Source organism: Photorhabdus sp. RW14-46 (assembly GCF_963887965.1).
Lineage (GTDB): Bacteria > Pseudomonadota > Gammaproteobacteria > Enterobacterales > Enterobacteriaceae > Photorhabdus > Photorhabdus laumondii.
The window spans coordinates 1-86,039 of sequence record NZ_CAWPHH010000017.1; the positions used below are offsets into that span (position 1 = coordinate 1).

An 86,039-nucleotide genomic window follows, 5' to 3' on the forward strand; every position below is an offset into this window, starting at 1 on the left:
CCAAACCGTAGCGCAGTCAGCCGGCAACAACGCTGCGGTGAAGCGGAGCGATGAGCGCGGCGTCCGGTTCTTCCCCGTCCGGCCCGCGCTATCTCGGCCACCACCATCCACATCTGGCGGGCCTGATTAAAGATAATACGATATAACTGCTTGTTCATGATTTTTACTCCACACAACACTACCCACTGGCAGTTTTGCTATTTGAATTAATACTGCCAATACAGGTTGAATCCGGCCGTGACGGGGGAGGTTTGGAAGCCGGCGGGTTTGGACAGCGGGACGCCGACAAACAGGTCGTAGCTCACCCCTTTCAGGCTGCCGCGCCAGCCCAGCGCGCTCCCCGCCAGGTGTTTTCCGAGCAGCGTATCGCTGCCCCGTCCGCCCACTTCGCCATAATCCATTGCCAGATACAGCGATTGCCCGCGCAGCGGGGTTTGCCAGTCCAGTTCGTTGCGGCTGTACCAACCCCGATCAGCGGATAAGGTCAGCTCGCCATCAAAGCCGCGTACCGTCCAGCGACCGCCAATCGAGAAGCGATCCTGGGGCGTCAATGGGCGGGCGCTTATCTGACGCAAATACTGGGTTTGATAAGAAAAGGGCTGAGAAAACAGCGTTAACGGCCCGGCAAGCGTCGCTGAGAACTGGGTGATTTTGGGTAAGGCAGTCCCTTCATTGCGGTACTCTTCCGGTGCCGGTTGTGCGCCAAACCAGCGCATGCCCTGTTGATAAGTCACCCGGGTATCCAGCGTCGCGCTGCCGATAAAGTGGTGATGGGACAGCCCTAATTTCCAGCCCGCGGTTTCCCGGCGCTGAACATCAACTTCGGTCTTATCAATAAAATTGCGCGAAGTCCGGCGATAAATTTCACCGTTAAGCAGGGTTTTCTGGTCGGCGTTACGATGTAGCACCCGGCTAAGCTGGACCGCCAGGTTTTGACTTTTGCCCCGGTATTGGATCGCCTGATTCAGCCCGGCGATTGTCTGGGTATAATCGTAATGACTGGCCGTCACGCTCGCCATCCAGTAACCGAAGGGCAGGGAGTAATAGAGCGTGTCATTTTGGCTGTCTTTCCCGGCAGACGAATGAATATCGCGGCCACCGGAGAGATAAAACAGGTCGCTGAGCGCCAGCGGATTATCCAGAAAGAAGGTGAGTCCGCCCTGATAACGTCCGGTGCTTTTGGAGCCGGTATCATCCAGATACGTGGCGACTCGCCAGTGCCGGGACTGACGCCAGTCCAGCACAATATCGCTCTCCCCCGGCTGCTCTGCCGGGACAATATTCATATCCGCCTGCACGGTGGGGAAACGTTGCAGATTTTCCAGTCCCTGCTCAATATCCCGTAAATCCAGTAATTTTCCTTCACGCGCGGGAAAGGGGGTTATCCGCTGGATATATTTCCTGCTGTCAGGGGTATAGCGGATATGCCGGATTTTTCCCGGTATCATCACCAGTTTTAAGGTTTGGGTACGCAAATCCTGACGAGGAACCAGAACCCGGCTGGTGACATAGCCGTGATTAATGAGCTGATCTTGCAATTGGGTTATCAGCCGGCTAATGCCTTTATCGCCCAGACAATGGTTTTCGCCCTGTTGGGCGACACGCCGGAACGGTAACCAGTGCGGGAAATTTTCGGTACCTGCCAGTCTGACGTGGGTAATGGGAAAACACGGAGTTTCCACCGCAAAGGCGGATGATTCCCCGGTTTCCGGTACCGACAGGTGAACCTCCGCAGGCGGCGGGGCTAATTGCGTCTCCAGGGCTTGCTGGCGGGCCTGTTGATGAATGAGTTGTTGATCTGCGATGTCGGCGGCTTGACTACCTGAGACTGCGCTACAAAAAACTATTAATACTACAATACTGCTTTTCATTGACTTGCTATTCCACAATGTTGAAACAGCATTAACCACGAATTTAACTTAGCGATCAATATTTAGTGTTGATTATCAACCGGGCAACTAAAATAGGGAGTTGGTTAAGATAGCAGCAAAAACAAGAGGTTATATGACAAAGCAAAAAACAGGCCAATGTGATTATTTTGTGACAGGATTGTATAAAAAACAGATTAATATTAATCATTTAATAATCAACATTAATAATTTCAAATTAATTTTATTGTTTTATTTTCATTGTGTGATTCGTATAACATTTTTATCTTTTTATTTCTGTATGAAATTACTTTTAATGTGATGATTATCGTAAATTTGTGATTAGGAATTACCTTTTATGATTATGTCAGATGATGACTTTTAGCTCGGTTGGCAGAACTGAGCGCTAATTTACGTCACATTTTTGTCTTATTACAAACGGCAGTAGCTTTTAAAATTTAGGCTTTCGTGATGATAAAATATCTTCTTTTCTCATTTATCATAGATATACGAATATACCCTATGGATTTCAAGATGCATCGCGACGGCAAGGGAATGAATCCCCGGGAGCATAGGTAACGATGTGACCGGGGTGAGTGAGTGCAGCCAACAAAGAGGCAACTTGAAGGATAACGGGTATAGATAGTTCTTAGGCGGTAAGAAAGGATATTTACTGCCGTTTCTTCCTTAAAACGCACAGTAAAGGAGGTTATTGCGTAATAAATCATGCCCGCTTTTTCCGGTAAATACGGCATATAACGATAACTCAGTTCGTCTATTTCCTCTTGTGAGCATCGCTAAAATTTGAGACTTAAACCAGAATACTACTTTCAGGACGTAAAAATCTTTCTGGTACATAAAGATCATAATTATTAAAACGACAATATTCCTCCAATTGCTGAGCAGACCTAACACCAACCTTTCTGTATATTTGTGCTGTATAGTGTTCAACAGTACGGTAGGAAATATTTAATATTCTGCCAATTTGTTTACTGGTATATTTATGTAAAGAGAGAAAAACAACATCCCATTCACGCGGAGTAAATAAATCAGTCGGTGGCTGAAATATAATGGAGGCAGGAAGTTTTCCATAAAATAGACGGGTTAATGAAAAATCCTGGACTTCCCACCCGTGGAAAATGACTCCGACACATTCGTTTTCATTATTATATAGTGGGTATTTTTCACAAAAATGAGATGATAAGAATTTATCGTTCCCATACATATGTGTTTCAAGCGAACATACTGTTGTTTCGCTCTTCATTACACTTTGATCATGAAGAACGAATTCTTTTGCAAACTCAGCGCCACTCCAAGGAAGTTCATAATCATACCACCCTTCGTAATCAAATGAGTCTGGAAGGTTTTCAAGATGTTTAAGTGCCTTATTGCCATAAATAAAGCATGAATTTTTATCTTTGATCCCCCAAGGCTCATTACTTTGCTTCATTGTATTAATGACTTGAGGTGAAATAATTAGTTTATTATCCATGTTACTACTCCTTTTTTCGCTAGCCTTAAAGTTAGATTCTTGATATTTTATAATCAATTTAATTCTCTACTGCCAATAGTGACAAATCTTGCTGGAATATAAAGATCAAGTTTATTTTCTTTACAGAAATCTTTTAATTCTGCATGTAAAGGCAAATTGAATTTTTGGTAAATTGATTGGATATGATTAATCACATCTTCGGAACTTATCATTAATTCTTCACTAATTTTCTCTTCATCTAATGAACACAGAGTTAGAAAGAGAACCTCCCATTCAAATTGCGTCAGTGTGTCATTAGGTGGGGTGAATGCCAGTGTTGCCGGAGGAGTTTTTTCATAATAGTACGAAACAGAAAAATCTTGAGTTTTATACATATGAAAGAAGATCCCAATGCAATCATTATTCTCATCATAAAGTGGAAATTTATCACAAATATAAGTTTGTTTAATGTTATGCTCCCCAAACTGATGTGTTTCCAGTGAAGTGACGCGTTGCATAGTTTGAATGGTTTTTTGGTCCTGACGATGGAATTCTTCTGCATATTCGGCAATAGGCAAGGGTAATTCCCCCATAGATAGCCCTATAATATCGAAATATTCAGGAAGGTTGAGCAGTTGATAAAAAGCAGGGTTAGCATAAATAAATCTTGACTCGCGATCTCTGGCTCCCCAAGGTTCATCGCTTTTATCCCACATCAGCGTTAATTGTGGTGTAATATGATTGGTTTTTTTTCTTATATTTGACATAGTAACTCCTTAATTATCATTTAGTCATTATCTGAATGAATTGTTTTCTGATGATACAAAAAATAATTTAACTATATAATGTAGTATAACAATTATCCAGCCAAAGACTGTATGTTTATTAATTTTATTATGGTATTATAAATACCAAACAATATAAGAAAAAATATTATTTTTATTGGAGATTATTTAAGTGATTTATTTTTCCAGTTAAAAATTGCACGCACATAATAATTTATTAAGGCTCCCAGTGTTCACTCTTAATCCAGAAAAAAATGGCTCATAGATTTAAAGTATTTTGGTGGAATATAAAGATCATAATGATTTTTTTCGCAAAACAGTTTCAACTCAATAATTGATCCGATTAATAATTTCTCATAGATACTTTGGAAATACTTTTCCAAAGTACGACATGAAATTTTCATTTCATTAGCGATACATTGATTACTGATTCCACGGCAGAATAAAAAGATCACTATCCATTCTTTTTCTGTCAATATATTATTAGGTGGTCTAAGCTTAACAGATATAGTTGTATCATTTTTAATATAATGATGTACTGAAAAATGATTTATTCTTTTAATGTGACAAATTATTCCAATACATTGATTCTTTTCATCCATCAATGGGTATTTTTCACAGAGACAAGGATTAAGCTGTTGACCATTGCTTTTAAGATGAGCCACAATAATAGATGATACTCGTTGCATAGACTGTAAGACTTTACGATCATGTTCTTCAAAAAAGTGAGCAAGATAATTAAATGGCGTCGATAATTCTTTAACAGAATATCCCATGATATCAGAGTCTTCAGGTAACTTACTTAATTTAACAAATTCTTTATTGGCATATATAAAACGAAGCTTCTTATCTTTTACAAACCATGATTCATGACTTTTGTCCCACATATTTTTTAACTGAGGGGTGATTTGACTCATATATGACCTTCAATAAGGTTGAATATAAATATACCCGTTATCCTTCAAGTTGCCTCTTTGTTGGCTGCACTCGCTCACCCCGGTCACATCGTTATCTATGCTCCCGGGGATTCTCTCCCTTGCCGTCGCGATGCATCTTGAAATCCATAGGGTATAGAAAAACATTTCAACAATCGGCAAAAAAGCGATTCATTTTTGCCACCCTGTTGGGTTCAGGTATAGAAAGTGCATTTAATGACGCTTTCATTCGACCACCACTCTTCCTCCTTTATGGTGGTTACAGCAATGTAGGGTAAATACCTGGCCCAATGGGCAATCCAGCAAAATACCAACCTATAAGCAGCAATATCCAAACGGCAAAAAACACCAGCGGATAAGGTAATACCAACGTGTAATAAGTACCTAGCTGAGCCCCCTTATAGTACCGTTGAAGAAACCCCAAAAAAAGCGGTAGAAAAGGTGACATCGGTGCCAACGGTAATACTGCGGAATCAGAAATACGGAAGATGATCTGTGCAAAGGCAGGGTGAAAGCCAAGCAGGACAAACATGGGAACAAAAATAGGTGCCAGAATCGACCAAATGGCAGAACCACTTGCGATGAACATACACAAAAAGGCAGATAAAAACATTAATCCAATGAAGGCAGGAACACCTGTCATACCCAAGGCTTCTAGCATATCGGTTAGCCCTACCGCCATAAATTTGCCCATGTTGCTCCAGTTAAAGAAGGCAACAAATTGAGCCAGAGGGAAGACCATTATAATGAAGCCAGCCATGTTTTTCATGGGATCAACGAGTAAGTCTGGAATATCATTAGACTTTTTTATCTGTTTTGTGGAAACGCCATATGTAATCGAAACCACGAAGAAAAACAAAATAATGACTGGCACGATCCCTTTTATGAATGGCGATGGAATGATTGAGCCAGTCTGTGGATCACGCAGTAGTGCATTTTCGGGAACAACTAGCAACGCAACAATACCGATGAAAATTAGTGCAGATAGACCGCTCATTAGCAGCCCGCGATTTTGTTGTGGCGTGAGCTTTGCTAACTTCTCATTGTGACTTCCTTTCCATGCTGGAAGGCGTGGCTCAACAAATTTATCCGTTAAGATAGCGCCTGCAATCGTCAGTACAATCACTGATGTTGCCATAAAATACCAGTTATCGATGACACTGACGTGTAAGTTGGGATCAAGCATTTTAACCGCTTCAGTACTGATACCAGATAACAGCACATCGGTAGTGACAATCAATAAGTTCGCCGTAAATCCTGAAGCAACACCAGCAATAGCGGCCAGTAGGCCAGCAACGGGGTGGCGACCAACCGCAATAAAAATTAGCGCACCTAATGGAGGCATGACAACGAGTGCGGCATCCGAAGAAATATGGCTAAAAAAGGCAATAAATAGCACCATATAGCTGGCGTAACGTTTATTAATACCAGAAGCCATTTTATACATCAGGGTTTGTAACAGACCGACTTTTTCTGCCAGCCCTGCACCAATGACCAAAGCTAATATTGCTCCAAGTGGTGTGAAGTTACTGAAATTTTTAACGATATTAGGCAGGATCCACTGTAATCCTTCGGCGCTAAGTAAGTTTTTAACTCTAATGAACTCTCCATTTGTAGGGTTTTTTACGGCCAAGTCAAACCAAGACAAAATAGCAGTCGCTATCATTAAAACAGCTATTAAATAGATAAATAAAATAAAAGGATTCGGAATTTTATTTCCAACTCTTTCGATCCAACCAAGAATACGTCCTGGGCTCTTATTTACAGGGATAGTTGTTTCACTCATGATTTTTTCCTTTGTGTTTGCTGTCGTTATTATTTTTTGATTATGTATACCCTATGGATTTCAAGATGCATCGCGGCGGCAAGGGAGCGAATCCCCGGGAGCATAGATAACGATGTGACCGGGGTGAGTGAGTGCGGCCAACAAAGAGTCAACTTGAAAGATGACGGGTATAAATGACTAAACGCTAGCTTGCTGCTGTAAGCAAGTCAGTATTTATCGGAGCAAAGTTATTTCAAAGGTGATGGTTTAATATCGGGCGGAATAGGACACTGATAGGGATGCTCATCCCGTTGGTGTTTGAACTCAAACTGGACCTCTGCTAGCAGAGCAGGGTCTATTAATAATTTAAGTGCGGTGGCGGCCATAATTTTCCCGGCAAGACACATCCCTTTGTGAGCAATGGATGAACGCCCTTGTGCGACTAATTGCCAAGTATGCAGTGGTGTGCCAAAGGCGAAGCAGGGACTGAAACATTGCGCTGTGGGTGTTACCCAACTGACATCACCGACATCGGTAGATCCATACAGTAACTCTTGCGATTCTATATAGGGTAAGACTTCATCTGTCAGTGCTTTTTCCCCTTGTCGCTCACTCCAGCGTTTACCCTCTTCGCCCGCTGTTCGCGCTGCATTGAGTTTGGCATTGCGTAAATCATCTTTTGTCAGTGTTTGATGAATTTTTTCGGCAAATTGGCATTCCTCATCAGTATATTCAGGAATACCAAAGGCTTGAATATACTGATACATCACTCTTTCCATCGTGCGGTTAGGAATATAGTTTGAACACGCCTTATCAAAGCGAATATTCAATTGCGTGCCGGTCATTAAGGCAGCACCTTTAGCAATATCAATGACTCGTTGATAAATATCTTGAGCCTGATCCAGTTGTGGGGCGCGAACAAGGTATAAAACTTCGGCATCAGCCTGTACAACGTTAGGTGACACACCACCGGTATTAGTCACTGCATAATGAATTCGTGCTTCCTGAATGATATGTTCACGAAGAAATTGAACACCCACATTCATCAGACTGACTGCATCTAAAGCACTTCGACCCAAGTGAGGGGAATTGGCGGCGTGTGAAGCAACTCCTTTAAAATGAAATGCTGTTTGGATATTTGCCAGAGACTGGACATTAAATACACTACTGAATGATTCAGGATGCCATGTAATTGCTGCATCAACATCATCAAAAAGACCTTCCCGGACCATAAATGTTTTGCCGGAACCCCCTTCTTCCGCCGGGCAACCGTAAAACCGTACAGTTCCAATTTGTTGATTTTTTTGCAACCAGGCTTTCACTGTAAATGCCGCAGCGAGTGCGGCTGTCCCCAGTAAATTATGTCCACACCCATGACCGTTACCGTTTTTAACCATAGGATTAGGTTCACAACAGCCTGCTTTTTGGCTTAAACCAGCCAGCGCATCATACTCACCAAGTAAAGAAATCACAGGGTGTCCACTGCCATAACTGGCGATAAACGCGGTCTCAATATTGCCTACCCCACGCTGAACAACGAACCCTTCATTTTCTAACGCATTTGCGAGCAGTTCAGCAGAAAAGTTTTCTTCAAAATTGGTCTCAGGGTGCTCCCAAATCTTATCGCTAAGGTAAGTAAAATCACTTTGGCGTTGCTCAATGTATTCATTGATGAATTTAATCAACGAGTTATTCATGATGAACTCCGAAATCAGGTAGGTTAAGGGCGATAGTGGCTAATGTTTTCACTGCGGTAGTCATCACGTTTTCATCAAAGTCAAACCGTTCATTATGATGACCTGCGCTGAGTGCTGTACCGAAAATAAGGTAAGTGGCTTGACCACCATTCGATTTGACGTGTTCCATAAAATAGGTCGCGTCCTCAGATCCGGCAGCTTGCTGACGGCTTTTGACAACAGATGAAAGCTCTGGGATATATTGTTGAGCCTGTTGATAAATGAAATCGACCCATACTGGGCTAGGCTGGCTACTTTGAGCGGCTCCCATTAACTGTATTCCATATTCAACCCCCTGCATTTTTGCCGCGCCTTCAATGATATTGAGAGCTTGACGGTAGACAAATGCATTGATCTCATTAGTTTCACCGCGAGTTTCCACTTTCATTAATGCATAGTCAGGAATAACGTTACGGCCAATGCCTGCCTGTAGCACTCCGACATTAATGCGTGAGCTGCCTTCGCTATGGTGAGAAATAGCATACAGCCCTAAGGTTGCTTGAGCTGCGGCTAACAGTGCATTTTTTCCCGCTTCTGGTTTTGCACCAGAATGGGAGGCAACACCACGATAAGTAACATCGATTTTGGTGGTAGCAAGAAAATTATTACTCCCACAGACCAATTCGCCTTGAGGTACACCAGTACCGATATGGATAGCGATAAAGAAATCAACATCATCGACAACGCCCGCTTCAACCATTGATTTTGCACCACGAGTTCCTTCTTCCGCAGGCTGAAAAATCAGTTTGATTTTTCCGGTCAGTTGGCTTTCATATTTTTTCAATATACAAGCGAGTCCTAACCCAATCGCTGTGTGACCATCATGAGCGCAGGCATGCATCATATGTGTATTACAAGAGGAAAAGCCTTCAGCATAAGGACGGTGCTCGTGAGTTTGTTCCTCATTCAGGTCAAGCGCATCCATATCCACCCGAAAAGCCAAGGTTGGTCCAGGTTTTCCGGTATCGAGTGTCGCGACAATGCCAGTAAACCCGCCTGAAAAATGGGGTAACCATTCAGTCAGAGCGCCCTGTTTAATAGCACGCTGTTCTTGCGCTTGTAATGCCTGTTTTGAAGGTAAGCCCATTCGTGCATCAGCCTTGATAACATCTTTTCCCATTTTCAGGCTATAACCCAGACGGTGCAGTTCATCCGCCACAATCGTTGCTGTTCTGAATTCGAACCAGCCTGATTCAGCAAAATGGTGGAAATCGCGACGCCAGTTTCGTAATTGTTCAGCAATTTGCTGAATAGATTCGCTTAATAAAGTGCCCATAATAATTATCTCTTTTAGTTATCGCGGAGAAGAAAATATATTTAGTTTATTTCACCAAGATTGATTTTGTTAAAATATTTATTTAATTTTGATTGAACTAGTTTATTTTTTAAAATTTTATTGTTTTAATAATTTAAAAATATTTTTGTTGAATTTTAAATTTAAATACAGCCCGATTTTTCATTACTGATTTTTAATGTATACAATAAATTTTGTTCAAGTAAGATACAATTATCTTTATCTATATAATTAAAAGTTATCGCAAGAGAGAAAAATGACGACACCAATAAAACTCAATCAACTGCGCGCTTTTGTTGAAATTTACCGTCATGGCAGTATCAGAGCGGCTAGTCGGTTTCTGTTACTCTCACAACCTGCTTTGACCAAATCGATTCGCGAACTAGAAGATTCACTTGGTGCAAAATTATTTATACGCAGTAACCAAGGTATTCATTTGACAGAGTGTGGAAAAAGTTTTTTACAACGCGCCTGTTTGATACTTGAGGAGCTTCGAATTGCACAGGAAGATATTCAACAACGAGTTGGCTTGATCGGTGGTGTAGTCAATATTGGCGTAGCTGGCAGTATTGCACGTACGATTATGCCAAAGGTGATTACACAGTTTCACCGTGATTATCCTACAGTAAAATTAAGAATTGTTGAGGGACAGTTATTGACTATGCTACCTCAGCTCAGACAAGGTGAACTGAATTTTACCGTGAACACCTATTATCCCGGTAGCTTAGATGCAGAATTGAGCTTCGAAAAATTGATGGAAAAAGAGTACAAAGTGATTGTACGAAAAGGGCATCCAAAAGTGAATGCAACCTCTTTAGACGAATTAATTGATTGTGACTGGACCATGCCAACACCGAAAGGCACCTACTATCGCAGGTTATTTGAGATGTTTACATCGCTGGATAATCCACCTGTCTTTAGTGTCACGTGTGAAACATTAATGGCTTGCATGAGTTTAGTCTCCGAAAGTGACTTTGTGACTATTGTAGCTGTGGATGTGGTTGATGAGACTCTGTTTAACCAGCAATTTGTGGCGTTAAACCTTAAAGAGGAGCTTCCGTTTGCAACTTTTTGCCTTGTTCAACGCAGAGATACAAAGTTAACTCCCGCAGGAGAACATTTGGCTAGACTTTTTCGGATGTATTGTCGTGATTAATTTTTGCACCTGAAGTGGGGATTAGGGGGGAGCTGAGTAGACCTACCGGTCCGACTGGATAAACTAAATAAGCTTCCATATGGTGGTACACTTATTTTTTCACTCCAGATTGTTGTTGCAACGAAAACGCTTTCTATGAACTCTTCCACATATTTAATTTAAGTAACTGCCACATATACTGACAACAATGATTTCGTGTTACCGCTTCATGTAATAATTACCACAAGCGTTCAATTTTGTTTAGCCCGGTATTGATTGCCCCGTCCTTCCTTAAACGGGTAGTAAAAAAGATCATAGTGTGCTGGTCATGTTCGCTTTTTCCGGTAAATACGGCATATAACGATAACTCAGTTCGTCTATTTCTTCTTGTGAACATCGCTAAAATTTGAGATTCAAACAAAAATACTGCTTTCAGGGCGTAAAAATCTTTCTGGTACATAAAGATCATAATTATTAAAGCGACAGTATTCCTCCAATTGCCGAGCAGATCTAACACCAACTTTTCTGTATATTTGTGCCGTATAGTGTTCAACAGTACGGTAGGAAATATTTAATATTCTACCAATTTGTTTACTGGTATATTTATGTAAAGAGAGAAAAATGACATCCCATTCCCGTTGGGTAAATAAATGAGTCGGTGGTTGAAATATAATGGAAGCGGGGAGTTTTCCATGATATAAACGTGTTAATGAATAATCTTGAGCTTTCCACAAGTGATAGATAATTCCAAGACAATCACCATTTTCATGATAAATAGGTTGTTTTTCACAGAAATAGGAGGATAAGGTTCTTATTTCTCCCCAAATATGGGTTTCGAGTGAAACATATGATTTTTCTTCTTTCATTACCTTTTGGTCATGATGAATATATTCTTTTGCAAACTCGGCACCATCCCAAGGAAGCTCATCATCATAAAGCCCTTCGAAATCAAATGAATCAGAAAAACCTTTGATGGAGTTCAGCGCTTTATTGCCATAAATAAAACAGGAATTTTTATCTTTTATTCCCCAAGGATCGTTACTGATTGCCAATGTGTTAATAACTTGAGGTGAAATGATTAACTTATTATTCATGTCATCGTTCCTTTATTATATTTGACATAGTGACCACTGAGTTATCATTAAAGCATTATCTGAATGAATTGTTACCTTAATTATAACTGAGACAGCTTAACTATATAATACAGCACAACAATCATCCAGCCAAAAAGTGTATTTTTATTAATTTTACGACAACATTATAAGCACTATAAAATATAAACAAGGTTATTGTTTTAAACAATGATAATTTATATGATTTATTTTATTAGTTAAGAAGTTTTTAAAAAATTGAACATACATAACTTCGCAACTCATTAAGATTAATGGTCTTATTAATTCGCTTAGCTAACTGAGTTGGTGTCATTCCTGTAACTGAAAAGCTTAATACATTCATTAAAGTATTTCATCCGGTTACAACATTTCCAAAAACAACTAAACTTTTTGAATATATTAGTGATCTAAAAAGAACATTTCTGAACATTTAAAGTTCAATTTTGAACAATCAGAGTTCATTTAATAACATTTTTGTCGTTAGACAATTTTCTATTCGGAGAATATTTGGCTGTACTTGGCGGGGTTTAATGTCTTAGTACAGCTATTTTTTAACATTCTGCGCCTGCGCGGACTCAGGGAAAAAGCTGTAGAAATATAAAAATATTAAATTGAAGAGAGAGTATGAATATAGCACCTTGAATAACCAAACTGAGGAGAGAAGAAAGGAATGATTGTAAAAAACGACTGGCACCCAGCAGATATTATTGCGGGACTTAAAAAACGGGGAACGTCGTTATCTGCTATTTCAAGAGAGGCGGGGCTTGCATCATCTACCTTAAGTAATGCGCTGCACCGTCCGTGGCCCAAAGGCGAACGACTTATTGCTGCCGCTTTAAATTGTGATCCTTGCGAAATATGGCCGAGTAGATATTTTAAATGAGTTGTCATTTTCAAAATTAATATGAACTTCTCATATAAAAATCAATGAGAGGATACTCATTACCTGAAGCTTTTCTTGTGGAAAGCTTCAGGTATGAACATAGAATTAATACAGGGCTATTTACCTTTTTATTTTATGATGTTATCTGAACTAAACCACCTATTGCCTTTTCAAGATATTCGCGGGGACAACCTAAGTTTATTCTGATAAATCCTTTCCCATGATTACCAAAATTCGATCCCATTGAAGCGGCTATTTTGGCTTTTTGTAATAAAGCACGTTGCAAAGCATCATCATCCAAGCCTAAAGCACGACAATCCAGCCAAGCCAGATATGTACCTTCCGCTTTGGTCATTCGGCACCAGGGAACGGCAGACGTTAAAGCCTGCTCAAACCAACAACGGTTTTCCGCCAGATAACGCTGTAGTTCATCAAGCCATACGTCCCCATATTGATATGCGGCTGTAGCCGCAGTCATCGATAGTGCATTGAATACATCTAGTCCATGCGCATTCAACCGATCGATAAAGGAACGTCGAAGTTCAGGATTGGGAATAAGAAAATTGGAGATACGGAGTGATGAAAGTCCAAATGCCTTACTTGTTGAGGTGGCGGCAATGACATTGTCATGCCATTCACTCCCCAGATGCAGTATTGAGGTGAATTTTCCCCACGGTAAAATTAAATCAGCCCAAATTTCATCGGAAATTACCGTCGTCCCGTACCTTTTACAACACATTAATATCTGGAGCAGTTCGTCACTATTCCAGCACCTACCAGTAGGGTTATGTGGGTTACATAACAATAGCAGAGGCGGTCTGTGTTGCTCCAACATCTGTTCCAGATGATCATAATCAATTTTATAACCTTCCAGACTTTCAAGAAGCGGGTTTTCAATAACTACTCTGCCATTCATAGTAATAATTTTGGCGAATGAAGCATAATAGGGCCCTTGCACAACGACACCTTCCCCCGGTTTACTGAGCATCTGTATCAGTAAAGCCAATCCGGGGATGACGCCTTCTATCGACGTAAACCAATCGCGGTGCAAGGTCAGTTTATGACGCCTTGAAAACCAGTCTATTGCTGCTTGATAATAGAGATCGTCGCGTTCGCTATAACCAAAAATACCATGTTCAATTCGGGAGTAGAGTGTTTGCAAGACTGCTTCCGGGCATTGAAAATCAATATCAGATACCCACATTGGCAACAGGTCAGTCTTATTTAAGTACAAATCACGACCTAAAAAGTCCCACTTCACAGAGCTTGTATTGTGGCGATCGATTATCTGGTTGAAATCAGGCAATTTCACGTTGGATTTCCTTTTTATTCAGGGAGTTTTCCGGCGTGATTTTTGCGATACCGAAACCAGTAAAGCCATAAATGAGAGCAAAGAAGATGGCAGAATAGCACTGGATAGCCCAAGGCAATAGCTCAAGCGTACTGACACCCAATGTCGTCGCCATATAAATGCCAGCAGAAGTCCAGGGGATCAACGGTTCTATGACGGTGCAGCCATCTTCTATGGTTCGTGACAGATTTTTATTATCCAGCCCCATACGACGATAAGCCCCTTTGAACAGCTCCGCCGGGATGAGGAGAGCCAGCTTCCCATCGCAGGTTGCACCGGTTACCAGAATAGTTGTTGCCAAGGTTGCAGCGATAAGTTGCCCTGTTGAGTGAACAACTTGTAGAAGCCGGTTAATGATGATAGTCAAGGCACCAGTGAGCGCTAAAGCACCGGCGAACGCGAATGCACAAAATACAAGCAGGATGGTACTCATCATCGAGAACATACCACCGCGATTGAGCAGACGGGGCACATCGCTAACGACTCCGGTGATGTTGCGTCCCTGGTCAGAGAACATCGAGAGATTGAAACCGTCTATCAACGCATTAAGGCCCTGTTTAAGGGTGAGCCCTTGGAGACCTATGCCAAGTACAATAGCTAATACACAGGCAGCAAGCATGACGGGTATCACCGGACGTTTTGTTATTGCGCCCCACAAAACCAATATCGGTGGCAAAATCAACAATAAATTGAAGTGATACAGGCTTTCAAGAGATTGCACAATTTCTGTAACTTTTTCCGGTGTTGCCATGTTACCTGTTAAGCTTGTATGACCAGCAATAAAATAGACAATAGCGGCTAAAACAAAGCCGGGAATAGTGGTATACATCAAATGTTGAACATGACTGTAAAGATCAGTATCGGCAACGATGGCAGCGAAGTTAGTTGAGTCAGATAACGGTGAAATTTTATCACCGAAATATGCGCCTGAAACAACCGCGCCCGCCGTTGCCGCCAAAGATACATCAAGGCCAGCGGCGACGCCCATCAGAGCAACACCCACTGTGCCGGCTGACCCCCATGATGTGCCAGTGCAGACTGAGATAACGCTCGTGATAAAAAAAGCCGCAATCAGTATGTATTGGGGGCTAATCAGTTTTAACCCCCAATACACCATATACGGTATGGTTCCGCTGAACATCCAGGTCCCAATTAACCCGCCTACGCAAATCAGTATCATGATCACCGGCATCGCTTTAGCCAGCTTTGCCACAATAGCATCGATAATGTCACTCCAGCGATAACCTTGCCAATATGCCAAGGTAGCTGCTATTGCTGCTGATATCAGTAATAGGGATTCGATGCGTAAATTCAGTTGACCATATCCAATAACTAACAATAAGAGCATTGCTGCGATTGGCAGTATAGCGAGTCCCAAATTAAGCTTTTTCTTGTCATCCATATTAAAACTCCAGTTTCAGATGGGTTGTTGAAACAGAATAGAATAATGAATTTATTTTGAATGAAATGTGACAGATATTACTTGTTCATGTAATTGGTTTCATGAGATGTGAAATGTGATCTGTATATCGCTTTTACGCTTATTACGACGCTTTTCATTACTCGATTAAAAAAACGGAATCTCTGATAACGAGTTCGGCTGAGAACATATTCATCTGTGGCGTTATTTCTTTTTTGGCACTGAGTTGCAACGCCAGATTAGCCGCCCGCTGAGCCATTCGTTCTATTGGATTATGTACGGTAGTTAAGGGAGGATAAAGATATCGGGCCGGGACAATATCATCAAACCCAACAATCGACAGTTGTTCCGGTAATTTGATTTTCCGTTGATGTAGGGAGCGCATCATACCAGCAGCCATAACATCATTGAATGTTACTGCCGCGGTAAAGCCGATGCCGCTGTCTAAGAGCTTTTCTGCTGCCAGTTCTCCACCCTTTTCATTAAATGGAACACTGATAACCCAATCGCCAGGTACTGTAACCCCCGCATTAGCCATTGCTGCATAATATCCCTCCAGACGGAGCCTTCTATCATCAATCGGTAGATCTGCTGTTACACAAGCAATTTTTCGATGGCCGTTTTGAAGAAGATAGTTGGTAGCAATCTGAGAAGCGCTGACATTATCTAACCAAATGCACCGGTTGGCGATAGCAGGGAAATATCGATTGATGATCACCAATCCTGGAGTATGAGCGGCATAACGTAATACATCTACATCACTCATCCTACTAATATGCGCTACTATTGCTTCGCATCCCTGATTAATTAAAAAATCTAAGGCAGATTTCTCAAGTTCAGCTTGATGTCCGCCACTACAAACCATCAGTTTTACTTTTTCTTGCCGGGCAACTTTTTCAACCCCGCGAGCTAAAAGCGAAAAAAACGGATCAGCTAAATTACCGGTGAGTAAACCCAACATATTCCCGCACCTTTTCGCTAATGCAAGTGCGGCAGAATTACGATGATAATTGAACTCACGCATAGCTTTCTCTACACGCTCACGAGTGCCCGGTTCGACGTAAGCGGTATTATTAATGACACGGCTTACAGTGGCTACGGATACTCCAGCTTGATGGGCTACGTCTTTCATTGTGGTCATGCTCTCACCTCAGCGATTATGTAAAATAAATCATACCCCGACTAATAGAAGCGGTTGGGAGTATGAATTGGATTCTCAATATACCGACAATAAAGATCTTAACAACCAAATCTACGACCTAACTTTGAAAATGAGCTATGAAGCTGATTTGCATCATGGACTTATTAAGTATCATATTCCATCGTTTACCCTGACTAAGTGACAGAATATATGGAACTCAAGGATCGTTCTTAATCCAAAAAAAAATGGTTCATAGATTTAAAATATTTTGGTGGAATATAGAGATCATAATGATTATTTTCGCAAAATAGCTTCAATTCAATAATTGATCCGATCGATAATTTTTCATATATACTTTGGAAATACCCCTCCAAAGTACGACATGAAATTTTCATTTCGTTAGCAATACATCGATTACTGATGCCACGGCAAAATAAAAAGATTACTATCCACTCTTTCTCTGTCAATATATTATTCGGGGGGCTATGCTTAACAGACATAGTTGTGTCATTTTTAATATAATGATGTACTGAAAAATGATTTATTTCTTTAATGTGGCAAATTACTCCAATACATTGATTATTTTCATCCATTAACGGGTATTTTTCACAAAAATAAGGCTTAAGCTGCTGGCTATCGCTTTGAAGATAAGCCCCAATAGATGATATTCGTTGCATCGCCTGTAAAACCTTACGGTCATGTTCTTCAAAAAGGTGAACAAGATGATTAAACGGTGTAGGTAATTCTTTAGCAGTATATCCCGTGACATCAAAGTGTTCAGGTAACTTACTTAATTTGATAAATACTTTATTTGCATACATAAAACGAAGATTCTTATCTTTTACAAACCATGATTCATGACTTTTATCCCACATATTTGTTAGCTGAGGGGTGATTTGACTCATATATGGCCTTCAATAAGGTTGAATATCAATGGAAAAATATTTCAATAATTAGCAAGAATAGCTATTCGTTCTATAGGGAATTCCCTCATAGTCAGAAGTATAGAATAATGAATTTATTTCAAATGAAATGTGAGATGAGTTTGCGGTTCATGTAACCGGTTTCATGAAATGTGAAAATGTGACCTATGTATCGATTTCTGATCTTGCTTATAATCCATTGCCAGATATCAAAAAAATTTTGAAGATAAAGTAAGTGGAACTCGTATAAAATGTTCCGGTTTATCTAAAACACCGGAAATTTAAGGTTATGATTAAGTAACTAGTCCTATTTAAACATTACACTTAATTCTCCTATAATAAAAAATTATTATTAAAAATAGGTAGGTATTCAATATGGAAGATTATTTAGCAGAGCTGTTTTTCATAGCCGTTCTTTAATATGGCCTGCTGAATATTTAGATAATAATAAATCGATAAACCGGAAGAATTATTTCACAACGATAATATCGTAATAATATATTATTAATTATATAAAATATCATTGAGAACATAAAATGCACTTTATATACCTTATAGATTTCAAGATGCATCGCGACGGCAAGGGAGCGAATCCCCGGGAGCATAGAGAACTATGTGACCGGGGTGAGCGAGTGCAGCCAACAAAGAGGCAACTTGAAAGATGACGGGTATATCAAATATCACTCTACAATTCATTAATATATGGAAAAAAGGTTACAAACCGTGGGGTGTAAAAAATGGTTATCCATATTTTATTTACGGTAATTTAGCAACAAAAGAATTTACTTATAATATTGAAAAATTATTTGATTGGAGAAAGTCTTACAATCATGAGCTTCCTTGGAATGGATCTGAATGTGTAAGATAATCAATTAACCAACAAATGTACTTTTTAACTAACAGATTACCAAGTATTACCTATAACCCATTGTTTTAAATACGATAAACAGTAAATTAAAACAATAAACAACAATTCGATCTGCCATAACATATAAAACTAGAAAATTCTTATGAAAAAAGTCAATTTTATTGCTATACCCCAGAAAACACGAGGGAATCCAAAAGTAGAACGTTTATTTAATCTTCAAATTATTAAGGAGTCTTTATGAAGAACTGTACGATATCACCTCAGATTATCAATACAATGGAAATAAGTAATGAACCTTGGGGAATAAAAGATAGTTCTTCATGTTTTATTTATGGTAATAAAGCGTTAAGTTCTATCAAAAATTTCTCACAATCATTTGATTACAGCGGGCTTTATGATCATGAACTCCCTTGGGATGGCGCTGAATTTGCAAAGGAATATATTCATCATGATCAAAAAGTAATGAAAACAGGGAAAAATATATGCTCACTTGAAACACATATATTTGGTAAAGAGCAAATTCTATCATCTTATTTCTGTGAAAAGATGCCTTTTTATCATGAAGATGGAAGTTGTATAGGCGTTATATATCATTGCTGGAGGATAAAGGACTATTCATTAACCCGTCTGTATCAATATCATAATAAACTTCCCTCATCCATTTTACTCCAACCACCGACAGATCTTTTTACTGAGCGTGAATGGGATATTATTTTCCTTTTCTTACAGAAATACACCATAAATCAAATTGGAATAATCTTGAATCTTGATTCTAGTGTAATTGAAAACCATACGGACAGGATATATCATAAAATAAACATAAACTCCACTCTTCAATTAGAAGAATATTGTCGAGTCAATAGTCTTTATCACTATATCCCTGAGAAATTTTTATTAACTTAAAGGGCTTCTTCTGCGGACGCAATTGTCCTTATGACGCTCGTCACTAATCATGCCTGGGGTAAAATAGAATTTTATTAAAACCTCAGGCATATTCAATATGATAAAAAACACCTATTACACCACCACAAATAAATTTTAAATTAAAAAATAAACCATTTGAAAATATATATAAATAATATCGATTAATTACAAATTAAATAAATATACCCGTTATCCTTCAAGTTGCCTCTTTGTTGGCTGCACTCGCTCACCCCGGTCACATAGTTATCTATGCTCCCGGGGATTTACTCCCTTGCCGTCGCGATGCATCTTGAAATCCATAGGGTATAAACTCATTAAAATAGAAAATAAATTATTTTATTAAATTATTTTTAATATATATTTTCACTCTATTAAACCCGTTCATCTTATTCATATTAATTGATAGTAAATTCGATATTAAATATATAAAACATTAAGTTAATTTAAATAAACATCCTATTTACACCCCTAATAAAAAGATATTAAACAGCATTCTTTCATCTAACAATATAAACAGAAAACCAAGAATTTTTAATTACCATTACAGATGAAATATAAATAAAACTCTTTTTAAATCAATAAGATACCCAGTGAATATGGGCATCTTATTGGTAATTTTAAACGAGTTCTGTCATCACTAATTTCGCTATTTCGAAATAGATAATCAGCCCTGTACCATCAATAAACGTGGCAATAAAAGGAGCAGATACAACAGCCGGATCAACAGATAGCCTTTTCAATACCATTGGAATAATGGAAGAAACAATGGCACTCCAGAGGGTGATTGCAATGATGGCCAAACTAACAGCAATCGTCACTTCAATACCGACACCTAATATCCAGGCACGGATAAGCGCGGCAAAACCTATCGTTATTGCAACTAAAAATGAAGTGGAAATCTCTTTACGCAACACAGCCCATAGATTACGCAAACTCACTTCCCCCAATGCCATTGCTCTGACCAAAGTTGAGGTAATTTGCGTCCCGCTGTTGCCACCCGTTCCTATTAATAACGGAATGAAAAATGCGAGAGAAATTACCGCTTCCAATTGATCTTCAAATGCTTTAAGCACAGCACCGGTATAAGCTTCTGCAACAAATAGTAATAATAACCACCCGACACGCTTACGCCATAATGTTATTGGGCTGGTACTCAGATAAGGCCGCTCCAGAGGTAAAGTTGCCCCCTGCAAATGAGCATCCAACGTATTTTCATCTTCAACCAACTCAGCAATATCCTGCGATCGTAGTACCCCAACCAATTTACCAAAATGGGTAACCGGGACACTATCCATACCACTGTGATTTATCAAATTATAAACATCATGACGCGACTGTTCCGGTGATACGGAAAAATAGCTTTGCCTCATAATATCTGACACAAATAAATCATCGGCTACAGTTAATAACCCTTTCACCGGTAATATGCCATTAAGATAGCCTTCAGCATCAATAACATATAAGTAAGTTGGGATCTGCTCACCTTCAAGCTGATCAATCAAATGACTTTTTACCGACAAAACAGAATCAGCAACAGATACAGAAATGAAACATTGGCTCATATATGCGCTGACCGTTGTCTCTGCATTTTTCACGCGATGTTTCCGCTGCTGATCAGCATTTATTTCATTAATAGAATGATTAGCAATCGCTAATGCATCCATTTTTTCATGGGATGTGACTTTCATGATGTTGGTCCCTATTACTGTTGTGAACTTCAAACAGCACTCACATAGGGGCGAAACCAGATGAGAGAATGCAACGACTATCTCTACGTCTCGGTTTTAGCACTATACAACGTATCCTGAATTATCAGAAAGTTACATGGGGATATACCTTGGTTCGATATATCCTGTCCTAATCTTGGGCGTCTCTCGACGTCGTCAGATCAGCAACCTGTGTTTGTATAGGAGCCTCGCCTAACGAGATACTGCACTTAGAATGCGGCGCATATTGTAAACAAGAGTCGTAATAATTCAAAATTGAAAGTGAGTTTGTTTAATTTTCATTTAAGTTTCTGATGATAATAAAAAAAACGGCATAGATTTCCACCTTTTGCCGTTTAATGAGAATAATCCTATGAAGGAATTATTCATTTTTTGATCTCTTAGATTCAATTTTTTCAACTTCAGTAATCAATTGGTCAGCCGTTTTACCATCCAGCAATTTATAAAACTTTTGTTTCGATTTTTCCATGTCACCATTAGAACCTGATTTAACCAAATCATTAAAATCGATACTATTAAACATAGCCGATTGAATTGATTCATCAAACTTCACTTTTTTATCATCAGGTAGCCTATCTCTTACTTTTTCAATGGATGCTTTCAACGCGATTTCATTAGAAGCATCCATTTTAGGTTGGCTATCACAGCCAGCTAATACACATCCTAACAAACAAATTACTAACAATTTTTTCATATTCATCCCCCACCGAATATTCAACAAGGGAATAATAACAGAAGCAATAAACCGTATATACCCGTCATCTCTCAAGTTGCTTCTTTGTTGGCTGCACTCGCTCACCTCGGTCACATCGTTATCTATGCTCGCGGGGATTCACTCCCTTGCCGTCGCGATCCATTCTTGAAATCCATGGAATATATAATTAGCCAAATTGATAAAAAATAGCAAATAAAATTAACTTTCTCATCATGTTATTCCAGAATAATTATCCTTGTGGTTAGCAGCTACGATGCCAAAATACGATCACTTGTTATTTCTTCAACAACATAAAAAACGACTTTCTGCCAAATCGACCAGATGCTTAAAACACCCGACCAACCGACAATATGGCAGATCCAGATACGACTACAGTAACTGCCGATATTCAGACCAATAATGTAGTTGGAACCATCACAATTAGATGAGATCATACTTGCGTTTATCGCCTCGCTTAACCATTTAAAAACCAGCACCGAAAACCAAGGAGAAATAATGGCACTCATCCACTGCACTGCAAAATATATTCTGACTGCCATATTGATATTACTGCCTGTCTTTGCGCAAGCAAAAGTCATTACAGTCAAGGACGTTGCTGGGCGGAAGGTTAAAATTGACGCGCCAGTCAGTCGGGTTATGCTGGCTGACAGCCGGATATTGATTGCCCTGAATATTCTTCACCCTGATAATCCGCTTAAAGGTATTGTCGCCTGGGATAATGCACTAGAAATTAAATCTCCAGATTTGGCAACTACTTATGAGAAAGATTTCCCGCAATTGCGGGATATTCCGGTATTCCCTAACCCTTATCACAGTGATTTTAACGTCGAAAAAGCGCTGACTTATAAACCCGATCTGGTTATTTTTGATATTGGTCTTCAAACCAAGCTCAATGATAGTGGAACCATCATGTTACTGGAAAAAGCGGGCATCCAGGTTATCTTTATCGATTTCCATCAATATCCGCTAACAAATACGATTCCAAGTATGATTTTACTTGGGAAGGTATTCAACGAAGAAGAAAATGCACAAAAATTTATTGAGTTTTATCAAGAGAGGATGAAAATCATTAATCAACGCGTTGGTACGCTAGGTAAAGAACAGCGCCCTCCGGTGTTTATCGAACGCCATGCAGGCATGTTAGGTGCGGAACATTGCTGTAAAACTTTCGGAAATGGCAATTTTGGTGAATTTGTTACTGCCGCAGGAGGTGATAACCTCGGCGCTCGCTGGTTTTCAGGTATAGATGGTGAGGTAAACGAAAAACAATTAATCGTCAGTAATCCTGAATTTTATCTGATGACCGCCGCAAATTGGGATAAAGTTCGCTCTGGAAGTTTCTCTGTGCCATTAGGTTATACCGGCGATTTAAAACAGTCACAGGAACGACTAAAAAAATTACTGACACGCCCCAAATTAAGCGTATTAAGAGCCTTTCGCGAAAAGCAAGTAATAGCACTGTACCACCAATATTACGATACGCCGTTTAACATCATTGCTGTTGAGATCATTGCTAAATTCCTGCATCCGAAGTTATTTGAAGATATCGATCCACAAGCTGACAACCTATATCTGCATAAAACTTTTACCGCCCTTGATGGTAACGGAGTATTCTGGGTCACAGCAAAATAATATTACCTTTCAATCCGTTGGTATATTCCAACGGATATTTAATCACACCCTTTACTTATAATTTCCGTTCGTTAATATACCTAATATTTTATATAACATGCTAATAGACATCTATTATTTTGTCATCTACTATAGTTGATGCCAAAAAAAATATAAAACATGACAAGATAAATTCGGGTAAGTAATAAATATAAAGCAAAAATATATTCACATAATGAAATTATACCCTATGGATTTCAAGATGGATCGCGACGGCAAGGGAGCGAATCCCCGGGAGCATAGATAACTATGTGACCGGGGTGAGCGAGTGCAGCCAACAAAGAGGCAACTTGAAGGATAACGGGTATATATGCAGGGAATCATCCGCTCTTTACTAACAAGAATGGAAAATAAAATAACCTAAGTGAGATAGATTCTCAATGTAACTATTCTTAAACCAAAGTACTCGGAGTATGTTAATGAAACGATTACACGATATTGAGAAAGAGATGTTGCCCGTTGAATCCTACAAAATGCTTATTGGTGGGCAATGGGTAGATAGTGTATCCAAAGCAACGACCAAAAGTTATAACCCGGCGACAGGAGAACTCCTGGCTGAATATGCATCCGGTAATGCTGAAGATGTTGATCTTGCTGTCAGCGCTGCAAAAAAAGCCTTCCACGCCTGGAGTCAAACCTCCGCAATCGAAAGACAATCAGCTTTGCTGAAAATTGCTGACTTACTAGAAGCAGAACAAAAACGTTTTGCCATCCTTGAATCACTGGATACTGGCAAACCATTAAATGAATCCCTGTATATGGATTTACCGGCCAGCATTGACCAGTTCCGCTATTTTGCGGGTGTGATCCGTTCCCATACCGATGAAGCTTCAGTTCTGGATACCAATACACTTAGCTTGGTGATCCGTGAACCCATTGGTGTTGTCGGACAGGTAATTCCCTGGAATTTCCCACTACTGATGGCGGCATGGAAACTGGCTCCTGCTCTTGCAGCGGGCAATACCATTGTTATTAACCCGGCAACACTGACATCAATCACTCTGCTTGAATTGGGCAGAATATTGGATAAAGTCCTGCCAGCCGGGGTAGTTAACATTGTTACAGGTCGTGGTTCAGTCGTTGGTCAAGCCATTCTGGATCATGAAGATGTCGAAAAAGTGGCATTCACTGGTTCCACCAGAGTCGGTTATACCGTGGCCGAAGCCGCAGCCAAAAAACTGATCCCTGCAACACTGGAGCTTGGTGGTAAATCAGCCAATATTATCTTCCCTGATGCCAATATGAAAAAAGCAGTAAAATATGCGGCCAAAGCTATTTTGCTGAATCAGGGCCAAGCGTGTGAATCAGGTTCCCGGTTGTTCCTGCATAAAGATATTCATGATGAATTCCTCAAATCGCTGAAAACAGAATTCGAATCCATCCAGGTTGGTGATCCATTGGAAAAAGAAACTCAGATGGGAAGCCAAGTCAGCCAGGAACAAATGGAAAAAATTCTCGAATACGTGGAAATTGCGAAAAAAGAGGGTGCAACCATTTTCACGGGGGGTAAACGCATTACTGAAAAAGGTTATGACGAGGGTTTCTTTATTCAACCAACTATCATTACCGATGTCACTAATGACATGCGAGTCGCACGCGAAGAGATTTTTGGCCCTGTATTGGCCGTGATTCCATTCAGCGAAGAAGAAGACGTGATCAGAATGGCAAATGATTCTGATTATGGCCTGGCTGGTGCTGTCTGGACACAGGATATCGACCGAGCACTACGCGTAGCTAAAGCTGTCAGAACTGGCCGTATGTGGATTAACACTTACCATGAACTGCCTGCTCACGCCCCATTTGGTGGCTACAAAAAATCAGGCATTGGCAGAGAAACACACAAAATGATGTTGGATGCTTACACTCAGGTCAAAAACATCTATATCAAAACCAGTGAAGAATAATCTCAACCAGTGATGAGAAAAGCCTTCCAAACGGAAGGCTTTTATTTAAATTTTTGCTTTAATATCAATACTATCTGCATTCACATCTTTAATATGCTCTTTCGTCAGCCGATAAACAACTGGGCTTAACAATGCTAATGCAATCAGGTTCGGTATTGCCATCATCGCATTCAATGTATCTGCCAATAACCAGACAAAATCCAATGACTGAGTAGCACCTACCATCAAAGCAATAATCCATACTACACGGAAAGGCGTAATGGCTTTTTGCCCAAATAGATATTGAGTACATTTTTCACCGTAGAAACTCCAGCCAAGAATTGTGGTAAAGGCAAATATTACCAGAGCACCCGCGACAATATAGTTGCCACCAGGAATCGCCATCGCGAAAGAAGTCGCTGTCAGTGTCGCACCTGTCTGACCGTTCAACCAACCACCAGTAATGACGATAGTTAAGCCAGTGATGGAACAAACAATAATGGTATCGATGAAAGTCCCTAGCATAGCGATCAACCCCTGACGAATCGGGTTTTGAGTTTTAGCTGTTGCATGAGCAATCGGCGCGCTTCCCAATCCCGCTTCATTAGAGAAAATGCCACGAGCGACACCAAAGCGAATTGCCGCCCACACTGCTGCACCCGCAAAACCACCTTGGGCCGCAACAGGTGTAAATGCAGATTTAACAATCAGAACAAATGCAGCGGGAATTTCACTGAAATTCATTCCCAGAACAATAATCCCAGCAGCGAGATAGGCAACCGTCATAAATGGCACTAATTTACCGGCGACATCAGCAATACGTTTAATCCCCCCGATAAGCACTGCACCAACTAGAATTGCCAATACGATGGCCGTTACCATGGTAGAAACGCCAAAGTTACTTTGCAGCACATCAGCAACCGAATTCGCTTGTACGGTATTACCAATACCGAAACAAGCAATACTGCCAAACACCGCAAACAACGTCCCCAACCAGGCCCACTTTTTACCTAAACCGTTTTTTATGTAATACATGGGGCCACCAACATAGTGACCGTTTTTGTCAACCTCACGGAAACGGACTGCCAGTACCGCCTCTGAATATTTGGTTGCCATGCCCACTAATGCAGTTATCCACATCCAAAACAGCGCACCTGGCCCACCCAATACAACTGCGGTAGCCACGCCAGCGATATTACCCGTTCCTATGGTGGCAGAAAGCGCAGTCATCAGTGCGTTAAATGGTGATATCTGCCCTTCTCCCCGCTGATGATTACGCTCAAATAGTAATTTAAAACCCGTTCCCAATTTACGTATAGGCAGAAAAGAGAGGCGGAGCTGCATGAACAACCCAACCCCCAAAAGACCGACCATCATCGGCACTCCCAATACTACCCCGTTAATAGCACTCAGCCATTCTGTGATTAATTCCATATATTCCCTCGGACATTTCATAACAAAATAACAACATACTCGCAGCAACTTAATAAAGAATATTTATGGAAAATATGCGAGAAAAAATTTCGTAAAAATGGAAAAAGATTTGATACTTGTGAGTGATATCACTTGATAGAATCTTAAGATTAGAATGTTCAAAAATTTATCACGCCTAATACATTAAAAAATGTTTAGGTATAAACCGCTATCTTAATCAAAATAATTTACTGGAATATTTAATTATTTAAACTAATTAAAACAAAATATTATTCTTTATACTCCGTTTTTTGTTAATTAATGGACTGATTAATATTATTTTTAAAAACGATTTTTTAAGAAACAGATCATTGAGTATACCCTATGGATTTCGAGATGCATCGCGACGGCAAAAGAACGAATCCCCGGGAGCATAGATAACGATGTGACCAAGGTGAGAGAGTGCAGCCAACAAAGAGGCAACTTGAAAGATAACGGGTATAGACATTATCAGCGATTTTTCTGAGAATATCTTGCTCACTCTACCTATCATGCTTTTCCTTTTAAACAAACCACTCTCCGGAATGTATTTATTACATCAGCAAAAAGAACAATAAAAAATATATGTGATATTTTTCTATCATCATAAAACTACCGAATCTTTTTCGAGCCGCCTCACAATAATTGAATAACCTCATTGTTTTATTGTTCCACTCAACTCATTTTATCAGCCTGAGTTAATGAATAAGGAGATAACCTCATGGTGGAACAACAATATTTCATTGGTGTTGATGTTGGCTCCGCCAGTGTCCGTACTGCGGTTTTTGACCAATGCGGCAAACGGCATGCATTCTCCGCTCGCCCTATCCAGCAATTTCATCCAAAAGCTGATTTTGTTGAACAATCTTCTGCTGACATCTGGGCGCAAGTATGTGCAACAGTAAAAGAAGCTGTTGCACTGGCAAATATTAATCCTATTGATGTTAAATCAATCGGCTTCGATGCCACCTGTTCACTCGTTGCGGTAGCAGCAGAGGGATGCTCTCTTTCTGTGGCCGAAAATGGCAATCCTGAACACGATATCATCATGTGGATGGATCATCGTGCCATAAAAGAAGCCATCACGATAAATCAAACCAATGACCCTGCACTCTGCTATGTAGGCGGTGAAATCAGCCCTGAAATGGAACTACCGAAAATCTTATGGTTAAAAAACTACTTTCCTCAACGTTATCAGGATATATGGCGTTTCTTTGATTTAGCTGATTTTCTGGTGTGGAAAGCCACTGGCGCTGATGTAGCCAGTACCTGCACGCTTACTTGCAAATGGAACTATCTGGCTCATCAAAAACAGTTCAGCGAAAAACTACTCTATGATGTGGGGTTAGAAGATTTAACAAATAAAGTTCCATCTACCATCATTGAACTTGGCGAAAAAGCAGGTTACCTGACTGCTGAGGTGGCTAAAGATTTTGGGCTGCACACAGGAATCATCGTCGCCGGTGGTATTATTGATGCTCATGCCGGCGGATTAGCACTGGCTGGTGCCTATCCAGAGGGCAGCTTGGTTATTATCAGCGGTACCTCAAACTGCCACATGATTGTCAGTCCTCATCCTGTCATGGTTCCGGGGGTTTGGGGGCCCTATTTCGGCGCAATGCTACCCGGTTACTGGCTCAACGAAGGTGGACAAAGCGCCGCCGGCGCATTAGTTGAATGGTCAATTCGTCAACACAATAGCTGGCCGGAGCTGGCAGCCGAAGCCGAGGAATCTGGTCATCATTACTACCAGCTACTGAATGAAGCGGTTACACAGTTAGAAAAACAAGAGATATACCCGACCGCACAGCTTCATATTTTAAGTGACCATCATGGTAATCGTTCACCAAGAGCAAACCCTAATGCCAAGGGAATGGTAAGCGGGCTGACGCTGGCAAATGGTCGTGATGATCTGGCCCGTCATTACTTGGCAACACTGCAATCTATCGCCTATGGTACCCGCCATATTATTGATGCATTAGTAGAAGCAGGACACCAGATAAACAGACTGGTTATGTGTGGTGGCGCAACTAAAAACCCTCTATGGTTACGTGAATATGCCAATGCCACTGGGCGAGAGATCCATCTCACTCAGGAAGAGGATGCTGTCAATCTTGGCTCTGCTTTGCTAGGTGCCGTTGCTTGCGGTTCCTTTGCAAACTTCGCTCAAGCAGCAAAATCGATGGTACGTGACGGCAACATTATCAAACCGGAAAAAGAGACATTTTTATTTCATCAAGCCAAATATCAGGTCTATCTGCAAATGTACCGAGATCAACAGCAATATAACGAAATCATGCAAACCGGTAATTAGCCCAGTGAGTACAGCCAACAAATAGGCAATTTGAAAGGTAACGTTCATCGCTTTCTGGCGAGAAGCGTAGCAAAATTTAATTTTATTCTATTACCATTTTCAGCTGTTTTATGAAGATGACCAGGGTTTTCATTATATTTAATGATTTCCCAGTCAGAATAATAATTCTCCAATTCACCTGGCATGAGGAAACTTTTGAATGGCAATAATGAATATGGTGCAAAATCTGTTTCAATCGGGCAAACAATCAGATTAATACCACCTTTATTCGTCTGTTTTTGCATATTGTAAATAATATCGGTGATTTTTTGCCGTTGTAGAAACATCAGTACCACAGTTGAAATAATTAAATCATATTTTTCGGTGATATTGTGAGAGTTGATATCATAAACAGCCGTACGGATATTTTTAATTTGCTGTTTTTCTTTAATAACATTAATTGTGTTAATACATTGCGGACTAATATCCACGGCTGTAACGTCATAACCTCTTTCTGCCAGATAGAAAGTATTCCGGCCATGACCGGCCCCCAGATCTAATGTCTTACAAGGAGAAATAATATTTGCCAAATATATAATTTCAGAGTGAGGTAATGACAAATTATTTTGTTTATAAAACAGATATTGTGGTTCACATAAAAAAGAGAGCTGGCATTTAATATCATCACTTACCCATTTAATTTTATGCCAAATCTGTGGCTGAATAATGGGAGGCTGCTTTTGTACATTAAAATATGCAGTTTCTTCCTGATCACCATCGAAAATCACAAATTCCAGTTCACCTTCAAAGATCTCAAGACAAGCATAAGTCCCCTCTTTCGTGTTATGCCTTTCAGTGAACATTTCAGGAAGGGTATTTTTCTGCCAGATGGGTATTCGTTTATAACAAATGAGGTCACTCATAGAAGGTTCCTTGACTATAAATTACATTTAAAATGCATCTTATAATGACATTCTACAACTGTAAAGCTATAAAATCATCAGAAGAAAAGTCTCTGGGTTTCACCATAGCTATGCTTGTAAGATAAAAGGAAAAATGATCCACTCTCCGTTAAATTGAACGAACTGACTCACTATTAAGAAACATAGGAAAGAAAATAAGCGCTCATTGATAAAATTTCTCCGGCCTCATAAGCCGGAGAAAAGGCGATCAATCCTTATAACTGTATTGATAACATCCGCTAGAATCATAATAGAGACCAGACTTCTTCTCTACCGCGTTTAGCAACACACCTTTAATATGAATGCCATTTTGTCTAAACCGGCGAATAGTCACATTAACTTCTTTAACCCTTGTTTTATGATAACGTGCAATTAACAATGAAGTTCCTGCATATCTCCCAATAATCGCAGCATCAGTGACAGCCAAAATAGGAGGAGTATCTACCAAGACATAATCATAATGCTCTTCTGCCCAAGATAATAATTCTTTCAGTCTATTATGCATAAGTAATTCTGACGGGTTTGGCGGAATAGCACCTCGGTTGATAAAATCAAGCTCAGTAAGATACGTTCTGGTAATAATCCCTTTTAATTGATGTTGACCTGCCAAATATTCAGAAAGCCCCAGAGATTGAGGACTTTCCAATACTTTATGTAAACGGCCTCTTCTCATATCTGCATCGATTAAAAGCACGCGTTTATTACTTAATGCCAATACAGCGGCAAGATTTACTGAAATAAAAGACTTTCCTAATTCAGGAGCAGAACCTGAAAGAAGAATAATTTTATTTGCAGATTCCATCATTGAAAAATGCAAGGTTGTTCTAAGGCTACGCAATGCTTCAATAGCTAAATCAGTAGGATCTTGAATAGCTAATAACCGCAATTTTTGACGATGAATTCGCTTTTTCTGTTGTTGGTCAAGTTTGATCTGAGTCTCAGAGAGTGGAATAGTGGCGTAAACGGAAACACCTATCTCTTCCAATTGTTCGGGACTTTCGATTCCTTTACGAAACATGACTCGTATGCAAATCAACCCAGCAGACAATATAAATCCCAATACCATCATCGATGCAATAATCAGTGACTTCTTCGGTTTTACCGCTGAACTTTCTACAATAGCTTCATCAATAATACGCACATTACCCACTGTCCCCGCTTTCACGATATTCAATTCTTGCTGTTTATTGAGTAACTGCACATAAATTTCTTGGTCAACTTGAACATCTCTGGTCAAACGTAAAATTTCCTGCTGTGTTTTAGGTAACCGTTTGATTGACTGATTCAGCTCCTTTTTGGTATCAACCAAAGTTTTACGTTTATCAAGCAACGCAACATAAGCGGGATGTTGTTTGGTATACAATTGCTGTAATTCAGCTTCTTTGAACGTCAATTCATTAATCTGTTTCTCAATTTGGACCAATGTCTCCAAAGCCGATTTTGCTTCAAGTGATAAATCGATAGATTCATTCGCTTGACGATATTGATTAAGCAACTCTTCAGAACGATTGAGCTCAATTTTAACTTTAGGCAAATGATTTTTTAAGAAATTAAGACTACTTTCAGCCTCTTCCGTCTTTCTTGTCACATTTTGTTGCAAGTAATTTTTACCAATACTATCCAGTATCAATTTTATTCTTGCACGATCATCACCTTCTATTTCAAGCAAGATAATACCGGTATTATTACCTTTTTCTTTTACCCGCAAAGCCTGTTGCAGCCCGCGAATAACACCCAATTGCCCCCGTTTAACCAACGTGAAACTTTGCCCTGGAGAAGCTGAAATATTTGAGATAAGCAAATTTATGCCATCGGTATCAAATACTTTGTTTACTTGTCCGTGGAAAACCTGATCGTCAAAAAACAACCGATAATTTTCTGCATCGTCAACATATATTTTTATCCCTTCATTAATATATTCAGGTGATATTGTAAAATGTTTAATAACAATATCAGGCTTTGGCATACCACGAAGACGGGCAATGCCCTTACCTATCACAGGAAAATAGTCCGCTGTAACCTGAACATCCAAATTTAGATCCTTTACCGTCTTTCCTAATATCATTCGGGAAGTTAACAACTCCAATTCTGCCGATGTATCTGACGGTTTTCCAGAAAGCATATCCGACATGTCGCCGATTAAAGGTAATGCACTACTTCTCTTTTCAACCTGCAATAAAGCATTTGCCTTGTATATCGGAGTCGCAATCAAGGAATAACAAAGGCCAATAACGGTGAACAATAGGGTGATTCCACCAATCACCCAGCGATAATCGAATAAGGCACTAAGAAGACGGCCTAAATCAATTTCATCACTATCCGTATGAGTGTGACTTGATTTATCTGATGTAGTCATAAAAAGCCTATAATTACTTTATTAATAAGCAGCAAACCCATAATATAAAAATACTTATAAGTTATAATTTCCCTAACCAACTATTAGTACTCTTAAATAATAACTGATACACATATTCATAAACCTCGATATCAGACTTATAAGGATCGGGGATGACCATTTCATTTAACCAGTGACCTAAAAGCATTGTTTTCCCCCTTGCCCCTAGATTTATCCTATTTACAGCCTCAATATGTTTTTTTTCCATAACCAAGATCAAACTTGACTGCTGGCATAATTCACTGGTTAGTTGACGCGCTATATGCCCTTCTAAGGATAATCCATGTCTAGCCGCAACCCTACTTGAGAATTCATTTGCAGGTTTACCAATTAAAGCCGATATTCCCGCAGAATAAATCTCTTTCTGAGGAAATAGTTGCCGCAATAAACGCTCTCCCGTTGGCGATCGGCAGATATTACCCACACAAACAATCAGAATAGAATTGAACATTAATTCGGCCACTTACGAATCCACTTAGTTGTTTCAGTCAGGCTATTAATGCTTGATATCGTTGGCACCAACTGATTGATAACCCGATTCCAGCGAACAACTGGCGCACTGGTAACATAGACAATATCATAAGGTTGCAAATTGAACTCAGTTCCCAGGACTAACGCCGTCGCATCCTTAGCATTGAGCTGATAAATATTGGCTATTTTCCCCTTATTATCAGGTACATTACGCAGCGAACGGATAACAAAGATGCCATTAGCATCACTTGATAATTGATCTATACCTTCAGCATTACCCAATGCTTCGGTCAACGTCATCCCACTACGATCCATACGTAGAGTGGTTTGTTTTCTGACTTCCCCCATAACAAACACTTTCAAATCATCATTACGAGGAATGTATAAGATATCGCCAGAATAGAGCAGGCGATTTTGCTTCAGATCACCATTTTGCATCAAATCTTGGAGAGAAATAATCGTTTCTTTTCCCTTATGAGTCAAAATGATCCTCCTCCAATCAGCGTTTTCGGTTAAGCCGCCAGCATGGTTAATCGCATCAATAATGGTTAAAGGAACGTTAGTGATAGGTTGTTGAGCAGATCGGGCAACTTCACCTGTTACATAGGCTTTTTGTGAACGAAAAGCAGCAATATTGACATCAACTTGAGGTGATTCGATGTACTTCGATAACTTATCAGTAATCATCGTACGCACCTGAGTGACCGTTTTTCCTTTCACATGAAGTTTACCAACATAGGGATAAAAAATCGTCCCATCAGAATGCACCCAATTACCCGTATCACTAGCACTACGATATTGTCCTGCCGGTATTGTCAATTCAGGATGATCCCAGACAGTAACCATAATGACATCCCCCACACCAATACGGTATTCATACTGTTGTAATTCTTTATCTAACTCAGGATTAGGACGTGCAATAGCAGAATTCACCCGTAAATTTTCAATTAATTTTGGTGTTACCGGATAAACGTTTACCAAATTATTAATATCATAGTTACTATCATCATCATTGATTATTTCTTTATTATAAACAGTAAGACCACTCCCAGGCATAACAGTACAACCACCTAATAGCATAGAACCGGACAATGCCAGAACTATAATTAATTCCTTAATATTCATCAGAAATTTATCCTTAAAAAATAATAAACAAAAAAGAATACAGAAAATAGTATTAATTATAATCCCCCTCACAAAACTAGATTATAATATAATAAAATATAATATAATATAAAGATTTTGCTTAAGGGCCGCAAGATTCCAGGCTACTGGTCATATCACTTGGTAAAAACAATAGAAATCAACTTAATAGCTTTGAAAAATTCAGATTATTAAATAATAGTAGTAGTAAATTCATTAATTATTTTATTATTTAATATATCTTATAAGATATTATTACAAACAGAAAGTAAGAGCAGACCTATCAAATAAAAGACAGTGAGGATATTTATCAGAATTTATCAAGACCAAGATACATGCTCTCGATGACATTGTGAAGAAAACAGATACCTACTTACATCAAATCCGTGTTCATATCATCGACTTTGGTGCTTGAAATGGTGACAAAAAATAAAAAAATAGACAATCAATTCATCAAACAACTCCAATTATAAAACCCTAAGTTTAATCATATTGTAAATAATAGCTCGGTAGTATCGGATATTTTTAGATTGTTTTAACTTTAAAGATCACCACTTTGTACTTTTCACGTTTATCAACTACCATTAGCAGTTGTTTTATATCGCAGTAGAAGATCTGAAAATTGGACATATTCCACAAAAACTTTATCAACTGGGATTACCATGAAAAAATCTACTATACTAAGAATCGCCAGGCCCACTGACAATTTAACTCAAATTGCTGAAATGTACCGCCGAGGTTTAGGATTTATTCTCCTGGAGCAATTCGAAAATCATGAAAATTTTGATGGCATCATTCTCGGGCATCCAAATCATCTCTGGCATCTCGAATTTACGCATCATCGTGGCACAACAGTAGGAAGATCCCCCACACAGGACAATTTATTGGCCTTCTATATACCAGACCATTCAGAATGGTTAGATCAGATATCATTAATGGAAAATGCTGGCTTTATTGCAGTCTCCTCTTACAACCCATATTGGGATATTGAAGGTAAAACATTTGAAGATATTGATGGTTATCGGGTTGTATTACAAAACACAGTATTCCTTGCTTGATTATTAATCGATCTTAAGCATACTTGCCCTAATAACCAACCCACACCTACGTTGTTTTACATTACGCAATAACATTATCAAAACTCAGCTATTGACACTGAGTTTTGATATATTCTTGCAAGTATTTCGTTTGCTGTTCGTTCTCAACAATCATTCTTCGGAGATCGAAATAATCTTGTTCAGTTGCTGGGTTAAGTCGTGGGGTGTCTGCATGGCCCACGCTGCCGGAGGAGCCGGCTTGGCCTTGATGACAGGTGGCTGCGATGCGCAACCGACGATGACCAGCGGCAACATCATTGCGCAGAACATCAATTTCAGATTTGGCATTAGCAAGTTCCTTTGTATGCTGATTATCCAGTTTAGACAGGAGCCTTATCCGCTCCTGCTGATTAACGATTTCATTCTGCTGCTCCAGCAACTCACTCTGTAGCTTAACTGTCGTATCAAGCTGTTTGGTATACTTACCGTAATAGTGATAAGCCAGAAGCGAGGCAAGCGCCAGAGCAATAACAGTATAACCACGAGAGTTAAACTTCATAATATCGCTCTACAAAAGTGAAAATGCTTTATCAATGACCTCATTGCTATAAGGTTGACTACCATTTTCCATGGTAATAATGGACTTAATAAGCTCTGTCATAAATAGTTTATTAAATACATCAACAACCTGATCGCGAGTCACTCCCGTACCTTTACATACGTGGTTAATATAGGCATCAGTATTATTTTCATTAGTAGGAGCCCATCGTGAAATGATCTCTTTCACTGTTTTAAGGCCATATTTCCGATTGTAATTATGCAAAATTTTAATCATCGCCCGAAGACCATATTCAGGACCAACAAACTGACAGAAAGATTTATCAGTACGCTGTGATGCAGGCATCAGACCTTGCCAGTCATCACCCCAACGAATATTACCTGGGTTATTATTTCGAATACCTCTGCTCATAATTCACTCCTATTGTTTATTACCTGTTTTGTTATTAACAACTTTTCTTAAGATCTGACCAAAATAGTCAGTGCCCAGATAACCAATAATGACACTGCTGATGTAAGCCAAATCCGTGCTCATACCAAAAAAATTCAACGCATCACGGATAAACCAAGCAATCATGGCACACATAATAGAATCCATAATTGTCGTCCAAAATTTACCACCGTTATATCGACCCCTGAGATAAGCCATTGCGGCAGCCAGCGCCGCACCTATACCTTGTTCTTTGACTGACAGCAGCCATAACCATAGCTGCATCCAGATGTCAGGCTGTTTATCCATGTATTTCATCCTTCACTCCCACTCACATAAATGGGAATCCATAGGCTGCCGTGTAGCCTTAATTTTGAGTTAATAGGAATACTGCGAAATCAGTAGAATAAGAAAAGGCCACACATAGCGCAGCCTTAAATTTTATAAGGTGATTACTTACATTTAATATAATACCAAGCTCATCAACAAATTCTGCGGGTGTATCATTATGTGTAAGGGAATGATAATAATTAACAAATAGATATATATCCTATGGATTTCAAGATTACGGGTATAGAGCATTGTAGTCACTCATCCATGAACCTCCTTAATATTAAGACTAAATTACAACGTATAATAAACCATAGTTCATGGTAATTATGCACACCTGGTAATAAATCTCTCAAAGCAATTTGGTTAATAAAACGTTTAGCAAGCAATTTTTTTAAGCTTGGATCGTGTATCTTTTTTCTATACAAAATAAAAAAACTACCAACCTCTCGAATTGCATGACGACTAAGAGATCTTTTTAACGATTTCTCACCTTTAATTTCTTTTGAGATTTTAATAATTGAATTAACCACAGTAATATAACTATCAGCTCGATGATATAATTTTTTACTTTCTCTTGAGCGAGTTATTGATTGCAAATTATGTCGATAACAATACAATTGCTCCTCACAAAAGCCGATTCGATTCGCTATAAGTGACAATTTAATTGTCCATAAGATATCTTCATGAAAGATATTTTCCATAAAACTCAGTTGGTTATTTATAATTAATTCTTTTTTAATAAGTTGTAACCAAACAAAATGTGGCCATTCTCTACATTCAACGCAATATTTTATCCACTCTTTACCTGTTAATACTCTGCCATAAGGTTGTCTACGTGTTATTCTTCTATTTCCTTGTGAGAATGGATCTTTTGTAAAACTAACTCCATTGCCAATTAACACATCTAATCTCTGTTCAATAGCGTGATCAAGCCATTTTCTTAATATTTGTGGTTTTAGCCAATCATCACTATCAACAAATAAAATCCACTCACCTCTCGCATATTTTATGCCATAATTTCTAGCTATTGAAACACCACGATTTTCTTGATTAAAGATCCGTATTCTATTATCTTTTCTTTCATATTCTTTAATGACTTCTAAGCTATTATCTGTTGAACCATCATTAATAATAATGACTTCAAAATTAACATTTTCTTGTGCAAAAATTGAATCTAACAAATAGGTTATATTATTCTCATCATTAAAAACAGGGATAATAATAGTAATATCAAACTGAAACATCTACCATCCTTTTAATGAGTTAGTTGTTTTTGATAAAAATACCATTTTCATAATAAAAATGCCCCTTTTCCCCATTGCTATTCACATACCATACAATGTTTTAAGTATCAGTTATAGATGGGATTGAAAATTTCTACCAAAATAGTAAATCATTAAGTACGACAATGATAAAATATGCATTGGGAATTTAGGTATTACTATCTCCTGTAAAGATAGCAACAGTATCAAAATCTATTGGAACAGTTTAAATAAATCGGTAAATGTAGCAGATAAAATTAAAACAATTAAAAATGATATTAATTTAAAATGGCTTATGTAATCTATATTAAAAATACAATTAAATACTTTTAGGATGAAAAAGTAAAATATAATCAAGCATAAGAAATAGAAAGAAATAACAGAAGAGGAAGTGAAAAATATTAACTATCTTTACCAACCCCAATAATATGACAGACGTGAGGTTTATCATACCCTAATTGGCAAATAATATTAAATTAAGCATTGTTGTGAATATTATCTCTATCTAATTTATAATTAAATTATTTAAGATAATATAAGAGGAACTATTCAACTAATTGTAAAATAAGCGATTAAAATATTAATGCATTATCCTATAGATATTTAACATTGAAAATATATTAAATTATACCGGAAAATAAAATATTACATGAAATTATTAGGTATAAAGCCATGTGATTTAAATAGCATTTAAAAATTTAAAAGACAATATTATCCCTTATTTATTAATGCGAAAATATTTAGCATTCTGGATAACATGGCAAGGGAGACAATTGCACTACAATTCTTTTTCCTGCAATGATGCGTTGTTGGCTTTTCGCCTGCACTGCCCGTTTCCCATCCCAACGTAGACGAGCTCTTAAAAATAACTCACCATGAGAAAACTGCGGATTCAACCGCATAGAAAAAGTGACGGGTAGCATATCCAAACGATAATGCATCTCACCTACTGTCAACACTTTTCCTTCAACCACCGTCAACAATGACACCTCAACGTTTGCCGTTCTGGGTAGAGAGGCCCGCATGGTCACATCACCCTCAATCAGACGTGATGCTTCATGCTCAATAGCCTCACTAACACAACCAGTCATCAGCAAACACAACAAGACCAACCCTATTTTGGTCATGTTAGGCTGATCCTACGTTGTGACAACGGAGTATGCTGCCCATCCAACAAGCGCTGTAGTGTTGTCTCATGTTCAAGCCCCATGGCAAGACCTCTACTCAGCATCGTAGAAAGCGGCTCATGAACGTTTTGTGGTATATACCCTGACGTAACCCGACGACCACAACAAAGGCTACCATTTTCATGGGGAACATTTGTTAAATGAATGGGTAACGAATTCTCAATTTTCATACTCGCATTCCCAAAGATTCGTTCTGTTGAGAGCCAATCGGAAGTTGAGCTTGCAATAATTCCTGCCAAAACTCAGCATGATCCAACATACTTGAAAGACTCTCTTCAAAAACAGCCTGATTCAGCCGACTTGCTGACATTTGCCGATAAAGCTGCACCATCAGCGTTGACTCATCAAAACCAAAGTGAAGATCAAACTGATACCAATGACGATTAAAGCTGGCTAATTGACGGAAAATCCCCTCTCCGACCGCAGTGATATCAGCGACATCTATCTGTAAAACGAGCTGGTCACGTTCAGGAATTAAGATCAAAGAGAGGTGAAGGTGCTCATCAAAACAGAGAGCAGCCACACCTTCATGATTTAAAGCTAAGTGCGGCAAGCCGAATTTAGCAGCAAATTCAGCCAAAACTTGATTGACGATGGCTATCACATCCATGGGTTACTCCTACTAGAGAGGGCAATCAGACCAACTTGAATTACCAAGTAGTCAAACAAACGGGTTACCCCCGCAGAAAAGGGACTCAGTTTACTACCATCGCCTTTTGCGCCTCTGTCACTCAAGGGCAATTCTTTTAATAAAAAGGTCACCCCAGTGATTATCAAAAACCAAACACCGGAATATAGGAAAATGCTTTTTTTCCTTAACACATTCTGCCTGTTAAGGACTGAAATCTTAATTTGATATTTTCGTTTTTCTATACCTTTGGTGGTGTTAGTGGATTTTAAAAACGAGATCAAATAACGGTATCCATTGATAAGAGCGCACCTCCCGGTACGCCCAAGCTTATTATATAACACTGATCTATTTTACCAGCATTACACCACGCCAGTCGCCGCGCGCCATGCCTGGACATGGTTCTGATAAAGCTGCTGTATTAATTGCAAAACATCTCTCATGAAATTGTTATCCAATGAAATCTGATCTTCACTCTTCTGTTTTTCATGTTGAGAAATAGATGAATCCACTTCATGTTCCTTGGCTTTAGCCTGAGAAAGCCCCTGTTCTACCTGCACAGAATTATTGGACATACTCTCTAAAGATTTCATTACTGAAGTTAAGAACTGCTGCTTGCTGTTACGACTTTCAAAAACCAAGGTAAGAGATTTCAAAGTGCTCTTGTCAGCATCTTGTGCTACATTCCATACTTTACCAATTGCTGCCCGATCCGCATCGCTACTCTTGCCCAACTGTTGCAACTTAAGATCGATTAATTCGTTACGACCAGCAATATTGCTTTCCAACGTCTTCTGCTGCTTAACCGCCTGACTGTTTTTAACGGAAGAAAAACTACCTATCAGCCCTGAACCAAGCGTCATTAAGCCTGAAACCACTGCCATGGCAATCATCAATTTGGCACCATGTCGCATCTCATCCACTTGTGATTTTTGAGCATCAATGGACGCTTTATTCTCAGTGTCACGCTGCAAAATACCCAGTTCACGCATCCTCTTTGCAATCTCAAAAAGTAGCGACATCATATCCAGCGTGTTATTTAATTCTTGTCCGACATTTCCTAAACGACTGGGATCGAGGCCCTGTTTCGGTACAATCAATTCAACCTTATCCGTGAGCCTCGTTTTTTCCGGCTGTTGAATAGCAGCTTCATGTGCTGTCGGTGTCGACACAAAGTTGTCAGTTCCAACTTCAACACCATTACTGGAAGTAACCCCTTGACTACTGACGTTATCATTAATTTTCATCTTTTTATTCCCTAAATTTCCTGTGGTCGGCTGGCAAGGTTATTTATCATGTCTCCCCGGGCATTAAGCATCTGGAAAATCATTTCCATCACATTTTCGAAAGACTCTACCAGGTGGGACAACTCCTCTTTGAGCCTGTCCATAACAGCTTGGAATGCGGTCAATTCGCTACGTGAAAGTTGCACGTCAGCTTGTCGGTTAGCCGCTTTACTCTGGAAGGCCGCATTGGTAGTTTGAGCAGCGCCATTAGTAACATCAACTCCCAAATCGCCCACCTGCATACCCACTCTCAAGCCCCGAGACGTGGTATTTGCTGCTGTACCCGCGGCTTTTGCAGAAAATTCCGCTGCCTTTACTGCCATCTTAGCCGTCATCTCAGCCACTTTACTGCCCATTTTAGCGCCCATTTTCGCAATCAAACCGGCAGCAGAACCACCGAAACTGACTGCCGCCGCCGCCACCGCCATCGTAATCTCAATCGCTGTTATGACTGGCCCTAGCCATTTCATGGTTTCCTTGCTGATTAAACCATCTTGAGCTGCTTGTTGTAGTCCCTGAGAGACTACCCCCATCACTCCTCCGGCAATCAGCAAAGCACCGGCTACCGCACCAACACCGGTAGCAACCATAATCGCGCCGACCACAATTGAAGCAATTGCACTGATCCAGCCAAAGATCTTAGAAAACAATCCAGATTTCTGCGCCTCTTTGGCAGAATTTTCAGCTTCTTTAATCTTCTGCTGGTTCTCTTCCATTTTCTGCAAGCTTTGCTGACGTGCTCGCTGGATATCCTGGATTTTGAGACTCGTCTGAATACGATCAAGCTTGCTGGTCAGTTTGCCCAGATCAATCTCTATTTCCTCAAGTGAGCAAAACTTCTGAGAGGTCAACCACGAAGTTGCTGTCAGTTCCTTTATCAGACCTGTTGCCTGCTTAGCCTCTTGCATAACCGATTCAAGCCTGGCCATTTGTTCTCGGTCAAGGTGAATATTCATCGCCACTGATGGTTCTGACAATGATACCCTGCGTAACTTAGCAGTATCAGAAGGCAGCAAGTTACCTGGCTGGCTAGGCGTAACGTGCTCCGCGCTTTTCGAAGGTGTAGTTGCGAGGATTTCACCAACCGGAGAACTATTGACCACCGGTTGAGGAATTTTAGATTCACTAACTTGAACCATTTTCCTGAGTCCTTTTTATTGTAATAGCTTCTAACATTGCACTGGAACTGGCAGCCAGAGCGGCCTGTTCCGGCGAAGCTGCCGCAAGTTGTTGAGCCGAGTAGAAGCCACTCTCAGCCCCATCAAGTTCTCCTAATTGCAGGAGACATTCGGCAGCATGAAATGGAAAACGGGGCTCATTAATATCAAGCATCGCTCCGTAGCTATAGCTTTGAACTGCCTGCTCCAGTTGCCCCATTGCCTGACGGCATGCCCCCAATCCAAGGAAGAATCGGGAATCATAGTGATCCAACATACACAAAGCCTGGAATATCTTATGTGCATCCTGCCATTTGCCTGACTGATACTGGTTGAACGCTAATGAGTAAAGTTGCTCCAACGTATCACTAGAAATATCCTTCAACATGGCAAGAGTGCCACCATCATGAAGAAAAGATTCCAGCTCTTGTGCATATTGGTCAGAAGTGGTTGATGTTTCTTGATGCTCCATAATCATTCCTTAAATTGCGCCGAGAATATTACGTATAATGCTGTCATATTTTTGAATAAAACGGTTTAACGCCTCAATAGCCGCGTTATAACGGGAACTAGCCTCATTTAAACGTGTTGTTTTTTCCTGGACAATATTGTTTAGTGGATTTACACGATCGTTAACCGAAGTAGAGAAGTTGGCTAAACGATTATTATCCTTGTCATATTCGTAAGAATTCTCCAGACCTGCCATAGCGCCACTTTGCTTGTTAGGGCTTTCTAAGAATGTCTTAATAGAAATTTTTTCTTCTAATTTAGGGAACATCTTTTTTAACAGAGCATATTCAGCACTATCTTTAAAAGCAGTCTCATCGCTAAAGCCATATTTCTTATGGTCCCGTAAATCAAAAGATGTATTACTAATATCAAGTTTCTGTTTATCTTTCCCTGCGGATAATTTCGCATTAATCTCCGATTGAATAACACTGTAAATTTTTAACTCTGCGGTCAATGTCGCCAGTTCATCACGCAACTCAAGTCGTTTTTTATCATGACCTGACATAACAGAAACAAAAATATCGATTACATCATCATCAAGACGATCCGGTGTTAAATTAAAATGAACCGCAGCCAAAAAATCTTTTAATGTCCACGTTTTTAATGTTGAGCTATTCAAGAAAGATTCAAGATTATTAATTCCATTTTTTATTTGGCTATCTAAGTGACCACCCTCGACAACCGCGTCGGCTGGCAGGAAATAGGCAATCAGTTTTTTCAAGAGCTCCTTATTTTCAATAGCAACACCAGAATCAGATGTAATCTTGATCCCCTTATCAAAAATAAGATTAACCAATCTATCAAGCTCCGAAGATCCAGAACCTTGTAGTTGAGCTAGCGAAACCTTTTCTAGATCTGCCAAGAAAAGCTGTGGGTCATTTTGATATGGCCTAATTTCCACCTTCAAACTCCTTATACAATAATGCCACGCATACGAGGTGGGCGACGAAGACGCTTTCCCTCTTCCAGAGAGGGAGGTTGGTTGCTTCGTAAGCGATTAACTTCTGTCAGCAACTCTTGCTCAGCATTCTGAACCAGAGTAACGTCAGTATGACCAAACAGTTCTGTACCCACATTGGGGTTGATGCCAAGAGACTGCCACATCTCCTGCAATAGTTGCAGTCTGTGATCACTGTCTTTGATGGCTGCTTCAGCAGCTTGCAGTACTTTGGCGTTAGGTTCCTCTTGCATCCATGACTCCTATAATAAAGAGAGATATTGATTCTTCCTGTCAACGTTGGACTTTTTTTTGTTGTTTTCTCATTTGATGTAGCGATATAACGCAACTGGCTTCTAACTCGAACCAGCCAGGCACCACCTCATTTGCGCCTGTCCAGCGATGGTAAAAGCGGGCCAAACGTTCATCATTAAGGGGAGAATCAACCAAAGTATTAACTTGACCATAAAGCCGGCTACCCGGCCCAAGCATGGCCATCGTTGCTGTTGCCAACAGATAAAGAGGCGCAAATGGATTCGCAAGCCCTCGACGCTGCCGGGTACGGCGTAACATCACGATCCAAACTCGCGGCGCATCATAACGCCAGGCAATTTCACAGCCTTCATACCACACACGCCAGCCAAGAGGGATTGGGCTATTCCCCATACAGTGAGGCTGTACTGAATAACCTTGCTCCTCAAACCAAGGGGTGAGCGGATCACGGTTCATAGACACACTCTACCAAGCGGTTGGATGTTGATCTGTTGAGTCAACTCTTGATACGAAAGCACTGGCAAGCCGTGGTGATCACCTTCAATTAACTTACGAACATAACGGCGAATATCCATTGATACGATCAACACCGGTTTATTCTGCATCTGTGTTAAATCACCCACGGTTTTCTTCATCTGTTCAAGGAAACTTTGCGTCACCGCTGGGTCCAGCGCCAAGTAGCTACCCGCGCTCGTTTGGCGAATACCTCCCCGGATCTGCTCCTCTACCTGTTGATCCAACAGATAAGCAGGCAAGATATTGTTGCCATTAGCATACTTGTAACAGATGTAACGCTTGAGACTACTGCGAATATATTCCGTTAATTGCACCACATCTTTTTCTTTCTGCCCCCACACCACCATAGCTTCGAGAATCGTACGTGTATTACGAATAGAGATGTCCTCGCCGACCAACCGCTGCAATATCTCAGTCATCCGCTGCAATGGAATTATACGCATAGCCTCCTTGACCAATTCCCCATAACTCCCTTCCATCTGCTCCAGAAGATAACGGGTTTCCTGCACGCCAATAAAATCTTCGGCATACTCCCGCAACACATGTGACAAATGCCAGGTGATCACCTGAGACATGGATAAAGCCGCCAGCCCGGATTTCACCAAACGTTCCTGATGTGCTTCCGCTACCCACAAGGTAGGCTGGTTAGGTAATAGAGGTTCCCCTTCTTCATAAGGGATAGCCAGTAATTCCAACTGACTGACTGGTTCCTGCACCAGTAAATGCGCTGAGCGCAGCCGACCACGGGCAACGGGCACCTCTTGTAGCTGGATCAGGTATTCTCCTTCCTTCATCCCTTCATTAAAGCGCAAATGGATACCCGGAAATGGTACGCCCAGATCCAAATAGAGGGCGCGTCGTACCCGTATTAATTCATCATTCAGTGAAATAGCTTCTAGCTCAGCCTGTAATCCCGCATCCACATCAATAAGTAAAGGAACCGTCATAGCAAATTCCTCTTTCTCACTCAGTTTTCCAGCTTTGGCCTTACTGCCGCTCTTGGCTTTAGATTTGGCCGCCGGTGCGCCTGCTCCTTGGGCTAACAGGCTAGGAAGATCCGCTTGTTGGCTGGCGTTAGCTTGGCGCTGACGCTGGAACAGCAAATAGCCACCACCCGCCACCACCAGTGCAAGTATTAAGAAAGTTAATGTAGGGAATCCAGGAATAAGGCCAAATACCACCAATAAAACACCGCCAATTAATAGTGCCTTTGGTTGAGCAACGACCTGATCACCAATCTCACTACCTAGATCAGAGGCGTCTTCCGACGAAACTCGGGTAACAATGATGCCTGCCGTAATCGCAATCAATAGGGCAGGAACCTGAGAGACCATACCATCACCAACAGTCAAAATGGCATAGAGCTGCAATGCATCGGACGCTGACATTCCTTTTTGGGTGACGCCTATGGTTATCCCGCCCAAAATGTTGACAAAGATGATGAGAAGACTCGCAATCGCATCACCCTTAACAAATTTCATCGCACCATCCATTGAACCAAACATCTGGCTCTCTTTTTCGATAATGCTACGCCTCTCCCTCGCTTCATTGACGTCAATAACACCAGCACGCATATCTCCGTCGATACTCATCTGCTTACCCGGCATGGCATCAAGGGAAAAACGAGCACTAACCTCAGCTACGCGCTCCGAACCTTTGGTTATGACGATAAATTGTACAATAGTGATGATCAGAAAGATCACTATCCCGACTATCAGGTTGCCACCGACAACGAAATTACCAAAGGTGTAGACTATTTTACCGGCATCTGCTTGCAGTAGGATCATCCGGGTGGTACTAACGGAAAGCGCCAAACGAAATAGCGTGGTCACCAGCAAGACCGCAGGAAAAGCGGAAAACTGTAAAGGGGAATTGATATAGACCGCCATCATCATGAGCACAACAGAGATGGTCATATTAATGGCGATCAAAATGTCCAGCAGGATAGGCGGAAGCGGCAAAACCATCATGAAGACCACGGCTAGCAACAATATTGCTAACATGATGTCTTTACGTTCACCAATCAGCCGCAATAACTCAAACCCACGGTTCATAATAGAGCCCCTTGAGCGAGATAACGCTGATAAGCACTGCGTGCTTCTTCCAGATTCCCTTCCTGTTGACAAGCACGGCTAACACAGAGCCAGAGGGCGGCGCTTTGTTCACCCTGTTCTTGTAAGAGAGTGCAATGTTCTTTTGCCATGCTCCCCTTTTGCAGTTTAAGTAATGAAACTACCAAGGCACGACGCCCTTCTTTATGTTCAGGATGCAAAGCCAGTAATGCATCTAATAAAATACGCGCTCGGTCAGGATGACCGTATTGAAGTTGAAGCCAGCCGAGCAGCAACAGAGCGCTCTGCTGTTTAGCACTGAGAGTCATGGTCATACCTTGTGCAACAGGTGCAGAGCCATCTGCAACAACTGTTCATCTTGATTCATGTTTTCCAACAGGGAGACAGCATGCTGTACCCTGATGTCATTACCTTGTTGCAAAATTGTACGCAGACCACTAACCGCCTGACGAAAATCATGTGGACGCAACAGAGCGTGAAACCCATCTTGCGGGCAGGCAAAAGCCAACAAAGCCTGATCAGCTTTGTTGGCCGGATAAAGACGTGCGGCGTGAGTCTCAACGGATTGACCATCGGGCAATAACGCGTAGCGATCGGGTAAACTAACCTCTATCTCTTCCCGACTGATCGCCGTTAGTTGCTCAATTCCTATATGGGCGGCAGCGATTTTGCTCACGAAGCGAGCACCTCACGCTGTACTCTTAGCAAAGAACGAAATGCCTGATGCAGCAAGGGCAAGGTTATATGTCGTTCATCTAGTGTCACAAACAATAACAGACGATCTTCTCCCAGCCAGCCACAACGCAAGGGCAGTTCGGGTCCCTGACCACTGAAAGTGAATAGCATCGCTTTCACCATTGCCTCTTTTCCCTGATGCCAAGGAATTTCACGGCCCAGCCAAAGTGTTAATGCGCCACCATAGCGCTCAATTTGCAACGTACCAGAATACTCAAAATCAATTTGGATCAAGGGGCTAGAAGCATCAGACATCTCCATACCCAAATCCTGACAAAACTGGAGTAACTGCGGCTCTATCCAGTTCATGATGCTCCCTCTCCCGACCACAATTCGTCTTCTTCTCTCTCAATTGCTGCATCCAGCGCCAGTTGACACGCATTCAGCAGGTTTTGGCGCTGCTCTTCATCACTGAACACTTCCACCGGAATCAAGCGAATTAATCGCTTCAACTCCCGGTAGAAATGAATTTGAGTTTGGCTATCCTGCAATCCCAAAGCATGACCGAGTATTTCAACATCTCGCACATTGGCCCAACGTTTCTCAACCAGAGAAACGACATCCCCCATAAGGTCAGAAGGCCCGTATGCCATGATTTTCCCCCTCTACCACGCTTTTCCATAACTGTTCAACTTGAACCGATAAACTGTTAAGCAAACGGAGTTTATGCATGTCACTCATCACACGTTCCAACTTAATAGGATCAAGTTGCCGCTGTTGGCTGTCCAGATCAGCACTCAACGCTTTCATGATGAATCCTGTTACTTCCATCAGGGAACTACTCTTGAAATTGGATTGAATATCCCGCCAGGCAGCCGACAACCCTTGATAATCCATCACGGCATCACGATAGATATTGCGTAATGCTTGCAAGTTGCCAACCCCATTTCTAGCTGCTGCCGTGGCATCAGGCGTAATGCGGGCTCCCAACTCGATAGCAATTCCCTGCTCTTGCGCTAAACGTGATAATTCTTGTTCAACCAATGTCAATATGGCATGTGCCTCTGGCCTGCCTGCCAGCGCATCACGGGCCTGACTTAGCGCATAAAATTGCTCACTCACCTCTCCAGAGAAACTTTCCAGATAAGCCTGTAGTTGAGCAATATTAGTCAACTGAGCACTATTTAAGTGAGAGATCAATGCCTTGACTTTTTGTTGGCGCTCTAAATCTGGCACCTTCTGCAAATATTCACCCACCAGTGCCTCAATTTCTCGCACCCTGGCATGTCCATCGCTAACTTTACGTTTGGAAAGTGGCATATCCTTGCGTTCCGAAAATGCAAAAGTTATCTCTTCGGCCGCATCAGCAAAAGACTGGGATGCTGATACCAGCACGACTTTCTCTCCCTGAAACTGACCTACCTTAGCCTGTTCCTGTTGTGCGGTAACCCCGGCACCCAGTTCTGATAAAGTTATCGAATGAAGATGATTCTGGATAATATCCATAGTCTACCCTGTCATATCAGAGTTAATAATGAACAAATTATAAAGGTACCGTCCCAGTGCCTATGCCAAAATCAGTCGTGAATTTTTAGCAAAAACCGCCGTAACTCAAGGAAGAGCCGATTGCTCTGATATAAAACGTATATACCCTATGGATTTCAAGATGGATCGCGGCGGCAAGGGAGCGAATCCCCGGGAGCATAGATAACGATGTGACCGGGGTGAGTGAGTGCAGCCAACAAAGAGGCAACTTGAAAGATAACGGGTATAAAACATGAGCAACACACTGTGAATAAAATAGGAAATCTCACCGATAAAGCAGAGAACAGCCAGGTAAACTCCAACCATTTTCTAAAAACTCCCGACTCAGGTTGCAATCCCTTCCTCCTCCCCTTCTTTATAGTATTCGTAGCAGAGGTTATATAAACGATCATGAAGCTTTCCCTTGACCATATTCCCGGCAAAATGCGCCACGCCATTAATGAATGCCGGCTAATTCAGATTCGTGGCCGGGTTACTCAGGTCACGGGTACACTCCTTAAAGCCGTTATTCCTGGTGTGCGGATAGGCGAACTTTGTCACTTACGCAATCCTGACAACACACTGTCGCTTTTGGCGGAGGTGATTGGATTCCAACAACATCAAGCCTTGTTGACTCCACTTGGTGAAATGTTTGGTATCTCTTCAAATACTGAAGTAAGCCCAACCGGAGCCATGCACCAAGTTGGCGTGGGTGATTATCTGTTAGGGCAAGTCCTTGATGGGCTAGGTAATCCATTTTCCGGCGGCCAATTGCCGGAACCACAAGCTTGGTATCCCGTTTATCGGGATGCGCCGGCTCCGATGAGTCGTAAACGGATTGAACACCCGCTTTCACTCGGTGTACGCGCTATTGATGGCTTACTCACTTGTGGCGAAGGTCAACGTATGGGGATTTTTGCCGCAGCGGGTGGCGGAAAAAGTACCCTGCTATCTACTCTGATTCGTAGCGCCGAAGTTGATGTTACCGTGCTGGCGCTCATCGGTGAACGTGGCCGTGAAGTACGGGAATTTATCGAATCAGATCTCGGTGAAGAGGGACTAAAACGTTCCGTGCTGGTGGTAGCGACCTCAGATCGCCCGGCAATGGAACGAGCTAAAGCAGGGTTTGTCGCCACATCAATCGCTGAATATTTTCGTGATCAAGGCAAACGTGTACTCCTACTGATGGATTCAGTGACCCGTTTTGCCCGAGCGCAACGAGAAATAGGTTTAGCTGCCGGCGAGCCGCCAACCCGACGAGGTTATCCCCCATCAGTGTTTGCCGCTTTGCCACGGCTAATGGAACGTGCTGGTCAATCCGACAAAGGTTCGATTACCGCCCTCTATACCGTCTTGGTGGAAGGCGATGACATGACAGAGCCTGTGGCAGACGAGACTCGTTCTATCCTTGATGGTCACATTATTTTGTCACGCAAACTGGCGGCGGCTAACCACTATCCAGCTATCGATGTGTTACGTTCCGCCAGCAGGGTGATGAATCAAATTATCACTCCTGAGCATCAGGCTCAGGCCGGCCTGTTGCGCAAATGGCTAGCTAAATATGAAGAAGTTGAGCTTTTGTTGCAGATTGGAGAGTACCAAAAAGGGCAAGATCCCGTTGCTGACAATGCCATTGCACACATTGAAGCAATACGTAACTGGTTACGCCAAGGCACCCATGAGCCAAGTGATCTACCGCAAACCTTAGCTCAATTACAGCAGATAACAAAATAATGATTAGCCGTTTACAACGCATAAAAGCCTTGCGAGTCGAACGCGCTGAAAAACATTTTTCCTTGCAACAAATGAAGCTGCAAACGGCCCGTCAACACCATCAGCAGGCTTTGCAAACCTTGCAAGATTACTGTCAATGGCGAATAGAAGAAGAACAACGGCTTTTTGCATTGTGTCAGGGCCAACCTATTGACCGCAAAGGTCTTGAACGCTGGCAACAACAAGTTGCCCTGTTACGCGAAAATGAAGCGCAATTGGAAAAGCAAGTGGCTGAAATGACTGAAAAAGTGGAGCTGGAACTCCGCCAATTAAAAGAGTGTCAACGTGTTCTGCACCACGCACGCCAGCAGCAAGAAAAATTTAATGAATTGGGTCGTCAGCAACAAGAGGCGATCCGGGCCCAAGGTGAATACCAGGAAGAGCTGGAACAAGAAGAGTTCCATCGCCAGGAAAGAGTGTAAAACAGAAGAGTATGAACCCACTGACAGCTATCGGCAGAAAAGATGTCTCCTCCCTCCCAACGTCGTCACCCGCAGAGGCAGACGCAGATTTGCAACGCCGTTTCGAGCAAGCTATCACCTCTCATGCCGCCAACACGCGCCAGTCAACCACACGGCGGACGGAACAACCGTTAACCAATACAACGGCAAACCATGAACCAGCGGATCAACATGCCACACATGACTCAGATGAGGAGCTTCCACTATTCGACTCTCCCCAACCGGCAATTGATGATCTGCGCAAGCAAGCCTTACCATTGACAGGCCATGACATGCCTGCACCACATCAAAATCAGAAAAAAAACTTATCGGCCCCCGCTCACCGCCTTAATGAGATCGCTAACGAGATAAAGGAATCGCTGTCAGCACCCGGAGTCCCAACACGTCAGTCAAACCTGAATGCCTTGTCTGATTCTGACCTAAAGCCGGTTGATATCACGGTAACTTCTAATCCTGACACAGCAATGATGCCTGTTCAGCAAGATGTAAACGATGAACTGGCATATCATGCAATGATGCAGACAACACCTGGCCGATCCCCATCTCAGCCAGACACACAACACAGCGCCATTCCTCACCAACAGACAGACCCGACGTTACCTATACCTGCCCGCAATGCCAACGAAATCAACCCTGCGGAAGGAAAAACACGAGATGAAATCGAAACATCCCATTTGTTGGTATTAAAACCAAAAGAGTCCGACTCTCAATCCTCTGACTCTGGTGGATCAGACGGAAAAACACCTTTCTTCCCACAAACCCAACTCCTGCCGGGGGAGCGCATCCTCGCCACGATGCAAGCAACTTCAACCATATCTCCCCTTTTGGAAGTGTTGATCGACAAACTGAGTGTGGAGATCAGTATCGAACTAACCCAACAGCCGCGTCCGGCGACATTACATCTGACACTTCCTAACTTGGGAGCACTTGAGATCCAACTCACCAGCGAGCATGGCAAACTTCAAATAGAAATTTTAGCGAATCCCGCCGCTCAACAACTCCTGAAACAAGCACGTTTTGAACTGATTGAACGTTTACAGCTTCTTTACCCAACACAAACTGTCGAACTCTCCCTTCCGCCCCAAACGGATAGTGAACATGGATCACGTCAACGTCGCAGCGTATATGAAGAATGGAAAAAAGATGCATGAATAGCCTGACCTTATCCAAAGTTTCATTGGAAGAATTAACGCTGCATCAGGCCCTGAGTCGCCATCAGCAACAATTTAGTTGGGATAATAGCCATCTCACCCTAGATGTGATCTCTCCTCCCCAAACGTTAGACAAGGTACTGATCGCCCATTGGCAGGGACAAACTTTTTCCTTTTACTGCCATGCAGCCGAGCTAGCGCTGTGGCTCGCACCTGATCTACAACAAGCGGACCTCACATCACTCCCTCAAGATCTGCTGTTAGCACTACTGGAATATCAGAGCAAAATGCTACCCACTCTGTCATGGTCAGCACTGAGTACCACGTCAGAACGCCGCCCTTTGTCAGCTTGCTTACGACTCCGCCTTGAACGGCCAGGGGCCACATTGCCGCTCTGGTTACCAGAACCATCCCCCTTAATTGCCATATTGCCAGAACGTCAACCTGGAGAATGCCTGCCTATTCCATTACGACTTTCTCTGCAATGGGGAGCAATAATCCTGACTTTAGATGTGTTTCGTACTCTGGAATCAGGGGATGTGCTGCTACTGCCCCCACAGCAACAACCAGATGACCCTTTATTAGCGTATCTGGAAGGACGCCCTTGGGCCTACTTTAAATCCCATGACCATAAATTGGAGTTAATCACTATGCACACACTCTCTCCTGACAGTTCTGACAACACTCTGCCAGTAACAGATCTAAACGATCTGGAGGTTCATGTCAGTTTCGAAGTGGGCCGTCAGACCTTGGACCTACAGACACTCACCAGCCTGCAACCCGGCTCATTACTCGATCTTGGTGTTCCTTCAGACGGTGCAGTTCGTATTCTTGTCAATCAAAAATGCCTGGGTTCAGGGCGGTTGGTGGATATTGAGGGACGTCTGGGAGTAAGAGTCGAACATCTCTCCGTGGAGAAACAATCATGATCCAACTACCGGACGAATTAGATCTTATCATCGGTCTGGCTTTGCTGGCTCTGCTGCCCTTTATTGCCGTGATGGCAACCTCTTTTCTCAAACTGGCGGTGGTATTTTCCTTACTACGTAACGCGTTGGGCGTACAGCAGATCCCACCCAACATGGCTATGTACGGTTTGGCAATTATCCTCACTATCTATGTGATGGCTCCGGTGGGTTTCGCCACTCAAGATTACCTGCGTCAAAATGAAGTTTCATTCAGCAATGCGCAGTCAGTAGATAAATTTGTGGAAGAGGGCCTGACACCTTACCGAAATTTTCTCAAACAACATATTAAACCCAGTGAACGCACTTTCTTTATCGATAGTACCCGACAAATTTGGCCAAGCCAGTATGCCGATCGGCTAGAACCAGACAGCCTATTGATACTGTTACCTGCCTTTACCGTCAGTGAATTAACCCGGGCTTTTGAAATTGGGTTTCTTCTTTATCTACCATTTATTGCAATCGATCTCATTATTTCCAACATTCTGCTGGCAATGGGGATGATGATGGTTTCTCCAATGACTATCTCACTTCCTTTCAAATTACTGTTATTTGTCCTGCTTGATGGCTGGACACGCCTGACACATGGCCTTGTTATCAGTTATGGAGATTGAATATGAGTAATGCTGATATTTTACATTTCACTAGCCAATCTCTCTGGTTAGTGTTAATCCTTTCCCTGCCACCGGTACTCATGGCTGCGGCAGTGGGAACATTGGTCTCGTTGATCCAAGCACTCACCCAAATACAAGAACAAACATTGGGTTTTGTTATCAAATTAATTGCAGTCATTATCACCCTGTTCGCTACCGCTACCTGGCTTGGCAACGAACTCTACAGCTTCGCCAATATGACCTTTCTTAAGGTGCCACAGATCAAATGACCCTACCTGAGCTCCAGCAGCAAATACTTGCTTATACCCTGTTGTTACCACGCATCATGAGTTGCTTTGTGATATTTCCTGTGCTCAGCAAACAGATGCTAGGTGGTGGGTTAATCCGCAACGGCGTGGCCTGCTCGCTGGCCCTTTATGCTTATCCAACAGTAGCAGGCAGCCAGTTGCCCACATTAAGTAGCTTGGAATTGACGCTGTTGCTCGGTAAAGAAGTCCTGCTTGGTTTGCTCATTGGCTTTATCGCTTCTATCCCATTTTGGGCGATGGAAGCCACCGGTTTTATTATAGATAACCAACGGGGAGCAACAATGGCTTCAGTGCTCAACCCTGCCCTGGGAAGCCAGACCTCCCCAACAGGTCTGTTATTGACTCAAACGCTGATCACACTCTTTTTTTCCGGCGGCGCTTTTCTTAGCCTGCTCGGAGCCCTATTTCAGAGTTATAACAGTTGGCCGGTAACACAGTTTTTCCCCAAAATTACCAACCAGTGGCTCCACTTTTTCTATGGTCAGTTTAGCTATCTACTACAGCTCTGCGCTTTAATGGCAGCCCCTTTGCTAATCGCCATGTTTCTGGCAGAGTTCGGGCTGGCACTGATTAGCCGTTTCGCTCCTTCTCTCAACGTTTTCGTATTGGCAATGCCGATCAAAAGCGCAATTGCCAGCCTGTTACTGGTTATCTATATCCAGTTATTGATGCATCATGCCTATGATAAGGTGCTGTTAATGCTCTCCCCAGTACGCATGTTAATCCCTATTCTGGAGGCACCATGAGCGGAGAAAAGACTGAAAAACCTACTCCCAAGAAACTTAGAGACGCCCGGAAGAAAGGCCAGGTAACCAAAAGTAACGAAGTTGTCTCCACCTCGTTAATCTTGGGGCTAATCGGCATGATAATGGTCATGTCTGAATACTATTTGGAGCATCTGAGTAAACTGATGCTGATCCCGGCTAATCTGCTAGAGAAACCCTTTCCCCAAGCCTTCAACCATGTGGTTGAAAACTTGATGCAAGAGCTGGTCTACCTCTGCCTGCCAATTCTAAGCGTTTCCGCTTTGCTATCGCTGGTATCACACTTTGCTCAATATGGTTTTCTACTTAGTGGACACTCCATCAAACCTGATATTAAAAAGATCAACCCTGTTGAAGGTGCTAAGAGAATCTTCTCTATCAAGAGTCTGGTGGAATTCATCAAATCGATACTTAAAGTAGGACTGCTCTGCACCTTGGTTTGGATGACTCTGGCAGGCAATCTACAAGCACTACTGCGGCTGCCGGAGTGTGGAACAAGATGTATTGTTCCTGTACTCGGCATAATGTTAACCCAGCTCATGACCGTATGCGGCATCGGGCTTATCGTGATTTCTATTGCCGATTATGCCTTTGAACACTACCAACATATTAAACAACTTAGAATGAGCAAAGACGAGATCAAACGGGAGTATAAAGAGAGTGAAGGTAGCCCAGAGATCAAAAGCAAACGACGCCAATTTCACCAAGAATTACAATCAAGCAACATGCGCGCTAGCGTCAAGAATTCATCAGTTATCGTCGCCAACCCAACTCACATTGCGGTAGGTATCCGTTATAAGAAAGGAGAGACACCGTTACCCCTTATTACACTCAAGTTCACCAATGCGCAGGCCCTACAAGTTCGGCGTATTGCCGAAGAGGAAGGTATTCCGGTATTACAGCGTATTCCTCTGGCCCGAGCACTTTATCAAGATGGCCTGATAGACCAATATATTCCTGCTGATCTTATCCAAGCTACCGCAGAAGTTTTGCGCTGGCTAGAACAGTGGCAAGATCGCCCGCCAGAGCCGTAAGCTGTCCTCAAACAGCACTTTTTGACAGTCAAACTGCATATATGAACTGAGTATTGGCATTTAACATACCTTGCCAATGCTCAATTGCAAACGAAATACAATTTATATTTGTCTCTTAAGCGTTACGATTTAATTACATAATAACAACAAATTTAATATAAATTAAAATTACTGCTAATAACCTAACATTGCTTAAACAATATTATAATAAACAATCCAATTAGGTTAGGTGAGTTTTCTGTTTTTATCGATTGATCAAATAGCTGAAACCAGATTGAATTTATTATTAAGTGATTTATATTACACGTAGCTATTTGGATTTCACTTTGCGCTGACTTCTACACCTGTTAATTCGTTAATATTACTCTAGCTATCATTCATTACAATTACTAACGTATTATGAATCACTAATAGATTGCCTGAATAAAAGGAGATAACTATCAATATCAGTCAAGACAAAAGACTCGGTTTATATACCCGTTATCTTTCAAGTTGCCTCTTTGTTGGCTGCACTCACTCACCCCGGTCACATCGTTCTCTATGCTCCCGGGGATTCGCTCCCTTGCCGCCGCGATACATCTTGAAATCCATAGGGTATAACTAAGGGTGAAAAATTTACAGGCAATCGTTATCGTGCAAAAAACTGATCGCTTTTCACTCTTCGTTTATAAAGCGTTTATAAAGCGTTTATAAAACGTGAGAATAATACAGTATTCGGCCCAAAGAACATTATAGGCCCACTAGCAAAAATCATTTTAATTAAAAGATGCTATAGTTAACCATCAGGTTAAATACGTAAAATTATTCTTCACTGTCTATTCCAGGCAGCGAAACAAAAAAAATATCTATTAATAATAATCTGATTTGTATTTTTAAGACATAACACCAACAGATCCAGGACAATAGAATGAACGGCATCACAACATCAGGGAAGGGAATGGATATCTCACGACTCCAACGTAGCATGCCTGCCTTTAACGTTATAGAGCACCCCCAAGAAGGGATATATATCCTGCTCGAAGGTGAAATGACATGGCAGGACAGTACCAATACCTACGATATCTCCCACAACGAGCTGCTTTTTGTTCGTCGTGGCAGTTATGCAGCAAAAACGCGTAGCGATACTTGCAAACTACTCTGGTTGCCTCTGAGTACGACTTTCCTCCACGGGTTTCTGCAACGCTTTGGTACTCTGCTCAGTGAAGTCGAGCGACACAACATGTCAACACCCGAATTAATTGCATTTACCTCATCCCCTCTGTTATCTCAAAGTATAAATGGGCTGGTCGATCTATTGGCTCATGATTACCCCACAGCGTTGGGTCAACTCAGAACAGAAGAGTTGTTATTGTTATTAGCATTTGGAGAACAAGGTACTTTGCTCATGTCAGTATTACGACAATTGAGCAATCGCCAAGTGGAACGTTTACAGAGTTTTATGGAGAATCACTACCTTAAGGAGTGGAAACTCAGTGAATTCGCTAAAGAATTTGGTATGGGATTAACCACCTTCAAGGAGCTGTTCCGTTCGGTATACGGAATATCACCACGCGCTTGGATCAGTGAACGCCGCATTCTTTATGCACATCAGCTACTACTCAATAGCGAGATGAGTATTGTTGATATCTCGATGGAAGCAGGATTTTCCAGCCAATCCTACTTTACTCAAAGCTATCGGAGACGCTTTAATTGCACGCCCAGTCGAGCCAGATATGGCAAAGAGTAACGATTGGCTAAAATAATCTGACGTTTTTTACAAGTTAACCGTTGGCCTGACAGATAAAATAAGGCCATCCCCAATTTAATCGACAAGAGTGACTAGCAGCAAGATGAGCATAGCATGAGCCAGCAAGACCATAATCAGACTCGAACCAGCATGTTTCTTGGCCGCAAGATCTCTGTCACGCAGTCGGGAATTCCACGCCGGGATCAATTACTCGGAAAATCATCGGCTATTCAGTATCAGAATAGAGACATTATTAATAGCCAACAGTTTATTTTATTACAGCGTTTGCTACCCAGACATCTGCTGGAAAGCTTGATGAAGTCCGTCTGGTTTCGTAGACGGTTAAATTGCGGGCAAGCTTTGCGGCGTGATGACTTACAACAACTCATCAGAGCGGCGGCAGAACTGGAATGTGACTGGAATAAGGTACTGGGTGACCGCATAAACCTAGCTGACAGACATCTTTTACAGCACTGGGTATTACAGCCGCTATTTGACTGGTGGCTCCGTTTGTTGGAGCCAGAGATAGACTTCTGGTTCACTGAATTTGATCAGTTACAAATCCAAGAACGGCAACTGCATGCTAAAGCGCATTTTTGGCAGCAAGCCGAAAGCGTCTCGTCTCAATGCCGGGAACAACAACATAAAGAGGTTACATCTTTGCAAACAGCGCTTAATCAACGCAAGCAACTATTAGAAAAACGGCTGTTGACAACGGAAACTCAGGCGCGCGAAGCATGGCCCAACTGGTTTACTGGGCTAGATGCCCTCCAAACTGGCGGCGACCTAACCGCTTTTATGCCGGTTCCCGAAGCACTGTCATCCTGTTGGGCGTGGTTGACTACTTTAGAGCATGACACCGAGGCGGCTACTCACTTGCAAAAATGGCTCTGTGCCCGTTTCCTGTGCCTGCCACAGGACAATTTTCACTGGCAATCGACGACCTAATTATTAGAGGAAACATGCAAACTCTACTCAATCATTTGGCCAGTCGTTTAGGCCAGAAGCCTTTTGTTTCCGATAGACAAGGGCATTACCATTTGCACATTGATAACTACAACCTGTTTTTTCGCCAACAGGGAACTGAACTTGTGTTATCCAGCCCGCTAAGCTGGCGCCATAACCCAAAAGATCCGTCAGGCGCTGAATTATTGAAAACACTATTGCAACAAGTTACGCGCTGGGGACGCCATGCTCCCCATGCATTGACCTTAGATGAATCAGAGAATCTTATTTTGGAAGCACGCCTTAACCTTGATAGTTTGGATGTTCAAATACTAGAACAGATGCTAACTCTGCACGTCGATCTACTGGAACAAGTCATGGCTTTATTGTCGGAAACCCAATCTGCCCCTCAATGGAAACAGGCAATATGGCAACCATGAAACCATTTCAAAAGCTATGCCGTTCGCTACTGTTGTCGTTGAGTATCAGCGGTGTGATGCTCCCCTCTGCTTATAGCCAAGATCTGGATTGGTTTCCTGCGCCTTATAGCTATCTGGCAAAAGGAGAAAGCTTGCGGGATGTACTGGTTAATTTCGGTGCCAACTATGAAGCATCAGTGGTTGTCAGCGACAAGGTGACCGATCAAGTTAACGGCCATTTTGAGCAGGACACTCCCCAGGAATTCCTGCAACATTTATCCTCTCTCTATAATCTGGTCTGGTACTACGACGGGAGCGTGCTTTATGTATTCAAAAACAGTGAAATACAATCGCGCCTGCTTAAACTTGAACGAACCAACGCAACGGAGTTACAGCAAGCCCTAAAACGTTCCGGTATTTGGGAGCCACGCTTTGGTTGGCGTCCTGATCCAAGCAACCAACTGGTTTACGTATCAGGCCCTCCTCGTTATCTTGAACTGGTTGATCAGACTACATCCGCACTGGAACAGCAGTCATTGCTGCGTAGCGAAAAAACGGGTGCCTTGACAGTGGAAATTTTCCCGCTCAAATACGCCTCAGTGGTCGATCGCAAGATCCAGTATCGTGATACCAGTATTGAGGCACCGGGCATAGCCACCATTCTCTCCCGCCTGCTCAGTGATACCAATGTAACTGCTGTTACTGGTGAAGCATCATCTCCTTCTATGGGAGAAAGCTACTCAAGCCGTGCAGTCGTACAAGCAGAACCCTCCCTAAATGCCATCATTGTACGGGATAACCCGGAAAGGATGTCCATGTACGCCCATTTAATCAACGCACTGGATAAACCCTCCGCCCGGATTGAAGTTGCCCTTTCCATCGTCGACATCGACGCAAACAACCTTTCAGAACTGGGAGTTGACTGGCAAGTCGGCATCAACACCGGGCCTCGCCATATCATTGATATCACAACGTCTGCCAGGGAAAAAACAGAGATCAAAGAAAAAGGTGAAAGCATCGGTTCAGCCGCATTAGGTAGCCTGGTTGATCGCCGTGGTCTGGATTACCTGCTCGCCAAAATCACCTTACTAGAGAGTAAAGGAAGCGCTCAGGTGATTTCCCGCCCAACGCTTTTAACGCAGGAGAATACGCAAGCCGTCATTGACAACAATGAAACCTACTACGTGAAAGTTAATGGCGAACGGGTTGCCGAGCTTAAAAGCCTTACCTATGGCACTATGCTACGCATGATCCCCAGAGTCATCCAAGTAGGCGATTCTCCTGAAATCAGCTTAGACCTGCATATTGAGGATGGTAACCAGAAACCTAATAGCTCAGGACAGGATGGCATCCCGACCATCAGCCGAACCGTCGTCGATACCGTTGCCAGAGTTGGACATGGGCAAAGTCTGCTGATTGGTGGCATCTACCGCGACGAAATGAGTCAAATAACACGCAAGGTGCCATTTTTAGGCGATATCCCCTATCTGGGTGTCTTGTTTCGCAATACCAGCGAGCAAGTTCGGCGATCAGTACGGTTATTCATTATTGAGCCACGTCTGATTGATAGTGGGATAGCCCATTATCTGGCTCTTGGTAACGGACAAGATCTACGCCCTGGATTACTGGCAACACAGGATATCTCTAATCAGAGCTTATCGTTGGGCAAAGTTCTAGGGAGTGCACAATGCCAACCATTATCCTCAGCTCGTCAAATACAAGAAACACTACGACAAGCAGGTAAAAGCTCATTTTTAGACTCATGCCGAATGGGTAACACTTACGGATGGCGAGTCATTGAACAGCAATGTTCACTGAAAGAAACCTGGTGTGTTCGTGTACAAAATAAGGCGAATAGATGAGTTGGAAAATTCGCTTTTACCGCGGACTGAATAAAAGTATTGAGGTCAATTTAGCTGAGGGGCGTTTAGCCATCGGCTCAGACCCCCTACAGGCAGATATCGTTCTGGTGGATGAAGATGTTGCTCCTGTGCACCTGATCTTAGAAGTCGAACCAGACTCAATTCGCCTGTTAGAATGGGCCGGGGAAGCTGCACCAAGCCAGAATGGCGAACCGCTGTCACCGGGTGCGACATTGCAAGCGCTGGCCCGTCAGGAAGTTGGCCCGTTATTGTGGGCTTTTTGTGACCAGCAACATACATTCCCAAGCCAACTAGCTGAACCCGTGGTCACACCACAGCGCCCTGCCCGGCAAAATCGCAGCCGGGTAGCAGGCGGAATGTTAATACTTTGTCTGGTACTGGCACTCGGTCTTCTGGCGCTACTTGGACATGAAGGGTGGCAAAGAAACCACATGTCCAATGGCATAGCCGAGCAAGAACTACGCCGTTTTCTCAGTAGTGATTCAGCCTATCGCCAAGTGAGCGTACAAATGATGCCCAATCACGGGCCGCCGTTGCTCAAAGGTTATGTGGCTCTCAACCACCAACGGCTGGCCCTGCAACAGTATCTTGATACCCACTCTCTCAGTTATCGGCTGGAGTTACGTACTATGGAAGAGTTACGTCAGGGGGTAGATTTCATTTTACAAAAATTAGGCTATGCCCAGATCCAAAGTAGCGATGGTAAACAACCCGGTTGGATCCGCCTTATAGGCGAAGTCACTGATACCAGCCAGCAATGGAACAATATCGAGTCACTACTCAAACGTGATGTTCCTGGTTTGCTTGGCATAGAAAACCAGACGCGGTTCACCGGTAACCACCTCAAGCGACTGGATATGTTATTGGCTAAACATGATTTACCTGACACGCTGACCTACAAGGATAAAAATGATCGTATCGAGTTCATAGGTCAACTGGATGAACACCAAACGCATAACTTCTACCGCTTACAGCAGGTATTTAAGCAAGAATTCGGCAACCAGCCGGCACTGGTATTACTGAATAATAAGCAGCTCACCCGCAATGATGAGCTCAATTTCGACGTCCGGGCCGTTTCTCTCGGGCGTGTGCCCTATGTGGTACTCAAAAACAACCTGCGTTACCCGGTTGGAGCAACCACAGAAAACGGTTTAATAATCGAGGCCATCCGTCAAGATGCGATTGTTATTACCAAGGGTAAGCAACAATTTATCGTCAAACTTAACAGGAGCCCAGCTTCATGATGACATCCCTGGAAGCACGACTGTTTGGTGCGGATCCCACTTATGTCAACGAAATACAACATCGCCTTTCTCAGGCGCTGAACGATATCAAACAACGCCTGAGATGTGGAGGTTCGGTACAAGAATACCAACAATGGCAACTGGAGGCTGATGCCATCCAGGCTGCAATCACAATACTTAACACAACAGAAGGAGACCATCATGGCCCAAATTTTTACTTCCGCAACAACAGTCAATACCCTCGATAAGGTTGCTGACCAGCTGAAGACGCAAGCTAACACAGCCAACACTGACGTCAATGATGCAATCACCGAACTCAGCAAGGGTCCCGACAACCCAGCTCTGCTAGCTGATTTACAACACAAGATTAACAAATGGTCGGTCATCTACAACATTAACTCTACTGTCACCCGGTCCATGAAAGACCTGATGCAGGGAATATTACAGAAGATCTAATCATGACACGTTCACTCAAAGGGTTACTGGCAGATATTGCTCTGGTTGGAAGCGGCCATCACTGCCATGACGAAGCCAATATTATTGCCGACTGGCTGATGTCAGACGAGGAAGGGCAAGAAGCCGCAAACCTGATTCGGCTCTCTTCTCTAACGAACCAAGGCAAATATCAACAGGCTCTGGATTTTGGTCGGGACCTTCCCTGGCCAAGTTTGGAACCTTGGTTAGCATTGTGCGAGTGGCGTTTGGGTCTGGCATCAGCCCTAGAGCAGAGACTGACGCGAATGGCTGGCAGTGACGATCCACAATTGCTCTCCTTCGTCGACGGCATGCGGGAACAACTGGCTCATGAATAGGATTGAAGGGCTATCCTATAACACCGTGTCGCAACCAACGGTACAGCCTTCGGTCAGTTCCAAGCACCAGCACAGCTTTGAGCAAGCACTGGAAACCACGCCCGATCAGCAAATGTTGAAAGAGCGCCAGCAACGCTGGCTTCAGGGAGAACCGCTGGAAAACGTTTTAGGCGACTTCGATCCAGCGACACAACGCAAAGTGATATGGCAGTGGTATCAGGCTTTATCGTCTGATCAACAGCCCTCCCAACGTGCTCAGTTACAGGCCAAGCTGATTGCCCCGGTACAAGAGCGCTTATGGTCGCAGTTTGGTGGCTTGACAGGCAACATCAAACCACCACTGGATATACCAGAACTTAGAAAGATTGTTCGTGAATTCGCCCCCACAGGTCGACAACAGGAGACGGTTCTTCTTGAGGTACTCGGCGAAATTAAGCCTATTCCTGGCAATGAGTACCTGAGTGACCTTATCCGACAAGAGTTAAAAACGCTGATCCCCCGTAACGGTATGGTGGATAACCTGATACGAAACTCACACAAACCCGATTTGGAAGAATAATGGAGCAGCCACAACACCATGAAACAAGGACAGACAACCTAAATAAACTGCACACACCTCAAATTTGGAGGAACTATGGATCTACCACAGATAAGCGAGACACTGATCACCAGCCTGGATGAACTTAATACACATCAGGCCAGTGCCGAAAATATTGCGAGTTTTGAACACGCTATGTCCAATCAAGATCAGGGGATTGAAAACAATCTGATCAATGAATTGGGTCAGCTCAGACAACAATTTACTCAGGCTAAACAGGAATTGGAAGTACAGCTGGCGGTACCCGGTAGTGATCCTAACAGCCTGATGCAAATGCAGTGGTCTCTGATGCGAATCACCCTGCAAGAAGAGCTGATTGCCAAAACGGTAGGACGACTCAATCAAAACATTGAAACCCTAATGAAAGCCCAGTGAGGAGCTGTGAAGAAACACTATATAATCTGCGTTATGCTCGCTGTCCTGATGCTAACTGGCTGTAAAATCGAACTCTATACCGATGTGAGCCAAAAAGAAGGCAACGAAATGTTAGCCTTGCTCAGGGAAGCGGGCATTTCCTCTGATAAGCAGCCAGACAAAGATGGCAATATCAAGCTGTTAGTCGAAGAGTCTGATGTGGCACAAGCTGTTGAAGTGCTCAAACGTAAAGGATATCCACGGGAGAACTTCTCTTCGTTACAAGATGTCTTCCCCAAGGACGGCCTTATCTCCTCACCAATAGAGGAGCGGGCACGGCTCAACTTTGCCAAAGCACAGGAGATTGCCCGAACACTTTCCGAGATCGATGGCGTGCTCGTCGCCCGGGTACACGTTGTTTTACCCGAAGAGCAAGACCGACTGGGCAAAAAGCTATCGCCAGCCTCTTCCTCGGTGTTTATTAAACACGCAGCGGACGTGCAACTCGACACTTACATCCCTCAAATCAAGCAACTGGTTAATAACAGCATTGAAGGGTTGAGTTATGATCGGATCAGTGTCGTATTAGTGCCCGCCGCGGGCGTGCGTCAGGTACCGTTGGCACCACGCTACTCCACTCTGTTCTCTATCCAAGTGACGGAAGAGTCACAGGGACGGTTGATTGGGCTGTTGGTGCTATTATTAGCCCTGTTATTTATCAGCAATCTGGCACAATTCCTGTGGCACCGCAGCAGGATACAATAATGGTAACAGCATTAACGCCCTATCAGTTTCGGTTTTGCCCTGCCAGCTATATTCATTCTGATCATCTATCCCCAGAATGGCTTACCGTCTTATCTTCTCTACCTGAGTGGCGACACTCTCCCAGGCTTAATGGACTACTGCTAACCCAATTTGATCTCAATGTGGATTATGAATTACCAACTGGATTAGGAAACATCGCCCTGTTAGAGCAATCGTGCTTAGAACAACTTCTTACCTGGCTAGGCGCTTTACTTCATGGGCAAGCTATCCGCCATTGTCTGATGGCGACAGAACTTCGCCACTTGCATGACTCACTAGGAAAAGAGGGACATCGCTTCTGCTTAAAGTATCTCGACATCATTATCGGCAACTGGCCGACTGGCTGGCAGCGCTCGTTACCACCAGAAATCAATGCAAACTATTTTCGTACCAGTGCCTTACAGTTCTGGCTAACGGCGATGGAGTCTCCTCCTATTGATTTCGCTAAGCGCCTGAGCCTGCGGCTTCCCTCTTATGAAAACCTCGCAGCCTGGCCTGTCAGCCAGGCAGAACGACCGTTGGCACAAGCATTGTGTCTCAAATTGGCTAAGCAAGTGAACACAGAATGTTACCATTTATTAAAATAACGACAGGGCATCTTCAACTGTCTCCTGAACTCCAGATACTGCGTAAAGCGGACTATCAGACCTGCCTCAGTGCCAAATCTCTGCTTGAGGCTGCCCGGCTCCAGGCACAAGAAATTGAACGTGACGCGCAGGCAGTGTATGAGCAACAAAAAGAGTTAGGTTGGCAAGCAGGCATTGATGCTGCCCGCGCAGAACAAGCTAACCTGATTCATCAAACCCAGTTGCAATGCCAACAATATTACCGGCAGGTCGAGCAACAGATGAGCAATGTAGTCTTGCAGGCTGTACGTAAAATCCTCAAGAATTATGACCAAGTTTCCCTCACCTTACAGGTAGTGCGTGAGGCCCTGTCATTAGTCAGTAACCAAAAACAGGTTATCCTGCGCGTTAATCCTGAACAGGCCGCAACAGTTCGCGAACAAATATCACGGGTACACAAAGATTTCCCTGAAATCGGCTACTTAGAGATCACTGCTGATGAGCGTCTTGATCAAGGGGGCTGTATTTTAGAAACAGAAGTCGGGATCATTGATGCCAGTCTGGATAGCCAATTAGAAGCACTGATGTCAGCCATCAATAACCAATGGCAAAGTTGACGATGCCATCACGCCTCAAAGAGATAACCGGTTTTCGACGGAAAGTGAAAATTTCTTCTGCCGTTATTAATATTCTCTATTTCGACAAAACATTATGATTCACTCTACTTAATATCCAAACATCTATCTCAAAAAACCACTTAAGGAGTGACCATTGTCTCCCATCTCAAGTATTAATCACCAAAGAATATTTCCTACCCAGCAGCTCGATACCACAGCCGTTAATCAACCACAGGGTGAACTGTCGGGTAAATCCCTGAAAGTCTCCTCCCCCAGACCCGGGTTATTAGAGCGCCTCTCAGCGGCGATTCAACGCAATCTACCGGGCCACTCCATGCTCGATCGCCAACTCACTACTGATGGCAAGAAGAACCAAGAGAGCCGCTTCTCGTTCAGCATGATAAAAGACAGAATCGTTCACTTTGCGGTGAGCACCACGTTAGGGAGTGTTCGAAATTCTGCGAGTAAGCACGGCGGCGAAATCACCTTCAAGTTCGCCCAGACTAAAGGGACCTTTCTGGATCAAATCATGAAACATAGTGACACCTCCGGCGGGGTTTGTGAATCCATATCAGCTCATTGGATAAGCGCTCATGCCAAAGGGGAAAGTGTCTTCGATCAGCTTTACGTCGGCGGCCAGAAAGGCCAATTCCATATCGACTCTCTGGTTTCCATTAAGCAGTTACAGATGGATGGCCTGGATCCATATGCCGAGCAAAACCAAATAACCGAATCTTGGCTCCACGAGAACGGTATCCAACCACGAAGCCAGCTTGATGCAAACGGCGAAACTGGCAACAAAGGTACAAAAGAGCTATTAAACGCCATTCTGGATACAGGTGATAAGGGATCAGGCTACAAGAAGATCAGTTTTGAAGGACAAATGGCCGGGCACACCGTGGCTGCCTATGTAGATGACCAGAAGGGGGTTACCTTTTTCGATCCTAACTTCGGCGAGTTCAACTTCCCGGATAAAACCTCATTCTCCAACTGGTTCTCTCAAGATTTCTGGTCCAAATCCATGTACAACAAGGAAATTGGGCTGGGACAAAATTTCTACGTTTCCAACTTCGAGCCTAAAACACGATGACACACGACTATCACCAGCTTATAGAAGCGCTATTCTCTAAACTTGGAGTGCCCGCGTCCCCTACCGACGATGGTATCTACACTTTGGAAGTTGACGGACATTTTCAAGTATTGATTGGCTGTTATCACGACAACTGGCTACAGTTGTTCTGCGAATTAGGGTCTGAAATCAGTCATGCCAACAATCTTTTTGGGCAACATTGGCCAGCTCATGTTCAAGGTGATTTGGATGGACAAACCATTCTATGGTCACAACGCCCCTTGGCCGAAGTAGATATAGCGGAACTACAAGCTTGGTTAGAACGCTTTATTGATGATATTGAGCAGCGCCTGACACCTGACACAACCCAACAGCCTAAAAATCTGCCGCCTTCCTTGATGCGGGTTTGATCGCGAAATACAAACCACTACCGGAATATAAATTCAATGGGAGCTTCAATATTTGGTTCCCATTAAACAGCCAAGGCAAAATAATCAAGCAAAATGCTACTGCCGCCATGCAAAAAACCCGCAACTAAGCGGGTTTTTACTTATTAACAACTTTAACTACTCAGGATATTACCTTCATCGCTATCGTAAAGTTGCTAAGTTAAATCAAGATAATACGATAACATTTACCGCAGATGGGCCTTTAGCGCCATTCTCAATAGCGAATGAAACTTCCTGACCTTCTTCCAATGTTTTGAAATTATTACTCTGAATTGCAGAATAATGAACAAAAACATCTTTGCTACCATCTTTTGGGGAAATAAAGCCAAAACCTTTATCGTTGTTAAACCATTTTACTGAACCAGTCATTGAACTAGACATAGAATTTTCCTTTAAATTTATTAAGTTGCCATAAGGCGTTATGAGGTCTGTTTTTCAGTTTTACTTATGGGTACTAATTAGAAGGAATTCGCAATGAAGTGGTATCAGGGATAACGCTAAATGGTGAACTGCTTTAATTTTAATACTTTTCATTAATACTTTTCATAAATAGGTCTGTACTTCCAAACCAGTGACGCTATTAAATCACATTGATTGGTCATTAGCAAATTTTAATTTCATTTATTTTTTTCTATTAGTGTTCTCATTTATCCTAAATTTCGGCTTTATCCATATTGCATGGCTTTACCATAGCCATAACTAGCTAATTATGAAAGGTTTTTATCCACAAGCCCTATTTGCCGAGATTACGGCACTGAGTTTGAATTTACCATTCCTCCCTAACATCCTAATCAGGCTACAACCCGTAACCTAAAATTAATGAAAATAAAGCTAACATCTAGTCTGTAAATAACCATCGCAGTTCACGAGCTGCGATACCTTAGGATACGGGAAAAACCGAGTACCGTTATCGACAGTTGGTCCATGGGCAACATGACATTGTGCTGTAATAGCGCAAGTAGTATCTCCGATGTTCCAAATTAATACATCACAAGACTGGGAAACACTAGAACCACTTCGCAATACACTCTTGATCAGTGAGTTCAATAGACTTATCGGCTCCACTGCCTGCGTTTGCGACAGACGCAATCCCGAGAAGTAATGCAACTAATATAAATTTCTTCATATTTATACCCGTCATCTTTCAAGTTGCTTCTTTGTTGGCTGCACTCACTCACCCCGGTCACATAGTTATCTATGCTCCCGGGGATTCACTCCCTTGCCATCGCGATCCCTCTTGAAATCCATTGGGTATATAATATGAGAAAAACCGCATATTGATTTCAAATGGTTATCATTAGAATGATATTATTTACCCTATAAGATTCCAATGAATTAAATATGAATTTTCATTCATCAAGCATTAATTAGACAGAGCAATATGGAAAAATGACAATAATTAATTCCAGTATAAAACAATAACAAAATCACAACAAAATTTATCGACTATAAATAAAATCAACCTATTTAATCCGATTTAATTTATTTTCAATAAGATAAAAAATGGTAAAATATACAATAATCTCATTCAACACCTTGAAACCCTCTTATTTTGAACTATATTTACTTTAACTATGTTCAATTATGAAAAAATATTCATTCCTATGAGAGGTTTAAAATGAGCGAAGGTTTTACTTGGAGCCCTGATATATCTCAGACATACACCAAAAGAGATGGAACCCAAACCATCAAACTACCACCATCAAGTTCCTTTGATAAAGAGGATAATACTAATTTTACCATGGAAGCTCAGGATGAAATATTAACATTACAAAATGACTCTGATGAAACACCTATTTATTGGCCAGTATTTCATGGAAATATGGCCGACGATGGTAAAATATTTAACTTAAATATATCCACAGGGACATTAAAAGTAGACTATACATCAGAGAATAGAGATCATACAGTTGCTTATTTGGGATGTGCTGAAAATGCCAGTCTTAATCTTAAAGATTCTGGTATTTTAAAAATCACAAATCCAGGAACTGTATTTATGTTTATCGATTATATCACCTTAGACAAAAATAAATATCCTAAACTAACGATGTCAGGAAACAGCCAATTCGAAATAAAACAAATAAAAAAGATACTGTCAGATTCCCCCGCTTTTATTTTCCTAGCAAGTGATATTTCTCTGCATGGGTCATCTCAATTCACTCTTGAGAGTAGCGACCTCTACTTAGGAGATGGAAATTTCAATTATTGTAATATAAACATATGTGATGATTCAGTCGTAAATTTATCTAACAATGGTATAATGTTAAGAAGTGGCATAGATGAAGTAAAAACAAAATTCAATCTCAGAGCTGGCTCCCCAAAATTAAATATATCATCTTTTACTGGAATCAATTTTCCGATTGATCTTGTCTACGTAAAATATCCTGAAGGTTTATTCAACTTTATTACTACAGAAGGAAAGAATAAAGGAAAATTAATAATTGATATCCCAGATCCACGCTTGGCGGATACTAATTTTTGGGATGAAATATTTAAGCAAAAACTCATAGCTGTCGATCATAAAATAGGAATTAAAGAATATTTTAATTATAGCTATGGAGCAGTAACCCGCCAAGGCCAGCAAGTCAACACTATAATAATATCACTCAAATAACAATAGCAATCATATCGGAAATTAAAGGTAAAATACGCAGCAGGTAAGAATTAATTTTTCTCTTTATGGTACAATGCTGAATCAGGCACTGTACCACTACCATTCAACATCAATAATGCAAATTTGCAATATTCTATATTCTATATTCTATATTATTCCCAATAAACTGGTTCCTATTTCTGCAAACACCAAATATTATCTCATCATTTCTACTATCCATCCTAAAAGAGCAATATCAGGAAGAACATATTCACGATGACAATCACCATTATACCCGTTATCTTTCAAATTGCCTCTTTGTTGGCTGCACTCACTCACCCCGGTCATATAGTTATCTATGCTCCCGGGGATTCGCTCCCTTGCCGCCGCGATCCATCTTGAAATCCATAGGGTATAGATTAAATACAAATTAAAATGCCTGAGCCCCACTAAATATAGGGCTCAGACTTTAATTGTCGCTTAGTTTAAATTGTCCAAGCGTTTGGCGTCAGTTAATGAAGCGTAACCTTGAACTAAAATTTAAAAACGACGGGACTCTTCAAGAAAGTATATTTCTTGGCACACCATTATTTCTCATTGTATATTGTCGGAACAACAGAGGCTTTATCTTTTGGATCACTCAGCTTAAATACTAAAAGCTTACCTCCACCGCCCCCATTAACGCCCCTCATTTCTTTCGCTTTTTCAAATTTAAACGTCTTACCAACATGATACTTAATAATATTTTTATCACTTTCTAGATCTTGGAATACCCAAATATTCTGAGAATCTTCTACGTCATCAGTTACAGTTCTGTATAGAAGTACATCGTTAGGATCACTATGACGGTTTATCAATGGAATTGGGGTATTTCTAGGCTGCATCTTTCCTGAATCTATAATCGGAGGTATGGTCACGTCATTGACTGTCGCACGCAACGCATCTTCCAGGGTATTGTGAATCATTTTAACAGTTGTTACTTTTAACGAATCAAGGACTTTCTGAGCATCAACAGCATCTAATTTTTCCATCATTTCATTCACCTATGTTATTAATAAATTAAATAAAAATTACGATAAAGTTTTGAATAAAATTAATATTCACATCCAAATATAAAATACTATATCTAATTTAATTAAGTTGATGAATTAATCTTTTATCTCCTCCTTAAATTTAAAGACAATTTCAAATGGTAAACTCTATTTTTTATTTACAGAGTAAATAATTATTTTTATCTATCATGTTATATTAGTAATTAACTATAGCTTAAGCCCCACTCTTTTCCACTAATTTTTAAAATTATTTTAAACAATCAGATTGGATATTTTTATTATCCAAGCAAAGTACATAATGCAAACAAGATATATTACCTCGAACTGATTACTATTCCATAATTAAATCCTTTATCCTGTATACAATATCTTTAAACAATAATTATTCCTAACAATAAAATGAAACGCATAGTAATTAGAATTTTCTCCTTTGCAACTTGCAAAATGGACGAGAAAAATGATTAGTCCACCACAGAAAGTATATTGGTGAAATATAAGCGTTGCTATAAAGTACCTAATATATACCCGCCATCTTTCAGTTGCCTCTTTGTTGGCTGCACTCTCTCACCCCGGTCACATCGTTATCTATGCTCCCAGGGATTCGTTCCCTTGCCGTCGCGATCCATCTTGAAATCCACTTATTTTGAACTATATTTATGTTAAACAAATTTTAATTATGAAAAATCAATACTAAGGGCTAAAAATGAACGAAAAATCTGAAAACTCTTTTATTTGGTATCCGGATCGAGATCAAACATACACTGAAGAGTATGATAACAAAACTATTCCTCCAATATACTCATTTAATAAAGAAATTGGCACCACCTTCACAATGGATGCTGGAGAAAATACATTAACACTGTCTTTTGATAAAAATGATCGCCCTAGCGACTATGATATTAAGTGGCCTATTCTTAGTCCACTACAGACTGCCCAAGATAATCCGGGCAATAAAACTTTATCAAAAACAATAAAAATATCATCAGGAAATCTCATAATATCTGGAAAAAAAGAAAAACCTGTTAACTTTTATCTTAATCGTGAAATTTCAGGCAAACATGGACATAGAATTGAACTACAAAACTCAAGTACCTTCAAAATAGAAAATGCTGGTATTGTAAGAATTAGCAACCACATAAATACAAAATTAAAAGAATCAACAGTGGCTATGTCAGGAAAAAGCCAGCTTACTGTAGAGGTTGTGGGGACTGTAGAAAAAACACAAGAAAATAATGAAGTGCTAAAAACTAATATTTCACTAAATTGTGATTTCTTTATCACAGAATACTCTAACGCTATGCTTAAAAGTCATTTTATCGATATATATAATAGCAATATTATCTTACAAGATAATGCACAGATGTCCATAACTTCTCAAAAATTAAGAATAAAAACTGATTTAGATGAAAAAGGTCAACCTTTATTCGACACAAATTTCACTCTAAAAGCCGGAGCAACTTCATTAAATCTCAACTCTATAGATGGCATCCACTTTCCATTAAATATTCACAGAGAAAACTACCCTAAAGGTGTATTCAATTTCATGGCTGAAGGAAAAGAGAATACAGGAAAAGTTGTCATTGATGTTGCACCAAAAGATGCTAATGCTTATGGCCTCAATACATTGCTACGTAAAAATTTCACAGCGATTAACGGAAAGGTAGTAGAAACCGGAGATCAGATGAAATATTTTGATTTTAATTATGGAAAAGATATCCGCAACGGTAATCAGGTCGGAACGATAACTATTTCTCTTAGAAACCCTCACCTAAAATTATCTTAGTGAATGTATTCAAAGCACGGCATTGAATATAATGCTGTGCCTCCCGGTATTAACAGATCATCCCTACGCCATACACCTATAAGGCTAAAGTGAACCAAACCCATTAGAAGCCCCTCACACTTACCCATTTTCCCCCTTGCTCCCATTCGGCAACGCTTTCTATACTTCCAATCACCGCCTTTCCCCCTATATCCTGAACAGCGAGATTTCTCGGAGGCTAATTGATGAAGCAGGAAGTCAATCAACGACGCCGTGCCTCATCCGACAACTACGGTTGGGATCGGATCTTAACTAACAGCCTCAAAATGATGGCGTTGTGCTGTGACAGCGCGAAAATTGCCCGTAGCCACGCCAGAGTATTAATTACTGGTGAAAGTGGTACCGGTAAAGGGCTAATCGCTAAAGCCATTCATTATAATAGTCCGCGGGCTAAAGGACCGTTCATCAAAATTAACTGTGGGGCTTTACCGGAGTCCTTACCCGAAAACGAGTTGTTCAGCCATGAAAAAGAGTTCGAATGTCCTGGTGGCAGCCACACCATTAAAACCGACATTCGTTTGATCACAGCAACCAACCGCTTTACTGATATGCGCCTATATCCATATATCCTATATAAGGAATCGATATGAAAAATAAACTCATTAGCACACAGCAAGCTATGGAGCATTTTTATGACGGCATGACCATTATGGCTGGCGGTTTTATAGGCGTAGGTACACCTCCTCACTTGGTTACCGCATTGCTGAACTCCGGTGTAAAAAATCTGACCTTGATTGTTAATGATACTGGCCGTATCGACACCGGCATTGGCCCCCTTGTGGTTAATAACAGGGTGAAAAAAGTTATCACCTCACATATTGGCACTAACCCGGAAACCGGACGCAAAATGCTTGCTGGAGAAATAGAAGTAGAACTGGTTCCTTTGGGTACGTTGATCGAACGTATTCGCTGCGGAGGAGCCGGTCTGGGCGGATTTCTAACCCCAACCGGAGTGGGTACTATTGTCGAAAATGGGAAACAAAAAATCACCCTCAATGGAACAGACTATTTGTTGGAACTCCCGCTACGCGCCGATCTCGCGTTGATTCAGGCTCATCTTGCCGATTACCACGGTAATCTGACCTATCAGTTAAGCGCCCGAAATTTTAACCCAGTGATCGCCTTGGCAGCGGACATCACACTTGCCGAACCGGACAGGTTGGTTGAAGTCGGTGAGATTACACCGGACTGCGTTATAACACCCGGCGCATTGATCGACTACATCGTTTATCCAGGAGAAAACTAATAATGAATACTCAACAAGTCATTGCCCACCGTGTTGCTCTCGAACTACAAGATGGCGACGTGATCAATCTTGGCATCGGCATTCCCACGCAAGTCCCGAACTATCTGCCTGATCACATTCATATTACTCTCCAGTCAGAAAACGGCATACTGGGCCTTGGACCGATTACAGAAGTACATCCCAATCTGGTCAACGCTGGCGGAAAACCTTGCGGTATCCTGCCCGGCGCTGCCATATTTGACAGTGCCCTCTCTTTTGCTTTGATCCGAGGTGGTCACGTAAATACCTGTGTTCTGGGCGGTCTGCAAGTTGATCAACACGCCAATCTAGCCAGTTGGATGGTACCGGGGAAAATGGTCCTTGGTATGGGAGGAGCAATGGATCTTGTCACTGGCGCGCGCAAGGTCATCATTGCAATGGAACATTGCACCAAAGACGGTTCAGCAAAAATCCTCAAGCAGTGTACTCTGCCACTTACCGCCATCAACAAAGTCAACATGATTGTCACTGAATTAGGCGTCTTCTGCTTTGAACAAGGCCAGTTAATTCTGAAAGAACATGCGCCAAATGTCACATTAGAGACTCTGCGGGAAAAAACCGAAGCAGAATTTAGTATCGCGCATGATCTCAAAATCATGCCTATTCCGATACAGAAGAAATAAGCCTAATTAGCAGTATCATTAGCTGATTTTATCAGTACTATCCTACCGTTCCACTAATCTAGACAGCTCAGATGTGAGGCAATGGCTGCTGGAATCTGCTCATTATTATCACTGCTCATAAACCAGATAACTCATCATCATTATCATTATCATTATCATTATCAATAATCACATCAAGAAATTTGAAGATATTGGAATGACTGTAATTAAAACAAATAACCACTAAAATATTAATAAAATGAAGTAATAATCCTTCAAGAGCGGTCTCTTTATTCCAGATGAAGCATAGAATAATTATAATATATCCGTCATCTTTCAAGTTGCCTCTTTGTTGGCTGCACTCTCTCACCCCGGTCACATCGTTATCTATGCTCCCGGGGATTCGCTCCCTTGCCGTTGCGATGCATCTTGAAATCTATTGGGTATAAATACTTATTGAATTCTCATAAAATTGTATAGGTGTTTTTATAAGAAGAGTCTTAGCATTCTTATTTAATGAAACAATTAACATATAATTGTAGTCATGTCAGCCCATTTAATATAGAGGCATTAATTCAAGCACATGATTTTTATAGTTTTTGTCAATTATAGTTATAGAGATAAATTAATTTATTTTTCCATTAATACATTGCACTTAATCTTTAGACTATCTAGCTACAGTGATCATCACCTATTAAAAAGGTGATTTTTATCACATCTTAAGATTTAAAAAAATCAGATATAATCATTTTATTTTGGGTGATTAAAATCACACTATCCGTTAATTTTGGTTTTAAAGAAGAATAATATATGTAATATACTCCTACTTTTAGGGTTAACTAACATTATTATTTTTCAAAGAGAATATAAATGGATTACCAAAATATATTTAAATTAACCATGCAAGAAAAACAGGATCTCTTTTTAGCATTAAATAAAATTGATTACGATCCTACCGGTAGTGATTTATATATTCATTTAGTTAAATCCGCCATGATGTCTTTTTTACCTACAAGAGTAATATCAGCCCTAAATAAACAACGAACATCTATAAACCCTAGACCATATATTATATTAAAGAATGTTCCAACCGATTGTGAAATCTTTTTCTCTCCATCGCCAAACCAATACACCCCCTCAGCAAAATCAGGGAATATTAGTGAAAATCTTTTAACGGGCATAACCTCACTCATTGGTGAACCCTATTGAAAAATTCTACGCTTCGGTTAAAATAAATGCGGTAGGAATATGTATTACCCTAGGGGATTTAGAGCCTATCTCAATAGGCGTAATTGTTGCAGGCAGTTTGAACACGGACAGCGCGGAAAAACCGGAGCGTACACGTAGTACGTGAGGATTTTGAGCACTGCCCAGGTTCAAAATGGCAAATAAAATAGCCCTATTGAGATAGGCAGTTAGTCTATATAGACAACCGGCTAACTTTGCATTCAAGAGATAAATTTACCCCAACATTTGATAATATAGGAACACCATTACGGTGGTTACAACGCGTATTTATCTCACCTAACCTTTGGAATCATCGATATTTAAATCAAATAGAGCATAGAGTTTTTTCTATCTAAAAGGACCACCAGATGTTAAATGTTTTCTTTTCAATTCTACCTATATTCTTGCTAATTACTCTTGGCTTCCTATCTAAAATATATATAAAGGACGTTTCTAGTTTCTGGAATTTTTCAGATAAGTTTGTTTACTATCTTTTTTTTCCTTGCTTATTAATATTAGATATTAGTGAGGCTAATTTCTCTGGTTCTGACAACTTCTATCCAATCGTATCAACCATAAGTTCAACAATAATAATCGCTATTATTATTTTCATCGGTAGATTTTTATTTAACACTACACCAGATCTATTTACATCCATTTTCCAAGGAGGAGTTAGATATAATTCATATGTTTTTATAGCACTTTCACAATCACTATTCGGCAGTGAGGGAGTTGCATTATCCGGATTTTTTGTGGCCTATATGATAATTATTACCAATATTATGAGCGTACTCGTAATGAATCATTATGGTCACGGAAGTAAGAAAAATCTGGGTGGTGCTATCCTTGCTTTAGCTAAAAACCCGCTAATTATTGGTGCAATTATTGGAGTATTGCTAAACTACTTTAACATTCATATTACCGGCCCAATCAGACAACTTTTTATTTACTTATCGAACGCAGCTACACCATTAAGCTTAATGTCCGTAGGAGCTGGATTGATCATCAGCATGCATATAAAAAAGATACTTTCGATTTCTTATGCGACTATACTTAAGTTGGTTTTAATGCCACTCATCACCATATTGATAATAAAATATTTAGGTGTATCAGGCGCTTCCGCAAACATCGCTATTCTATATTCCGCAGTGCCTTGTGCCGGCAATGCTTATATATTAGCTAAACAAATGGGTGGTGATCATGAGGCAATGGCATCTATTATTACATGGACAACGTTATTATCCATTATTACTGTAACTTTAATTCTTGGCAATATGAAGTTATAGGAATAGGCATAAAACAGAGCGTCATGATATAGAAAACATATTATTCAGAACAAATGTAATATGTTTTCTATTACTAAATAACCACGTCACATAGTAGGCCGCTTAATATAAGTCAATCCGTTTTGAATAATCTGATCAATCGCTAAAAACAAAAAAATATACCGTACGTCTGACAAACACCGCAGGAAGAAATATAAGTATAAATTTCATATATTAAATACAAATAGCTTTAATATGTTTTTGGTTAAAAAATTTCTAGTTATTTACTGCCATCAACCATACAAAAATAATTAATCTTATAAGATATAAGAATATTCCATTATTCTCATTCCTAACTAGACTATGATCGGCATGAGTTGGCGGGAGTTATTTTTACAATAATTCAATATGTTAATTATAAAATAGTATTATTTAATTTGAGGAAAGTATATGAGTCCCAAGAATGATTTTAAAGCTTTTTCTATTAGTAATAATGCTAACGTAGTCAGCCAAGAAGGGTATGAAACAAGCTCGGCTTTAAAGACTGGATTTCCACCAGAGAATATTACCACTCATTTACTCAATAAGGTATTACGTCAATCTTCAGCAATATCGTCTACAATAGCTAATTTTATCGCGACACAATATGGCGATGATGTTCTGGATGATGGGGATATAGTCAAACTCACTACTCAGTTAAATAAAGCCTTAGAAAAAAAGATCGCGACAGAAACTCCAAGTGCTTCACTAACTCAGAAAGGAATTGTTCAACTCACAGATAAAACAGGCAACAGTAATTCACTTGCGGTCACTCAAAAACTTGTTTCTGATGTAAATGATAATGCTAACAACAGATTAGCAAAAAACCAAAATGGCGCAGACATTCCTGATAAAAATGCGTTTGTGAAAAATCTCGGCTTAGCAGAAACCGCCAATTTAGCTAAAAATGCGGTACCGAATAGTAGAAAAATTAATGGGAAAGCGTTAACCGGGGATATCAGTCTGAACGCTGGAGATGTGGGGGCATTTAGGCTTGGATTAACAGGAAACAACACTGTTAGTAATCAAGTCCCCTGGAATGCAAATACCGGGTTATATGATTTGCTGAGACCTGGAATAGATTCTCAGCATATCGCTCATTTCAATAATGGCGTTGGAAGCTGCCCAGCTTTTCAATTGAAAGTGCAGTACAAAAACAGCGGGATTGCTTATCGCTCCGCCCGTGATAATTATGGTTTTGAGGAAGATTGGACTGATATTTATACAACAAAAAATAAACCAACAGCAGCGGATGTTGGGGCATTTAGACTCGGATTAGCAGGCGGATACTCTGTTAATAATCCAGTCCCTTGGAATGCAGACACCGGGTTATATGACTTGCTGAGACCTGGAATAGATTCTCAGCATATCGCTCATTTCAATAATGGCGCAGGAAGCTGCCCAGCTTTTCAGTTGAAAGTACAGTACAGAAACGGCGGGATTGCTTATCGCTCTGCTCGTGATAATTATGGCTTTGAAGAAGATTGGACTGATATTTATACAACGAAAAACAAACCAACGCCGGCGGATATCGGGGCATATGCAAAATCCGAAGGATCTGAATTTATCCAGCCAAAGTATATTAATCAAGCGAATATAAGTGATCTTACCGCATGGATAAAATCATTGCCGCAGGGTGGTCATGCATTCAGATTTTCAGGGAATGATAGTGGTATTGGATATGCGTGGTCGGGCGGCTATATAACAAGAATGCATGACATATGGGCAGGATTTGTCGCGCATTATGACTATGCCGGTATTAGCTTTATCCACGGAAATGATGGAGGTGGAAACACAAAAGTTAGCCGACTTTGGACAGATAAAAACGCCCGCTCCGACGCTAACGGCATTCTCAGAGTATCCAGCCCAGTTGTAGATATTCATCCAGACGGAACTTACGAGTTAACCAGCGAAGCTGAAGGAGTGACGGTTAAGCGTATAGATACAGGGAAATATCGTATCAGAGGCTGCAATGGTTTTGCCAAAGACGGTGAGTGGGGAATTCACGGCGGTACTATCATTCCGGCAGACAGCAACGGGTTAAATCTCATTTGGGTGCGTGAATCGGTAGACACAACCAACGGCGATATAACCATCGAATGTTACCATCGTCAAAATAAAGACGCTCCGGAATTTGCTCAAAATAAGCGTGTCAAAAGTGTGACTGCAACAGGAGAAGTCGTTTATTACCATGATGCTGAACCATGCGATATTCCAGACGGAAGAGTAATTAATATTCGTGTGCAACTACCTGAGAAGTCATAATAATGTAATCAGGATCAGGCTCCCTAAAAGGGAGCCTTAATTATCAAAGCAATTGTACTCTATCAGGCTTACTTACGACGCCAGCTTGTCCCTTGCGGCCCATCTTCCAGTTCAATGCCCATCTCATTTAACTGATTACGAGCAGAATCTGCCAGCGGCCAATCTTTATTTTTACGGGCATCATTACGCTGCTTAATCAGCGCTTCAATTTTCGCAATCTCTTCATCATCAGCCTGAATACCACGGTGCAGGAATTGTTCCGGCTGTTGTTGCAACAAACCTAAAATACCCGCCAGCTTGCGTAATTCAGCCGCTAAGCCATTCGCGGCATCCATATCTTCTGATTTCAGGCGGTTGATTTCACGTACCATATCAAACAGTACCGAATAAGCCTCTGGCGTATTGAAATCATCATTCATTGCGTCAATGAAACGCGCCTCAAATATTTCACCACCGGCCGGCGGTACAGAAGCATCTGTACCTCGCAGCGCAGTATAAAATCGTTCAAGTGCGGTACGAGCCTGCTTTAGGTTATCTTCTGTATAGTTAAGTTGACTGCGGTAATGGCCTGACAACAAGAAATAACGTACCGTCTCTGCATCGTAATATGCCAATACATCACGGATAGTAAAGAAGTTGTTCAGCGATTTGGACATCTTCTCTTTATCCACCATCACCATCCCTGAATGCATCCAGTAATTCACATACGGGCCATCATGGGCACAAGTAGATTGTGCAATTTCATTTTCATGATGCGGAAACATCAGATCAGCACCACCACCATGAATATCAAAATGATTACCTAGCTGTTTACTGTTCATGGCAGAACATTCAATATGCCAGCCAGGACGGCCCGCCCCCCACGGCGATTCCCAACTTGGTTCCCCAGGCTTGGACATTTTCCACAACACGAAATCCATCGGGTTGCGCTTAACATCAGCCACTTCCACTCGCGCTCCTGCTTGTAGTTGGCTGAGATCTTGACGGGAAAGCAATCCGTAATCCTGATCACTCTCGACGGAAAACATGACGTCGCCATTATCTGCAACATAGGCGTGACCACGTTTTATCAACGATTCGGTCAGCGCAATAATCTCCTGGATATGCCGGGTCGCACGTGGTTCCAGATCAGGGCGTAAGATATTCAGCGCATCAAAATCTTTGTACATTTCCGCCAACATACGGCCAGTCAGATCATCACAACTTTCACTGTTTTCTACCGCCCGCTTGATGATTTTGTCATCAACATCGGTCACATTACGTACATAAGTTAAATCATATCCCAGATAGCGCAGATAACGAGCAACCACATCAAAAGAAACAAAGGTTCTGCCGTGACCAATATGACACAGGTCATAAATCGTGATACCACACACGTACATCCCTACTTTCCCTGGATGGATTGGCTTAAATTCTTCTTTCTGACGGCTGAGGGTATTGAAAATTTTTAGCATCGAGATTTTCCGTAAATTCACTGTACGTGTGTTAAAAATAACGAATTGATAATTCTGGATTTATGTCCTTATCTCATCAATAAGTGCTCGATATGGCATAGTCCAATAGGATATTGAAACCTGATATTAAGCGCTTTGCAAGGTTGGTGATCAAGATAGCTCACTGAAATTAATATGTACTGACTCATTATGGTAGATGTGATATAAAAGCCGCCTGGTCCAAATGCCCTAACCGGGTTAATCAAAACTATTATTAGGATTTCAATTATGGTGACTTTCCATACCAATTTTGGCGATATTGTAATTAATACTTTCGCTGATAAAGCTCCTGTAACTGTTGAGAATTTCTTGAACTACTGCCGCAATAGTTTCTACGATAATACTATTTTCCACCGTGTTATTAACGGTTTCATGATTCAGGGTGGTGGATTCGAACCTGGTATGAAACAAAAGCCGACTGATGCAGCTATCAAAAACGAAGCCAATAACGGTCTGAAAAACAACCGTGGTACTTTGGCAATGGCCCGTACTAACGATCCACACTCAGCAACTGCGCAGTTCTTCATTAATGTTGTTGATAATGATTTCCTGAACTTCCGCTCTGAGCGCCCTGATGGTTGGGGTTACTGCGTCTTTGCCGAAGTGATCGAAGGTATGGATGTTGTTGATAAAATCAAAGGCGTTTCTACCGGTCGCAGCGGTATGCACCAAGATGTACCACTCGAAGATGTTATCATCGAAAAAGTAACTGTCAGCGAATAATTCACTGCATATGTGTACACTTTTTATCGCAGATTTACATCTCAGCGAACATGAACCGGCAATCACTGCCGGTTTTCTGCGTTTCTTGCGTGAGGATGCCATTCAGGCAGATAGCCTCTATATTCTCGGCGATCTGTTCGATTACTGGATTGGCGATGATGATAACAACCCTCTCCACCGTGAAATCGCTAGCGCATTAAAAACTGTACAACAACAAGGTGTTAGCTGTTACTTTATTCATGGCAACCGTGATTTTCTGCTCGGTTCACGCTTTGCTAAAGAGAGTGGCATCATATTGCTCCCACAGGAAAAAGTACTGGAACTGTACGGTAAGCGAGTGCTTATTCTGCATGGCGACACCTTGTGTACTGATGACGAAGGTTATCAACGATATCGTAAGCGGGTTCATACCCCGTGGATCCAACGTCTGTTTCTACTATTACCTCTGTCTATCCGTCAAAAAATTGCCGTAAAAATGCGAGCAAACAGCCAATCGGTCAACAGCAGAAAATCCGAAGCCATTATGGATGTAAACCAGCAAGCTGTTATTGACACTTTTGAGCGGTATCAAGCTGACTGGATGATTCATGGGCACACTCACCGCCCTTTTGTACATGAAGTTCCTCTGCATGATAAAACCGTTTATCGTGGTGTACTTGGCGCATGGCATCATCAGGGATCGATGTTCAAAATAACGGATAAATCAATTGATCTTATCTCTTTCCCATTCTGATTAATCAAAAACACCCACATCCAGGTATGGCAACGAAAGTATAAAGTAACGCAATCGTTTTCCTTAGCTTGTGAGCATGATATGATCCGCGGCCTTAAAGCGTTATTTTCATTCTGGTGGACGTTAAAACACAGGAGCATTTGATTTATGACTGCCCAACCTGATTTAGCAGGAACAGCTCAACACAATGCCAAAATCGCCATTGTCATGGGTTCTAAAAGCGATTGGACGACTATGCAGCACGCGGCTGATATTCTCACTTCTCTTAATGTACCTTTTCATGTTGAAATTGTTTCTGCTCACCGTACACCCGATAAACTATTCAGTTTTGCCGAGCAAGCTGAGCAAAATGGTTTTGATGTCATTATCGCCGGTGCCGGTGGTGCCGCTCATTTACCCGGCATGCTGGCTGCTAAAACGCTGGTACCGGTTCTCGGCGTACCCGTACAAAGTGCTGCACTAAATGGGATAGACAGTCTTTACTCTATTGTACAGATGCCAAAAGGGATTCCTGTCGGCACACTTGCCATTGGGAAAGCTGGCGCAGCAAACGCAGCTCTACTGGCTGCACAGATTTTGGCTCGTCATAATAAAGATTTACTGAAACGCCTCAGCCATTGGCGTGAAACACAAACTCAGGATGTACTCGATAATCCCGATCCGCGGGAGGAAGCATGAAGCCAGTTTGTGTATTAGGCAATGGTCAGCTCGGCCGCATGTTACGTCAAGCTGGTGAGCCTTTAGGTATCACGGTTTATCCTGTTGGCCTCGATGCAGAACCCGAAGCGGTTCCTTATCAGAATAGCGTGATTACCGCTGAAATTGAGCGCTGGCCGGAAACGGCTCTTACTCAGGAACTTGCCCGCCATAAGGCTTTCGCTAATCGAGATATCTTTCCCCGTCTGGCCGACCGTTTACCGCAAAAACAGTTAATGGATAGCCTTGGACTGGCAACGGCTCCGTGGCAATTACTCTCTGATACCAACCAATGGCCGCAATTATTCTTTGAGCTCGGTAATTTCGTTATCGTTAAGCGCCGCATGGGTGGTTATGATGGCCGAGGGCAATGGCGTATTCATCCCGGAGATGAAACAGAATTACCCGCCGATATTTATGGTGAATGTATTGCTGAACAAGCCATTCCTTTTTCTGGCGAAGTTTCACTGGTAGGTGCCCGCAATAAAAATGGCGCTTGTGTGTTCTACCCCTTAGCGCACAATTTGCATCAAGATGGCATTCTCCGTGCCAGTATTGTCTCTCCTCAAGAAAATTACCATTTACAGCATCACCATTTACAACAACAGGCCGAGAGTATGTTGTCAGCGATTATGCACGAGTTGAAATATATCGGCGTGATGGCAATGGAATGTTTTATTGTCGGTGATAATTTATTGATTAATGAACTCGCACCACGCGTTCACAACAGCGGTCATTGGACTCAGAACGGCGCATCTATCAGCCAGTTTGAATTACATCTGCGTGCTATTCTGGATTTGCCCATGCCTCGACCAGTAGTCACCGCGCCGTCAGTTATGATCAATTTGATTGGCACAGATATTAATGCCCAATGGCTCAGTTTGCCCTCGGTACATTTACATTGGTATGAGAAAGAAGTTCGCCCCGCACGTAAAGTGGGTCACCTTAATCTTTCTCACTTTGATAAAAATGAATTAAAAAATACATTGCAGAAACTTATCCCCATGTTGCCACCCGAATATCAAAGTGGCCTTGAATGGGCGCAGGAAAAATTAATTTAACTAATTATCTAACACTAACATTGGTTATTTATCGATCTTGTTCTCTTGATTTGTGTCCGCAATAGTCTCACTGTTAAGGATACAAATTAAGAGACAGCGAGGCACATATGAATACAGCCATGTTAAAAGTTCGTATTTCTGAAGATATGGACACCGACTCTTTTTATTCTCTGCTATTCCTGTAGGGATATGAGTTTAAAAACGTTTTCACTTTCTCAAACAACTGCCACATATACTGACAGCCATGATTTCGTGTCACCGTTTCATGCAAGGATTACCACAGACGCCCAATTTTATTCAGCCAGGGAGAATAAGCGGGTAAAAACAATAGGTTAAATTTAGGATGGCGGGCCAGTCAATCACTGACCAATCGGCTTTTATGGACATAAAAAACGGGATGTTTTTCTGAACATATTGACAACGTCTCAATTATTTTCGCCATTTTTTTCATGGTACTCGGGATCGGGTAATTTAAGCGTCGGAGCTGCCCTTCGCCACACGATCCCCATTTATGTCAGTAACGATAGAAAGTACTGATGGATAATTTTTTTCATCTGGCGTCGTTCATTGCGGGATATAGGCGCTATGATAGGCATAATTCAGTCCGTTTAGTGGTTTGGGATTATTGACAATTGATCAGATTGCAAAAATTGGACTGAGTTCCCTCCAAGTGATCTACTATTTTAAAAGTTATAATGAACTCTGTTCGGATGCCAAAATCAATAATAAACGGTCACATCAGGCACATGAACATTGAGGTTTTGACGAAACAGAACAAGTCATTTTGTTTCCGCAAACAACTCACCTAATCACGTTCCCCATGCTCTTAAGGTGTCATTTCGCTCCCTTATAAATAAGAACAAAAATGCCGATTTTGAATATCGGCATTTTGCTGTAAAAGAGAAGATGAATTTAATGCTTTAACGTTTCAATTTTATCCCGGCTCAGCCCGGTACTGGTGACAATAATGTCCAAACTCACGCCATGCCGTAATAAGGCACGAGCCGTTTCCACTTTACCTTCCTCTCGGCCTTCTTCTCGACCTTGCTTGATACCTCGCTCAAGCCCTTTTTGTTCAAGCTGTTCTGCAATAGTCATCAACATCGTTTCATGCTCCGAAGATTGCTGTTTCAGTTTGACCGGTTTCAGCTTCGCCGGGCAAACGTAAAAGTCCCTTGTATAGCCATTACCTGGAATAAGAACAAAAATGCCGATCTTGAATATCGGCATTTTGCTGTGAAAGAGAAGATTAATTTAATGCTTTAACGTTTCAATTTTATCCCGGCTCAGTCCGGTACTGGTGACAATAATGTCCAAACTCACGCCATGCCGTAATAAGGCACGGGCCGTTTCCAGTTTACCTTCTTCTCGGCCTTCTTCTCGGCCTTCTTCTCGACCTTCTTCTCGACCTTCTTCTCGACCTTCTTCTCGACCTTCCTCTCGACCTTCCTCTCGACCTTCCTCTCGACCTTCTTCTCGACCTTCTTCTCGACCTAGCTCAATACCTTGCTTGATACCTCGCTCAAGCCCTTTTTGTTCAAGCTGTTCTGCAATAGTCATCAGCATCGTTTCATGCTCCGGAGATTGTTCAATCAGTTGATGGACAAAGTGTGAGAGATCCAGCGTATGTCCATTCAGTAAAATATAGAGTAACACCACATTGCGCTGCTCGGTTGTATTATACCCTGCATTCAAGAGTTCCACCAATTGGAGGAGCCATTCCTGCATATCCCGGCAGCGAATATGTTTTTGCACCAGCTCCATCAGGGCTACCCCTTTATGCGTCAGGATTTCTTCATCGCTGAGCACACTGACGTCCACCAACGGAAACGCCTGACGGTATAAGCGAGCCGCCTGTTCGGGGAGCGTGAAACAATCCAGCCACCGGTTTGAGTAAGGATACGGCCGAATCTCACCAT

92 protein-coding genes, 3 pseudogenes and 1 riboswitch are annotated in these 86,039 nt (G+C 41.6%); of the genes and pseudogenes, 44 read left to right on the forward strand and 51 right to left on the reverse strand.

Features of this window, described 5'->3' with window-relative positions; genetic code table 11:
- From AACQ38_RS24115 to abgT, 7 genes are all read right to left on the reverse strand, one after another.
- Positions 1-158 (reverse strand): ESPR domain-containing protein (locus tag AACQ38_RS24115; protein WP_207631876.1); only part of this gene is annotated, 158 nt, incomplete at its 3' end.
- A 48-nt stretch (positions 159-206) separates the two neighbouring features.
- Positions 207-1,871, reverse strand: coding sequence for a ShlB/FhaC/HecB family hemolysin secretion/activation protein (locus AACQ38_RS14240; protein WP_165578423.1), 1,665 nt, complete (start codon positions 1,869-1,871; stop codon positions 207-209).
- Positions 1,872-2,679: 808 nt separating this feature from the next.
- Positions 2,680-3,360: a helix-turn-helix transcriptional regulator gene (locus AACQ38_RS14245; RefSeq protein WP_011147864.1), complete on the reverse strand. Its 681-nt coding sequence runs from the start codon at positions 3,358-3,360 to the stop codon at positions 2,680-2,682.
- A 53-nt stretch (positions 3,361-3,413) separates the two neighbouring features.
- Positions 3,414-4,106, reverse strand: coding sequence for a PAS domain-containing protein (locus AACQ38_RS14250; RefSeq protein ID WP_011147865.1), 693 nt, complete (start codon positions 4,104-4,106; stop codon positions 3,414-3,416).
- 257 nt (positions 4,107-4,363) lie between these two features.
- Positions 4,364-5,041 (reverse strand): helix-turn-helix transcriptional regulator, encoded by a 678-nt coding sequence (locus tag AACQ38_RS14255; RefSeq protein ID WP_058588867.1) that lies wholly within the window; start codon positions 5,039-5,041, stop codon positions 4,364-4,366.
- A 9-nt stretch (positions 5,042-5,050) separates the two neighbouring features.
- Complete coding sequence (locus tag AACQ38_RS14260; RefSeq protein ID WP_158538183.1) at positions 5,051-5,221, reverse strand: hypothetical protein; 171 nt, start codon at positions 5,219-5,221, stop codon at positions 5,051-5,053.
- A gap of 97 nt (positions 5,222-5,318) precedes the next feature.
- Positions 5,319-6,845 carry a p-aminobenzoyl-glutamate transporter gene (gene abgT / locus AACQ38_RS14265; protein WP_165578424.1) on the reverse strand — a complete coding sequence of 509 codons (1,527 nt, stop codon included), beginning with the start codon at positions 6,843-6,845 and terminating at the stop codon, positions 5,319-5,321.
- Between the two features lie 36 nt (positions 6,846-6,881).
- On the opposite strand from abgT, the gene AACQ38_RS14270 reads away from it, so the two are divergent.
- Positions 6,882-7,022 carry a hypothetical protein gene (locus AACQ38_RS14270; protein ID WP_207631870.1) on the forward strand — a complete coding sequence of 47 codons (141 nt, stop codon included), beginning with the start codon at positions 6,882-6,884 and terminating at the stop codon, positions 7,020-7,022.
- A 50-nt stretch (positions 7,023-7,072) separates the two neighbouring features.
- Here the strand turns inward: AACQ38_RS14270 and AACQ38_RS14275 are convergent, their stop codons facing one another.
- Both AACQ38_RS14275 and AACQ38_RS14280 read right to left on the reverse strand, forming a co-directional pair.
- A complete protein-coding gene (locus tag AACQ38_RS14275; protein WP_165578425.1) occupies positions 7,073-8,521 on the reverse strand; it encodes a M20 family metallopeptidase in 1,449 nt (482 codons plus the stop codon).
- On the reverse strand, positions 8,514-9,836 hold the full coding sequence (locus tag AACQ38_RS14280) for a M20 family metallo-hydrolase (protein WP_058588596.1): 1,323 nt from the start codon (positions 9,834-9,836) through the stop codon (positions 8,514-8,516). Before AACQ38_RS14280 ends, AACQ38_RS14275 begins: the two co-directional genes overlap by 8 nt.
- Positions 9,837-10,110: 274 nt before the next feature.
- On the opposite strand from AACQ38_RS14280, the gene AACQ38_RS14285 reads away from it, so the two are divergent.
- Positions 10,111-11,010, forward strand: coding sequence for a LysR family transcriptional regulator (locus AACQ38_RS14285; RefSeq protein WP_165578426.1), 900 nt, complete (start codon positions 10,111-10,113; stop codon positions 11,008-11,010).
- A 392-nt stretch (positions 11,011-11,402) separates the two neighbouring features.
- On the opposite strand, the gene AACQ38_RS14295 is transcribed toward AACQ38_RS14285, so the two are convergent.
- Complete coding sequence (locus AACQ38_RS14295; RefSeq protein WP_112872152.1) at positions 11,403-12,083, reverse strand: helix-turn-helix transcriptional regulator; 681 nt, start codon at positions 12,081-12,083, stop codon at positions 11,403-11,405.
- A gap of 691 nt (positions 12,084-12,774) precedes the next feature.
- On the opposite strand from AACQ38_RS14295, the gene AACQ38_RS14300 reads away from it, so the two are divergent.
- A complete protein-coding gene (locus tag AACQ38_RS14300) occupies positions 12,775-12,984 on the forward strand; it encodes a helix-turn-helix domain-containing protein (protein WP_041381091.1) in 210 nt (69 codons plus the stop codon).
- Between the two features lie 133 nt (positions 12,985-13,117).
- Here AACQ38_RS14300 and AACQ38_RS14305 read toward each other — a convergent pair whose 3' ends face one another.
- From AACQ38_RS14305 to AACQ38_RS14320, 4 genes are all read right to left on the reverse strand, one after another.
- Positions 13,118-14,296, reverse strand: a complete 1,179-nt coding sequence (locus AACQ38_RS14305) for a PatB family C-S lyase (RefSeq protein ID WP_165578427.1) — start codon at positions 14,294-14,296, stop codon at positions 13,118-13,120.
- Positions 14,283-15,737, reverse strand: coding sequence for a Na+/H+ antiporter NhaC (gene nhaC / locus AACQ38_RS14310; protein WP_165578428.1), 1,455 nt, complete (start codon positions 15,735-15,737; stop codon positions 14,283-14,285). Before nhaC ends, AACQ38_RS14305 begins: the two co-directional genes overlap by 14 nt.
- A gap of 157 nt (positions 15,738-15,894) precedes the next feature.
- The gene (locus AACQ38_RS14315; RefSeq protein ID WP_165578429.1) at positions 15,895-16,896 is read right to left on the reverse strand and encodes a LacI family DNA-binding transcriptional regulator; all 1,002 of its coding nucleotides are present in this window, start codon (positions 16,894-16,896) and stop codon (positions 15,895-15,897) included.
- A gap of 230 nt (positions 16,897-17,126) precedes the next feature.
- A complete protein-coding gene (locus AACQ38_RS14320) occupies positions 17,127-17,801 on the reverse strand; it encodes a helix-turn-helix transcriptional regulator (protein WP_011147875.1) in 675 nt (224 codons plus the stop codon).
- A 679-nt stretch (positions 17,802-18,480) separates the two neighbouring features.
- On the opposite strand from AACQ38_RS14320, the gene AACQ38_RS14325 reads away from it, so the two are divergent.
- Positions 18,481-18,687, forward strand: a complete 207-nt coding sequence (locus AACQ38_RS14325) for a hypothetical protein (protein WP_041380308.1) — start codon at positions 18,481-18,483, stop codon at positions 18,685-18,687.
- A gap of 237 nt (positions 18,688-18,924) precedes the next feature.
- Positions 18,925-19,590, forward strand: a complete 666-nt coding sequence (locus tag AACQ38_RS14330) for a PAS domain-containing protein (RefSeq protein ID WP_011147876.1) — start codon at positions 18,925-18,927, stop codon at positions 19,588-19,590.
- Between the two features lie 638 nt (positions 19,591-20,228).
- On the opposite strand, the gene AACQ38_RS14335 is transcribed toward AACQ38_RS14330, so the two are convergent.
- The 3 genes from AACQ38_RS14335 to AACQ38_RS14345 all read right to left on the reverse strand — a co-directional run bounded on the left by AACQ38_RS14335 (position 20,229) and on the right by AACQ38_RS14345 (position 22,559).
- Entirely contained in the window at positions 20,229-21,299 is a 1,071-nt protein-coding gene (locus tag AACQ38_RS14335; protein ID WP_011147877.1) for a magnesium transporter, read from the reverse strand.
- 74 nt (positions 21,300-21,373) lie between these two features.
- Positions 21,374-21,545: riboswitch (M-box (ykoK) riboswitch) on the reverse strand.
- A gap of 154 nt (positions 21,546-21,699) precedes the next feature.
- The gene (locus AACQ38_RS14340) at positions 21,700-22,146 is read right to left on the reverse strand and encodes a DUF6694 family lipoprotein (protein ID WP_242685595.1); all 447 of its coding nucleotides are present in this window, start codon (positions 22,144-22,146) and stop codon (positions 21,700-21,702) included.
- 155 nt (positions 22,147-22,301) lie between these two features.
- Complete coding sequence (locus tag AACQ38_RS14345; protein ID WP_041380310.1) at positions 22,302-22,559, reverse strand: hypothetical protein; 258 nt, start codon at positions 22,557-22,559, stop codon at positions 22,302-22,304.
- On the opposite strand from AACQ38_RS14345, the gene AACQ38_RS14350 reads away from it, so the two are divergent.
- Together AACQ38_RS14350 and AACQ38_RS14355 are read left to right on the forward strand one after the other, a co-directional pair.
- Positions 22,549-23,685: an ABC transporter substrate-binding protein gene (locus AACQ38_RS14350; RefSeq protein WP_011147879.1), complete on the forward strand. Its 1,137-nt coding sequence runs from the start codon at positions 22,549-22,551 to the stop codon at positions 23,683-23,685. The two genes, AACQ38_RS14345 and AACQ38_RS14350, sit on opposite strands and share 11 nt — an antisense overlap.
- Positions 23,686-24,143: 458 nt before the next feature.
- Entirely contained in the window at positions 24,144-25,628 is a 1,485-nt protein-coding gene (locus AACQ38_RS14355) for an aldehyde dehydrogenase family protein (RefSeq protein WP_165578430.1), read from the forward strand.
- Positions 25,629-25,673: 45 nt separating this feature from the next.
- On the opposite strand, the gene AACQ38_RS14360 is transcribed toward AACQ38_RS14355, so the two are convergent.
- Positions 25,674-27,041: an alanine/glycine:cation symporter family protein gene (locus AACQ38_RS14360; RefSeq protein WP_011147881.1), complete on the reverse strand. Its 1,368-nt coding sequence runs from the start codon at positions 27,039-27,041 to the stop codon at positions 25,674-25,676.
- Between the two features lie 742 nt (positions 27,042-27,783).
- Between AACQ38_RS14360 and AACQ38_RS14365 the strand changes: the two genes are divergently transcribed.
- A complete protein-coding gene (locus tag AACQ38_RS14365) occupies positions 27,784-29,373 on the forward strand; it encodes an FGGY family pentulose kinase (protein ID WP_165578459.1) in 1,590 nt (529 codons plus the stop codon).
- Positions 29,374-29,417: 44 nt separating this feature from the next.
- Here the strand turns inward: AACQ38_RS14365 and tehB are convergent, their stop codons facing one another.
- The 4 genes from tehB to AACQ38_RS14385 all read right to left on the reverse strand — a co-directional run bounded on the left by tehB (position 29,418) and on the right by AACQ38_RS14385 (position 34,305).
- Positions 29,418-30,275 carry an SAM-dependent methyltransferase TehB gene (gene tehB / locus AACQ38_RS14370; protein WP_165578431.1) on the reverse strand — a complete coding sequence of 286 codons (858 nt, stop codon included), beginning with the start codon at positions 30,273-30,275 and terminating at the stop codon, positions 29,418-29,420.
- Between the two features lie 247 nt (positions 30,276-30,522).
- Positions 30,523-32,670: a polysaccharide biosynthesis tyrosine autokinase gene (locus AACQ38_RS14375; protein ID WP_165578432.1), complete on the reverse strand. Its 2,148-nt coding sequence runs from the start codon at positions 32,668-32,670 to the stop codon at positions 30,523-30,525.
- 61 nt (positions 32,671-32,731) lie between these two features.
- Positions 32,732-33,160 (reverse strand): arsenate reductase/protein-tyrosine-phosphatase family protein, encoded by a 429-nt coding sequence (locus AACQ38_RS14380; RefSeq protein ID WP_011147885.1) that lies wholly within the window; start codon positions 33,158-33,160, stop codon positions 32,732-32,734.
- Positions 33,160-34,305 carry a polysaccharide export protein gene (locus AACQ38_RS14385; protein ID WP_011147886.1) on the reverse strand — a complete coding sequence of 382 codons (1,146 nt, stop codon included), beginning with the start codon at positions 34,303-34,305 and terminating at the stop codon, positions 33,160-33,162. Before AACQ38_RS14385 ends, AACQ38_RS14380 begins: the two co-directional genes overlap by 1 nt.
- 680 nt (positions 34,306-34,985) lie before the next feature.
- Here AACQ38_RS14385 and AACQ38_RS14390 point away from each other — a divergent pair.
- Positions 34,986-35,381, forward strand: a complete 396-nt coding sequence (locus AACQ38_RS14390) for a VOC family protein (protein ID WP_165578433.1) — start codon at positions 34,986-34,988, stop codon at positions 35,379-35,381.
- An 88-nt stretch (positions 35,382-35,469) separates the two neighbouring features.
- Here AACQ38_RS14390 and AACQ38_RS14395 read toward each other — a convergent pair whose 3' ends face one another.
- The 19 genes from AACQ38_RS14395 to sctW all read right to left on the reverse strand — a co-directional run bounded on the left by AACQ38_RS14395 (position 35,470) and on the right by sctW (position 48,690).
- Complete coding sequence (locus AACQ38_RS14395) at positions 35,470-35,919, reverse strand: lysis protein (RefSeq protein ID WP_011147888.1); 450 nt, start codon at positions 35,917-35,919, stop codon at positions 35,470-35,472.
- Between the two features lie 9 nt (positions 35,920-35,928).
- The gene (locus AACQ38_RS14400) at positions 35,929-36,330 is read right to left on the reverse strand and encodes a structural protein (protein WP_165578434.1); all 402 of its coding nucleotides are present in this window, start codon (positions 36,328-36,330) and stop codon (positions 35,929-35,931) included.
- A gap of 9 nt (positions 36,331-36,339) precedes the next feature.
- A complete protein-coding gene (locus tag AACQ38_RS14405; RefSeq protein ID WP_011147890.1) occupies positions 36,340-36,666 on the reverse strand; it encodes a phage holin, lambda family in 327 nt (108 codons plus the stop codon).
- 269 nt (positions 36,667-36,935) lie between these two features.
- Positions 36,936-37,925: a glycosyltransferase gene (locus AACQ38_RS14410; protein ID WP_165578435.1), complete on the reverse strand. Its 990-nt coding sequence runs from the start codon at positions 37,923-37,925 to the stop codon at positions 36,936-36,938.
- Between the two features lie 758 nt (positions 37,926-38,683).
- Positions 38,684-39,070, reverse strand: coding sequence for a YscW family type III secretion system pilotin (locus tag AACQ38_RS14415; protein WP_011147892.1), 387 nt, complete (start codon positions 39,068-39,070; stop codon positions 38,684-38,686).
- The gene (locus AACQ38_RS14420) at positions 39,067-39,300 is read right to left on the reverse strand and encodes a T3SS regulon translocated regulator ExsE family protein (protein WP_011147893.1); all 234 of its coding nucleotides are present in this window, start codon (positions 39,298-39,300) and stop codon (positions 39,067-39,069) included. Before AACQ38_RS14420 ends, AACQ38_RS14415 begins: the two co-directional genes overlap by 4 nt.
- Positions 39,297-39,740, reverse strand: a complete 444-nt coding sequence (locus AACQ38_RS14425; protein WP_041380314.1) for a type III secretion system chaperone — start codon at positions 39,738-39,740, stop codon at positions 39,297-39,299. The genes AACQ38_RS14420 and AACQ38_RS14425 overlap by 4 nt, the downstream gene beginning before the upstream one ends.
- Before the next feature lie 380 nt (positions 39,741-40,120).
- On the reverse strand, positions 40,121-41,005 hold the full coding sequence (locus tag AACQ38_RS14430) for a YopD family type III secretion system translocon subunit (protein ID WP_165578436.1): 885 nt from the start codon (positions 41,003-41,005) through the stop codon (positions 40,121-40,123).
- Between the two features lie 11 nt (positions 41,006-41,016).
- Positions 41,017-42,183, reverse strand: a complete 1,167-nt coding sequence (gene sctE, locus AACQ38_RS14435; RefSeq protein ID WP_165578437.1) for a type III secretion system translocon subunit SctE — start codon at positions 42,181-42,183, stop codon at positions 41,017-41,019.
- Positions 42,170-42,673, reverse strand: a complete 504-nt coding sequence (locus AACQ38_RS14440; RefSeq protein ID WP_011147898.1) for a SycD/LcrH family type III secretion system chaperone — start codon at positions 42,671-42,673, stop codon at positions 42,170-42,172. Before AACQ38_RS14440 ends, sctE begins: the two co-directional genes overlap by 14 nt.
- A 9-nt stretch (positions 42,674-42,682) precedes the next feature.
- Complete coding sequence (locus tag AACQ38_RS14445; protein WP_165578438.1) at positions 42,683-43,612, reverse strand: virulence-associated V antigen; 930 nt, start codon at positions 43,610-43,612, stop codon at positions 42,683-42,685.
- 11 nt (positions 43,613-43,623) lie between these two features.
- Positions 43,624-43,902, reverse strand: a complete 279-nt coding sequence (locus AACQ38_RS14450; protein WP_011147900.1) for an LcrG family type III secretion system chaperone — start codon at positions 43,900-43,902, stop codon at positions 43,624-43,626.
- 40 nt (positions 43,903-43,942) lie between these two features.
- Positions 43,943-44,377 (reverse strand): LcrR family type III secretion system chaperone, encoded by a 435-nt coding sequence (locus tag AACQ38_RS14455; protein WP_011147901.1) that lies wholly within the window; start codon positions 44,375-44,377, stop codon positions 43,943-43,945.
- The gene (gene sctV, locus AACQ38_RS14460; RefSeq protein ID WP_011147902.1) at positions 44,374-46,491 is read right to left on the reverse strand and encodes a type III secretion system export apparatus subunit SctV; all 2,118 of its coding nucleotides are present in this window, start codon (positions 46,489-46,491) and stop codon (positions 44,374-44,376) included. The genes AACQ38_RS14455 and sctV overlap by 4 nt, the downstream gene beginning before the upstream one ends.
- Entirely contained in the window at positions 46,488-46,817 is a 330-nt protein-coding gene (gene sctY, locus AACQ38_RS14465; protein ID WP_011147903.1) for a type III secretion system chaperone SctY, read from the reverse strand. Before sctY ends, sctV begins: the two co-directional genes overlap by 4 nt.
- A gap of 2 nt (positions 46,818-46,819) precedes the next feature.
- Positions 46,820-47,185: a YscX family type III secretion system protein SctX gene (gene sctX, locus AACQ38_RS14470; RefSeq protein ID WP_011147904.1), complete on the reverse strand. Its 366-nt coding sequence runs from the start codon at positions 47,183-47,185 to the stop codon at positions 46,820-46,822.
- On the reverse strand, positions 47,182-47,553 hold the full coding sequence (sycN, locus tag AACQ38_RS14475; protein WP_165578439.1) for a type III secretion chaperone SycN: 372 nt from the start codon (positions 47,551-47,553) through the stop codon (positions 47,182-47,184). The genes sctX and sycN overlap by 4 nt, the downstream gene beginning before the upstream one ends.
- Positions 47,550-47,837: a TyeA family type III secretion system gatekeeper subunit gene (locus AACQ38_RS14480; RefSeq protein ID WP_011147906.1), complete on the reverse strand. Its 288-nt coding sequence runs from the start codon at positions 47,835-47,837 to the stop codon at positions 47,550-47,552. The genes sycN and AACQ38_RS14480 overlap by 4 nt, the downstream gene beginning before the upstream one ends.
- Positions 47,818-48,690 carry a type III secretion system gatekeeper subunit SctW gene (gene sctW / locus AACQ38_RS14485; RefSeq protein ID WP_165578440.1) on the reverse strand — a complete coding sequence of 291 codons (873 nt, stop codon included), beginning with the start codon at positions 48,688-48,690 and terminating at the stop codon, positions 47,818-47,820. The genes AACQ38_RS14480 and sctW overlap by 20 nt, the downstream gene beginning before the upstream one ends.
- A gap of 429 nt (positions 48,691-49,119) precedes the next feature.
- Here sctW and sctN point away from each other — a divergent pair, with 429 nt between their 5' ends.
- From sctN to AACQ38_RS14600, 23 genes are all read left to right on the forward strand, one after another.
- Positions 49,120-50,442 carry a type III secretion system ATPase SctN gene (sctN, locus tag AACQ38_RS14490; protein ID WP_011147908.1) on the forward strand — a complete coding sequence of 441 codons (1,323 nt, stop codon included), beginning with the start codon at positions 49,120-49,122 and terminating at the stop codon, positions 50,440-50,442.
- Positions 50,442-50,903: a type III secretion protein gene (locus AACQ38_RS14495; RefSeq protein ID WP_113024618.1), complete on the forward strand. Its 462-nt coding sequence runs from the start codon at positions 50,442-50,444 to the stop codon at positions 50,901-50,903. Before sctN ends, AACQ38_RS14495 begins: the two co-directional genes overlap by 1 nt.
- An 11-nt stretch (positions 50,904-50,914) precedes the next feature.
- Entirely contained in the window at positions 50,915-52,093 is a 1,179-nt protein-coding gene (locus AACQ38_RS14500) for a type III secretion system needle length determinant (RefSeq protein ID WP_165578441.1), read from the forward strand.
- On the forward strand, positions 52,090-53,022 hold the full coding sequence (gene sctQ, locus AACQ38_RS14505) for a type III secretion system cytoplasmic ring protein SctQ (RefSeq protein WP_109791791.1): 933 nt from the start codon (positions 52,090-52,092) through the stop codon (positions 53,020-53,022). The genes AACQ38_RS14500 and sctQ overlap by 4 nt, the downstream gene beginning before the upstream one ends.
- A complete protein-coding gene (gene sctR / locus AACQ38_RS14510) occupies positions 53,019-53,672 on the forward strand; it encodes a type III secretion system export apparatus subunit SctR (RefSeq protein ID WP_011147912.1) in 654 nt (217 codons plus the stop codon). Before sctQ ends, sctR begins: the two co-directional genes overlap by 4 nt.
- Positions 53,673-53,674: 2 nt before the next feature.
- Entirely contained in the window at positions 53,675-53,941 is a 267-nt protein-coding gene (gene sctS / locus AACQ38_RS14515) for a type III secretion system export apparatus subunit SctS (RefSeq protein WP_011147913.1), read from the forward strand.
- Positions 53,938-54,726 (forward strand): type III secretion system export apparatus subunit SctT, encoded by a 789-nt coding sequence (gene sctT / locus AACQ38_RS14520; protein WP_011147914.1) that lies wholly within the window; start codon positions 53,938-53,940, stop codon positions 54,724-54,726. Before sctS ends, sctT begins: the two co-directional genes overlap by 4 nt.
- Positions 54,723-55,778, forward strand: a complete 1,056-nt coding sequence (sctU, locus tag AACQ38_RS14525) for a type III secretion system export apparatus subunit SctU (RefSeq protein WP_165578442.1) — start codon at positions 54,723-54,725, stop codon at positions 55,776-55,778. Before sctT ends, sctU begins: the two co-directional genes overlap by 4 nt.
- Before the next feature lie 907 nt (positions 55,779-56,685).
- Positions 56,686-57,504, forward strand: coding sequence for a helix-turn-helix transcriptional regulator (locus AACQ38_RS14530; protein WP_011147916.1), 819 nt, complete (start codon positions 56,686-56,688; stop codon positions 57,502-57,504).
- A 114-nt stretch (positions 57,505-57,618) separates the two neighbouring features.
- Positions 57,619-58,452 (forward strand): T3SS regulon anti-activator ExsD domain-containing protein, encoded by an 834-nt coding sequence (locus AACQ38_RS14535; protein ID WP_011147917.1) that lies wholly within the window; start codon positions 57,619-57,621, stop codon positions 58,450-58,452.
- Between the two features lie 14 nt (positions 58,453-58,466).
- Complete coding sequence (locus tag AACQ38_RS14540) at positions 58,467-58,889, forward strand: YscB family type III secretion system chaperone (protein ID WP_011147918.1); 423 nt, start codon at positions 58,467-58,469, stop codon at positions 58,887-58,889.
- The gene (gene sctC, locus AACQ38_RS14545; protein WP_278249248.1) at positions 58,877-60,730 is read left to right on the forward strand and encodes a type III secretion system outer membrane ring subunit SctC; all 1,854 of its coding nucleotides are present in this window, start codon (positions 58,877-58,879) and stop codon (positions 60,728-60,730) included. Before AACQ38_RS14540 ends, sctC begins: the two co-directional genes overlap by 13 nt.
- Positions 60,727-61,995: a type III secretion system inner membrane ring subunit SctD gene (gene sctD, locus AACQ38_RS14550; protein ID WP_011147920.1), complete on the forward strand. Its 1,269-nt coding sequence runs from the start codon at positions 60,727-60,729 to the stop codon at positions 61,993-61,995. The genes sctC and sctD overlap by 4 nt, the downstream gene beginning before the upstream one ends.
- Complete coding sequence (locus tag AACQ38_RS14555; RefSeq protein WP_165578444.1) at positions 61,992-62,243, forward strand: EscE/YscE/SsaE family type III secretion system needle protein co-chaperone; 252 nt, start codon at positions 61,992-61,994, stop codon at positions 62,241-62,243. Before sctD ends, AACQ38_RS14555 begins: the two co-directional genes overlap by 4 nt.
- Positions 62,197-62,451, forward strand: a complete 255-nt coding sequence (sctF, locus tag AACQ38_RS14560; RefSeq protein WP_113024608.1) for a type III secretion system needle filament subunit SctF — start codon at positions 62,197-62,199, stop codon at positions 62,449-62,451. Before AACQ38_RS14555 ends, sctF begins: the two co-directional genes overlap by 47 nt.
- A gap of 2 nt (positions 62,452-62,453) precedes the next feature.
- Complete coding sequence (locus tag AACQ38_RS14565; RefSeq protein ID WP_112894506.1) at positions 62,454-62,807, forward strand: YscG family type III secretion system chaperone; 354 nt, start codon at positions 62,454-62,456, stop codon at positions 62,805-62,807.
- Positions 62,800-63,366 carry a YopR family T3SS polymerization control protein gene (locus AACQ38_RS14570; RefSeq protein ID WP_165578445.1) on the forward strand — a complete coding sequence of 189 codons (567 nt, stop codon included), beginning with the start codon at positions 62,800-62,802 and terminating at the stop codon, positions 63,364-63,366. The genes AACQ38_RS14565 and AACQ38_RS14570 overlap by 8 nt, the downstream gene beginning before the upstream one ends.
- A gap of 75 nt (positions 63,367-63,441) precedes the next feature.
- Positions 63,442-63,780 carry a type III secretion system inner rod subunit SctI gene (sctI, locus tag AACQ38_RS14575; protein WP_165578446.1) on the forward strand — a complete coding sequence of 113 codons (339 nt, stop codon included), beginning with the start codon at positions 63,442-63,444 and terminating at the stop codon, positions 63,778-63,780.
- Positions 63,781-63,813: 33 nt separating this feature from the next.
- Positions 63,814-64,524, forward strand: a complete 711-nt coding sequence (gene sctJ / locus AACQ38_RS14580; RefSeq protein ID WP_041380318.1) for a type III secretion system inner membrane ring lipoprotein SctJ — start codon at positions 63,814-63,816, stop codon at positions 64,522-64,524.
- The gene (locus AACQ38_RS14585) at positions 64,524-65,150 is read left to right on the forward strand and encodes a Yop proteins translocation protein K (protein ID WP_011147927.1); all 627 of its coding nucleotides are present in this window, start codon (positions 64,524-64,526) and stop codon (positions 65,148-65,150) included. The genes sctJ and AACQ38_RS14585 overlap by 1 nt, the downstream gene beginning before the upstream one ends.
- Positions 65,129-65,746: an HrpE/YscL family type III secretion apparatus protein gene (locus tag AACQ38_RS14590; RefSeq protein ID WP_011147928.1), complete on the forward strand. Its 618-nt coding sequence runs from the start codon at positions 65,129-65,131 to the stop codon at positions 65,744-65,746. The genes AACQ38_RS14585 and AACQ38_RS14590 overlap by 22 nt, the downstream gene beginning before the upstream one ends.
- Before the next feature lie 154 nt (positions 65,747-65,900).
- Positions 65,901-66,836, forward strand: coding sequence for a YopT-type cysteine protease domain-containing protein (locus AACQ38_RS14595; protein WP_165578447.1), 936 nt, complete (start codon positions 65,901-65,903; stop codon positions 66,834-66,836).
- Positions 66,833-67,225 carry a CesT family type III secretion system chaperone gene (locus tag AACQ38_RS14600; RefSeq protein WP_165578448.1) on the forward strand — a complete coding sequence of 131 codons (393 nt, stop codon included), beginning with the start codon at positions 66,833-66,835 and terminating at the stop codon, positions 67,223-67,225. Before AACQ38_RS14595 ends, AACQ38_RS14600 begins: the two co-directional genes overlap by 4 nt.
- Before the next feature lie 204 nt (positions 67,226-67,429).
- Here AACQ38_RS14600 and cspE read toward each other — a convergent pair whose 3' ends face one another.
- Together cspE and AACQ38_RS14610 are read right to left on the reverse strand one after the other, a co-directional pair.
- The gene (cspE, locus tag AACQ38_RS14605) at positions 67,430-67,645 is read right to left on the reverse strand and encodes a transcription antiterminator/RNA stability regulator CspE (protein WP_165578449.1); all 216 of its coding nucleotides are present in this window, start codon (positions 67,643-67,645) and stop codon (positions 67,430-67,432) included.
- Positions 67,646-68,316: 671 nt separating this feature from the next.
- Positions 68,317-68,451, reverse strand: coding sequence for a hypothetical protein (locus AACQ38_RS14610; RefSeq protein ID WP_278249249.1), 135 nt, complete (start codon positions 68,449-68,451; stop codon positions 68,317-68,319).
- A gap of 431 nt (positions 68,452-68,882) precedes the next feature.
- Between AACQ38_RS14610 and AACQ38_RS14615 the strand changes: the two genes are divergently transcribed.
- Positions 68,883-69,878 (forward strand): hypothetical protein, encoded by a 996-nt coding sequence (locus AACQ38_RS14615; RefSeq protein WP_165578450.1) that lies wholly within the window; start codon positions 68,883-68,885, stop codon positions 69,876-69,878.
- 195 nt (positions 69,879-70,073) lie between these two features.
- On the opposite strand, the gene AACQ38_RS14620 is transcribed toward AACQ38_RS14615, so the two are convergent.
- From AACQ38_RS14620 to AACQ38_RS14630, 3 genes are all read right to left on the reverse strand, one after another.
- Positions 70,074-70,286: a hypothetical protein gene (locus tag AACQ38_RS14620; protein WP_165578451.1), complete on the reverse strand. Its 213-nt coding sequence runs from the start codon at positions 70,284-70,286 to the stop codon at positions 70,074-70,076.
- 158 nt (positions 70,287-70,444) lie between these two features.
- Positions 70,445-70,888 (reverse strand): hypothetical protein, encoded by a 444-nt coding sequence (locus tag AACQ38_RS14625; RefSeq protein ID WP_207631873.1) that lies wholly within the window; start codon positions 70,886-70,888, stop codon positions 70,445-70,447.
- A 556-nt stretch (positions 70,889-71,444) separates the two neighbouring features.
- Positions 71,445-71,576: a hypothetical protein gene (locus AACQ38_RS14630; protein ID WP_278249250.1), complete on the reverse strand. Its 132-nt coding sequence runs from the start codon at positions 71,574-71,576 to the stop codon at positions 71,445-71,447.
- A 36-nt stretch (positions 71,577-71,612) separates the two neighbouring features.
- Between AACQ38_RS14630 and AACQ38_RS14635 the strand changes: the two genes are divergently transcribed.
- The 4 genes and pseudogenes from AACQ38_RS14635 to AACQ38_RS14650 all read left to right on the forward strand — a co-directional run bounded on the left by AACQ38_RS14635 (position 71,613) and on the right by AACQ38_RS14650 (position 74,639).
- Positions 71,613-72,692, forward strand: coding sequence for a hypothetical protein (locus AACQ38_RS14635; RefSeq protein WP_165578453.1), 1,080 nt, complete (start codon positions 71,613-71,615; stop codon positions 72,690-72,692).
- Positions 72,693-72,916: 224 nt separating this feature from the next.
- Positions 72,917-73,270, forward strand: a pseudogene (locus tag AACQ38_RS14640) (sigma 54-interacting transcriptional regulator); the annotation flags it as partial.
- 47 nt (positions 73,271-73,317) lie between these two features.
- Complete coding sequence (gene atoD / locus AACQ38_RS14645; RefSeq protein WP_011147940.1) at positions 73,318-73,977, forward strand: acetate CoA-transferase subunit alpha; 660 nt, start codon at positions 73,318-73,320, stop codon at positions 73,975-73,977.
- 2 nt (positions 73,978-73,979) lie between these two features.
- Positions 73,980-74,639, forward strand: a complete 660-nt coding sequence (locus AACQ38_RS14650) for a CoA transferase subunit B (RefSeq protein WP_165578454.1) — start codon at positions 73,980-73,982, stop codon at positions 74,637-74,639.
- 115 nt (positions 74,640-74,754) lie between these two features.
- On the opposite strand, the gene AACQ38_RS14655 is transcribed toward AACQ38_RS14650, so the two are convergent.
- Positions 74,755-74,997, reverse strand: coding sequence for a hypothetical protein (locus tag AACQ38_RS14655; RefSeq protein WP_165578455.1), 243 nt, complete (start codon positions 74,995-74,997; stop codon positions 74,755-74,757).
- Between the two features lie 491 nt (positions 74,998-75,488).
- On the opposite strand from AACQ38_RS14655, the gene AACQ38_RS14660 reads away from it, so the two are divergent.
- The 3 genes from AACQ38_RS14660 (at position 75,489) to AACQ38_RS14670 (ending at position 79,414) form a co-directional block, all read left to right on the forward strand.
- Positions 75,489-75,827 carry a hypothetical protein gene (locus AACQ38_RS14660; protein WP_207631874.1) on the forward strand — a complete coding sequence of 113 codons (339 nt, stop codon included), beginning with the start codon at positions 75,489-75,491 and terminating at the stop codon, positions 75,825-75,827.
- Between the two features lie 386 nt (positions 75,828-76,213).
- Entirely contained in the window at positions 76,214-77,131 is a 918-nt protein-coding gene (locus tag AACQ38_RS14665) for an AEC family transporter (RefSeq protein ID WP_011147943.1), read from the forward strand.
- 429 nt (positions 77,132-77,560) lie between these two features.
- Positions 77,561-79,414 carry a phage tail protein gene (locus tag AACQ38_RS14670; protein WP_165578456.1) on the forward strand — a complete coding sequence of 618 codons (1,854 nt, stop codon included), beginning with the start codon at positions 77,561-77,563 and terminating at the stop codon, positions 79,412-79,414.
- Between the two features lie 68 nt (positions 79,415-79,482).
- Here the strand turns inward: AACQ38_RS14670 and cysS are convergent, their stop codons facing one another.
- Positions 79,483-80,868 (reverse strand): cysteine--tRNA ligase, encoded by a 1,386-nt coding sequence (gene cysS, locus AACQ38_RS14675; RefSeq protein ID WP_165578457.1) that lies wholly within the window; start codon positions 80,866-80,868, stop codon positions 79,483-79,485.
- A gap of 267 nt (positions 80,869-81,135) precedes the next feature.
- Here cysS and ppiB point away from each other — a divergent pair, with 267 nt between their 5' ends.
- The 4 genes from ppiB to purK all read left to right on the forward strand — a co-directional run bounded on the left by ppiB (position 81,136) and on the right by purK (position 84,120).
- Positions 81,136-81,630: a peptidylprolyl isomerase B gene (ppiB, locus tag AACQ38_RS14680; RefSeq protein WP_011147946.1), complete on the forward strand. Its 495-nt coding sequence runs from the start codon at positions 81,136-81,138 to the stop codon at positions 81,628-81,630.
- Between the two features lie 10 nt (positions 81,631-81,640).
- Positions 81,641-82,363, forward strand: coding sequence for a UDP-2,3-diacylglucosamine diphosphatase (lpxH, locus tag AACQ38_RS14685; protein WP_058588661.1), 723 nt, complete (start codon positions 81,641-81,643; stop codon positions 82,361-82,363).
- A 147-nt stretch (positions 82,364-82,510) separates the two neighbouring features.
- Positions 82,511-83,041, forward strand: a complete 531-nt coding sequence (gene purE, locus AACQ38_RS14690) for a 5-(carboxyamino)imidazole ribonucleotide mutase (RefSeq protein ID WP_011147948.1) — start codon at positions 82,511-82,513, stop codon at positions 83,039-83,041.
- Positions 83,038-84,120 (forward strand): 5-(carboxyamino)imidazole ribonucleotide synthase, encoded by a 1,083-nt coding sequence (gene purK, locus AACQ38_RS14695; RefSeq protein WP_165578458.1) that lies wholly within the window; start codon positions 83,038-83,040, stop codon positions 84,118-84,120. The genes purE and purK overlap by 4 nt, the downstream gene beginning before the upstream one ends.
- Positions 84,121-84,283: 163 nt before the next feature.
- Here purK and AACQ38_RS14700 read toward each other — a convergent pair.
- From AACQ38_RS14700 to AACQ38_RS14710, 3 genes and pseudogenes are all read right to left on the reverse strand, one after another.
- Positions 84,284-84,667 (reverse strand): annotated as a pseudogene (locus AACQ38_RS14700) (transposase); the annotation flags it as partial.
- A gap of 365 nt (positions 84,668-85,032) precedes the next feature.
- Positions 85,033-85,257: pseudogene (locus AACQ38_RS14705) on the reverse strand (ISNCY family transposase); the annotation flags it as partial.
- Positions 85,258-85,374: 117 nt separating this feature from the next.
- On the reverse strand, positions 85,375-86,039 hold a 665-nt coding region (locus tag AACQ38_RS14710; RefSeq protein WP_207631875.1), incomplete at its 5' end, for an Rpn family recombination-promoting nuclease/putative transposase.

Coding starts and splice junctions, on each gene's coding strand:
- sctW (WP_165578440.1), bottom strand. CDS start 48,690: ATGGATATTATCCAGAATCATCTTCATTCGATAACTTTATCAGAACTG.
- AACQ38_RS14275 (WP_165578425.1), bottom strand. CDS start 8,521: ATGAATAACTCGTTGATTAAATTCATCAATGAATACATTGAGCAACGC.
- sctJ (WP_041380318.1), top strand. CDS start 63,814: ATGCTCGCTGTCCTGATGCTAACTGGCTGTAAAATCGAACTCTATACC.
- sctY (WP_011147903.1), bottom strand. CDS start 46,817: ATGACTCTCAGTGCTAAACAGCAGAGCGCTCTGTTGCTGCTCGGCTGG.
- AACQ38_RS14430 (WP_165578436.1), bottom strand. CDS start 41,005: ATGAAAATTAATGATAACGTCAGTAGTCAAGGGGTTACTTCCAGTAAT.
- AACQ38_RS14590 (WP_011147928.1), top strand. CDS start 65,129: ATGTTACCATTTATTAAAATAACGACAGGGCATCTTCAACTGTCTCCT.
- AACQ38_RS14350 (WP_011147879.1), top strand. CDS start 22,549: ATGGCACTCATCCACTGCACTGCAAAATATATTCTGACTGCCATATTG.
- AACQ38_RS14405 (WP_011147890.1), bottom strand. CDS start 36,666: ATGAAATACATGGATAAACAGCCTGACATCTGGATGCAGCTATGGTTA.
- AACQ38_RS14635 (WP_165578453.1), top strand. CDS start 71,613: ATGAACGAAAAATCTGAAAACTCTTTTATTTGGTATCCGGATCGAGAT.
- AACQ38_RS14665 (WP_011147943.1), top strand. CDS start 76,214: ATGTTAAATGTTTTCTTTTCAATTCTACCTATATTCTTGCTAATTACT.
- sctF (WP_113024608.1), top strand. CDS start 62,197: ATGGCCCAAATTTTTACTTCCGCAACAACAGTCAATACCCTCGATAAG.
- AACQ38_RS14400 (WP_165578434.1), bottom strand. CDS start 36,330: ATGAGCAGAGGTATTCGAAATAATAACCCAGGTAATATTCGTTGGGGT.
- AACQ38_RS14500 (WP_165578441.1), top strand. CDS start 50,915: ATGAACCCACTGACAGCTATCGGCAGAAAAGATGTCTCCTCCCTCCCA.
- atoD (WP_011147940.1), top strand. CDS start 73,318: ATGAAAAATAAACTCATTAGCACACAGCAAGCTATGGAGCATTTTTAT.
- purK (WP_165578458.1), top strand. CDS start 83,038: ATGAAGCCAGTTTGTGTATTAGGCAATGGTCAGCTCGGCCGCATGTTA.
- sctQ (WP_109791791.1), top strand. CDS start 52,090: ATGAATAGCCTGACCTTATCCAAAGTTTCATTGGAAGAATTAACGCTG.
- nhaC (WP_165578428.1), bottom strand. CDS start 15,737: ATGGATGACAAGAAAAAGCTTAATTTGGGACTCGCTATACTGCCAATC.
- AACQ38_RS14530 (WP_011147916.1), top strand. CDS start 56,686: ATGAACGGCATCACAACATCAGGGAAGGGAATGGATATCTCACGACTC.
- AACQ38_RS14360 (WP_011147881.1), bottom strand. CDS start 27,041: ATGGAATTAATCACAGAATGGCTGAGTGCTATTAACGGGGTAGTATTG.
- sctR (WP_011147912.1), top strand. CDS start 53,019: ATGATCCAACTACCGGACGAATTAGATCTTATCATCGGTCTGGCTTTG.
- sctN (WP_011147908.1), top strand. CDS start 49,120: ATGAAGCTTTCCCTTGACCATATTCCCGGCAAAATGCGCCACGCCATT.
- AACQ38_RS14660 (WP_207631874.1), top strand. CDS start 75,489: ATGGATTACCAAAATATATTTAAATTAACCATGCAAGAAAAACAGGAT.
- AACQ38_RS14420 (WP_011147893.1), bottom strand. CDS start 39,300: ATGAAAATTGAGAATTCGTTACCCATTCATTTAACAAATGTTCCCCAT.
- sctU (WP_165578442.1), top strand. CDS start 54,723: ATGAGCGGAGAAAAGACTGAAAAACCTACTCCCAAGAAACTTAGAGAC.
- AACQ38_RS14245 (WP_011147864.1), bottom strand. CDS start 3,360: ATGGATAATAAACTAATTATTTCACCTCAAGTCATTAATACAATGAAG.
- AACQ38_RS14385 (WP_011147886.1), bottom strand. CDS start 34,305: ATGAATATTAAGGAATTAATTATAGTTCTGGCATTGTCCGGTTCTATG.
- sctC (WP_278249248.1), top strand. CDS start 58,877: ATGGCAACCATGAAACCATTTCAAAAGCTATGCCGTTCGCTACTGTTG.
- ppiB (WP_011147946.1), top strand. CDS start 81,136: ATGGTGACTTTCCATACCAATTTTGGCGATATTGTAATTAATACTTTC.
- AACQ38_RS14295 (WP_112872152.1), bottom strand. CDS start 12,083: ATGAATAATAAGTTAATCATTTCACCTCAAGTTATTAACACATTGGCA.
- AACQ38_RS14375 (WP_165578432.1), bottom strand. CDS start 32,670: ATGACTACATCAGATAAATCAAGTCACACTCATACGGATAGTGATGAA.
- AACQ38_RS14565 (WP_112894506.1), top strand. CDS start 62,454: ATGACACGTTCACTCAAAGGGTTACTGGCAGATATTGCTCTGGTTGGA.
- AACQ38_RS14555 (WP_165578444.1), top strand. CDS start 61,992: ATGATGACATCCCTGGAAGCACGACTGTTTGGTGCGGATCCCACTTAT.
- AACQ38_RS14335 (WP_011147877.1), bottom strand. CDS start 21,299: ATGAAAGTCACATCCCATGAAAAAATGGATGCATTAGCGATTGCTAAT.
- sctV (WP_011147902.1), bottom strand. CDS start 46,491: ATGAACCGTGGGTTTGAGTTATTGCGGCTGATTGGTGAACGTAAAGAC.
- cspE (WP_165578449.1), bottom strand. CDS start 67,645: ATGTCTAGTTCAATGACTGGTTCAGTAAAATGGTTTAACAACGATAAA.
- tehB (WP_165578431.1), bottom strand. CDS start 30,275: ATGAGTGACCTCATTTGTTATAAACGAATACCCATCTGGCAGAAAAAT.
- AACQ38_RS14570 (WP_165578445.1), top strand. CDS start 62,800: ATGAATAGGATTGAAGGGCTATCCTATAACACCGTGTCGCAACCAACG.
- AACQ38_RS14345 (WP_041380310.1), bottom strand. CDS start 22,559: ATGAGTGCCATTATTTCTCCTTGGTTTTCGGTGCTGGTTTTTAAATGG.
- AACQ38_RS14625 (WP_207631873.1), bottom strand. CDS start 70,888: ATGGAAAAATTAGATGCTGTTGATGCTCAGAAAGTCCTTGATTCGTTA.
- AACQ38_RS14480 (WP_011147906.1), bottom strand. CDS start 47,837: ATGGCATACGGGCCTTCTGACCTTATGGGGGATGTCGTTTCTCTGGTT.
- AACQ38_RS14425 (WP_041380314.1), bottom strand. CDS start 39,740: ATGGATGTGATAGCCATCGTCAATCAAGTTTTGGCTGAATTTGCTGCT.
- AACQ38_RS14255 (WP_058588867.1), bottom strand. CDS start 5,041: ATGAGTCAAATCACCCCTCAGTTAAAAAATATGTGGGACAAAAGTCAT.
- AACQ38_RS14650 (WP_165578454.1), top strand. CDS start 73,980: ATGAATACTCAACAAGTCATTGCCCACCGTGTTGCTCTCGAACTACAA.
- AACQ38_RS14285 (WP_165578426.1), top strand. CDS start 10,111: ATGACGACACCAATAAAACTCAATCAACTGCGCGCTTTTGTTGAAATT.
- AACQ38_RS14280 (WP_058588596.1), bottom strand. CDS start 9,836: ATGGGCACTTTATTAAGCGAATCTATTCAGCAAATTGCTGAACAATTA.
- AACQ38_RS14380 (WP_011147885.1), bottom strand. CDS start 33,160: ATGTTCAATTCTATTCTGATTGTTTGTGTGGGTAATATCTGCCGATCG.
- AACQ38_RS14540 (WP_011147918.1), top strand. CDS start 58,467: ATGCAAACTCTACTCAATCATTTGGCCAGTCGTTTAGGCCAGAAGCCT.
- abgT (WP_165578424.1), bottom strand. CDS start 6,845: ATGAGTGAAACAACTATCCCTGTAAATAAGAGCCCAGGACGTATTCTT.
- AACQ38_RS14395 (WP_011147888.1), bottom strand. CDS start 35,919: ATGAAGTTTAACTCTCGTGGTTATACTGTTATTGCTCTGGCGCTTGCC.
- AACQ38_RS14615 (WP_165578450.1), top strand. CDS start 68,883: ATGAGCGAAGGTTTTACTTGGAGCCCTGATATATCTCAGACATACACC.
- AACQ38_RS14325 (WP_041380308.1), top strand. CDS start 18,481: ATGACGGGTATATCAAATATCACTCTACAATTCATTAATATATGGAAA.
- sctD (WP_011147920.1), top strand. CDS start 60,727: ATGAGTTGGAAAATTCGCTTTTACCGCGGACTGAATAAAAGTATTGAG.
- AACQ38_RS14455 (WP_011147901.1), bottom strand. CDS start 44,377: ATGAACCGTGATCCGCTCACCCCTTGGTTTGAGGAGCAAGGTTATTCA.
- AACQ38_RS14390 (WP_165578433.1), top strand. CDS start 34,986: ATGAAAAAATCTACTATACTAAGAATCGCCAGGCCCACTGACAATTTA.
- AACQ38_RS14670 (WP_165578456.1), top strand. CDS start 77,561: ATGAGTCCCAAGAATGATTTTAAAGCTTTTTCTATTAGTAATAATGCT.
- AACQ38_RS14410 (WP_165578435.1), bottom strand. CDS start 37,925: ATGTTTCAGTTTGATATTACTATTATTATCCCTGTTTTTAATGATGAG.
- AACQ38_RS14535 (WP_011147917.1), top strand. CDS start 57,619: ATGAGCCAGCAAGACCATAATCAGACTCGAACCAGCATGTTTCTTGGC.
- sctE (WP_165578437.1), bottom strand. CDS start 42,183: ATGGTTCAAGTTAGTGAATCTAAAATTCCTCAACCGGTGGTCAATAGT.
- AACQ38_RS14585 (WP_011147927.1), top strand. CDS start 64,524: ATGGTAACAGCATTAACGCCCTATCAGTTTCGGTTTTGCCCTGCCAGC.
- AACQ38_RS14450 (WP_011147900.1), bottom strand. CDS start 43,902: ATGCAAGAGGAACCTAACGCCAAAGTACTGCAAGCTGCTGAAGCAGCC.
- cysS (WP_165578457.1), bottom strand. CDS start 80,868: ATGCTAAAAATTTTCAATACCCTCAGCCGTCAGAAAGAAGAATTTAAG.
- AACQ38_RS14315 (WP_165578429.1), bottom strand. CDS start 16,896: ATGACCACAATGAAAGACGTAGCCCATCAAGCTGGAGTATCCGTAGCC.
- AACQ38_RS14495 (WP_113024618.1), top strand. CDS start 50,442: ATGATTAGCCGTTTACAACGCATAAAAGCCTTGCGAGTCGAACGCGCT.
- AACQ38_RS14355 (WP_165578430.1), top strand. CDS start 24,144: ATGAAACGATTACACGATATTGAGAAAGAGATGTTGCCCGTTGAATCC.
- sctS (WP_011147913.1), top strand. CDS start 53,675: ATGAGTAATGCTGATATTTTACATTTCACTAGCCAATCTCTCTGGTTA.
- AACQ38_RS14240 (WP_165578423.1), bottom strand. CDS start 1,871: ATGAAAAGCAGTATTGTAGTATTAATAGTTTTTTGTAGCGCAGTCTCA.
- AACQ38_RS14330 (WP_011147876.1), top strand. CDS start 18,925: ATGAAGAACTGTACGATATCACCTCAGATTATCAATACAATGGAAATA.
- purE (WP_011147948.1), top strand. CDS start 82,511: ATGACTGCCCAACCTGATTTAGCAGGAACAGCTCAACACAATGCCAAA.
- AACQ38_RS14320 (WP_011147875.1), bottom strand. CDS start 17,801: ATGAGTCAAATCACCCCTCAGCTAACAAATATGTGGGATAAAAGTCAT.
- sctI (WP_165578446.1), top strand. CDS start 63,442: ATGGATCTACCACAGATAAGCGAGACACTGATCACCAGCCTGGATGAA.
- AACQ38_RS14250 (WP_011147865.1), bottom strand. CDS start 4,106: ATGTCAAATATAAGAAAAAAAACCAATCATATTACACCACAATTAACG.
- AACQ38_RS14600 (WP_165578448.1), top strand. CDS start 66,833: ATGACACACGACTATCACCAGCTTATAGAAGCGCTATTCTCTAAACTT.
- sctT (WP_011147914.1), top strand. CDS start 53,938: ATGACCCTACCTGAGCTCCAGCAGCAAATACTTGCTTATACCCTGTTG.
- sycN (WP_165578439.1), bottom strand. CDS start 47,553: ATGAACTGGATAGAGCCGCAGTTACTCCAGTTTTGTCAGGATTTGGGT.
- AACQ38_RS14440 (WP_011147898.1), bottom strand. CDS start 42,673: ATGGAGCATCAAGAAACATCAACCACTTCTGACCAATATGCACAAGAG.
- AACQ38_RS14415 (WP_011147892.1), bottom strand. CDS start 39,070: ATGACCAAAATAGGGTTGGTCTTGTTGTGTTTGCTGATGACTGGTTGT.
- lpxH (WP_058588661.1), top strand. CDS start 81,641: ATGTGTACACTTTTTATCGCAGATTTACATCTCAGCGAACATGAACCG.